The sequence below is a fragment of the Streptomyces sp. NPDC053048 genome, assembly GCF_044547045.1.
Classification (GTDB): Bacteria; Actinomycetota; Actinomycetes; order Streptomycetales; family Streptomycetaceae; genus Streptomyces.
The window spans coordinates 172,288-287,630 of record NZ_JBITZS010000002.1 but is presented as its reverse complement, the minus strand read 5'-3'; the positions used below and the strand labels follow the sequence as shown (position 1 = coordinate 287,630).

95 protein-coding genes and 2 pseudogenes (1 of these 97 running past the window's edge) are annotated in these 115,343 nt (G+C 71.8%); 57 read left to right on the top strand and 40 right to left on the bottom strand.

What is annotated here, in order from left to right:
• Positions 1–103 precede the first annotated feature (103 nt).
• Positions 104–1,720: a phospholipase D-like domain-containing protein gene (locus tag ACIG36_RS06420; protein WP_399922886.1), complete on the top strand. Its 1,617-nt coding sequence runs from the start codon at positions 104–106 to the stop codon at positions 1,718–1,720.
• Positions 1,721–1,959: 239 nt separating this feature from the next.
• On the top strand, positions 1,960–2,883 hold the full coding sequence (locus ACIG36_RS06415; protein WP_399922883.1) for a D-alanyl-D-alanine carboxypeptidase family protein: 924 nt from the start codon (positions 1,960–1,962) through the stop codon (positions 2,881–2,883).
• Positions 2,884–2,937: 54 nt separating this feature from the next.
• Here ACIG36_RS06415 and ACIG36_RS06410 read toward each other — a convergent pair whose 3' ends face one another.
• From ACIG36_RS06410 to ACIG36_RS06400, 3 genes are all read right to left on the bottom strand, one after another.
• Positions 2,938–3,879, bottom strand: coding sequence for an alpha/beta fold hydrolase (locus ACIG36_RS06410; RefSeq protein ID WP_399922880.1), 942 nt, complete (start codon positions 3,877–3,879; stop codon positions 2,938–2,940).
• 103 nt (positions 3,880–3,982) lie between these two features.
• The gene (locus tag ACIG36_RS06405; RefSeq protein ID WP_399922877.1) at positions 3,983–5,299 is read right to left on the bottom strand and encodes a wax ester/triacylglycerol synthase domain-containing protein; all 1,317 of its coding nucleotides are present in this window, start codon (positions 5,297–5,299) and stop codon (positions 3,983–3,985) included.
• 55 nt (positions 5,300–5,354) lie between these two features.
• Positions 5,355–6,596, bottom strand: coding sequence for a glycosyltransferase (locus ACIG36_RS06400; protein WP_399922874.1), 1,242 nt, complete (start codon positions 6,594–6,596; stop codon positions 5,355–5,357).
• 164 nt (positions 6,597–6,760) lie between these two features.
• Between ACIG36_RS06400 and ACIG36_RS06395 the strand changes: the two genes are divergently transcribed.
• The gene (locus ACIG36_RS06395) at positions 6,761–7,948 is read left to right on the top strand and encodes an aminotransferase class V-fold PLP-dependent enzyme (RefSeq protein ID WP_399922871.1); all 1,188 of its coding nucleotides are present in this window, start codon (positions 6,761–6,763) and stop codon (positions 7,946–7,948) included.
• Here the strand turns inward: ACIG36_RS06395 and ACIG36_RS06390 are convergent.
• The 6 genes from ACIG36_RS06390 to ACIG36_RS06365 all read right to left on the bottom strand — a co-directional run bounded on the left by ACIG36_RS06390 (position 7,936) and on the right by ACIG36_RS06365 (position 12,834).
• Positions 7,936–8,178 (bottom strand): hypothetical protein, encoded by a 243-nt coding sequence (locus ACIG36_RS06390; RefSeq protein ID WP_399922868.1) that lies wholly within the window; start codon positions 8,176–8,178, stop codon positions 7,936–7,938. The two genes, ACIG36_RS06395 and ACIG36_RS06390, sit on opposite strands and share 13 nt — an antisense overlap.
• An 18-nt stretch (positions 8,179–8,196) precedes the next feature.
• The gene (locus ACIG36_RS06385; RefSeq protein WP_399922865.1) at positions 8,197–8,484 is read right to left on the bottom strand and encodes a hypothetical protein; all 288 of its coding nucleotides are present in this window, start codon (positions 8,482–8,484) and stop codon (positions 8,197–8,199) included.
• A 100-nt stretch (positions 8,485–8,584) separates the two neighbouring features.
• Complete coding sequence (locus ACIG36_RS06380) at positions 8,585–8,902, bottom strand: hypothetical protein (protein ID WP_399922862.1); 318 nt, start codon at positions 8,900–8,902, stop codon at positions 8,585–8,587.
• A gap of 78 nt (positions 8,903–8,980) precedes the next feature.
• Complete coding sequence (locus ACIG36_RS06375) at positions 8,981–10,099, bottom strand: amidohydrolase family protein (RefSeq protein WP_399923970.1); 1,119 nt, start codon at positions 10,097–10,099, stop codon at positions 8,981–8,983.
• Positions 10,096–11,472 carry a glutamine synthetase gene (locus tag ACIG36_RS06370; protein ID WP_399922859.1) on the bottom strand — a complete coding sequence of 459 codons (1,377 nt, stop codon included), beginning with the start codon at positions 11,470–11,472 and terminating at the stop codon, positions 10,096–10,098. Before ACIG36_RS06370 ends, ACIG36_RS06375 begins: the two co-directional genes overlap by 4 nt.
• Positions 11,473–11,622: 150 nt before the next feature.
• The gene (locus ACIG36_RS06365) at positions 11,623–12,834 is read right to left on the bottom strand and encodes a serine hydrolase domain-containing protein (RefSeq protein ID WP_399922856.1); all 1,212 of its coding nucleotides are present in this window, start codon (positions 12,832–12,834) and stop codon (positions 11,623–11,625) included.
• A 205-nt stretch (positions 12,835–13,039) separates the two neighbouring features.
• Between ACIG36_RS06365 and ACIG36_RS06360 the strand changes: the two genes are divergently transcribed.
• The 3 genes from ACIG36_RS06360 to ACIG36_RS06350 all read left to right on the top strand — a co-directional run bounded on the left by ACIG36_RS06360 (position 13,040) and on the right by ACIG36_RS06350 (position 14,872).
• Positions 13,040–13,405 (top strand): hypothetical protein, encoded by a 366-nt coding sequence (locus ACIG36_RS06360; protein ID WP_399922853.1) that lies wholly within the window; start codon positions 13,040–13,042, stop codon positions 13,403–13,405.
• Positions 13,406–13,503: 98 nt separating this feature from the next.
• Complete coding sequence (locus ACIG36_RS06355) at positions 13,504–13,710, top strand: hypothetical protein (RefSeq protein ID WP_399922850.1); 207 nt, start codon at positions 13,504–13,506, stop codon at positions 13,708–13,710.
• Positions 13,711–13,873: 163 nt separating this feature from the next.
• Entirely contained in the window at positions 13,874–14,872 is a 999-nt protein-coding gene (locus ACIG36_RS06350; RefSeq protein ID WP_399922848.1) for an ABC transporter substrate-binding protein, read from the top strand.
• A gap of 257 nt (positions 14,873–15,129) precedes the next feature.
• Here ACIG36_RS06350 and ACIG36_RS06345 read toward each other — a convergent pair whose 3' ends face one another.
• Positions 15,130–16,266, bottom strand: a complete 1,137-nt coding sequence (locus ACIG36_RS06345; RefSeq protein ID WP_399922845.1) for a M20 family metallopeptidase — start codon at positions 16,264–16,266, stop codon at positions 15,130–15,132.
• Positions 16,267–16,421: 155 nt separating this feature from the next.
• Here ACIG36_RS06345 and ACIG36_RS06340 point away from each other — a divergent pair, with 155 nt between their 5' ends.
• The 3 genes from ACIG36_RS06340 to ACIG36_RS06330 are packed head-to-tail and all read left to right on the top strand — an operon-like array spanning position 16,422 to position 25,253.
• Positions 16,422–23,630 (top strand): amino acid adenylation domain-containing protein, encoded by a 7,209-nt coding sequence (locus ACIG36_RS06340; protein WP_399922843.1) that lies wholly within the window; start codon positions 16,422–16,424, stop codon positions 23,628–23,630.
• Positions 23,631–23,634: 4 nt separating this feature from the next.
• Complete coding sequence (locus tag ACIG36_RS06335) at positions 23,635–23,838, top strand: MbtH family protein (RefSeq protein WP_399922841.1); 204 nt, start codon at positions 23,635–23,637, stop codon at positions 23,836–23,838.
• Entirely contained in the window at positions 23,835–25,253 is a 1,419-nt protein-coding gene (locus ACIG36_RS06330; RefSeq protein WP_399922838.1) for a DHA2 family efflux MFS transporter permease subunit, read from the top strand. Before ACIG36_RS06335 ends, ACIG36_RS06330 begins: the two co-directional genes overlap by 4 nt.
• A gap of 59 nt (positions 25,254–25,312) precedes the next feature.
• On the opposite strand, the gene fes is transcribed toward ACIG36_RS06330, so the two are convergent.
• Together fes and fhuB are read right to left on the bottom strand one after the other, a co-directional pair.
• Positions 25,313–26,533 carry an enterochelin esterase gene (gene fes, locus ACIG36_RS06325; RefSeq protein ID WP_399922835.1) on the bottom strand — a complete coding sequence of 407 codons (1,221 nt, stop codon included), beginning with the start codon at positions 26,531–26,533 and terminating at the stop codon, positions 25,313–25,315.
• 246 nt (positions 26,534–26,779) lie between these two features.
• Entirely contained in the window at positions 26,780–28,963 is a 2,184-nt protein-coding gene (gene fhuB / locus ACIG36_RS06320; protein ID WP_399922832.1) for a Fe(3+)-hydroxamate ABC transporter permease FhuB, read from the bottom strand.
• Positions 28,964–29,119: 156 nt separating this feature from the next.
• Here fhuB and ACIG36_RS06315 point away from each other — a divergent pair, with 156 nt between their 5' ends.
• Positions 29,120–29,875, top strand: coding sequence for an SDR family oxidoreductase (locus ACIG36_RS06315; RefSeq protein ID WP_399922829.1), 756 nt, complete (start codon positions 29,120–29,122; stop codon positions 29,873–29,875).
• Here the strand turns inward: ACIG36_RS06315 and ACIG36_RS06310 are convergent.
• A complete protein-coding gene (locus ACIG36_RS06310) occupies positions 29,860–31,254 on the bottom strand; it encodes an NB-ARC domain-containing protein (protein WP_399922826.1) in 1,395 nt (464 codons plus the stop codon). The two genes, ACIG36_RS06315 and ACIG36_RS06310, sit on opposite strands and share 16 nt — an antisense overlap.
• 279 nt (positions 31,255–31,533) lie before the next feature.
• Between ACIG36_RS06310 and ACIG36_RS06305 the strand changes: the two genes are divergently transcribed.
• The 3 genes from ACIG36_RS06305 (at position 31,534) to ACIG36_RS06295 (ending at position 34,755) form a co-directional block, all read left to right on the top strand.
• Complete coding sequence (locus ACIG36_RS06305; RefSeq protein ID WP_399922823.1) at positions 31,534–32,400, top strand: diaminopimelate epimerase; 867 nt, start codon at positions 31,534–31,536, stop codon at positions 32,398–32,400.
• 173 nt (positions 32,401–32,573) lie between these two features.
• Complete coding sequence (locus ACIG36_RS06300; protein WP_399922821.1) at positions 32,574–33,638, top strand: YncE family protein; 1,065 nt, start codon at positions 32,574–32,576, stop codon at positions 33,636–33,638.
• 187 nt (positions 33,639–33,825) lie between these two features.
• Complete coding sequence (locus ACIG36_RS06295; protein ID WP_399922818.1) at positions 33,826–34,755, top strand: polysaccharide deacetylase family protein; 930 nt, start codon at positions 33,826–33,828, stop codon at positions 34,753–34,755.
• A 7-nt stretch (positions 34,756–34,762) separates the two neighbouring features.
• On the opposite strand, the gene ACIG36_RS06290 is transcribed toward ACIG36_RS06295, so the two are convergent.
• From ACIG36_RS06290 to ACIG36_RS06270, 5 genes are all read right to left on the bottom strand, one after another.
• A complete protein-coding gene (locus ACIG36_RS06290; RefSeq protein WP_399923968.1) occupies positions 34,763–36,028 on the bottom strand; it encodes an exo-beta-N-acetylmuramidase NamZ domain-containing protein in 1,266 nt (421 codons plus the stop codon).
• Positions 36,029–36,119: 91 nt separating this feature from the next.
• Positions 36,120–38,144 (bottom strand): ABC transporter ATP-binding protein, encoded by a 2,025-nt coding sequence (locus tag ACIG36_RS06285; protein WP_399922815.1) that lies wholly within the window; start codon positions 38,142–38,144, stop codon positions 36,120–36,122.
• A gap of 178 nt (positions 38,145–38,322) precedes the next feature.
• Positions 38,323–39,123, bottom strand: coding sequence for a phosphatase PAP2 family protein (locus tag ACIG36_RS06280; protein ID WP_399922812.1), 801 nt, complete (start codon positions 39,121–39,123; stop codon positions 38,323–38,325).
• Positions 39,120–39,830, bottom strand: a complete 711-nt coding sequence (locus ACIG36_RS06275) for a DedA family protein (RefSeq protein WP_399922809.1) — start codon at positions 39,828–39,830, stop codon at positions 39,120–39,122. The genes ACIG36_RS06280 and ACIG36_RS06275 overlap by 4 nt, the downstream gene beginning before the upstream one ends.
• Before the next feature lie 174 nt (positions 39,831–40,004).
• The gene (locus tag ACIG36_RS06270; protein WP_399922806.1) at positions 40,005–40,412 is read right to left on the bottom strand and encodes a rodlin; all 408 of its coding nucleotides are present in this window, start codon (positions 40,410–40,412) and stop codon (positions 40,005–40,007) included.
• 287 nt (positions 40,413–40,699) lie between these two features.
• Between ACIG36_RS06270 and ACIG36_RS06265 the strand changes: the two genes are divergently transcribed.
• The 5 genes and pseudogenes from ACIG36_RS06265 (at position 40,700) to ACIG36_RS06245 (ending at position 46,211) form a co-directional block, all read left to right on the top strand.
• Positions 40,700–41,014, top strand: coding sequence for a putative quinol monooxygenase (locus ACIG36_RS06265; protein WP_399922804.1), 315 nt, complete (start codon positions 40,700–40,702; stop codon positions 41,012–41,014).
• 327 nt (positions 41,015–41,341) lie between these two features.
• Positions 41,342–42,361 carry an isopenicillin N synthase family dioxygenase gene (locus ACIG36_RS06260; protein WP_399922801.1) on the top strand — a complete coding sequence of 340 codons (1,020 nt, stop codon included), beginning with the start codon at positions 41,342–41,344 and terminating at the stop codon, positions 42,359–42,361.
• A 207-nt stretch (positions 42,362–42,568) separates the two neighbouring features.
• Positions 42,569–43,827, top strand: a pseudogene (locus ACIG36_RS06255) (DUF692 domain-containing protein).
• A gap of 4 nt (positions 43,828–43,831) precedes the next feature.
• Entirely contained in the window at positions 43,832–44,788 is a 957-nt protein-coding gene (locus ACIG36_RS06250) for a TIGR04222 domain-containing membrane protein (protein WP_399922799.1), read from the top strand.
• 349 nt (positions 44,789–45,137) lie between these two features.
• On the top strand, positions 45,138–46,211 hold the full coding sequence (locus tag ACIG36_RS06245; protein ID WP_399922796.1) for a S1 family peptidase: 1,074 nt from the start codon (positions 45,138–45,140) through the stop codon (positions 46,209–46,211).
• A gap of 107 nt (positions 46,212–46,318) precedes the next feature.
• Here ACIG36_RS06245 and ACIG36_RS06240 read toward each other — a convergent pair whose 3' ends face one another.
• From ACIG36_RS06240 to ACIG36_RS06215, 6 genes are all read right to left on the bottom strand, one after another.
• Positions 46,319–47,191, bottom strand: a complete 873-nt coding sequence (locus tag ACIG36_RS06240; RefSeq protein WP_399922793.1) for a hypothetical protein — start codon at positions 47,189–47,191, stop codon at positions 46,319–46,321.
• Positions 47,191–47,838, bottom strand: a complete 648-nt coding sequence (locus tag ACIG36_RS06235) for a hypothetical protein (RefSeq protein WP_399922791.1) — start codon at positions 47,836–47,838, stop codon at positions 47,191–47,193. Before ACIG36_RS06235 ends, ACIG36_RS06240 begins: the two co-directional genes overlap by 1 nt.
• An 82-nt stretch (positions 47,839–47,920) precedes the next feature.
• On the bottom strand, positions 47,921–50,194 hold the full coding sequence (locus ACIG36_RS06230; protein ID WP_399922788.1) for an MMPL family transporter: 2,274 nt from the start codon (positions 50,192–50,194) through the stop codon (positions 47,921–47,923).
• Entirely contained in the window at positions 50,191–51,414 is a 1,224-nt protein-coding gene (locus ACIG36_RS06225) for a beta-ketoacyl-[acyl-carrier-protein] synthase family protein (protein WP_399922786.1), read from the bottom strand. Before ACIG36_RS06225 ends, ACIG36_RS06230 begins: the two co-directional genes overlap by 4 nt.
• The gene (locus ACIG36_RS06220) at positions 51,411–51,704 is read right to left on the bottom strand and encodes an acyl carrier protein (protein WP_399922783.1); all 294 of its coding nucleotides are present in this window, start codon (positions 51,702–51,704) and stop codon (positions 51,411–51,413) included. The genes ACIG36_RS06225 and ACIG36_RS06220 overlap by 4 nt, the downstream gene beginning before the upstream one ends.
• Before the next feature lie 183 nt (positions 51,705–51,887).
• Positions 51,888–52,811, bottom strand: a complete 924-nt coding sequence (locus ACIG36_RS06215; RefSeq protein WP_399922780.1) for an MBL fold metallo-hydrolase — start codon at positions 52,809–52,811, stop codon at positions 51,888–51,890.
• 142 nt (positions 52,812–52,953) lie between these two features.
• Between ACIG36_RS06215 and ACIG36_RS06210 the strand changes: the two genes are divergently transcribed.
• The 3 genes from ACIG36_RS06210 to ACIG36_RS06200 all read left to right on the top strand — a co-directional run bounded on the left by ACIG36_RS06210 (position 52,954) and on the right by ACIG36_RS06200 (position 54,973).
• Positions 52,954–53,904 carry an AraC family transcriptional regulator gene (locus ACIG36_RS06210; RefSeq protein ID WP_399922777.1) on the top strand — a complete coding sequence of 317 codons (951 nt, stop codon included), beginning with the start codon at positions 52,954–52,956 and terminating at the stop codon, positions 53,902–53,904.
• Entirely contained in the window at positions 53,891–54,625 is a 735-nt protein-coding gene (locus tag ACIG36_RS06205; RefSeq protein ID WP_399922774.1) for a Mut7-C RNAse domain-containing protein, read from the top strand. The genes ACIG36_RS06210 and ACIG36_RS06205 overlap by 14 nt, the downstream gene beginning before the upstream one ends.
• A gap of 78 nt (positions 54,626–54,703) precedes the next feature.
• Complete coding sequence (locus ACIG36_RS06200) at positions 54,704–54,973, top strand: DUF1876 domain-containing protein (RefSeq protein WP_399922772.1); 270 nt, start codon at positions 54,704–54,706, stop codon at positions 54,971–54,973.
• A gap of 113 nt (positions 54,974–55,086) precedes the next feature.
• Here the strand turns inward: ACIG36_RS06200 and ACIG36_RS06195 are convergent, their stop codons facing one another.
• On the bottom strand, positions 55,087–55,290 hold the full coding sequence (locus tag ACIG36_RS06195; RefSeq protein WP_399922769.1) for a hypothetical protein: 204 nt from the start codon (positions 55,288–55,290) through the stop codon (positions 55,087–55,089).
• Between the two features lie 124 nt (positions 55,291–55,414).
• Here ACIG36_RS06195 and ACIG36_RS06190 point away from each other — a divergent pair, with 124 nt between their 5' ends.
• The 11 genes from ACIG36_RS06190 (at position 55,415) to ACIG36_RS06140 (ending at position 69,913) form a co-directional block, all read left to right on the top strand.
• Positions 55,415–55,744: a hypothetical protein gene (locus ACIG36_RS06190; protein WP_399922766.1), complete on the top strand. Its 330-nt coding sequence runs from the start codon at positions 55,415–55,417 to the stop codon at positions 55,742–55,744.
• Positions 55,745–55,780: 36 nt separating this feature from the next.
• Positions 55,781–56,509, top strand: a complete 729-nt coding sequence (locus tag ACIG36_RS06185) for a tyrosine-protein phosphatase (protein WP_399922763.1) — start codon at positions 55,781–55,783, stop codon at positions 56,507–56,509.
• Positions 56,510–56,537: 28 nt separating this feature from the next.
• Entirely contained in the window at positions 56,538–56,936 is a 399-nt protein-coding gene (locus ACIG36_RS06180) for a hypothetical protein (RefSeq protein WP_399922761.1), read from the top strand.
• Positions 56,937–57,042: 106 nt separating this feature from the next.
• Positions 57,043–58,740, top strand: a complete 1,698-nt coding sequence (locus ACIG36_RS06175; RefSeq protein ID WP_399922758.1) for a sensor histidine kinase — start codon at positions 57,043–57,045, stop codon at positions 58,738–58,740.
• A gap of 39 nt (positions 58,741–58,779) precedes the next feature.
• A complete protein-coding gene (locus ACIG36_RS06170) occupies positions 58,780–59,433 on the top strand; it encodes a response regulator (protein ID WP_399922755.1) in 654 nt (217 codons plus the stop codon).
• Positions 59,434–59,717: 284 nt separating this feature from the next.
• Positions 59,718–60,989 carry a phenylacetate--CoA ligase family protein gene (locus ACIG36_RS06165; RefSeq protein WP_399922752.1) on the top strand — a complete coding sequence of 424 codons (1,272 nt, stop codon included), beginning with the start codon at positions 59,718–59,720 and terminating at the stop codon, positions 60,987–60,989.
• Positions 60,986–62,335 carry an MFS transporter gene (locus ACIG36_RS06160; protein WP_399922749.1) on the top strand — a complete coding sequence of 450 codons (1,350 nt, stop codon included), beginning with the start codon at positions 60,986–60,988 and terminating at the stop codon, positions 62,333–62,335. The genes ACIG36_RS06165 and ACIG36_RS06160 overlap by 4 nt, the downstream gene beginning before the upstream one ends.
• Positions 62,332–63,474 carry a GNAT family N-acetyltransferase gene (locus ACIG36_RS06155; RefSeq protein WP_399922746.1) on the top strand — a complete coding sequence of 381 codons (1,143 nt, stop codon included), beginning with the start codon at positions 62,332–62,334 and terminating at the stop codon, positions 63,472–63,474. The genes ACIG36_RS06160 and ACIG36_RS06155 overlap by 4 nt, the downstream gene beginning before the upstream one ends.
• Entirely contained in the window at positions 63,471–64,631 is a 1,161-nt protein-coding gene (locus tag ACIG36_RS06150; protein ID WP_399922743.1) for an acyl-protein synthase, read from the top strand. The genes ACIG36_RS06155 and ACIG36_RS06150 overlap by 4 nt, the downstream gene beginning before the upstream one ends.
• Complete coding sequence (locus ACIG36_RS06145; protein ID WP_399922740.1) at positions 64,628–67,144, top strand: aldehyde dehydrogenase family protein; 2,517 nt, start codon at positions 64,628–64,630, stop codon at positions 67,142–67,144. Before ACIG36_RS06150 ends, ACIG36_RS06145 begins: the two co-directional genes overlap by 4 nt.
• 219 nt (positions 67,145–67,363) lie before the next feature.
• Positions 67,364–69,913, top strand: a complete 2,550-nt coding sequence (locus ACIG36_RS06140; protein WP_399922737.1) for an ATP-binding protein — start codon at positions 67,364–67,366, stop codon at positions 69,911–69,913.
• A 26-nt stretch (positions 69,914–69,939) separates the two neighbouring features.
• On the opposite strand, the gene ACIG36_RS06135 is transcribed toward ACIG36_RS06140, so the two are convergent.
• A complete protein-coding gene (locus ACIG36_RS06135) occupies positions 69,940–70,629 on the bottom strand; it encodes an esterase/lipase family protein (RefSeq protein WP_399922732.1) in 690 nt (229 codons plus the stop codon).
• Between the two features lie 195 nt (positions 70,630–70,824).
• On the opposite strand from ACIG36_RS06135, the gene ACIG36_RS06130 reads away from it, so the two are divergent.
• Complete coding sequence (locus ACIG36_RS06130; RefSeq protein WP_399922729.1) at positions 70,825–71,334, top strand: hypothetical protein; 510 nt, start codon at positions 70,825–70,827, stop codon at positions 71,332–71,334.
• Between the two features lie 2 nt (positions 71,335–71,336).
• Here the strand turns inward: ACIG36_RS06130 and gndA are convergent, their stop codons facing one another.
• Positions 71,337–72,797, bottom strand: a complete 1,461-nt coding sequence (gene gndA, locus ACIG36_RS06125; protein ID WP_399922726.1) for an NADP-dependent phosphogluconate dehydrogenase — start codon at positions 72,795–72,797, stop codon at positions 71,337–71,339.
• Positions 72,798–73,093: 296 nt separating this feature from the next.
• Between gndA and ACIG36_RS06120 the strand changes: the two genes are divergently transcribed.
• Complete coding sequence (locus ACIG36_RS06120) at positions 73,094–73,315, top strand: hypothetical protein (protein WP_399922723.1); 222 nt, start codon at positions 73,094–73,096, stop codon at positions 73,313–73,315.
• A 369-nt stretch (positions 73,316–73,684) separates the two neighbouring features.
• Here the strand turns inward: ACIG36_RS06120 and ACIG36_RS06115 are convergent, their stop codons facing one another.
• Positions 73,685–75,664 (bottom strand): APC family permease, encoded by a 1,980-nt coding sequence (locus ACIG36_RS06115; RefSeq protein WP_399923965.1) that lies wholly within the window; start codon positions 75,662–75,664, stop codon positions 73,685–73,687.
• Between the two features lie 453 nt (positions 75,665–76,117).
• Between ACIG36_RS06115 and ACIG36_RS06110 the strand changes: the two genes are divergently transcribed.
• From ACIG36_RS06110 to ACIG36_RS06100, 3 genes are all read left to right on the top strand, one after another.
• Positions 76,118–76,930, top strand: a complete 813-nt coding sequence (locus ACIG36_RS06110) for an SDR family NAD(P)-dependent oxidoreductase (protein WP_399922720.1) — start codon at positions 76,118–76,120, stop codon at positions 76,928–76,930.
• Between the two features lie 48 nt (positions 76,931–76,978).
• Positions 76,979–77,053, top strand: a complete 75-nt coding sequence (locus ACIG36_RS06105) for a 50S ribosomal protein bL37 (protein WP_399923961.1) — start codon at positions 76,979–76,981, stop codon at positions 77,051–77,053.
• Between the two features lie 67 nt (positions 77,054–77,120).
• Positions 77,121–77,921, top strand: coding sequence for a GNAT family N-acetyltransferase (locus tag ACIG36_RS06100; protein WP_399922717.1), 801 nt, complete (start codon positions 77,121–77,123; stop codon positions 77,919–77,921).
• A 107-nt stretch (positions 77,922–78,028) separates the two neighbouring features.
• Here ACIG36_RS06100 and ACIG36_RS06095 read toward each other — a convergent pair whose 3' ends face one another.
• Entirely contained in the window at positions 78,029–80,212 is a 2,184-nt protein-coding gene (locus ACIG36_RS06095; protein WP_399922715.1) for a trypsin-like serine protease, read from the bottom strand.
• A gap of 17 nt (positions 80,213–80,229) precedes the next feature.
• Entirely contained in the window at positions 80,230–80,739 is a 510-nt protein-coding gene (locus ACIG36_RS06090) for a hypothetical protein (RefSeq protein ID WP_399922713.1), read from the bottom strand.
• Between the two features lie 390 nt (positions 80,740–81,129).
• On the opposite strand from ACIG36_RS06090, the gene ACIG36_RS06085 reads away from it, so the two are divergent.
• The 3 genes from ACIG36_RS06085 to ACIG36_RS06075 all read left to right on the top strand — a co-directional run bounded on the left by ACIG36_RS06085 (position 81,130) and on the right by ACIG36_RS06075 (position 85,513).
• Positions 81,130–84,477 carry a hypothetical protein gene (locus ACIG36_RS06085; RefSeq protein WP_399922710.1) on the top strand — a complete coding sequence of 1,116 codons (3,348 nt, stop codon included), beginning with the start codon at positions 81,130–81,132 and terminating at the stop codon, positions 84,475–84,477.
• A 103-nt stretch (positions 84,478–84,580) separates the two neighbouring features.
• A complete protein-coding gene (locus ACIG36_RS06080) occupies positions 84,581–84,970 on the top strand; it encodes a hypothetical protein (protein ID WP_399922707.1) in 390 nt (129 codons plus the stop codon).
• An 87-nt stretch (positions 84,971–85,057) separates the two neighbouring features.
• Entirely contained in the window at positions 85,058–85,513 is a 456-nt protein-coding gene (locus ACIG36_RS06075) for a phosphatase PAP2 family protein (RefSeq protein WP_399923958.1), read from the top strand.
• Between the two features lie 1,108 nt (positions 85,514–86,621).
• Here the strand turns inward: ACIG36_RS06075 and ACIG36_RS06070 are convergent.
• A complete protein-coding gene (locus ACIG36_RS06070) occupies positions 86,622–87,290 on the bottom strand; it encodes a hypothetical protein (RefSeq protein ID WP_399922704.1) in 669 nt (222 codons plus the stop codon).
• Positions 87,291–87,982: 692 nt separating this feature from the next.
• On the opposite strand from ACIG36_RS06070, the gene ACIG36_RS06065 reads away from it, so the two are divergent.
• From ACIG36_RS06065 to ACIG36_RS06050, 4 genes and pseudogenes are all read left to right on the top strand, one after another.
• On the top strand, positions 87,983–88,720 hold the full coding sequence (locus tag ACIG36_RS06065; RefSeq protein WP_399922701.1) for a dienelactone hydrolase family protein: 738 nt from the start codon (positions 87,983–87,985) through the stop codon (positions 88,718–88,720).
• A 464-nt stretch (positions 88,721–89,184) separates the two neighbouring features.
• A complete protein-coding gene (locus tag ACIG36_RS06060; RefSeq protein ID WP_399922698.1) occupies positions 89,185–91,110 on the top strand; it encodes a galactose oxidase-like domain-containing protein in 1,926 nt (641 codons plus the stop codon).
• Positions 91,016–91,636: pseudogene (locus tag ACIG36_RS06055) on the top strand (hypothetical protein); the annotation flags it as partial. The gene ACIG36_RS06060 and the pseudogene ACIG36_RS06055, both read left to right, overlap by 95 nt.
• 313 nt (positions 91,637–91,949) lie before the next feature.
• The gene (locus ACIG36_RS06050; RefSeq protein WP_399924039.1) at positions 91,950–92,435 is read left to right on the top strand and encodes a hypothetical protein; all 486 of its coding nucleotides are present in this window, start codon (positions 91,950–91,952) and stop codon (positions 92,433–92,435) included.
• Positions 92,436–92,477: 42 nt separating this feature from the next.
• On the opposite strand, the gene ACIG36_RS06045 is transcribed toward ACIG36_RS06050, so the two are convergent.
• Positions 92,478–93,011: a MarR family winged helix-turn-helix transcriptional regulator gene (locus ACIG36_RS06045; protein WP_399922695.1), complete on the bottom strand. Its 534-nt coding sequence runs from the start codon at positions 93,009–93,011 to the stop codon at positions 92,478–92,480.
• A gap of 88 nt (positions 93,012–93,099) precedes the next feature.
• Between ACIG36_RS06045 and ACIG36_RS06040 the strand changes: the two genes are divergently transcribed.
• The 3 genes from ACIG36_RS06040 to ACIG36_RS06030 all read left to right on the top strand — a co-directional run bounded on the left by ACIG36_RS06040 (position 93,100) and on the right by ACIG36_RS06030 (position 96,413).
• The gene (locus tag ACIG36_RS06040; protein WP_399922692.1) at positions 93,100–94,524 is read left to right on the top strand and encodes a chloride channel protein; all 1,425 of its coding nucleotides are present in this window, start codon (positions 93,100–93,102) and stop codon (positions 94,522–94,524) included.
• Positions 94,525–94,588: 64 nt separating this feature from the next.
• A complete protein-coding gene (locus ACIG36_RS06035; RefSeq protein WP_399922689.1) occupies positions 94,589–94,852 on the top strand; it encodes a hypothetical protein in 264 nt (87 codons plus the stop codon).
• Positions 94,853–95,132: 280 nt separating this feature from the next.
• Complete coding sequence (locus ACIG36_RS06030; protein ID WP_399922686.1) at positions 95,133–96,413, top strand: cation:proton antiporter; 1,281 nt, start codon at positions 95,133–95,135, stop codon at positions 96,411–96,413.
• A 120-nt stretch (positions 96,414–96,533) separates the two neighbouring features.
• On the opposite strand, the gene ACIG36_RS06025 is transcribed toward ACIG36_RS06030, so the two are convergent.
• The 3 genes from ACIG36_RS06025 to ACIG36_RS06015 all read right to left on the bottom strand — a co-directional run bounded on the left by ACIG36_RS06025 (position 96,534) and on the right by ACIG36_RS06015 (position 99,754).
• Positions 96,534–96,707, bottom strand: a complete 174-nt coding sequence (locus ACIG36_RS06025) for a hypothetical protein (protein WP_399922683.1) — start codon at positions 96,705–96,707, stop codon at positions 96,534–96,536.
• Between the two features lie 54 nt (positions 96,708–96,761).
• Positions 96,762–98,072 carry a Na+/H+ antiporter NhaA gene (gene nhaA / locus ACIG36_RS06020; RefSeq protein ID WP_399922680.1) on the bottom strand — a complete coding sequence of 437 codons (1,311 nt, stop codon included), beginning with the start codon at positions 98,070–98,072 and terminating at the stop codon, positions 96,762–96,764.
• A gap of 143 nt (positions 98,073–98,215) precedes the next feature.
• Positions 98,216–99,754 (bottom strand): alanine/glycine:cation symporter family protein, encoded by a 1,539-nt coding sequence (locus ACIG36_RS06015; protein ID WP_399922678.1) that lies wholly within the window; start codon positions 99,752–99,754, stop codon positions 98,216–98,218.
• Positions 99,755–100,386: 632 nt separating this feature from the next.
• Between ACIG36_RS06015 and ACIG36_RS06010 the strand changes: the two genes are divergently transcribed.
• The 3 genes from ACIG36_RS06010 to ACIG36_RS06000 are packed head-to-tail and all read left to right on the top strand — an operon-like array spanning position 100,387 to position 104,309.
• Positions 100,387–101,253 carry an ABC transporter ATP-binding protein gene (locus ACIG36_RS06010; protein WP_399922675.1) on the top strand — a complete coding sequence of 289 codons (867 nt, stop codon included), beginning with the start codon at positions 100,387–100,389 and terminating at the stop codon, positions 101,251–101,253.
• Positions 101,250–102,230: an ABC transporter substrate-binding protein gene (locus tag ACIG36_RS06005; RefSeq protein WP_399922672.1), complete on the top strand. Its 981-nt coding sequence runs from the start codon at positions 101,250–101,252 to the stop codon at positions 102,228–102,230. The genes ACIG36_RS06010 and ACIG36_RS06005 overlap by 4 nt, the downstream gene beginning before the upstream one ends.
• Before the next feature lie 12 nt (positions 102,231–102,242).
• The gene (locus tag ACIG36_RS06000; protein WP_399922669.1) at positions 102,243–104,309 is read left to right on the top strand and encodes an iron ABC transporter permease; all 2,067 of its coding nucleotides are present in this window, start codon (positions 102,243–102,245) and stop codon (positions 104,307–104,309) included.
• 26 nt (positions 104,310–104,335) lie between these two features.
• Here the strand turns inward: ACIG36_RS06000 and ACIG36_RS05995 are convergent, their stop codons facing one another.
• Positions 104,336–105,823 carry a SulP family inorganic anion transporter gene (locus ACIG36_RS05995; RefSeq protein ID WP_399922666.1) on the bottom strand — a complete coding sequence of 496 codons (1,488 nt, stop codon included), beginning with the start codon at positions 105,821–105,823 and terminating at the stop codon, positions 104,336–104,338.
• 205 nt (positions 105,824–106,028) lie between these two features.
• On the bottom strand, positions 106,029–106,466 hold the full coding sequence (locus ACIG36_RS05990) for an ArsI/CadI family heavy metal resistance metalloenzyme (protein ID WP_399922663.1): 438 nt from the start codon (positions 106,464–106,466) through the stop codon (positions 106,029–106,031).
• Positions 106,467–106,546: 80 nt separating this feature from the next.
• Here ACIG36_RS05990 and ACIG36_RS05985 point away from each other — a divergent pair, with 80 nt between their 5' ends.
• On the top strand, positions 106,547–106,921 hold the full coding sequence (locus ACIG36_RS05985) for an ArsR/SmtB family transcription factor (RefSeq protein WP_399922660.1): 375 nt from the start codon (positions 106,547–106,549) through the stop codon (positions 106,919–106,921).
• Positions 106,918–107,691, top strand: coding sequence for an aquaporin (locus tag ACIG36_RS05980; RefSeq protein ID WP_399922657.1), 774 nt, complete (start codon positions 106,918–106,920; stop codon positions 107,689–107,691). The genes ACIG36_RS05985 and ACIG36_RS05980 overlap by 4 nt, the downstream gene beginning before the upstream one ends.
• Here the strand turns inward: ACIG36_RS05980 and ACIG36_RS05975 are convergent.
• Positions 107,660–109,141 carry a pyridoxal phosphate-dependent aminotransferase gene (locus ACIG36_RS05975; RefSeq protein WP_399922655.1) on the bottom strand — a complete coding sequence of 494 codons (1,482 nt, stop codon included), beginning with the start codon at positions 109,139–109,141 and terminating at the stop codon, positions 107,660–107,662. The two genes, ACIG36_RS05980 and ACIG36_RS05975, sit on opposite strands and share 32 nt — an antisense overlap.
• Before the next feature lie 166 nt (positions 109,142–109,307).
• Between ACIG36_RS05975 and ACIG36_RS05970 the strand changes: the two genes are divergently transcribed.
• The 3 genes from ACIG36_RS05970 to ACIG36_RS05960 all read left to right on the top strand — a co-directional run bounded on the left by ACIG36_RS05970 (position 109,308) and on the right by ACIG36_RS05960 (position 112,054).
• A complete protein-coding gene (locus tag ACIG36_RS05970; protein WP_399922651.1) occupies positions 109,308–109,502 on the top strand; it encodes a DUF6314 family protein in 195 nt (64 codons plus the stop codon).
• A gap of 66 nt (positions 109,503–109,568) precedes the next feature.
• Positions 109,569–109,979 carry a hypothetical protein gene (locus tag ACIG36_RS05965; protein ID WP_399922648.1) on the top strand — a complete coding sequence of 137 codons (411 nt, stop codon included), beginning with the start codon at positions 109,569–109,571 and terminating at the stop codon, positions 109,977–109,979.
• The gene (locus ACIG36_RS05960) at positions 109,976–112,054 is read left to right on the top strand and encodes a TCP-1/cpn60 chaperonin family protein (protein WP_399922645.1); all 2,079 of its coding nucleotides are present in this window, start codon (positions 109,976–109,978) and stop codon (positions 112,052–112,054) included. The genes ACIG36_RS05965 and ACIG36_RS05960 overlap by 4 nt, the downstream gene beginning before the upstream one ends.
• Here the strand turns inward: ACIG36_RS05960 and ACIG36_RS05955 are convergent.
• A complete protein-coding gene (locus ACIG36_RS05955) occupies positions 112,036–112,581 on the bottom strand; it encodes a hypothetical protein (RefSeq protein WP_399922642.1) in 546 nt (181 codons plus the stop codon). The genes ACIG36_RS05960 and ACIG36_RS05955 overlap by 19 nt on opposite strands.
• On the bottom strand, positions 112,578–113,525 hold the full coding sequence (locus tag ACIG36_RS05950) for a M48 family metalloprotease (RefSeq protein WP_399922639.1): 948 nt from the start codon (positions 113,523–113,525) through the stop codon (positions 112,578–112,580). The genes ACIG36_RS05955 and ACIG36_RS05950 overlap by 4 nt, the downstream gene beginning before the upstream one ends.
• A gap of 440 nt (positions 113,526–113,965) precedes the next feature.
• Here ACIG36_RS05950 and ACIG36_RS05945 point away from each other — a divergent pair, with 440 nt between their 5' ends.
• A complete protein-coding gene (locus ACIG36_RS05945) occupies positions 113,966–115,036 on the top strand; it encodes a hypothetical protein (RefSeq protein WP_399922636.1) in 1,071 nt (356 codons plus the stop codon).
• Positions 115,037–115,044: 8 nt separating this feature from the next.
• Positions 115,045–115,343, top strand: partial view of a GMC oxidoreductase gene (locus tag ACIG36_RS05940; RefSeq protein ID WP_399922634.1) — the 5' portion only. It continues 1,516 nt past the right edge of the window; 299 of the gene's 1,815 nt are visible here — the first part of the coding sequence; its start codon is at positions 115,045–115,047; its stop codon lies off the right edge, out of view.

Sequence of the window (115,343 nt, the reverse complement as noted above, 5' to 3'; positions counted from 1 at the left end):
TCATACGTGAGATGTACGGGTGCGGGTACCTGATAGCTTCTGCCCGTTGATCTTCGTTCACGTTCCGTTTCCGCGGAATCGTTCCTTCGTTTAAGGATGTACATTGCCCGGCCCCCGGCCCCGCCGTTTACACCGTCTCGCCCGCGCCACGGCGCTCTCGGCTGTCGTCCTCGCCGCCCTCCCCGCGGCCCCCGCCTTCGCGGACACCTCCGCCACCCCGCACCTGGACGCGGTGGAGAAGACGCTGCGTCAGGTCTCGCCCGGCTTCGAGGGTGACGTCTGGCAGCGCACCAGCGGCAACAAGCTGGACGCCTCCGCCGCGGACCCCTCCGACTGGCTGCTGCAGACCCCCGGCTGCTGGGGCGACGACAAGTGCGCCGACCGTCCGGGCACCAAGCGGCTGCTCGCCAAGATGACGGAGAACATCTCCAAGGCCAAGCGCACGGTCGACATCTCCACCCTCGCGCCCTTCCCCAACGGCGCGTTCCAGGACGCGATAGCCGCCGGCCTGAAGACCGCGGCCGAGTCCGGGAACAAGCTCAAGGTCCGCGTCCTGGTCGGCGCCGCGCCCGTCTACCACATCAACGTGCTGCCCTCGAAGTACCGCGACGACCTGAAGTCCCGGCTCGGCAAGGCGGCCGACAGCATCACGCTGAACGTGGCATCGATGACGACGTCGAAGACCGCCTTCTCCTGGAACCACTCCAAGCTCCTCGTCGTCGACGGCGAGTCGGCCGTCACCGGCGGCATCAACAGCTGGAAGGACGACTACGTCGACACCGCGCACCCGGTGACGGACGTCGACCTGGCCCTGACCGGCCCCGCCGCGAGCTCCGCCGGCCGCTACCTGGACACGCTCTGGACGTGGACGTGCCGCAACAAGGGCAACGTCGCCAGCGTCTGGTTCGCGGCCGCCGGCGGCGACTGCATGCCGACGATGGAGAAGGACGCCAACCCCACCCCCGCCGGCCCCACGGGCAACGTCCCCGTGATCGCCGTGGGCGGCCTGGGTGTCGGCATCAAGGACTCCGACCCCACCTCGCCGTTCAAGCCGCAGCTGCCCGGCGCCCCGGACACCAAGTGCGTCGTCGGCCTGCCGGACCGGACCAACGCCGACCGCGACTACGACACGGTCAACCCCGAGGAGAGCGCCCTGCGCGCCCTGGTGGCGAGCGCCGACCGCAGCGTCGTCATCTCCCAGCAGGACCTGAACGCCACCTGCCCGCCGCTGCCCCGCTACGACGTGCGCCTGTACGACACGCTCGCCGCGAAGCTGGCGGCCGGCGTGAAGGTCCGCATCGTCGTCAGTGACCCGGCCAACCGCGGCGCGGTCGGCAGCGGCGGCTACTCGCAGATCAAGTCCCTGTCGGAGATCAGCGACACGCTCCGTAACCGCCTCGCCCTGGTCACCGGCGATCAGCAGAAGGCCAAGGCGGCCATGTGCTCCAACCTTCAGCTGGCGACCTTCCGCAGCTCCCCGAACGCCACATGGGCCGACGGCAAGCCGTACGCGCTGCACCACAAGCTGGTGTCGGTCGACAGCTCCGCCTTCTACATCGGTTCGAAGAACCTCTACCCCTCCTGGCTGCAGGACTTCGGCTACATCGTCGAGAGCCCGGAGGCCGCGAAGCAGCTCGAGGCGAAGCTGCTCGACCCGGAGTGGAAGTACTCCCAGCAGAGCGCGACCTTCGACTACGCGCGGGGTGTCTGCGCGGGCTGACGCGGCAGGAGTGACCACCGTTCGTCAGGTGGGGGAACCGGGGAGTATCCGTGCCACACAGGTACGGGTACTCCCCATTTCGTTCATACAACTGCGTTCGACCATCGGGAAATCATCCGATGGTCTTCACTCATTAGTGAACGGATTTCATCTCGCGTGGCGCCAGGTGCAAGCATTCGCTCGCCTCATCCCGACGAGCCTCGCCCCGTCACCGGCGAGCGAGGAATTCTGGAGACTCCATGGAGCCATGTGGGGGAAGTGTGGTCCGCCGCTGGGGAGCGGCGCTGACCGCGTCGGCCGCGGCCATCGCGGTCACCCTCCCGACAACCACCGCCCACGCCGCGGGCGGCCCGACCGGAATCGGCGCCAAGGGCGCGTACCTCGACCGGGGACCGGACGGCAAGCCGTGGGGCAAGGCCCCCGACACCAAGCGGCAGATGGCCAGCACCACCAAGATCATGACCGCCGTCGTGGTCGTCGACCACTACGCGGCACAGCTCGGCAGGCAGGTCGCCGTCAAGCAGTCCTACCGCGACTGGGTCCAGCGCAACCAGGCCAGCACCGCCGACCTGCGCACCGGTGACAAACTCACCGTCCGGCAACTGCTGTACGCGATGATGCTGCCCTCGGGCTGCGACGCGGCCTACGCCCTCGCCGACACCTTCGGCGAGGGCGCGACGGAGCGGGAGCGCACCGCCTCGTTCGTGGCGAAGATGAACAAGAAGGCCCGCGCGCTGGGCATGCGCAATACGCACTACGACTCCTTCGACGGCATCTCCGCCGGCGGCGCCAACTACTCCACCCCGCGCGACCTGGCCCGGCTCGCCCGGCACGCGATGGGCGACGGCACGCTGCTGACGGTGATGAAGTCGCTCAGCACCCAGCAGAAGGCGACCAACGTCAACCGGCTCTACACCTGGTACAACACCAACAAGCTGCTGGGGTCGTACAACGGGGTCGTGGGCATCAAGACCGGGTCGACCAGGGCGGCCGGCCCCTGCCTGGTCTTCGCCGCCCGGCGCGCCGGCCGCACGGTCGTGGGCGTCGTCCTCGACGACCGCACCGGGCGCTACCCCGACGCCGCGAAGATGCTCGACTACGCCTACGGCGCGCGCACTTCGCTGAAGCTGCGCGAACTGCCCTACGGGGCGCACGAGGACTGACCCGCGCGGTGCCCGACGGCCCGGCCGCCCGCCACGAGCGGGGGCCGGGCCCGCTCAGGGCTCGTTGGAGAGGCGCGGCGAGGGAAGTGTGCTCATCGGCGCCCGGTGCCGGACGCGCTCCACCGGGTGGCAGTACTCCAGGCCCGCCAGCGGCTCGCCGGAGAAGAAGCGGGTCATCAGGTCCACCAGCTCCGCCGGGCGCTCGAGGTGGACGAGGTGGTCGGCGTCCTTGAACGTGGTGAAGCGGGCGTCCATGAGCCGGGTGGCCGCCTCCCGGCTGAGCGCGGGAGTGCTGAGGGGGTCGTGCTCACCGGTGGTCACCAGGGCCGGGACGCGTACGGACGGGCCGCCCGGGAGCCGGGAACACGTCAGCAGCCGCTGCGTGTTCTCCTTGTACTTGGCCAGGTCGTCCGCCGTCATGTCGTGCAGGGCACGGCGCAGGCACCGGGTGATCGCCGACCGCCGGGAGACCGTGACCCGCGGCGAGGCGCACACCATGGTGTCGATGACGCACTCGACGAATTCCGCCCGCCGCCCCCTCTCCGCCATGTTCAGGGTGCGCTCGATACGGGCGCGGACGTGATCGGCCAGGTGGGACATGGTGCCGACGAGCGCGATCCGTTCGGCCCGCCCGGGGTGGTCGCGCACCCACTGGTAGGCCACGGCGCTGCCGTAGGACCCGCCGAGGACGTTCACCGGGGCGGGCGCGACCTTGGCGAGCAGCTGGTCGAGCGCCTCGGCGAGGAAGTCGAAGCCGTACCGGGCGGGCAGCCGGTCCGCGCCGCCCCAGCCCGGCAGGTCGACGGTGATGACGCTCGCCGCCTCCAGGAACCCCTGTTCCAGGCGGCCCCAGGCGTTCTGGTGCTGGAACGCACCCCCCACCAGGACGACCGGGGCCATTCTGGCGTGCGGCTGGTGGATGACCCGGCCGCTGTACGCGTAACCGTCGAGGGTGAGCGGAATGACCTCTTCCAGGAGTGCGGTACGCGTCGGCACGGGGGGTCTCCGTTTCGTGGGGGAACTTCACCAGAGGAAACGAGAGCCGACGGTGGGACGTTACTGCCCATATGCCCGGTACTCCACGGGCACGGACAGCAGTTCACAGGCGCATCGCGAGGATCTCCGCACGGATCGCGGAGGACATCTCCTCCGCCAGATCACGGTGACCGTGATCGGTAACCACCGTCACCACCGCGTTGGCGTCGTGCGTGAACATGGTCACCGCCAACGGGTGTCCGGGACTCAGCGGAGGCAGCCCCGCGAGGCCGGTCAGCGACGCGGAACCCAGCATGAGCCGGCCCGCGTGCGTCGCCCCGCTGCTGCACAGCAGGGACGAGTAGAAGGGGGAGTCCGCGTAGCGGCCCAGCATGTCGCCCAGCAGCCCGTGCCGCCGCGGCCGCGACGCCACCAGCCGCGCCTGCGCCCGCGCCCGCTCCTTCAGCGCCGCCCGCCGGGTGAAGGCGTCCACCGCCGCCAGCCTCCGCAGCGGCCCGCCGCCCAACGGCAGCGGTACCCGGACCGTGGCATACCGGTTGCCCAGCACCGCCGCCTCGTCCTCCCCGCGCACATCGACCGGCACCATCGCGCACACGCCGCCCGGCAGCAGCATCCGCCCCACGGCACCGGTGGCACGCAGCGCACCGGCGGCCGCGGCGAGGAAGACGGCATTGGCCGAGGCCCGCCCGGACGGCAGGGCGTCGCGCGCGCCGTTCACCTCCGCGACGGTCAGCCGGCGGAAGGAGACCACCCGCCGGGCGTCCACTGCGCCGTGGAACGGCAACGGCCGCGCCCGGGGCACCAGATCCGCCAGCATGCCCGCCAGGCGCGGCGGCCGGGCCGGACCGGCCGGCGGGGGAGCCGGTGAGCGGCGGGCACGCGGGCCCGGCAGCGCCGCCGGGGCGTCGAGCAGGGCACGCAGCAGCGCGATGAGCGAGCCCCCGTCGAGCAGCGCGTGATGCGCGCGCAGCAGCAGCGCGAAGCCGTCGTCGGCCGGCAGCAGCCGCAGCTGCCACGGCGGCCGGGCGGGCCCGAGCGGCTGGGCCAGCAACTGCCCGACCACCGCCTCCGCCGACGCGTTCGTACTTCCGGAGCCTTCGACGACGTGGTGCTCGACGGCGAAGCCCGGCCCCGTCGTCCAGCGGGGCCACGCACGGGGACCGGAGGCCGCCACGTCCGGCGTCAGGCGCAGGCGCTCGTACGCCCCCCACCGCTCCCGCACCCGCTCGCGCAGCCCGGCCGGTGTGGGAGGGGAGCCCTCGAACCAGGCCATGACCCCGTCGGTCATGCACATCGCCCCGCTGCTCTGGTGCCGGAACAGCCAGGCGTCCAGGGGCGGCATGGCCTGCCCGGCGGCCGTGCCCGCCGGGCCCGGGAGGGCGTGCGGTGCCAGGCCCGGGGCGGACGTGTGCGGTGTCATGGACGACGCTCCCTCATCCCGTACGACCCCCTGCCCGGCCCCCTTGACGTGCCGTTCAACGCACCGTCTCCGCGACCGCGCGGACGACCGCCCCCGCCCCGTCCTCCCGGCCCACCCGCCCGGCCAGCTCGACGGCCCGCCGGGCGAACCGCGGATCGCCCGTGGCGCGCCGCAGGGCCCCGGCCAGCCGGCCCACCGTCAGGTCGGCGAACGGCAGCACCCCCGGGCTCACCCCCAGCCGTGCCAGCCGGGCCGCCCACCACGGCTGGTCGGTCAGGACCGGCACCGGAACCGCCGGCACCCCGGCGCGCAGCCCCGCCGCCGTGGTCCCGGCCCCGGCGTGGTGGACCACGGCGGCCGTGCGCGGCATCAGCCAGCCGTGCGGCAGCGGGCCCACGGTGATGACGTCGTCCCCCGCCACGTCCAGCCCGGCCCAGCCGGACTGGACGATGCCGCGCAGCCCCGCCTGCCGCAGCGCGCGGGCCGTGAGCTCGCCCAGCCGCTCGGAGTCGCCGGGCATCATGCTGCCGAACCCCACGAACACCGGCGGCGGGCCGGCCGCGAGGAAGTCGGTGACCGGCCGGGGCGGCTCCCAGTCGGCGCACTCGTGCGGCCACCAGTACCCGGCGACGCGCAGGCCGGGGCGCCAGTCGGCCGGGCGGGGCACCACCGAGGGGCTGTAGCCGTGCCAGATGGGCCACCGGTCCCGTTCCCGCTCGGCGCGCAGCCGGTGGCCGCTGCGGTGGGCGAGCCCCAGCCGCGCGTGCAGGTTGCGGTGGGCGGCGGCGTACAGGGCGTCCAGCACACCGTTCGCGGCGCGCCCGCGCAGCCGGTTGGCGGGGCCCGGCGGCTTCCAGGGCATCGTGCACGGGGCGAACGCGGCCGTGGGGACGTCCGGCTGGAGGAAGACCCCCATGCTCGGAACGTTGTGGTAGCGCGCCACGACGCGGCCGATCGGCGCGGCGATCGACGACAGCAGGACCACGTCGGCCTTGGGGTCCAGCGCGGCCAGGATCCCGTCGACCAGCGTGAGTGCCGCCCGCTCGACGGCACGGGCGAACCCCAGGACGACCCGCGGCGAACGTGCTCCCTGGGCGCGGCTGTGCACCCCCAGCAGCTCCTCGAACGGATCCGCCTCCAGCGGCCGCATCCCCAGACCGCAGCAGGTCACCACGTCCGTGAACCTCGCGTGGGTGACGATCTCCACCTCGTGGCCCTCGGCCAGCAGCCGGTGCCCCAGGCCCGTGTAGGGGGCGACGGAGCCCATCGTGCCCGCTGTGATGATCTGGATGCGCATGTCCTCGGCCCTCCCGCTGCCCTGCCGGGACAACGACAGGGCCCCCGGCGCGGATACGGCACCACCCGCGTTCCGTGGTGACACGCCGGACGTGAACGCCCGTCCTCCTGGGCAGAGGTGTGTACGGCAGACCCATGCACCGACCACCAGGAGAAGGGCCGTCCATGGACATCGCCGCACTGCGCAACGACACCCCCGGATGCGCGCACCGTGTGCACCTGAACAACGCGGGTGCCGCCCTGCTCTCCCGCCGCACCCTGGACACCATGACGTCCTATCTGGAGCTGGAGGCCCGCATCGGCGGCTACGAGGCGGCGAACGAACAGCTGCCGGCCATCGAGGCGGTCTACGGCGCCATCGCCGAACTCATCGGCGGACGGCCCGAGGAGGTGGCGCTGTTCGACAACGCCACCCACGCCTGGGAGGCCGCCTTCTACTCCGTCCGCTTCCGGCCCGGCGACCGGATCCTGACCGGCCGCTCGGAGTACGGCAGCAATGTGCTGGCCTATCTGCACGTCGCCCAGCGCACCGGTGCCGAGATCGTGGTGGTCCCCAACGACGAGTCCGGGCAGCTGGACACCGCGGCGCTGGCGGACCTCGTCGACGAGCGCGTCAAGCTCGTCGGCGTCAGCCACGTCCCCACCAGCGGCGGCCTGGTCAACCCGGTCGCCGCCATCGGACGGATCACCCGCCGGGCCGGGGTGCCGTTCCTGCTGGACGCCACGCAGTCGGTCGGCCAGTTCCCCGTCGACGTCGAGGAGATCGGCTGCGACATGCTCTCGGCGACCGGCCGCAAGTTCCTGCGCGGGCCCCGCGGCACCGGCTTCCTGTGGGTACGCCCCGGCGTCCTCGACCGCCTCGAGCCGGCCGTCAACGAGACGGCGGCGTCGGTGTGGGACGGCAAACGGGGCTTCACCTGGCGCGAGGGCGCGCGGCGCTTCGGGACGTGGGAGATGAGCTACTCCAACGTCCTGGGCCTGGGCAGCGCCGTCCGCCAGGCGCTGGAGCTCGGCCCGGACGCGATCGGCGGGCGCGCGCGGGAACTGGGGGCCGCCCTGCGCGAGCGGATCGACGAGGTGCCGGGGGTGCGCACGTACGACCTGGGGCGGGAGCGGTGCGCCATCGTCACCGCCAGTGTGGAGGCGGTCGCCGCACCGGACGTCAAGGCGGCGCTGGCCCGGCACGGCGTGAACGTGAGCGTCACGACGCCGGAGACCTCGCACCTCGACGACGAGGAGCGCGGCGTCCACCCGCTGGTGCGGCTCTCGCCGCACTACTACAACACCGAGGACGAGCTCGACCGGGCCGTCGCCGTCCTCGCGGACCTCGCGCGGTCCGTTCAGCCCAGGTAGTCGATCTGGTAGATGTGCAGGGTCTTCGTCCGGTGCCCCAGATAGATGACGACGAAGACCTCGTCGAGCACCAGCATCCGCATGATCCCGTCGTCCTCGCCGTACGGGACGGTCGCCGCGAAGGGGTCCGTGCAGGCCGCGGCGAGGACGTCGCTGAGCTGTTCGCTCACCGGCGGCGGGAGCGAGTCCCAGACGGCGGCTATCGTCGCGTCGTACTTGAGCGCGTACACCTGATCAGGGTGTCAGCTCTACGCGGCCCCGCGGGCGCGAACGACGGCGGCGTCCTCCTGGACCTTCCGGGTGATGTCGATCCAGTCGCCCGGGACCTCGCCGCCCGCCGCCTGGGCGGCCGCGGCCTGTCTGCCGCGCTCGACGGCCGCGAGGGTGCGCTCGGCGATGCCCTGCCATTTCGCGAAGACGGTCAGCACCTCGTGAGCCGGGGCGCGGCCGATCTCGCGGGAAAAGCGGTGGGAGAGGTCGGGACTGCCGAGAGCGTCGCGAATGCGCTCGATGCTCCACGGCTGGCCGGTGTTCATTGCGGTCCTCCCCGCGTAGGCGGCTCGACCGCCCAGAGTAGCGAAATCGTTCCCGCCGTATCAGGGGAACCGGAGGGGTGATTGCGCACTGCTGTACGAGCTAGCGGATGAATGCCACGCTGTGGAATGTCTGCTGACCGTAGAAACCGGACGGGAAATAGGAGGCCGCGCCGCGGCAATCGGGTGTGTCGTAGAGATAGGCCGCCCGGTCGGTCTCGTTGCCGGTGACGCCATGGGCGTCGCCGACCGGGTAACAGCGGCCGTCGACGGGGTTCGTCAGGTCGTGCCGCGCCTTGTCCCGCTGGGCGTGGTACACGAACGTACCCGTGGCCGCCTGGGCGCCCTGCGGTGCGAGGAGGACGGTGAGAGCAGCCCCGGCCAGGGCCAGGGAGCCGAGGACATGCATCGGATGTCGCATGTTCCGACATGCTCCCGAGGGGGCGGCGGCCACGGGCGGTTTTGCGGAGAGCTTCACCCGAACGATGCGCTGGGGCCCCTACAACCGGTAGACCCGCCGCGCGTTGTCCGCCGCGACCATGGCCGCCACCCGCTCCGCGTCCCCGGCCGCCCAGGCACCCTCGCCGACCCAGCCGGCCAGCAGCCGCGCCAGGGCCCGGCGGAAGAGCTCGGCGCCCACGACGTACAGCTCCGGCAAGCCGTATGCGTCGGTGGAGAACAGCAGCTTCCCGAACGGCGTCAGCTCCAGCATCTCCGCCAGCACCGCCTCCGCCCGCGCCCCGGTGTGCGACAGCGACAGGCCCACATCGGCGTAGACGTGCGGAAAGACGGCCGCCAGGTACCCGGCGTTGCGGTGGTACGGGTAGCCGTGCAGCAGGACGACCGTGCAGCCGGTGGGCCGTACGGCCTTGACGAAGTCGGTCAGCAGCAGCGGGTCGCAGCGGTGCAGCCGCAGGTCCGGGTCGCCGAAGCCGGTGTGGAACTGCAGCGGCAGCCCGGTGTCCGCGGCCGACCACAGCAGATGACGCAGCAGCACCGGGTCGGCCAGCCGTTCGCCCGCCGTCCGCCCGGCGAGCCACCGGTCGGCGGCGGCCCGTACCTCGCCCGATCCCGGCCGCGCCGGATCGAGGTCCAGGCCGTGCCGGTAGCCCGCCACCGACTTGAAGCCCGCCGCCGTGCGGGCGCTCTCCCGCACCGAGGCGGCCAGGGAGTCGAGGAAGCCGTAGAGGCTCCCGGCCGCGTCGGCGGCCCCTTCCGCCAGATGCTCCAGGCGGACGATCTCGTGCCAGGCGGCGCCACCGCCGGCGGCGGCCAGTTCGCCGGGGCTCGTCAGATCACCGGTCAGCCCGGTGTCCACCAGGAAGTCGGCGATGCCGCAGGCGCCCAGCAGTCGGCCGGCGGATTCCGCCGGGCCGAGCTCCCGCCGCCGCTCGAGGTAGTCACCGGGCGCGCAGTGCGGTGCGAGGCCCAGCAGCGGCCCGCACCAGCGGCGCACGGCGAAGCCCAGCTGGGTGTCGAAGAAGCTCGTACCGGGCGCGGCGGGCGCGTCGGACTCGGTCAGGAACGCCTCGAACGCCTCGTCCGACAGCGCGGAACGGGCCACCCCGTGACAGTGGTGGTCCACCAGCGGCGGTATGCGCACAGCGGCCACCGTCAGTACCGTCGGCGGGTCGCGGAGGCGATGTCCTTCGGGGCCAGACCCTCGAACAGCTTCACCTCGCCCGCGCGGACCGCCGCGATCGCCTCGAACAGCGGATCGCCCAGCGCGGTGCGCAGCAGCTCCGAGCGCTCGAAGTGCTCCAGCGCCTCCGCGAGCGACGTGGGCAGGCGCACCTGCCCGCCGGTGACGGCCGGATCGCCCGCCGCCGGGGCCGGCAGGACCAGCCCCTCGTCCAGCCCCGCCAGCCCGGCGGCGATGACCGCGCCCGTCACCAGGTACGGGTTGGCCGCCGGATCGAAGCACTTGACCTCGGCGTTGGCGCCCAGGACGTCGTCCGGCGCGCCGGTGATGAAGCGCAGCGCGGCCTCCCGCGCCTCCAGGCCCCAGCACTGGTAGACCCCCGCCCAGCGCGAGGGCTCCAGCCGCAGATAGCTCGCCGGTGTGGGCGCGCCCAGGGCGAGCAGGGCGGGCAGCTCCCGGAGCACCCCGGCCAGGAAGGCCTCGCACTCGCGCGTCATGCCGCACGGGCCGTCGCCGCCCCGGCACAGGTTCCGCTCGTCCTGCCACAGGCTCAGGTGCAGGTGCGCGCCGTTGCCGACCCCGCCGGGCTCCACGACCGGGGCGAAGGAGGCGTCGAGACCGTGCCGCAGCGACACCGCCCGGATCGTCTCGCGGACGAGTACGGACAGGTCGGCCGCGTCGACCGGGTCCGTGGGCGCGACCGACACCTCGAACTGGCCCGGCGAGTACTCCGGATGGATCTGCAGCACCTCGACGCGCTGCGCGGTGAGCGCGTCCAGCACGTCGCGGAGGTAGTCCGACAGCTCGATCATCCGCGTCATGCCGTAGGCGGGCCCGGAGCAGGCGTAGCGTGGCGGCTCGTGGCCGTTGGCGTGGGTGACGACCCATTCGGTCTCGAAGCCCATGCTCAGCCGGAGCCCGCGGGCCTGTGCCGCGTCGGCCATCCGGCGCGCGAACCCCCGCTGGCAGGCCACGTACGGCACGCCCTGCTGCTCGTAGCGGTCCACCGGCGCCCACGCCCAGCCGGGCTGCGCGGCGAGGACGGTCAGCCGGTCCAGGTCGGGGAAGAGCCGCAGGTCGCCGTCGGGGCCGCCGATGTGGCGGCTGGTGACGGCGGAGTCGTCGACGAGGTACACGTCGAAGGAGGGCGAGGCGCCCACGCCCCAGCGGGCGGCGTGCGCGAGCCGGCTCGTGGGGACGGCCTTGACGCGGGAGATGCCCGCGTTGTCCACCCACGTCAGGGCGACGCCGCGGACATCCCGCGCGGTGAGCTGCGCGGCGGCCTGCCGGGCCGCCGACTCCGCCCGTTCCCGTTGCTCCACGGCCCGCTCCTCACCATCGCACACCATCGAAAAACCTTCCGGAACTTTCCGGCCCAAGGATCCTGGCCGGGATCGGACCGGATTACACCTCCTGCACCTCAGGGGCACCGGCGGTCGCCGGTGCCCCTGAGCGCGATGACGCGATGACGCGATGACGCGGTGGTGCGGTGGTGCGGGTCAGCGCAGGGAGGTGAGCTGCTTCAGCGCCGGGTTCGCCTTGGCGGCCGGGGCGGGCTTGGTGTTGCAGTACTCGGCCTCGATCAGGCCCTCGATGTCGGCCGTCCAGTCGCCGTTGAAGTTGAACGAGGCGGTGTGCCGGCCGTTCTCGGTGCCCGAGGCCAGTGAGGTCGAGCCGTGGATGCCGCCGGTGTGGAACCACAGCGTCACATCGCAGGAGAGCTTGGCCTTCATGAGGCCCAGCCCGTACCCGGTGCCGGCGGCGTCACCCGTCGGCACGGTGGTCAGCAGTTCCTTCTGCTGGCGCTCGGGCAGCAGCTTGCCGCCCAGCAGTGCGCGGTAGTAGCGGTTGAGGTCACCGGTGGTGGAGATGATCTCCCCGGCCGCCCAGGCCCAGGAGGGGTTGAGCTCGGTGACATCGTGGATCTTGGCGTCCGGCTTGTCGGACAGCAGTTTGCTGTAGGCCCTGCCGTGCGGGGAGGGCATGCGGACCGAGGTGCCGGGCACGGTGGTGGAGCGCATGCCGAGCTTGTCGACGATGCGCTTGTCGACCTCGGACCCGTAGGAGTGGCCGGTCACCTTCTCGACGATCATTCCGGCGAGGACGTAGTTGGTGTTGGAGTAGTTCCAGCCCTTGCCCGGCTCGAAGTCCGGCCGGTGCTTCATCGCGGCCGCCACCAGCTGCTTCGGCGTGGCCGTGTCGTAGCGGTGCTCGAGGAAGCCCGTGGTGATGCGCTCGAGGACGTCGGGGTCGTTGGTGTAGTTGAAGATTCCGCTGGTGTGGTTGAGCAGGTTGCGGACGGTGATGCGGCGGCCGTCGTTGCCGTTGCCGCGCACGAGTCCGGGCAGGTGGCGCTCGACGCTGTCGTCGAGGTCGAGCCTGCCCTCGGCCTCGAGTTGGAGCAGGACGGTGGCGACGAACGCCTTGGTGACGCTGCCGACGCGGAAACGGTCCTGGGGGAGCCGCTTGCGGTCGGTCCTGAGGTCGGCGACGCCGGCCGAGGCGTTCCAGGTCCCGTTGCCGTCCTGGACCTGCCCCAGTACTCCGGGGATCCCGGCCTTCACCTGAGCGTCCATCACGGCCCGGGTGGCGGCGTGCGGGTCGCGGTCGCGGCCGGTGTCGGCCGAGGCGGTCGTGGTGAGGGCCGTGGCGGCCATGGTGACCGTCAGGGCGGCCCCCACCAGTCCTCTGCGTACCGTGCGTGCGGTCATCTGTTCTGCCTCTCCGCGTGAAGGGACATGTACGTACCGCAGGACTCCGTCAACGCCCCTGCCGTTGAGCGGACCTTGGGGGAGGGGGCGGAAACCGGCCAGTGTTGTTATCGGACCGCCAAGTACTGAGATGTCGTACTCCACTCCGTAATCTCACTCGATCGACGGAATGCACGTAAGGTGACTGACCGACTACGCTTGGTTTGTGTCGATGTGGGGTCGTGCTGTACTGCTGCAGCCCGCGGTGCGGGCTGTGGTCGTGGTGCTGACTTCCCTGGTGATGGTGCTGTCCGGTGTGACGTCGGAGGTCGTGGAGTATGCCTCCGCCCGGGAGCGGCCCCCCGCCTCGAGTCCCGCCGCCGACGGCTCCTGTGACGAATACGCCGCGTGCGTGCCGGAACGGCGCGTTCCGCGTCCGGGCCGGTCGGGTCGGCCGCTGGGCGGCCGTCCACTGGCCCTGGCGGCTGCCGCCGGGGGTGCCGGGGGGCTCTCCGGCCGGCAGGCGCCGGCCCGGCCCGGCGACGCCGTCGTCGACCCCGGCCACGCCCGTCACTCGGTCCTGCGCTGCTGAGCGGAACGACGCCCCCGCCCTTCCTGGGGCCGGGGCGTTTCGTGTGTCCGTTTCCGCATGCTTCCGCATGCCGGCAGTACGACAGCAGGAGTGACGTCATGCGCATCGATCCCGCGCGTGCGCTCGGCGCCTATGTGCGCGCCGAGGCCTATCGCGCCCATCGCCCCAAGCCCGAACCCGAACCCGCGCCGGTCATCGTCGAGGAGCGCCCGGACGCTCCCCGGGAAGGCGGGGGAGCCTCCGGCCGCCCCCGCTCGCGCAGGCCGGGGGTGCTCGCCCGGCTGCTTTTCCTGCGTCAGAAATGAGGCGGCGGGGGTAGGTCGGACGGGGGTCCGCGGAGGCGAGGCCCCCTGCGGGGTGACTTTAAGGTAAGGCTAACCTAATATCACCTGCGTCCGATGTGGGTCATTCCTCGCACGGACGGCTTACCCCTGTTTTCTGACTTCTTTTCGACGCCCGGAGCCTTCGATGACCTCGCCCGACCGCCTTTTCCTCACCGCGCCGCGCCGTGCGGCTCAGGCTCTCGCCGCTGTGGGTGCGGCCGCCCTGCTCCTGACCGGCTGCGGTTCGGACTCGGACTCGAAGTCCGACAAGGCGAACGACACGAAGTCCGAGGCGGGCGGCGGCACCCGTACGGTCAAGGACGCGACGGGCACCGCGGTCAAGGTCCCGGCCAACCCCAAGCGCATCGTGACGCTCACCCAGGAGGACCTGGACGCGGTGCTCGCGCTCGGCATCAAGCCGGTCGGCATCACCAACGGCCAGGGCCTCAACAAGCCCCCGGCCTACCTCGAGGACAAGGTCAAGGGCGTCAACGTCGTCGGTAACCTGCTGCAGCCGGTGATGGACAAGGTCATCGCCGCCAAGCCCGACCTGATCCTCGCCGGTGACATGCAGGACCAGCAGGTCCTCAAGCAGCTCCGCGAGATCACCCCGGCCACCCTGGTCACCATGGCACCCACCGACGACTGGAAGCTGTCCTTCCGGGGCATCGCCAATGCCGTCAACAGCATGGACAAGGCCAACAAGGTCATCGCCGACTACGAGGCCAAGGCCAAGAAGACCGGCGAGGAGCTGGGCGACAACAAGGGCGCCGAGGTCTCCATCGTCCGCTGGAACCCGGACGGCCCCAGCTGGATGGAGAAGAAGCAGTTCGCCTCCGGCGTCGCCCTGGACATGGGCCTCAAGCGCCCCAAGGCCCAGGACAAGGACGGCAACGCCCACACCCCGGCGCTCAGCCTGGAGAAGATCAACGAGATCGACGGCGACTGGCTGTTCCTGTCCACCCTCACCGCCGACGGCGAGAAGGCGCTGAAGGACGTCCAGGAGAAGCCCGCGTACAAGGAGCTGAACGCGGTGAAGAAGAACCACACCGTCACCGTGAACGGCTCGGTGTGGTCCACGCGCGGCGGCCCGCTGGCGAGCCTGGTCGTCATCGACGACATCGCCAAGGCGCTGAAGAAGTAAGCCGCACGACAGAGAACGCACGACGGGAACGCCGGACGGGCTCGGGGAGCCGTCCGGCGTTCCGGTGTTCGCGCGGGGCGCTAGGGCGTGTCCGCAAAGTCGCGCCTGGCCCGCGACGCCTGGCACGCACGCTCGCTGCGTTGTCGGGATCGCCCAAGTACGCCCAGTACGAGGGCGACCCTCCGCCTTGCGATCGCACGCACCAGACGCCGCGGGCCACGCCCTTCGGGCGTACGCCGCGACTTTGCGGACACGCCCTAGCCCGCCGTGCGCGCGGCCGCGAAGTCGGCCGCCGTCCAGGCCATGCCGACCGCGCCGTCGAGGATCGCGCGCTCGGCCTCGGCCGAGACCGCCGCCTGGACGAACTCCGGCTCGTGCGGGCCGCAGGCGCCGCCGGTGATGTCGAGGACGGGGTGGATGGACGGCACGGCGTGCGAGACGTTGCCCATGTCCGTGCAGGCGAAGGCCTCGCGCTGCTCGGGCTCGGGGCGGCCCAGCGCACGGGCGTTGGCCTGCCACAGGGCGATCAGGGCGGGGTCCGTGCGGAAGTCGAGGTAGTCCGGCTCGGGACGCGTCAGCGTCACCTCGCAGCCGGTGGCCAGTGCGCCGGCCCGGAAGCAGGCCTCCACGCGCTCGCGCAGCTCGCGCAGGTCCTCCGCGGCCGAGGCGCGGATCTCGTACTCGGCGGTGGCCCGGTCGGGGATCAGATTGGGCCGGGTGCCCGCGCTCGTCGTCACGCCGTGCACCTTCCAGTGCGGCGGCAACTGCTGGCGCAGCAGCCCCAGGGCGACCTGAGCGACCGTCAGGGCGTCGGCGGCGTTGCGGCCCTCGTGCGCGTTGAGGCTGGGGTGCGCCGACCGGCCCCGGTACTCCACCGAGAGCGTGCCGAGCGCGAACGAGCGGAACTCCGCGACCTCGAACGGGCACGGGTGCACCATCATCGCCGCGTCGACGCCCTCGAAGGCCCCGGCCTCCAGCAGCAGCGCCTTGCCCGCGCCGCGCTCCTCGGCCGGAGTACCCAGGACCCGTACCGTCAGGCCCAGTTCGTCGGCGTGGGGGGCCAGCGCCAGCGCCGCGCCGACGCCGGCGGCGGCTATCAGGTTGTGGCCGCAGGCGTGGCCGAGGCCGGGCAGCGCGTCGTACTCGCAGGCGATGGCCACGGTCACGGGACCCGAGCCGATCGTCGCGGAGAAGGCCGTCTCCAGGCCGTGGGCGGGGGCGGTGACCGCGAAACCGTGGCCGCTCAGGGCCTCGGCGCACCAGGCGGCCGCCCGGTGTTCGGCGAAGGCCGTCTCGGGGTGCGCGTGGATGCGGCGGCTGAGCGACAGGAGCTCCTCGCGGTGGGCGGAAACGCGCTCGCGTATGGCTGATTTGAGGCCTTCGGCCACGGTCATGTCCGGCTCCTGTGTCATCGGTGTTCCATGCTGCTCACGGTATGCGGGGGCCGCTCTCACAAGCGATCAAAAAATAGCTTAGGCTTACCTAAGCTGACGCACCGGGGGGTCCGGTGTGACCAGGAACGTTTGCCATATATCGGGAGTCCCCACGCATGCGTGACCACCAGGCCGAGACCGGCCCCGCCGAACTGCCGCTGCTCGCCGCGCAGTCCGGCATCCTGTACGCCCAGGCTCTCGACCCCGGCAACCCGGTCTACAACACCGGTGACTGCGTGGAGATCAACGGCCGCCTCGACGAGGAGCTGTTCGAAAGAGCCCTGCGGCAGACCGTCCAGGAGGCCGAGACGCTGACCCTGGTCGCCACGGCCGACGGCGACAACCCCGCACAGCGCGTACGCACCGGCGACGTCGCACCGCTGCACCGCCTGGACCTGCGCACGGCCGGACAGCCCGCCGCCGAGGCCGAGGCCTGGATGCACGCCGACCTCGCCCGCCCCGTCGACCTCACCGAGGGGCCGCTGGTCACCCAGGCGCTCATCCGCCTCGCCGACGAGCGCTACTGGTGGTACCAGCGCGTCCACCACTTCGCCGTCGACGCCTACGCGCTCACCCTCATCGGCCGCCGCCTCGCCGAGATCTACACCGCCCTCACCGCCGGCACCGAACCCGCCCCCAACCCCTTCGGCACCCTGCGCGAACTGGTCGAGGACGAGGCCGAGTACACGGCCGGCGAACGCCACACGGCCGACCGCGATTTCTGGCGCGAGCGCTTCGCCGACCGGCCCGAGCCCGTCTCGCTCTCCGACCGCCCCGCCGCCCCCGCCGGCGCCGTCCTGCGCCACGCCGGCGAACTGCCCGCCGGCTCCCTGACCCGCCTCGAATCGGCCGCCCGCGCCGCCAAGGCCACCTGGGCCGAACTCCTCATCGCCGCCACCGCCGGCTACCTGCACCGCACGACCGGCGCCCAGGACATCGTCCTCGGCCTGCCACTGATGAACCGCCGCGGCCCGGCCGCCCTGCGCACCCCCGCCATGATGGTCAACGTCATGCCGCTGCGCATCGCCGTGGCGCCCCAGGACTCCGGCGCCGAACTCCTGCGCCGCGTCGTCCTCGAGGTGCGCGCGGTGCGCCGCCACCAGCGCTACCGGCAGGAGGACCTGCGCCGCGACCTCGGCCTGACCCTTGCCGAACAGCCGCTGTTCGGGCCGATGGTCAACATCAAGGCCTTCGAGGGCGACCTCGCCTTCGGCGAACTGCCCGGCGTGCTGCGCAACCTCGCCGCCGGCCCCGTCGACGACCTCGCCGTGGCCGTCGTCCCCGCGCCCGACGGCTCCGTGCGCCTCGGCCTGGACGCCAACCCCGCCCGCTACGACGCCGGCTCGCTGGCCGGGCACGAGGACGGCCTGCGCCGCTACCTCGACGGCCTGACCGAGCTCCTCCTCGACGACGCCCAGCGGCCCGTCGGCACCATCGACCTCCTCGACGCCGACGAGATCCGCCGCGCCACGGCCGGCCGCACCGAGCCCGCCGTCGAGCGGACCCTGCCCGAGCTCTTCGCCGAGCAGGCCGCCCGCACCCCCGACGCCGTCGCCGTCCGCAGCGGCGCCACCTCCCTCACCTTCGCCGCACTGGACTCGGCCGCCAACCGCCTCGCCCACGAACTGCGGGCGTCCGGGGTGACGCCGGGCACCGCCGTGGCCCTGGCGCTGCCCCGCAGCGCCGACACCGTCGTCGCCCTGCTCGCCGTCCTCAAGGCCGGCGGCGTCTGCCAGCCGCTCGACCTGGGCCACCCCGAGCAGCGCATCACCGCCGTCCTCGAGGACACCCGCCCCGGCTGCATCGTCGGCACCACCGCCGCCGTCCGCACCCTGCCCGAGCACGGCATCCCCACCCTGCTGCTGGACGACCCCGGCACCCGCGCCCGCCTCGACGCCCGGCCCGCCACGGCTCCCACGGCGCCCACGCTCCGTCAGCCCGCCTACGTCATCCACACCTCGGGCTCCACCGGCCGCCCCAAGGGCGTCCTCGTCACCCACGCCTCCCTCGCCAACCTCCACGCCGGGCACGGCAGCGACCACATCGCCCCGGCGCTGGAACGCACCGGACGCGACCGGCTGCGGATCGCGCACAGCGCCTCCTTCGCCTTCGACGCCTCCTGGGATCCGCTGATCTGGATGGTCCACGGCCACGAGCTGCACCTCCTGGACGACGCCGCCTACCGTGACCCGGCCGTGCTGACCGCCTACGTCGCCGACCAGCGCATCGACTACCTCGACGCCACCCCCTCCTACGTCGAGGCCCTCGTCGCCGAAGGCCTCCTCGACGACGACCGGCACCGCCCCGCCCTCGTGGTCGTCGGCGGCGAGCCCGTCCCCGAACCGCTGTGGCGCCGCCTGGCCGCCACCGACGGGCTCGACCCCATCAACCTCTACGGCCCCACCGAGACCACCGTCGACGCCTACTACTGGCTGGCCGGCCCCGACGAGGACGGCGCCGCCGTGGGCCGCCCGGTGCGCGGATCGCGCGCGTACGTCCTGGACAACTCCCTGCGCCCGGCCGCCACCGGCGTCACCGGCGAGCTCTACATCGCCGGAGCCTGCCTCGCCGCTGGCTACCTGGGCCGGCCCGACCTGACCGCCGAGCGCTTCACCGCCGACCCCTTCGGCGCCCTGCACGGCGAGCCCGGCGCCCGCATGTACCGCACCGGAGACCTGGTGCGCCGCCGCCCCGACGGCACCCTCGAGTTCCTCGGCCGCGCCGACGACCAGGTCAAGATCCGCGGCTTCCGCATCGAACTCGGCGAGATCCAGGCCGTGCTGGCCGGACACCCCGCCGTCGCGCAGGCCGCCGTCATCGCCCGCGACTCCGCCACCGGCAAGCGCCTCCTCGGCTACGTCGTGCCCGCCGACGGCACCACCGCCGACACCGAGGCCCTGCGCGCCCACCTCGTCGAGCGGCTGCCCGAGCACATGGTGCCCGGCGCGATCCTCTCCCTGGACGCCCTGCCCCGCACCGCCAACGACAAGCTCGACATCCGCGCCCTCCCCGACCCGGACCCCGCCGCCCTGTCCGGCGGCACGAGCGGCCACAGCGGTCCCCGCACCCCGCACGAGGAGATCATCCGCGGCCTCTTCGCCGCCGTCCTCGGCCTGGAGACCACCCCCGGCCCGCACGCCGACCTCTTCGACCTCGGCGGCCACTCGCTCATCGCCGGCCGCGTCGCCGCCCGCATCCGCGACACCTTCGGCACGCCCCTCGGCCTCGCCGACGTCTTCCGCAACCCCACCCCCGCCGCGCTCGCCGCCCTTCTGCGTGAGGCACCGGCGGCCGGGGGCGAGGACCGGCCCGCGCTCGTGCCCGTGCCCCGCACCGACCGCATGCCGCTCTCCCCGGCGCAGAAGCGGCTGTGGTTCATGCACCGCCTCGAAGGACCCAGCCCCACCTACAACATCCCCCTCGTCCTGACCCTCACCGGACCGCTCGACCACGACGCGCTGCGGCTCGCCCTGAGCGACCTGACGTGCGCCCACGAGACGCTCAGGACGGTGTACCCGGCCACGGACAACGAGCCCTACCAGCGCATCCTCACGGCCGACGAGGCATGCCCGCGCCTGCACACCGCGCCCCTGGACGCCGACCTCACCGAGGCCGTGCGCCACTGCTTCGACCTCGCCGCCGAACCCCCGCTGAAGGCCACGCTGTTCAGCGACGGGGGACAGGAGCACACCCTGCTCCTCCTCCTGCACCACATCGCCGGCGACGGCGCCTCCACCACCCCCCTCGCCCGCGACCTGGCCACGGCCTACACCGCCCGCGCCGCCGGCCGCGACCCCGAACTGCGCCACAGGACCGTCCAGTACGCCGACCACACCGCCTGGCAGCAGCAGCTCCTGGGCACGGCCGACGAGCCCACCGCGCTCGCCGACCGCCAGCTCGCGCACTGGAAGCAGGCCCTGGCAGGCCTGCCGGACCAGCTCGAACTGCCCACCGACCGGCCGCGCCCGGCCGTCGCGTCGTACGAGGGCGACACCGTCCCCTTCCACCTCGACGCGACCGCGCACGCCGCCCTCGAGCAGCTCACCCGCACCACCGGCACCAGCGTCTTCATGGCCGTCCAGGCCGCCCTCGCGGCCCTGCTCACCCGCTACGGCTGCGGCACCGACATCCCGCTGGGCACCCCCGTCGCCGGACGCGACGACGACACGACCGCCGACCTCGTCGGCTTCTTCGTCAACACCCTCGTCCTGCGCACCGACACCTCCGGCGCCCCCACCTTCCGCACCCTCCTCGACCGGGTCCGGGCCACCACCATCGCCGCGTACGAGCACGCCGACCTGCCCTTCGACCGGCTCGTCGAAGAGCTCAACCCGCCGCGCTCGCTGGCCCGGCACCCGCTCTTCCAGGTGATGCTCGCCTGGCAGTCGATGCCCGACGCCGAGTTCGCCATGGGCCCCGGCCTGAGCGCCCGCATGGGCGCCGTGCCCTCCGGCACCGCCAAGTTCGACCTCACCCTGAACGCGGGCGAGCAGCCCGGCGGCGGCATATCCGGCTTCCTCGAGTTCCGCACGGACCTCTTCGACGCCACCACGGCCGAACGCCTCTCCACCCACCTGACCCGTCTGCTCACCGCGGCCGCCGCCGCCCCCGACACCCCCCTCGGCCGGCTCGCCCTCCTCGACGAGCAGGAGCTGCACCGCTCCCTCGTCGAATGGAACGCCGGCACCACCCCCACGCCCTCCCGGCAGACCCTCGTCGAGCTCTACGAGGACGCCGCCCGGCGCCACCCCGACCGCACCGCCGTGACCTGCGAGGGCGCCTCCCTCACCTACGCCCAGCTGTCCGCCCGCGCCAACCGGCTGGCCCGGCTGCTCGCCGGGCGCGGCATCGGGCCGGGCGCCATCGTCGCCCTCGCGCTGCCCCGCTCGCTCGAACTGGTCACCGGCCTGCTGGCCGTCGCCAAGTGCGGCGCCGCCTACCTGCCGATGGACCCGGACTACCCGGCCGACCGCCTGGCCTACATGCTGCAGGACGCCGCCCCGGCCGCCGTCGTCACCAACACCGCGACCGCGGCGCGCATTCCGGCGCACGAGCTGCCGGTCGTCCTCGTCGACGGCACCGAGGCCGACGCCCACGACAGCGCCGACCTCACCGACGAGGACCGCACCCGGCCGCAGCGGCCCGGCGACGTCGCCTACGTCATCTACACCTCGGGCTCCACCGGCCGCCCCAAGGGCGTCCCCGTCACCCACCACAACGTCGCCCGCCTCTTCTCCGCCACCGACCACTGGTTCGGCTTCGACGAGAACGACGTGTGGACCCTCTTCCACTCCTACGCCTTCGACTTCTCGGTGTGGGAGATGTGGGGCGCGCTCCTGCACGGCGGCCGCCTCGTGGTCGTACCGCACCTGGTCAGCCGCGACCCGGCGGCCTTCCGCGGCCTGCTCGCCGACGAGGGCGTGACCGTCCTCAACCAGACGCCGTCCGCGTTCTACCAGCTCATGGCCGCGGACAAGGAGGACCCGGGACGCGAACTGGCCCTGCGCTACGTCGTCTTCGGCGGCGAGGCCCTGGAGCTCGGCCGTCTCGACGACTGGTACGAGCGGACCGCCGCAGGTGGAAGGGGGGCCGACGCGCCCACGCTCGTCAACATGTACGGCATCACCGAGACCACGGTCCACGTCTCCTACATCGCCCTGGACCGGGCGAGCGCCGCCGCCGGCACCTCCAGCACCATCGGCGTCAACATTCCCGACCTGCGCGTCTATGTCCTCGACGAGTACCTCCAGCCCGTGCCGCCCGGCGTCACCGGCGAGATGTACGTCGCGGGCGAAGGCCTGGCCCGCGGCTACCTGGGCCGTCACGCCCTCACGGCGGAACGATTCGTCGCCGACCCCTTCGCCCACCTCTTCGGCGAGCGCGGCAGCCGGATGTACCGCTCCGGCGACCTCGCCCGCCGCCGCCCCGACGGCGTCCTCGAGTACTTCGGCCGCGCCGACCACCAGGTCAAGATCCGCGGCTTCCGCATCGAGCTCGGCGAGATCGAGGCCGTCCTCGCCGACCACCCCGACGTCGCCGACGCGGCCGTCGTCGTCCGCGAGGACAACCCCGGCGACAAGCGCCTGGTCGCCTACGCCGTCCCGGCCCGTGAGACCACGGCCGCGCTGCTGCGCGAACACGCCGGCACCGAACTCCCCGTCCACATGGTCCCGTCGGCCGTCGTCCTCCTGGACCGGCTGCCGCTGACCGCCAACGGCAAGCTCGACCGCAAGGCCCTCCCGGCCCCCGACCTGGCCGCCGCCGTCACCGAGGGCCGGGCCCCGCGCGGCCCCCGCGAGGAACAGCTCTGCGCGATCTTCGCCGACGTCCTGGGCCTGCCCCGGGTCGGCGTGGACGACAACTTCTTCGACCTGGGCGGCCACTCGCTGCTCGCCGTGCGCCTGGCCGGCCGCGTCAAGGCCGCGCTCGGCGCCGACGTCGGCATCGGCACGATCTTCCAGGCCCCGACCGTGGCCGCGCTCGCCGCAGCCCTGGACGCCGAGGCCGAGGCCACCGACGCCCTGGACGTGTTGCTCCCGCTGCGCCCGGTGAAGGACGGCGACAAGGCGCCGCTGTACTGCGTCCACCCCGCCGGCGGACTCAGCTGGTGCTACGCCGGACTCATCCGCCACCTGCCCGCCGACGTGCCGATCTACGGCCTCCAGGCGCAGGGCGTCGGCCCGGCCACCGCCGCCGAGCCGCTGCCGAGGACACTGGAGGAGCTGGCCGCGCACTACGTCGACCGGCTCCGCGAGGTGCAGCCCGAGGGCCCGTACCGCCTGATGGGCTGGTCCACCGGCGGCATCATCGCCCAGGCCATGGCCACGCGCCTGCAGGACCTCGGCGCCGAGGTCGAGCTGCTCGCCATCCTCGACGCCTACCCGGCCGAGGGCTTCCGCGAGCTGCCCGTGCCCGACCAGGCCGAGGCCCTGGAGGCCCTGCTCGCCATGGGCGGCTACGGGCCGGAGAGCCTGGAGGGCAAGCCCTTCGAGCTCGACCGGGTCACCGAGGTGCTGCGCCGCGAGGGCTCCCCGCTGGCCAGCCTCGACGACGCCACCATCGAGGCCCTCAACCGCACCTACCTCAACACCAACTTCCTCGTGCGCGAGTTCGACCACCGCGTCTACCGCGGCGACGTGCTGTTCTTCCGCGCGACCGTCGACACCATCGACGACACCCTCACCCCCGAGACCTGGACCCCCTATGTGACCGGGCGCATCGACAACACGAACGTCGCCTGCTCGCACAAGGACATGACCCTGCCCGAACCGATCGCGCACATCGCGAGCGTCATCGCCGACCGACTGCAGAACCTGGAGAACTGACCCCATGAGCGACGCACCCGCCAACCCCTTCGACGGCGACGGAGACTTTCTCGTCCTCGTCAACGCCGAGGGTCAGCACAGCCTCTGGCCGGGCTTCGCCGCCGTGCCCGAGGGCTGGAGCGCCGTCCACGGGCCGTGCGCCCGGCAGTCGGCCCTCGACTGGATCACCGAGAACTGGACCGACCTGACCCCGGTCTCCGCACGGTGAGAGGCATACCCGCCCGCATCGCCGTCGTGATCGTGTACACGGCGGCGATGTGCATGAACGGGCTCGACTCCACCATCGTCAACCCGGCGCTGCTCACCATCGCCCGGGACTTCGGCGAGCCGGTGTCGGCCGCCAACACCGTCGAGGTGGCCTTCCTCGTCGCGCTCGCCGTCGCCCTGCCTGTCGCGGGCTGGCTCGGCGACCGCTTCGGCACCAAGAAGGTCTTCCTCGGCGCGCTGGCCGTCTTCACGGCGGCCTCGGCCGTCTGCGGCCTGGCCCAGAACCTGCCGACGCTGGTCCTCGCGCGCGTCGTCCAGGGCATCGCGGGCGGGCTGCTGACGCCCGTCGGCATGACGCTGCTCTTCCGGGCCTTCCCGCCGCACGAGCGGATGAAGCTGTCCAAGGTGCTCATCGTGCCGACCGCGCTGATGCCGGCGCTCGGCCCGCCGCTCGGCGGTTTCCTCACCGAGCACCTGTCGTGGCACTGGCTGTTCTTCGTGAACGTGCCGATCGGCGCGGCCGCCGTGCTGATCGGCGTGCTGGGGCTGAAGGAGCACCGGGAGAAGGCCGAGGGCTTCGACCTGACGGGCTTCCTGCTGGCGACCCCCGCGCTGGGCCTGCTCACCTACGCGCTGGGCTTCGGCCCCACGCACGGCTGGACCGCGCCCTCCGTCCTGGTCGCCGGCCCGCTCGGGCTCGCGCTGCTGGCCGCCGGGTGCGTCCATCTGCTCAGGGCCCGGACGCCCCTGCTGGAGCTGCGGCTGCTCGCCGACAAGGTGTTCGCCTCCGCCACGGTCCTCGCGCTGGTCACCTCGGCGGGCCTGATGGGTGTGCTCTTCGCGTTCCCGCTGCTCTACCAGGCGGCGCTCGGCGCCTCGGCCCTGGACGCCGGACTGAGCGTCTTCCCGGAGGCGCTCGGGCTGATGCTGGCCTCGCAGGTCGCCGACCGGCTGATGCCCCGGCTCGGGCCCCGGTGGCTCGCCGTGCCCGCGCTGGTGCTGGCGACGGCCGTCTTCGGCGCGCTCGCCGTGCCGGGCGTGGCCGAGAACGCCTGGGCCGTGCGGGCGCTGATGTTCTGCGTGGGCCTGGTGCTGGGCACGGCCGTGCTCACCGTGCAGATCGCCGGGTTCTCGGACGTCCCGCCCCCGGCCATGGGGCAGGCCATGGGCCTGTTCACCATCGTGCGCACCCTCGGCGGCGCGCTCGGCATCGCGGCCACCGCCGCGGTGATCTCCGCCTGGGGCGGCTCCGGCACGCACGACACGGACCCGGCCCCGTACCGGGCCGCCATCGCGGTCACCGCGGGCCTGGTCGCCCTCGGCACGCTGTGCGCGCTCCGGATGCCCAAGGAGGCCCCGGCGCCCCCGCCCTTCGACGACGAGCCGCAGGACGAGGAGATGCAGGCGGCCGCCTGACGCCAGGAACGCCGAAGCCCCGCGCGCGGAGATCCTCCGCGCGCGGGGCTTCGGCATTCCTACCGTCCCAGCAGCCCTGCGAGCCCGTCGGCGAGGCCGCCGCGCCAGCAGGCGTAGTCGTGACCACCGTTGAACTCGCGGTAGGTCAGGTCGTAGCCGCGTGCTTCGAGCACGTTGCGCAGGTGCCGGTTCTGCGGCAGCAGCATCCACTCCTGCAGGCCCACCTCCAGATGGAACCGGACCGGCAGCTTCTCGCGCAGCGCGTACTGGCGCGTCAGCCACTCGCTGCCGCCGTCGAACTCGGTCCCGTCCGGCCACCAGAAGGAGCCCGACTGCGACAGCGCGTTCCCGAACCGCTCGGGCCGGCGGAAGGCCGCGAAGGCCGCCGTCAGACCGCCCGCGCTCTGACCCGCGACCACCGTGCGCGTGGGGTCGGCCGTGGCGCCGTACGCGCGCGTGGCCCACGGCAGCAGCACGTCCGCCAGCCAATCGACGAACTCCTCACTGCAGCTGAGGTCGGCCATGCGCCGGTCCCGGCCCATGGTCTCGACGAACAGGGTCACGGTCGGCGGTACGCGTCCGTCGGCGTGGAGGTTGTCCAGGGTGGTGCCGAAGTCCAGCACAGGGCCCCACATCTCGCCGTCCAGCAGGACGGCGACGGCGTACGGGCCGCCACCTTCCGGCGCGTGCCCGGCGGGCAGGTGCACGCCCACGCGCCGCCCGTCCACCTCCGCCGCGATCCGCTCGCCGCGCGGGACGGACTCCCGGGGCGGGGCCCACCGCTGCGCGGGCGCGTCCGGCAGTTCCATCACCGAGGACGGGTTGCGCCCGTCGCGGGCCTCGAGGGCGGGGCCCGCGGCGAGCGGATCGGGCAGGGCCTCGTCCAGGACGCGCAGCCAGCTCCGGCGGTCCGTGCGCAGCGCGTCCTCGCGGGGGCCGCGGTGCACGAAGAACTGGTACGACGCCCGGTGGTCGGCCCGCAGCCGGTGACTGATGGCCCACACCCCGGTGCCGGGCACCTTGGCCATGAGGTGCGGCGCGAGGTCGTGGGCGTGCCGGTCCTTGTCGGTGACGGTGTGCACGAGCGCGAGCACGGCGTCCGCCGGGGCGGCCGGGTCGTCCCGCCACACGAAGGTGACGAGCCGCCAGGCCGGGTCGCCGTCGGGGTCTGGTTCGACGAGGGGCGTGCCGGTGGCGGCGGTGCGCCGCCAGAACTCGTCGACGGCGCCGGGCCCCTCGGCCTCGGCGAGCGTGCGAAGCGTCGGGCTGTGCAGCTCCATGGCTTCCTTTCGGTGGCAGGTATCCGAGCTGGGAGGAGGGAGCCCCGGCCCCGCCCTTTCACCGTTTCCCGGGGCTGCGCCCCGGACCCCGGAGCGCGCTTCGCGCGGTGGCCTCAAACGCCGGCCGGGCTGGATTTGCCGCCGGTTCCGGGCAGCACATCAGCCTGTCCGGCGTTTGAGGACCGGGGTCCGGGGCGGAGCCCCGGTTACGGGAAGGGGCGGGGTGGGGAAGAACCGCCGGAGGCGTTACACGCGCGCAGCCGCCGACCGCCCGAGCAGCACCCACAGCAGGAACGGCCCGCCAAGAACGGTCGTCACAATGCCGACGGGCACCTCCACCCCACTGAAGATGACCCGCCCCACGGTGTCCGCCAGGACAACGAGCACGGCACCCACCAGCATCGACCCCAGCACCGGCACCCGCAGCGGCCCCGCCAGCCGCCCCGCGATGACCGGCGACGCGAGGGCGACGAAGCCGACGGGTCCGCAGATGCCGACCGCCAGGCCGGCCAGGCCGACCGCCAGCAGCAGGCACACCATCCGCACCCGGCCCGGCGAGACGCCGAGCGAGGAGGCCGTGGAGTCGTCGAAGCGCAGCACGTTCAGCCGGCGGGCGACGACGAGCGCGATCGGCACCAGCACCGCCAGGCCGACGAGGACCGGGACGGCCACCTCGTAGTCACGTCCGTTGAGGCTGCCGGAGGTCCACACGTACAGGGAGCTGGCCGAGTTGATGGAGCGGCGGGCCAGCACGACCTGGGTGACGGCCGAGGCGAGCGCCGACATGGCCAGGCCCACGACGAGGACGCGGTAGCCGCGCTGTCCGAGGCCGCCGGCGACGGTGGTGACGACGAGCACGGCCGCGAGCGCGCCGAGCGGTCCGGCCCACCAGGCGCCGAATGTGCCGGTGAGGGTCGTGGAGATCAGCACGGCGGCGGTGGCGCCGTCGTTGACGCCGAGCAGCTCGGGGGTGGCGAGGCGGTTGCGGGCGAGGGTCTGGGTCAGGCAGCCGGCGAGCCCGAGGGCCGCGCCTGCAGTGAGCCCGGCGACGATCCGGCCGAGCCGGAACTTCTGCACCAGCAGCACGTCGAAGCGGTCGCCGGAGCCGAAGACGGCGTTGAAGGTGCGGGTCAGGCCCATGTCGCTCTGGCCCGCGTACGCGGAGAGGACCACGGCGCACACCAGCAGCGCGGCCAGGAACAGCGCGGCGAGCGCGGCCCGGCGCGGCACGAGCAGGGACAGGGCGCCGCGGCGCAGGACCAGGCTGTCGGTGCCCTCGGTGGACCCGAACGGAAGGCGGACGGCGAAGCGCCGCTTGGGCTGGGTGCTCTCCTCGGCGGCGGGGTCGGTCATGCCCATCGAGGCCATCCGCCGGGAGCGGACGATGCCGATGAGCACGGGGGCGCCGATGAGCGCGATGATGACGGAGACCGGTGCCTCGAACGGGCGGGAGACGACCCGGGCCAGCACGTCGGCGCCGGTCAGCACGCCCGCGCCGATGAGTCCGGCGAGGGCGATCTGGGCGGTGAGGCGGGGGCCGGTGACGGCCCGTGCGAGGAAGCCGGCGAGGAGGCCCAGGAAGGAGACGGGGCCGACGAGGGCGACGGCGGAGGCGGTGAGCAGGGTGACGGCCAGCGCGACGACCGTGCGGATGATGGACGGCCGGTGGCCCAGGCCGCGGGCGAGGTCGTCACCGAGGGCCAGTGCGGACAGCGGCCGGGCGATGAGCAGGGCGACGACGAAGCCGACGGCGAGGACGGGCAGCAGGCTCGTCAGCTTGTCGTAGCCCTCGACGCCGGCGAGCGAGCCCAGCACCCAGAAGCGGAAGCGGTCGTAGGTCTCGGTGGAGTTGACGATGATGACGCTGGTGATGCCGCCGAACGTGGCGCCCAGCGCGGAGCCGGCCAGGACCAGCCGCATCGGTGAACCGCCGCCCCGGCGGCCCGCGATGAACAGCACGAGCGCGCTGGCGGCGACGGCGCCGCCGAAGGCCCACAGCAGGTGGCCGTAGCCGCTCTGCACCCCGAGGAAGGCGATGCCGACGACGACGCCGAGCGAGGCTCCGGCGTTGACGCCCAGCAGGCCCGTCTCGGCGAGGGGGTTGCGGGTGACGGCCTGCAGGAGGCTGCCGGAGGTGCCCAGGGCCGCGCCGACGAGCAGCGCGGTGAGGGTGCGGGGGATGCGCAGGTCCCCTACGACCAGGGACAGGCGGGAGTTGTCGCGCGCGCCGTCGCGGCCGAGGAGGTAGTCCAGGACGTCGCCGGGCCCGACCTCGCCCGCTCCGATCGACAGGGAGAGGGCGGCGAGCACGAGGACCGCCAGCAGCAGGGAGGCGGAGGCGACCAGGAGCGTCCGCCGGCCGCTCGAGGCCTGGGGAAGTGCCTCGTCATCAACGGCTTCCGCCTCGGGATCCACGTGCGACAAAGTCATAAGGTAAGGCTAGCCTAATGATATTTAAGGCCTGGAAGGGTCTCCCCTCGCATCCACATGCGGATGTCAACACATCGCCATAAAGTGGACATGCTCTCGCTGCCGTCCCCATGCGAGCAGATTCGAGGAGATTCGAGGAGACCCGAGGAGAGACGCATGCCGCGCCATACGCTCAAGGACAAGGTCGTCGTCATCGGGGGCGCCTCGCGGAACCTCGGCGGGCTCATCGCGAAGGAAGTGGCCGCCGACGGCGCCAACGTCGTCGTCCACTACAACGCCCCCTCGTCCAAGGAGGGCGCGGAGCGGACCGCCGAAGCGGTCAGGGCGGCGGGCGGCGAGGCGGTCGTCCACGAGGCCGACCTGACCAAGGTGGCCGAGGTCGAGGGGCTCTTCGAGGTGGCCGTCGCCGCCTTCGGCAAGGTCGACTGCATGGTGAACACGGCCGGCATGGTCATCAAGAAGCCGATGACCGAGGTGACCGAGGACGAGTACGACAGGATGTTCGCCGTCAACTCCAAGGCCGCGTACTTCATGATGCAGGAGGCCGCCAAACGGCTGGAGGACGGCGGGAAGATCATCACCATCGTCACCTCGCTGCTGGCCGCCTACACCGGCCTCTACTCGGTGTACGCGGGCAGCAAGGCGCCCGTCGAGCACTTCACGCGCGCCCTGTCCAAGGAGCTCTTCGGCCGCAACATCTCGGTCAACAACATCGCCCCCGGGCCCATGGACACCTCCTTCTTCTACCCCGCCGAGTCCGACGACTCCGTCGCGTACCACAAGTCGTCCGCGATGAACGGCGAGCTGACGAAGATCGAGGACATCGTCCCGTACGTGAAGTTCCTGCTCACCGACGGCTGGTGGCTCAACGGGCAGACCCTGTTCGTCAACGGCGGCTACACCACCCGCTGAACCGGCGACGGGCTCTCCGCCCCCTCCGCGGCGAACAGGCGCACCACCGGCGGGATGAGATAGCGCGCGTCACCGGGCCGGCACCCGTCGAGGACCTCCACGAGATGGCCGTCCATCAGATCGCCGACGATCCGGTGCGCGCGGGCCACGCCGCACCCGAGAACCACCGCCGCGCTGTGCGGGCTGAAGACCGGGGTGCGGGCGCGCGCCAGCCGGTGCAGCGCCCACCGCGTCTGCTCGTCCAGCACGCCGAACGCCGCCGCGACGGCGGCCCGTACGGTCAGGTCGCCCGAACTCAGCTCCCGCAGCCGGGTCCGCGGATCGCCGAGCACCTCCTCGGCCAGGGTGCGCATCGTCCAGTGCGGGCGGGCGAGCAGGCGGCAGCCGATCACCCGGAGGGCGAGCGGGAGGTGGCCGCACAGCTCCGCCACGAGGGCGGCGTCCGGGCGTGCCGCGTGGACGCGGCCCTCGCCGAGCATCCTCGCCAGGAAGGCCAGCGATTCCTCCGGGGCGAAGGCGCCCACCGTGACGCGGCCCGCCCCGGGCAGCGCGGACAGCCGCCGGCGGCAGGTGACGAGCACGGCGGACCCCCCGACCGCCGGACGGGCCCAGCGCACCTGCCCCTCCGAGACGGCGTCGTCCAGCACGATGAGCACTCTGCTGCGGGCCAGCACGGCGCGCAGCCGGGCGCTCGCCTCCTCCACACAGCCCTGCTCGGCGTCGTCCGGGGCTCCCAGGGAGCGGAGGATCCTCCGGACGACCTCCACGGGCCGGAGCACTGGGCGTCCGGTGGGGGACAGGTCGACGTGGACCTGGCCGTCGGGGAAGCGGGCGCGGGCGCGGTGGGCGGCGTGCACGGCCAGGGCCGTCTTGCCCGCCCCGGGATGGCCCGCGATCAGCGTCAGCCGCTGCTCGCACGGTCCCGGCCCGCCGCCGGACCGGTCACCGGGCGACGCCAGCACCTCGCCGAGCCGCCGTAGTTCGCTCTCGCGCCCGGTGAAGTCGGCTATGTCGGGCGGAAGTTCGCAGACGGCGAGCGCGGTCGCGTCGGCCGGCTCCCGCGGCGCGGCGGGCCGCTGCCCGGCCCGTGTCTCCTCGCGGCGCTCCGGAACGGGGGCCGCTTCCGGCGCGAGCCGGGCGGACCTGGCCGCCTCCGTCAGCCTCCGGGTGGCGTCCTCGCTCCGGGCGACCGCCCCGGCCAGCAGTTCCACGGACTTGCGCTGCGGCCGGCCGGTCCGTCCGCGCTCGATGTCGCTGATGGCGCGAACGCTCAGCCCCGACGCGCGGGCCAGCTCCTCCTGGGTCATGCCCGCCGCCAGCCGGTACCGGCGCAGAAGCGGGCCGAACGAAAGCCGTTGAGCCCCGTCAGGCACCTTCATTCCCCCTCGGCCATGTCCCGCCGGCCCCGGAACCGGTTGTGAGCGACCTACGGGCTCCCCCGTACATGGCTCATCCAGGGTATGGGCACCGTTTTCGCCGTCAAGGCGGTCTCGGCCCGCACTATTTGTCGTACTTTTTGCTGCCCTTTCTTCTTCCGGCGGCTTCGAGGAAGTTCCGCGCCGGTGACCGGAAGGTTCCCGGAAGCCGACCGGCGGTCCGTCCGCGAGCGGGCGGGAACGTGTTGCGGCCCCCTCCGAGGCCGGACCAGGATGCCGGACATGTCCCGTTCCGGCGTCGGTCCCGGACCGCGGTACGCCAAGGGCTACTGCGGCGGCAACGGCTTCCTCATCGTGCTCGACCCCGACAACCGGCTCTTCCTCTCCGAGGCCGCCGTGCGCGCCCTGTGCGACCCGTACACCGGACTGGGCGGCGACGGGGTGCTGCGGCTGGTGCGGACCGCGCGCGCCGGAATGCCCGGCCGCAGCCGCAGCGAGTGGTTCATGGACTGCCGTCACCGCGACGGCTCCCAGGCCCTGATGTGCGATCCGGGCCTCGGCCTCGCCGCCCGCTACCTGACGCTCGCGGGCCTGGCCCTGCCGGGGCGGATGTGGATCGGCACGCGCGCCGGCGACCAGCGCGCCGTCGTCGACTCCGACGGCCGGGCGACGATGGAGCTGCCGCCCCCGCGCCTCCTCGGCCCGTCCTCGGCCAGTGTCGACGGACACGACCTGCAGGGCACGGCCGTCTCGCTCGGCAACCTGCATCTGGTCTGCGTGCTCGAGACCCCCGTGGCCCATGTGGACCTGACCCGGGACCTGCGGATGGACCTGGCTCCCATCCCCCGGGTCACCGGCGTCATCGTGCCGGACGTGAACCTGTCGCTGGTCAACGTCCTGCCCGACCGCAGCCTGCGCCTGCGCGTCCACCAGCCGGGCGTCGGCGAGGCGCGGTCCTGCGGTGCCGCCGTGTGCGCCGCGGCCGCGGCCGTCCAGCACACCGCGGGGGAGTGGGGGACCACGGTCGTGGAGAGCGAACCGGGACCGCTGTCGGTGACGCTCGAGCCGAACGCCCCGGCGCTGCTGACGGGTGCGGCCGGCATCGCGGCCGAGGGCGTCCTGGACGCGCGCTGGCTGGCCACGCTGTGAGACGAGGGAAGCGCTGACGGCCGGATCGTCACCAAGGTGTTCCCCGGCGAGTGACCCAGGTCACGGAACCGCGCCCTCGACTCGGCTCTGACCAGCGGAAATGCGTCCGGGGAAACCCTGCCTTGACGACGTTGCACTGGAGTGCGGCGGGTGCCGCGCCGAGCATGAGGATCATGAACTCCACCGACACGCAGACCACCGGTACGCACTCCGCGCAGCGCGACGTCCTGGCCGTCGTCAGTCAGAGCGGACCGACCGTCACCTTCTTCGACGCCGTCACCCACGAGCGCCTCGACGTCCTCGAAGTCCCCGCCCAGCCGCACGAGTTGTGCTTCGACCCCGACCGTCGCCTGCTCTACTGCGTCAGCACCTACGTCGCCGGCTACTACCACGCCCACCAGGGCCGGGCCCGGCAGATCGCCGTCATCGACCCCGACACCCGCACCATCGTCGACACCCTCGACACCGCGCCCGACCACGCGCCCCACGGCATCGTCCTGGACCGCGAGCGCGCCCGGCTGTACGTCAGCGTCGAGGCCACCGACACCGAACCGGGCGGCGTGATCGTCTACGACGCGCGGACCCGCGAGCGCGTCGCCAGGATCCCGGTCATGGCCCCCGGCCCGCACTGGTTCGCGATCAGCCCGGACGGGCGCCGGGGCTGGTCCACCAACAAGGAGGCGCACTTCGTGTCCGTCGTCGACCTGGAGCGCGACGCGTTCGCCGGCCGCGTCGAGGTGCCCGGCAGCGAGGGGCTGGACGTCTCGCCCGACGGCCGCTACGTCTACGTCGCCGCCCCCAAGGGCGACTTCGGCCCCCGCCCGGCGGCCGCACCGGGCCTGCGCGTCATCGAGGCCGCCACGGGCGAGGTCGTGCGCACCCTGCCCACCGAGGGCGTGGTCTTCCCCGTGCACACCACCGCCACCGGCCTCGTCCTCGCCGGTGAACTGCGGATGGCCGAGGGCCCGGCCGGCGCGCTCGGCGCGCAGACCGACGGCGTGCTGACCGTCTTCTCGCCCGGCGGCCTGGAGGTGATCGGCCAGGTGGAGGTGGGCCGGTTCCCCCTGACGATCACCTCTTCGCCTGACGGCGGTACGGGTTACGTGTCGAACGTCATGTCCAGCACGGTGACCGTGGTCGACCTGGAGCGGATGAGCGTGGCCGCCACCCTCGAGGTCGACCGGGCGGGCGAAGCGGGGGCCCACGGACTGGCCTACATCCCCGCGGCCCGGAACTGACGGGCCGCAGCCGGGCGCGCGCCGCGCCCGGCGCCACCCGGGCGGGCGAACGACGGCGCGGCGCGCGGTTGCGGGAGCGGACACATGCCCTGAGGGTGGGTGTCAAGATCATCGAACCGGCGTCGCCGCCGGGCTGAGGTGACGGGCCGCCCGCTGCCGGCGGTTCGTCACCCGTGAGGAGTCGTGCATGTCCGGTTACCGTGACGTCTTCCGGCGTGGTCGCGGTCGCCACCGGCGCCGCCGCCGGGCGCCCCTGAAATCGGTCCTGGCGCTGTCGGTGCTGGTGGCCTGCTCGGCGTACATGGCGCACGCGGTGGACGACGACCCGACCGCCTGCGGACCCCTGGACTTCGCCAGTCCGGTCTGCCAGGGCAAGGCCGTGGGCAAAGGGGTCGAGAGCCCGGCGGGCAAGGCCGGCGGCGGTGGCGGCGACGCCGTGCCGCACGACGGGGACGGCGCGGGCGCCGCCCCCCGGCCCCGCACCCCGGAGACGGAGGGCGTCTACGACCGCGAGCGGTGCGGCAACACCTCCGGACGGGTGCTGCTGACGCTGGACGACTGGCCCTACAAGGACCCGCAGCGCTCGGTCCGCATCGGCGCCCAGCTGCAGGCCCAGGGCGTGCGGGCGGCGTTCTTCCTCATCGGCAAGTTCGCCGCCCAGCACCCCCAGATCACCGCCACCCTGCGGCAGCAGGGCCACTGGGTGGCCAACCACTCCTACTCCCACGCCAAGCTGACCGGCCTGGACGACGACGAGCTGACGGACGAGATCCAGCACGGTGTCAGCGGCAACCTGCTGCGTCCGCCCTACGGCGCCGCCGACGAGCGGGAGAGGGAGGTCGCGGCCGACCTCGGCTACCGGGTCTGCAACTGGACCATCGACACCCACGACTGGGAGAAGGCCGACGGCAAGCCGCGCAGCGTCGAGGACATCCGGGCCGGCGTGCGGGAGGCGACGCAGGAGGAGAAGCACAACGGCGTCGTCCTCGGCCACCTGTTCAGCAACTTCCCCGAGGCGCTGCCGGGCATCATCAGTGACCTGCAGGCCCAGGGCTACGGCGTGTGCCGCAACAACGGACCCGTCACCGACCAGGTGCCCTACCCCCTCGACTGCTGACCGCCCCTCAGCGGTAGCGCAGATAGCGGCGCCGCACGTCCCGGAACGCCGCGAGCTCGTGCTGCCAGGCGCCCGTCACCGCGTCGGTGTCCGCCCCGGCGTCGATCATCGTGCGGACGCGCGAGGAGCCCGTCAGCTTGTCGATGAAGCGGTCCGGACGCCAGGCGAAGCCGCTCCAGGTCCGCTTCGCGGTGACCAGCAGGGCGATGCCCGTGCGCACCGGGTCGAAGGCGGCGCGGTCGTGGACGTGCAGCTGCAGACCGCCCATCGTCCTGCCCTGGAACGCGCCGAACGTCGGGACGTAGTAGGCCTCGCGGAAATGGACGCCCGGCAGCCCGGCGGCGTTCGCGGCCCTGGCCCAGCGGCCGTCCAGGCCCTCCGCGCCCAGCATCTCGAACGGCCGGACCGTGCCCCGCCCCTCCGACATGGTGGTGCCCTCGAACAGCCCGGTGCCCGCGTAGACCAGCGCGGTGTCGGGCGTGGCCATGTTGGGGCTCGGCGGCACCCAGGGCAGCCCGGTGGCGTCGAAGAAGTCGGCGCGTCGCCAGCCCGTCATCTCCACCACGGACAGCTGCACCGCCCGCCCGGCCGCGGACGGCACGAACTCGCCGTTGTAGAGCAGGGCGAGCTCGGCGACGGTCATGCCGTGGGCCTGGGCGATGGGCGCCCGTCCGACGAAGGTGGCGTACGCCCTGTCGAGGACGGGACCGTACGCCTGCCGTCCGCTCACCGGGTTGGGCCGGTCCAGCACCACGAAGCGCTTGCCGGCCAGGGCGGCGGCCACCATGCAGTCGTAGAGCGTCCAGATGCAGGTGTAGAAGCGGGCGCCTGCGTCCTGGCTGTCGAAGACGAGCGTGTCGACGCCCGCCTTGTCGAACACCTCGGCCAGGCGCTGCCCGCTCCTGCGGTAGGTGTCGTACACCGGCAGCCCGGTCGCCGGATCGGTGTAGTCGCCCTCGGACAGCCCCGCCTGCGGCGTGCCCCGGTAGCCGTGCTCCGCGCCGAACACGGCCGTCAGCCGCACGCGGTGGTCGGCGTGCATCACGTCGACGACGCCGCGCGCGTCGGAGGTGATGCCGCTCTGGTTGGTGATGACACCGACCCGCTGCCCCTCCAGCAGCCGGTAGCCGTTGGCGGCCAGCCGCTCGAAGCCGGTCCGTACCCGCGCGGCCGGGGCGCGGTGCCCGAGGGCCGCGGCCCGGGGCGGTGGTCCGGCCGCCGCCGTGGTGCCGGCCGCCCCGGCGGCCAGCAGGGTGCGCCGGGACAGCCTCATATCCGTCATACCTCGGCAAAGTAGACCATCGGCGCCCGGCCCGGACGGAGGTCGCACCGTACGGGCCGGGCGTGCCAAGGGCTTTCCCGGATCACGGGCGGGAGGACTCGGCCGTCTCCTGGGGGCGCCGGGCCGCGGGGACCTCCGGGCCGTCCGCCGTGAACTGGTCGCGCTGCAGCCGGTAGAGGTCACGAAAGATGCCCACGGAGGAGGGCCGCATCAGCTCCTCGAAGGTGCCGCTCTCGCGGAGCCGGCCGTGCTCCAGTACGTGGATGACGTCGGCCTGCCGGACGGAGGCGAGCCGGTGGGTGATGAGCAGCACCGTCTGGCCGCCGTCGGCGAGCCGCCGGATCTGCTCGAACACCTGCAGCTCGGCACGGGCGTCCAGGGCCGAGGTGGGTTCGTCGACGATGAGGATCCGCCCCTCCCGGTAGCGGGCCCGCGCGATCCCCAGCCGCTGCCACTGGCCGCCCGACAGCTGGTGCCCGCCCTGGTAGCCGCGGGCGAGCAGGGTGTCCCAGCCGCGCGGCAGGTCGCCGACCACCTCGTCCGCGCCCGCGTACCGGGCGGCCCGCTCCAGCCGCTCCTCGCACACCGGCCCCTCGGCGCGCCCGATGGCGACGTTCATCCGGCAGGTGAAGGGCCAGCGCTGGAAGTCCTGGCTGACCATGGCGAACCGGGAGAACACCGCCGCCCGGTCGAGGTCGCCGGCGTCGTGCCCGTCCCACCGGATGTGCCCGGAATCGGGGCGGTACAGGCCCGCCAGCAGCTTGACCAGCGTGCTCTTGCCCGAGCCGTTCTCGCCGACCAGGGCGACGATCCGGCCGGCGGGGATGCTGAGGGTGACGTCCTCCAGTGCGGGCCGCGCGCCGGCGCCGCTGCCCGGATAGGCGAAGGAGACGTTCTCGAACCGGATCTCCTTCGGCCGCTCCGGCACCGGCAGCCCGCCGTCGGGAATGGCCCGCTCGGCCGCCTCGTGGCACAGTCGTTCGAGGTCCTGCACATAGCAGGCCTCCTCGTAGAGGCTGTTGACCTGCAGGATGAGCGTGGCCAGGCTCGCCGAGCCGCTGCGGGTGGCCAGGACGGCCGTGCCCGCGACCGACAGCTGCATCACCCCGGTGAGCAGCAGGCCGCCCAGGGCCAGATAGGTCGCCAGTGCCGTGGCCCCGGTCAGCGCGGCGGCGATCAGACGGGTGCGGGCGGCGTCGTGGGCGAGGCGGGTCTGCTCGGCCTCGGCGTTCTCCGACATGCTCCTGAAGTGCCGGAGCAGGAACGGCCCCACGCCGTGCACCCGCACCTCGGGCGCGGGCTCGGGCCGGATGAGCAGATTGCTCAGCAGGCGGCCCGCCCGCGAGTGCTGCACCCAGCGCTGGAAGGAGGCGTAGCGGGCGCGGGCGTTGCGCAGCGCGGCCCATGAGCGGGGCACGGTCGTCAGGGCCAGCAGCGGCAGCAGTACCGGGTGCAGCACGGTCAGCACGCCGGCGGCCGCGGCGAAGGCGATGAGCGCGCCCACGACGGCCGTGCAGTACCGGATCATGCGGCGGGCGGACGAGGCCCCGTACTGCGCCGAGTCCAGCAGCCGGTGGAACTCCTCGTCCTCGATGGCCGCCAGCTCGACGCGGATCACCCGCTCCAGGTACATCTCGGTGGCCACGCGCTCGACCTTCGGCTCGAGCCGGCCGGTGCCGGAGGTGGACGCCGAGGTGGCCAGCGCCCCGATGACCCCGGTGACGGCGACCACCAGCAGGGACGGCAGGGCGGCGTGCAGCCGCTGGCCGATCGGCCCGGAGCCGAGGACGGCGGCCAGTACGTGGTTGACCGCCACCAGGCCGACCGCCTGGCTCACCCCGTTGCCGAGCTCGGCGACGGCCACCGTGCGCAGCGCGCGGCGGTCCGCCCGCCGGGCCAGCCGGACCGTGGAGGCGATCAGGCGCGGCAGGCGCAGCGCCATCGACCACAGGGACATCTCGAGGTAGGCGTTCTCGTGCTTGTTCCACCCCTGGTCGTGCCGGAGGGGGCCGCCGAAGAGCAGTTGTTCGGACTGCGACGGCGCCTCCTGTTCGAATGGCGGTCCGGTGCGTCCGGTTTTCGTGCGGCTGTTTCGGCGGTGATGCACGGAGCCTCCTCGTTGACGACCGATCGGACGAGTGATCGGAAAACGACGCCCGTTAGGGGGTCGTCACGGTCTCCGAGGAGCGCTTTCTCGTTCAGGAATTCGACAGGGTGCCGACGGGCCCATGGACACCGGACGGGACGCCCGGCGGGCGGTGTGCGATTCACTCCGCCGTGGCGACTCACCCGATCCGGGGGTTGCGTTGCTCCCGGGAACGGCCGGGCGAGGGGGCCCGTCCGGGGCTCCGGCGGGGATTCCCGCCGGGCCGGGACGGCGGCGTTTGCGGAGGAGGAGAGGAGGACGCCTCCGGTGCGTCCGATGGTGCCTCCGTCCACCGCCGTGCGACGAGACCCAGCAGCGGCAGGGTCAGCGCGAGCCAGCAGGCCGCCAGCAGCCAGCCGCCCACCAGGTCCGAGAACCAGTGCACCCCCAGGAAGACCCGCGTGCCCGCCACACCCGCGGCCCACAGCCCGCAGCACACCGCGGCCACCCGCCCCCGGGCGCCGGGCAGCGCCCGCAGTACGGCCCACGCCAGCAGCCCCGCCACCAGCGCGCTCGTGGTGGCGTGACCCGAAGGGAAGGACGCCTGGTGGGCATGGGTGGCCCAGTCGGCGGCCGGCGGCCGGGACCGGTCCACGGCGGTGCGCACGCCCATCCGTACCAGCTGGCCGCAGCCCAGCACCGCCAGCGCCGCCAGCACCACGGGCACCCGGCGTACCGCCGGCACCTTCGCCCGCCGGCACGCGAGCCACCCGGCCAGCGCCACCAGCACATAGACGATCACGCCGGTGCCCGTGGCGGTGAGCATCCGCGCGGCGCCGACGGTGGCCGGGGAGCGCCGGTCCAGCCCGGCCTCGTGCAACGCGGTGTCCACCGCGAACGGCACGCCGTCGGCGGACACCACCAGGGTCGTCAGCACGGCCACCCCGGCCGCCGCCGAAGCGGCGACCACCTTCGGCGCGGCGGCGGATATGCCCTTCACCGCTGCTCCCCGTCGGTGCGGGTGACGATCGTCCGCGCCTCCGAGGCAGCGGCCCGGCGCCGCCCGCGCAGCAGCTCGAGGCCCACCGGCACCAGCGACAGCACGACGACCACGGCCACGAGCGGCAGCAGATACCGGTCCACGTCCGGAACGACGGAGCCCAGCCCGTACCCGGCCAGCACCAGCCCCACGGTCCACAGCAGCCCCCCGGCCACCTGCCACACCGCGAACGTCCGGGCGGGCACCCCCAGGGCCCCGGCGAGGGGGTTGAGCACCGTGCGCACCACCGGCACGAAGCGGGCCAGGACGATCGCGCGGGCGTGACCGTACCGGTCGAGCAACTCCTCGGCGCGCGCGGCGCCTTCGTGCAGCCGCTTGTTGCGGGACCGGGCCAGCAGGGCCCGGCCCCCGCGCCGCCCGATGACGTACCCGCACTGCGCTCCCGCCAGCGCTCCCGCCACGGCGGCGGCCAGCACCTGTGCCAGATCCAGGTGCGGTCCGGAGTGCGCGCCCGCCCGGCACAGCAGGCCGGCGGTGAACAGCAGCGAGTCACCGGGCAGGAAGAACCCGACGAGCAGGCCGGTCTCGGCGAACAGCACCACGGCGATGCCGAGCGCGCCGAAGGCCGCCAGCAGCGACGAGGCGTCGAGCAGGTTGACTGCCAGCGTGTGGGCAGGTGGTTCGAGCACGGCCGCCGGGCCTCCCATGGTCAGGGTGGGCCGCTCGTCGGCCCCACCGCGATCCGCAATCCATTGGACGGTCAACGCGAGCCTAGAGGTCCGCGCGGCGCCCCGCGGCGAACGCGCCCGGACACGGCGATCCCCCCGCCCCGGGGCCCGTACACCCGGAAGCGGAGGGATTCGATGCGACCGACGCGATCGTCAGTGGCCGTGGCCGTGGCTGTTCGCCGAACCGTTGCCCGAGATGATCGGGATCTCGTCCAGCAGGTGCGACAGCGGGTCGTCGCCGTCGTTGATCGTGGAGTTGTCGGTGCACTGTTGCTGCTGCTGGGAGGTGAGGATCGGCACGTCCTGGACACCGATGTTGATCAGCAGGAGCAGCGACTGGAGACCGAGCTTGCCGATGCCGATGCACGGCTTGTTGAGCGTGCCCTGGATCAGGCTCATCTGCGGGCTTTCTTCGCCCCCGGTCTTGGTGTTGCCGTAGCCGGTCTTCGCACCGTTGGCGTTGGCGACATCCTGTTCGTCGCCGATGGCCTGCGCGGGGGAGGCCAGGGCGCCGACCGCGGATGCCGAAACGGCGGCCGTGGCGAGTACCTTCTTGAGCACGTCAATGCCTTTCGATCGATCGATGATTCCCACCGGGAAGCGATCTGAGTAACTGCGGTTTATTCAAGAAGTTCCGGACTTTCACTCATTCGCTCCAGCGATCCATTTCGGCGGCGGCGCGCTCAACTCCTTTTACCTGCCTACTGGTAGCGTGCGCCGCGCGGCGGGATTCCCGTCCGCCGGCCCGCTCGGACAGCGCCCCCACGACCTGCGTCCGGGCGGGCTTTTGGCCGCCGGTGCACGGATGCCCGGTGCGGAACATCCGGTGACCCGATGGAAGGCGTTCCATGACCGTTGAATACATCCGCTACCGCATCGCCGACCCCGAGCGCCGGACCGCTTTCGAGAAGGCGTACGCGGCGGCGGCCGAACATCTCTACGCGGCACCCCAGTGCCTGGCCTACGAGTTGTCGCGCGGAGTGGAGGAGCCCGAGTGCTATGTCCTGCGCATCGAGTGGTCCTCGGTCGAGGACCACGAGCGGGGCTTCCGGCGCGGACCGCACTTTCCGCCGTTCTTCGCCGCGGTCGAGCCGTACACCGGTGACATCGAGGAGATGAAGCACTACGAACGGGCACTGGTGGTGGACAAGAGGCGAATGTGAACGCCGTGTGACACGTGCCACCCCCTCCGGAGGGGGTGATCACCCCCGGAGGCGTATACCCTCGGTGCTGTGAATCTCGTCAAGCGCCGCCACGTGGACTTCGTCCGCGTCACGAGCATGTCCTGTCGCCGCTCCGGCTGACATTCACGCCTGCGCCCAGCCCGCTCTCTTCCGGGCCGTGGCAGCCGCTTTCTTCTGCTTTACAGCTTCTCCTTATTGCCAGCCCTACCCGGCCCCGCCCTGCCCGCATACCCTTGCGTTTGGCCCCGGCGGGCCGTCCGGCTACCGCCGGACGATGACCGGGCCCCTTAACGCTGTGGACATCTCATGATCAACGAGCTTCCCGTCCTCGACCTCTCCGCCGCCTCCGCCGGCCCCGAGGCCCGTGCCCGCTTCCGCGAGACCCTGCACACCGCCGCCCGCGACGTGGGCTTCTTCCACCTGACCGGTCACGGCATCACTCCCGCCGAGACCGAGGAACTGATGGCCGCCATGCGGGCGTTCTTCGCCCTGCCCGAAGCGGACCGGCTCGCGATCAGCAACCTCAACTCGCCCCACTTCCGCGGCTACACCCGCATCGGCGACGAGCGCACCGCCGGCAGCCGCGACTGGCGCGACCAGCTCGACATCGGCGCCGAGCGCGCCCCCCACGTCCCCGGCCCGGACGAGCCCGGATACTGGTGGCTCGACGGCCCCAACCAGTGGCCCGACGCCCTCCCCGAGCTGCGCACCGCCGCCCTGCACTGGATCGACCGCCTCAGCTCGGTGGCCGAGCGGCTGCTGCACGAGCTGCTGGGCGCGATCGGCGCCCCCGAGGACTTCTACGACGACGCCTTCGCCGACCGCCCCCACCTGCACCTCAAGCTGGTGCGCTACCCCGGCAGCGCCCCCGACGGCGCCGACCAGGGCGTGGGTCTGCACAAGGACTACGGCTTCCTGACGCTGCTCCTGCAGGACCAGGTCGGCGGCCTCCAGGTCGAGGGTCCCGACGGCAACTTCATCGACGTCCCGCCGCTGCCGGGCGCCTTCGTGATCAACCTCGGCGAGCTGCTCGAAGTGGCCACCAACGGCTACCTCAAGGCCACCAACCACCGGGTGGTCAGCCCGGCCGGCACCCGTGAGCGCTACTCGGTGCCGTTCTTCTACAACCCCCGGCTGGACGCCCGGATCGAGCCCCTGCCCTTCGCCCACACCGACAGCGCCCCCGGCATCACGCAGGACTCGGCCAACCCGCTGTTCGCCGAGTACGGGCGCAACGAGATCAAGGGCTGGCTGCGCGCCCACCCCGGGGTGGCCCGCAAGCACCACGCGGACCTGCTGGAAGCCGCTTCCGCGCCGGTCGCCTGACGCCCGTCCGACGCCCCACCGGGCCCCCGCCGGCGCAGGCCGGCCGGGGGCCCAGGCATGTCCGAGGGCTGCTGCGAAGATCACATCAAGGCTCCCTATCCTGCTGATCAAGGATTCGTAAGGTAGGGCGAGGGAAGGACCTTCGTTGCGGGGGGAGTGACCCTCGCGCAGGCGCTGTGCGCCTCGGGGGAACACGGGGGTGTGATCATGAACGTGCCGCTGGGCACAGGCGTCGGCTGGCGCCCGGAGATCGCCGGCGACATCGAGCGGCTGCCGGGCGTCGACTGGGTGGAGGTCGTGGCGGAGAACATCTGCCCCGGCCACCTCCCCGAACCGCTCGAGCGGCTGCTCGCCCGCGGCACGACCGTGATCCCGCACGGGGTCTCGCTCGGCCTCGGCGGCGCCGACCGGCCCGATCTCGGCCGCCTCGTCGCCCTCGCCGAACGGGCCGAGGCGCTCGGCGCGCCGCTGGTCAGCGAGCACATCGCCTTCGTACGGACCGGCGGCCCGCTGACCGGGTCGCCGCGGCTGGAGGCGGGCCACCTGCTGCCCGTGCCGCGCACCCGCGACAGCCTGGACGTGCTGTGCCAGAACGTGCGCATCGCCCAGCAGGTGCTGCCCGTGCCGCTCGCGCTGGAGAACGTCGCCGCCCTGCTGACCTGGCCGGACGAGGAACTCACCGAGGCCCAGTTCCTGGGGGAACTGGTCGAGCGCACCGGGGTGCGGCTCCTGGTCGACGTCGCCAACCTCCACACCAACCACGTCAACCGAGGCGAGGACCCCGCCGACGTGCTGGACGGCCTCCCGCTCGAGGCCGTCGCCTACGTCCATGTCGCCGGCGGCCTCGAGCGCGACGGGGTCTGGCACGACACCCACGCCCACCCCGTGAGCCGGCCTGTCCTCGACGTCCTGGCCCAGCTCCGCTCCCGCACCGCACCGCCCGGCGTGCTGCTCGAGCGCGACGACGACTTCCCCGACGCCGCCGGGCTGGCCGCCGAGCTCGAGGCGATACGCGCCGTGGTCGAGGGGGCCCGCACATGACCGGACGGGACACCGACGCCGCCCGCCAAAGGCTCGCGGCCGCGCAGCACGCCCTGCTGTCGGCCCTCGTCGCCGGCGGCACGCCCCCGGACGGCTTCGACCGGCAGCGGCTGGAGGTGCAGCGCCGTGCGCTGCTCGCCAAGCGCACCGGCGTCGTCGCCAGGATCGCCCCGGAGCTGCCGCGCATCCTGGGCGAGGACTACCGCGGGCTCTTCGAGGCCTACGCGCGCGTGCGCCCCATGACCGAGGGATACCGGCGGGACGCGCTGGACTTCGCCGGACACGTCCTGGACGGCTGCGGGCCGGACGAGGGCGGGCGGCGGGCCCGGCTGGCCGCCTGGCTGGACGAGCAGAGCCCGTCCGTACCGGCTCCCCGTGGACTTCTGGGCCGCATCATCCCGGCCCTTCGCAGAAAAGGCAGGTGACATCATGCTCGCCCTACTCGCGCTGCTCGGGTTCGTCCTCCTCGTCGTCCCGGCGGCCTGGCTGTTCGCCGTCCGGGCGCGCGCCCGCGGGCCCGCCGTCCCCGTCGGTCGGATCACCACCCCCGATCAGCTGGAGGTGGCTTACCTGCAGGGCGGTGGCTATCGGGTCGCCGACACGGTGATCACCAGAATGTTCACCGACGGGCGGATCACCATAGGCTCCGACAGCCGCGTCACCGTGCTCGAGGCGGTGTCCCGCAATTCCGTGGAACGCGCGCTCCTCGGAAAATGCGGCGCGGACTGGAGAAAGAAACTCAGCAAGCTCCGGACGGAGCTGTGCTGGGATTCCTCGGTGGACTCGCTCGAGAGCTCGCTGGTGGAACAGGGGCTGCTGTTGTCGGCCGACCTGCGCCGGAGCTGGGTCCAGGCCGCCCATACGCAGGTGGCCGGACTGGTCCTCGCGGCGGTCATCGGCGTGGGCCTGCTGTTCGCACCCGGTCACATCGACGTGGCGATAATCCTCCTCGCCCTCGTCGTCGCCGGATTCGTGCTGCGGGTGAAATGCGCCCCCCGCGGCTCCCGGGGGAGCGCCACCGACCTCGGCGAGGAATACCGCCGCCACCTCGTCGCGAACAACCCCTGGGGCGAACAGGAGGAGGCGGAGCGCCTGGCGGGGCGGGTCGCCCGGCGGGGACAGCGGGAGCTTCCCGACGGCGAGCTGCGCAGACGGTTCGCGCAGGCGGGGGACGTCTCCCCGCGCCGCTCCGCCCCCCGCCGCCCGAGGAGCACGGGCTCGTCGTCCGGCTCGTCCTCCTACGGCACCGCGTCGAGCTGTTCGAGCTCCTCCAGCAGTTCGAGCTGCTCGGCCAACAGCTGCTCCTCCAGCAGCTGTTCATCGTCCAGCAGCTGTTCGTCCTCCAGTTCCAGCTCCAGCTGCAGCAGTAGCAGCTGCTCGTCCTGACGGGCGCCGCTCGCGCCGTTGGTGGCGAACGACGAGTACCGGACAGTCGGGGCCCCCGTTGTCCGGTATCCGTTCGCGATCCGCGGCGGGGGAGCGTCACGCGTGTTCACGCCGTTGACCTCTGACGCTTCGTCAAAATGCGGAATCGGCTCGTCCTTCGAGGTGCACCCTCCTGGGCGATCCTGTGCGACCGGATGTTTTCTTGTGCGCCGCCTTGTCCGGACGGGACACTCGTTCGGCAACTCTCTTGACATGAACGCGACGTGCGGTCGCGGTCGTGTCGCGTGAACCCTCCCGTGCCCGGACGCCGACGACGTCGGGCGCACCCCCCTCACAGGAGGTCGACGAGTTGAACCACTCCCGCATACCCAAGAGCCGGACGGCGCTGGCCGTCGCCGGCACCCTCGCCCTGGCCACCGCCTCGCTCACCCTCCAGAACGCCCAGGCGGCACCCGCCCCCGCCCCGGCCGGCCTGACCGCCGCACAGGCGGGGGACCTCGCCCGGCACATCGGCGCGCAACTCCCGGCGGACGTGGCGGGCTCCTACTACGACGCGGCCACGAAGAGGCTCGTCGTGGGCGTCACCGACCGCGCCGCGGCGGACCGGGTCCGGGCCGCCGGGGCCGAGGCCAGGTTCGTCCCCAACTCGGCCGCCGACCTGGACGCCGCCCGCCGGACGCTCGACGACCGGGCGGCCGTGCCCGGCACCGCCTGGTCCGTGGACCCCAGGGCCAACAAGGTCGTCGTCACCGTCGACAGTACGGTCAAGGGCGCGGCCCTGGCGAAGGTCGAGAAGGCCGTCGCGGACCTCGGCAACAAGGCCACGCTCAAGCGGACGGGCGGCGAGCTGAGGCCGCTCATCGCCGGCGGCGACGCCATCTGGGGCAGCGGCGTGCGCTGTTCGCTGGGCTTCAACGTCTCCAAGGGCGGCAAGCCCTACTTCCTCACCGCCGGACACTGCGGCAACGCCTCCTCGACCTGGTCCGGCTCCCAGGGCGGCTCCCGCATCGGCACCGTGGAGAAGTCCTCGTTCCCCGGCAACGACTACGCCCTCGTGCGGTACACCGCCACCACGGACCACCCCAGCTCCGTGGACCTCTACGACGGCGGATCGCAGAGCATCAGCAAGGCCGGCGAGGCGACGGTCGGCGAGAAGGTGCGGCGCAGCGGCAGCACCACCCAGGTCCACGACGGTGAGGTCACCGGCCTCAACGTCACCGTCAACTACCAGGAAGGCCAGGTCAGAGGCCTGATCGGCACCACGGTCTGTGCCGAGCCGGGCGACAGCGGCGGTGCCCTCTTCGACGGCGACACCGCGCTCGGCCTGACCTCCGGCGGCAGCGGCAACTGCTCCTCCGGCGGGGAGACCTTCTTCCAGCCGGTGCCCGCCGCGCTCAAGGCGGTCCAGGCCCAGCTGCCCTGACCGACACCGGACCCCCACGGCACGACCCCTGGGCGCATCGCCTCCGCCCGGGGGTCGTTGCCGTCCCGGGACGGGCTGCTCGGGCCGGATCCTTGACCGGCGATACGTCAGCCGGGGCGGAAGGCGACGCGTACGTTCGCGTCCGCCGGGACGATCAGGACGCTGCCCCGGTCCCTGGTCCAGTCCTGCGGGATGACGAACATCCGGTTGTCGACCTGGGCCAGTAGCCGCAGTCCGGAGTAGCGGTAGCGGAAGCGTTGCGGTCCGCTCTTGGCCACCGGCAGCTCCTCCTCGCGCACCTGTGTGCGCATGAAGTGCAGGCGCTCGGCGGTGTCCAGGACCACCGCCGGCCGCAGCTGGAGGTTGGCGGCCAGGTACCGGGCGTCGGCCCGGCCGTGCATCTGGGCGTAGACCTGGACGGTCCAGAACAGGCACAGCGAGATCAGGGCGGCGAGGAACGCGAACGCGGTCAGCTCCCGCCTGCCGTACCCCGCACGGCCGCTCGCCTTCAGGTGCAGCAGCCTCCCGTACACCACGAGCAGCAGCCCGCAGCACAGGATCAGCGGGGTGTCCAGGGGCCCGGCCCGCCACACCCCGTACCCGGCCAGCACCCCGACGACGAAGAGCGCCGCCCCGCAGCCGATCAGACCCAGCGCGCACCGGGCCAGCACGGGTCCGAGCCGGGGGCGGGAGGTGCTCAGGGCGGACACCGCCGTGTACCCCAGGGCGCCGAGCAGCCCGACGGTCAGCGCGATGCCGACGGGCATGAACAGGGGGCCGGCGCTGCGCAGCAGGTAGTCCTGGGTGGACAGGTCCAGGGTCGCTGCGTCGACGCCGAAGTACTGGTAGCGGGCGTCGACGTAGGCGAAGCCGAAGTAGAGGAGCAGGCCGGTCGCCAGGGTGGTGGGCGCGATGAACCCGGCGATCGTCTTGGCCCACGCCCCCCAGGGTGGCCGGGCAGGGGGCTGCTCCTCCTCCACTACGGCACGTCGGACTGGTCCGGAGGATTCACTTCGGGCTGTGGCACCTCGGGCTGCGGCGGCGCGGGCGTTCCTCCCGGTGGGCCGGGAGGCGGCGCGGGGGGTGCCGGGGCGGGGCCGCCGCCCGGACTCGCGGGAGCACCGCCGCCGGGAGAGGGGACGTCCCCGCAGATCTCCTCGGGGTAGCCCGTCAGCGTGGCGCACACGTGGTGGGCCGCGATGGCCGGCTTGCCCGGGTCCTGGGGGAACGCGAAGTGGATATCGGTCGGCCCCTCGGCCGCCACGGTGACGGTCTGCGGCTTGGGCTCGGTCTCCCAGCGGCCCGGCCCGGGTGACCGGTCCTTGAACCGCACCTCGGTCCGGTACGTGTCCGGCGCCGGGGGCTCGTCGGGGCGCGTCTCCCGGGGCTTGTCGACCTTCACCCGCATCGTTCCCTTGGGCCAGCTGCCGGAGAAGTTCGCCGAGACCCGGCCCGCGGATCCGAAGTCGCCGCCCTCGCGCTGCTTGCCGGTGCGCTCCGAGCCGGGCAGGTCCTCCTTCTCGTCGGAGCCGCAGCCCGTGAGCGTCAGAGAGGCGGCGGCGACCGTGCCCAGGGCGAGCAGCAGCCCGCGCCCGACCGGGTGTTCCCGGCACCGTTGCTGATCCACTCTTCAGACGCTAACCACGGCCGGGCGGTCGCGCGAGCGGCACGCGACCGGCCGGACGAACCCCCGGCTCGGGCCCGGCCGCTCAGTGGCCGCCCGTCAGCCCGAGCCGCCGGGCGACGCGGGCGTGCGCCCGCCCCAGCCACGCCGGAACCCACCAGTTCAGCCGCCCCGCGACGGTCAGATACGCCGGCACCAGGATGCCCCGCACCAGCACCGCGTCCACGAGCACGGCCGTCGCAAGGCCCGTTCCCAGCAGCTTGAGCGCGGTCACCCCCGAGGTGGCCAGCGCGCCCGTGACCACGGCCACGGCGAGCGCTCCGGTGGTCACCAGCCGTCCCGTGCGGGCCACACCCTCCACCACCGCCCGCCGGTTGTCGCCCGTCAGCAGGTGGTGCTCCCGCACCCGCGACAGCAGGAAGATCTCGTAGTCGATCGCCAGCCCGAACGCGATCGCGAACATCAGCAGCGGCATCGACATGTCCAGCGTCCCGGTGACCGTGAACCCGCCCAGGGCGTCGCGCAGGTGGCCGTCCTGGAAGACGAACACCATCGTCCCGAAGCTGGTGCCGAGGCTGAGCGCCCCGATGACCAGTGCCTTGACCGGCAGCAGCACACTGCCGGTGAGCAGGAACAGCATGGCCCACGTCGTCAGCGCGGCGATGGCCGCGGCGAGCGGCAGCCGGGCCCGGACGGCCGCCCGGGTGTCGGTCAGGGCCGCCGAGCGCCCGGCGACCAGTCGCTCGCCGCCGGGCGCGGGCAGCGCCCGCAACCGCTCCACCAGGTTCTGACCCGCCTTCGACTGCGCCTGCCGCGGGCCACTGAGCAGCAGTACGGCCCCCCGCTTCGCCCCCTTCGCGGCCGGCGCCCAGCGGACGACGCCCGCCGAGGGCAGGCCCGCCGCCGCGCGCTCGTACGCCCGGAGGGCCGCCGCGTCCCGGACGGGGTCGGCCTCCGGCAGGACGACCGTCACCGTCCGGTCGGCGGAGGAGGCGAAGCGCGCCCGGACCTCCTCCGACGTCCGGTGCGCCTCCGTGCGCGCGGGCAGGACGCGCTCGTCCGGCAGCCCGAAGCGGACATGGGCGAACGGCGAGGCCAGCAGCAGCAGCGCGAGCGCGCACCCGGTGCCGTAGTACAGCGGCCGCCGGGTCACGGCGCGGGCCACGGCCCGCCAGGTGGGGCTGTCCGGGCGCGGCGGCCCGGCCGCCCGGACCGGGCGCAGTGCGGCGAGCGGATCCCACCGGTCGACGCGGTGCCCGAGCAGCGTCAGGACGGGCGGCACGAGAAGGGTGGCCGTGGCCGCGGAGAACACCGCGACGGCCATGCCGGCGCAGGCCATCGACTGCAGGAACGGCAGCGGCAGCACCAGCAGCGCCGACATCGACAGCGCCACCGCGCACGCGGAGACCGCGACGGTGCGCCCCGCCTGCTGCGCGGTCCGGCGCACGGCGAGATCGACGCCGCGGCCGGCGCGCAGCTCCTCCCGGTAGCGGGTGACGAGGAAGAGCCCGTAGTCCACCGCGAGCCCGAAGCCCAGGGCGGTGGTGAGGTTCATGGCGAAGACGGACACCGGCATGGCGTAGGTGAGCAGCCGCAGCAGCGCCATCGTGCCGACGACGGACACCGCCCCGATCACCAGCGGCACCAGCGCCGCCACCAGCGAGCGCAGAGCGACGACGAGCAGGAGCAGGGTGACGGGCGCGGCGACCAGCTCGGCCCGCAGCAGGTCCCGTTGGCCTTCCCGCCGGGCCTCCACACTCACCCACGCGCCGCCGGTCGCGGAGACCTCCAGTACGCCGTGGTGCCCCGTCAGGCCGGGCACCAGTGATTCGGCGGTCCGGGCCGCGTCGCGGTCGGCGCCGGCGAGGTCGGCGGTGATCAGGGCGGCGGAGCCGTCCGCCGACCGCAGCGCCGGGTCGCCGTCGCGCCAGTACGCGCGCGTGCTCGCCACGCCCGGCGAGCGGGCGAGCCGGTCGGCCAGGGCGCGCCCCGCCGCCCGCGCACGGCCGGTGTCCACGCCGCCGGGGGCACGGGCGAGCAGGACCAGGTCGGGGTTCCCGGCGCCGAAGCGTTCGGCCAGCAGGGTGTTGGCGCGCGCCGACTCGGTTCCGGTGGCGGTGTAGCCGCCGTTGGCGAGCCGCTGGGCCGTGCCGGTGCCCGCCATCGCGAGCAGGGCGGTCAGGACGGTCGCGACCACGGGCACCAGCCACGGGCCGGCCCTCCGGAGGGCGCCGCGGAGGCGCGTCCCGGCGGTGCGCGCGGCCCCTTCCCCGGCTCCGTCCCCGGCCCCGGCGCCGGTTCCCGCGTCGGGGGAGGCCGGGGCCGGGGCCGCCGGGTCGAGGTCCTGGGGAGCGGTCACGCGGCCCGGAAGAAGAGGACGGCGTTCTGGCCGCCGAAGCCGAACGCGTTGCTGAGCGCTCCCTGCATGCGGTGGGCCCTGGGCGTCTTCGTCACCACGTCGATCTCCATCCCCTCGCCGAGGCGGTCGAGGTTGGCCGTGGGCGGGATGAGCTGCCGCTCGAGCGACATCACCGTGCACGCGGCGTCGACCGCGCCCGCCGCCCCCAGCGAGTGACCGATGACGCCCTTGACGGAGGTGACCGGCGGCGGCGTGCCGAACACCGTCGTCAGCATGTCGGCCTCCACGCTGTCGTTGAGCGGGGTGGAGGTGCCGTGCGCGTTGACGTGGTGCACTTCGCAGACGTCGGCGCGGGCGTCCGCCAGCGCGGCGAGCACGGCGCGCTGCGCGCCGGAGCCGTCGGGGTCCGGACGGGTGGCGTGGTAGCCGTCGCTGGAGGCGCCGTAGCCGGAGAGGAAGCCCCGGACGCGGGCGCCGCGGGCCCGCGCGTAACGGGGCCGCTCGAGGACGAGCATGGCCGAGCCCTCGCTCAGCACGAACCCGTCCCGGTCGGCGTCGAACGGCCGGGACGCGCCCGCGGGGTCGTGGCGGCGCAGCGAGAGCGCCTGCATCCGGTAGAAGGCGGCCGAACCCATCGGGACGCGCGCGGAGTCGGTGCCTCCGGCGATGGCGATGTCGCACGCTCCCGCTCGCAGCAGGTCACGGGCGGTGCCGATCGCGGTGGCCCCCGAGGCGCAGGCGCTGGAGGTGGTCAGGCACGGGCCCAGCGCCTGCAGGTCCGTGGACACCTCTCCGGCGACCATGTTGGGCAGGGAGCGCAGCAGGGCCGTGGGCGAGATGGCCTCCACCCGGCCCTCGTCCAGGTTCCGGTACTCCTGCGGCCAGCGGTCGCCGCCGTTGCTGGCGCTGCCGATGACGATCGCGACGCGGGGGCCGTCCCAGGCGCCGGTGTCCAGCCCGGCGTCGGCGACCGCCTCGCGGGCGGCGACCATCGCCAGATGGATGAACCGGTCGTTGCGCCAGGTGATCCGGCGGCCCAGCAGCTCGTTGCCGTCGAAGCCGGGCACCCGGCAGGAGAAGTCCACCGGGAGCCCGGCCAGGTCCTCGTCGAAGGCGCCGAGGCCGACCCCGGCGCACAGACCGTCCCAGGTCGCCTCCCGGCCGATGCCCGCCGGCGTCACCATGCCGATCCCGGTGACGGCGATCTCCCGTTCGTTCACCGCGCGGGCCCCGTCGGTGCCGCCGTGCCGGTCTCCCCGCGCGGCTGGGCGCCGATGGCCCCCATCGCCATCAGCTGTTCGATGTGGGCGGCGACCTCACCGAGGGTGGCGCCCTGGGGGTCCTCGTCGAGGGTCACCTTGAGGCGGTCCTCCAGCACGGTGACCATCTCGACCTTGGCGAGGGAGTCGATGGCCAGCTCTTCGAATGTCGCGTCCGGGGTCAGCTGCTCCTCGGGAACACCGAAGTATTCGGTGAGGAGACGGGCCATCAGGTCGTACACGGGTTCCATCGATCGTTCTCCTCGATCGGGGCGGACACCGGACGCTCGGCGGCGAGCCAGGCATCTCGCTCATCTAATGTCATATTTTCGGTTTTTTCCTTCGCTGCAGCCTCCTCTGCCGTCCGGTCGGGCACGGGGAGACACGCTCGCCACCGGCGGGCGCGTCACCCGTACTGCCGAGGCCGCGACGTTTCAGTGGGTCCTGCTGAAGGGCGCCCAGCCCGCTATGGCGAATGTGCCGCCCTCCCGGCGCACTTCGGCGGCGCCGTGCCCCGGCAGATGCGCCGGGAAGACCAGGGCCCCGGTGTCCGCGGCCTGCTCCAGGACCCGGCGGCGGGAGCGGGTGGCCGCCTCCTGGTCCTCGCTCAGGCAGGTGTCGCAGTCGGGTTCGGCGATCTGCAGCGGGCTGTGCACCAGGTCACCGATGAACAGGGCACGATCCGACCCCGACTCCAGCCGCAGGACCGACGACCCGGGCGTGTGCCCGGGAGCGGGCTCCAGGCTCAGCTGCCCGTCGATGCGGTACCCGTCCTCCCACAGCACCGCCTGACCGGCCCGGTGCACGGGGGCGACACTGTCCTCGAACATGATCCCGCTCGCCTGGTCGACGCCGATGCCGCCGAGCGCGCCGCGCCCGGCACGGCCGGCGGCTGGGTTCCAGTAGTCGAAGTCGGCCCGGGGGATCAGATAGGTGGCACGCGGGAACGTCGGCACCCACTCGCCGTCCACCAGGCGGGTGTTCCAGCCGACGTGGTCCGCGTGCACATGGGTGTTCACCACGACGTCCACGTCCTCGGGCCGGACCCCGGCGGCGCGCAGCCGGTCGAGGAAATCCGTCCGCAGTCCGGACCAGGCGGGCATGTGGGGCCTGTCCTTGTCGTTGCCCAGCCCGGTGTCGACGAGGATCGTCCGGCCCTCGCTGCGCAGCACCCAGGTCTGGGCGTTGGCGATGAAGTCGTCCGTCCGCGGATTCCAGAAGTCCGGGGCCAGCCAGGACTCGTGTTCCCGCCACATCCGGGGCGTGGCGGTGGGGAAGATGTCGGCGACAGGGGCGACGGGCGCGTGCATTTCCACGACGCGGGTGATGTCGACCCCGCCCAAAGTGATCGTCTGCATGTCGTCGACGCTAGGCGGGGGCGGCGAGACGACCAATGCGTGTGCGTGCCCGGACTATGCGTCGTCGTCTCAACGGGAGTCGGGGAAGGGAGCGCGGGTGGCCGGTGACGGGCAAGGCTTCGGGAGTCCGCATACTCGGCGCATGGACGTGCTCAGTGACACCATGGCCGCCCTGCGCACCGGCAGGCCGTACTCGGCGCTGGCCGAACGGCAGGGGCAGTGGCGGACGGACATCGCGCCCTTCGCCGGGGCCGGCTTCCACATCGTGCTGCGGGGAACCTGCCGGCTGATCCCGTCCCCGGGCGGCGGCGAACCCGTCGTGCTCACGGCGGGGGACGCGGTGTTCCTGCCGCACGGCACGGCACACGCCCTCACCGACGACTGCGGCGCGCCCGCCGTGCTGCTCTGCGGTGCCTACCGTCTGGAGAAGGCCCGTGCCCACCCGCTGCTGGGGGACTTCCCCGAGGTGATCCTGCTGCCCGCGCGGCCCGGCCGGCACGCGGCGCTGACGTCCGTCATCACCCTGCTCGGCGACGAGCTCGGCACGCACGGCCGGCCCGGTACGGACGCGACGCTTCCCGCGCTGCTGGAACTGCTGATCGTCCACCTGCTGCGCGCGTGGTACGAGGAGCGGACGGCCGGGCGGGCCGGCGCGGCCGTCACCGGCTGGTGCGCGGCGCTGGCCGACCCGGCCGTGGGTGCCGCGCTGCGCGCCCTGCACCACGACCCCGCGAAGCCGTGGACGGTGGCCGGGCTCGCCACGCTGGCGGGGCTGTCGCGGGCCACGTTCGCGCGGCGGTTCGCCGGCCTGGTGGGCAGGCCCCCCTTGGCCTATCTGACCTGGTGGCGGCTGACCCTGGCCGCACGGCTGCTCAGGGAGTCCGACGCGCCGCTGGCGGCGGTCGCCCAGCGCATCGGCTACACCTCGCAGTTCGCGTTCGCGCATGCGTTCAAGCGTGAGTACGGCCTCTCCGCGGGCCGGTACCGCCGGGAACGCCGCGACGATCACGAACACATGAACGATCCGGGCTGGGAAATCCCCGGGCGTCCGGACCCCGCACAGTGGCATGCTGTGGGGCGTGAACGGACCTGAGATCGCCCTGACCCTCGCCCCTGAGCTGCGGCTTTTCGTCGCGGCCGAGCGCCGCCGGCCCGGCACGCCGGTGACCACCGACGGTGTCTCCACCCTCGGACATGTGGTCGAGTCCCTCGGCGTCCCGCTCACCGAGGCCGGCCGGCTGCTCGTCGACGGGCGCGAGGTACTGACGTCCCACATCCCGGCGGCCGGCGAGTCCGTCGAGGTCGAGGCGGTCGCCCGCCCCCAGGAGGTGCCGGGGGCGCCCCTGCGCTTCCTGCTCGATGTGCACCTGGGAACACTCGCGCGGCGGCTGCGGCTGCTGGGGGTCGACGCCCAGTACGAGAGCGAGGACATCGGCGACCCGGCACTGGCCGCCCTCTCGGCGGCCCAGCAGCGGGTGCTGCTCTCCCGCGACCGCGGGCTGCTGCGCCGCAGGGAGATCTGGGCGGGGGCCTACATCTACAGCGACCGCCCCGACGAGCAGCTGCGCGACGTCCTCGGCCGCTTCGCGCCGCCGCTGGCACCGTGGACCCGCTGCACCGCCTGCAACGGCCCCCTCCAGGACGCCGACAAGGAAGCCGTCCGCGAGCACCTGGAGCACGGCACGCAGCGCACCTACGACGTCTTCGCCCAGTGCCTGACCTGCGGCCGCGTCTACTGGCGCGGGGCGCACCACGCGAAGCTCCAGACGATCGTCGAGAACGCGGTACGCGAATTCGGGGCCACGGCGGCGTAGCCCCCGGCCCGGCGGGGCTCAGGTGTCGCATTCCGGCGACCGGGTGCACGCTGGATACGTACCGCAGGAGGTGGAGCCATGCAGACGATCGTTGGATGGCACGTCGAGGTCGAATTCGAGGAAGTCGAGAAGCGCACACGCGCGGCCGTCCTGCTCAGACTCCCGGACGGCACCGAACTCAGGGCCAAGGGCCACGCCACCCGCCACCCCGACGACCCCGAACAGCAACGGGTCGGCGAGGAGGTCGCCGCGGCACGCGCCCTGAACGAACTCTCCCGGGACCTCCTGGCGAAGGCCGGTCACGACATCGAAGAGGTCACCCACGTGGAGGCCCACCCGTCCATGTGAACGCGCCTCCGCCGCCGACGTGACCGCATGAGCGCCGGCGCAACCCGCACCGCACCGCGGGGGAGCGCGGTGCGGGGGTTAGGCGTGCCTCGGTGCGTTTGCGGGGCGCCGCCTCAGCTGACCCGGCTGCTTTTCCTGGGTCGCGCCAGGCGCGCGGCAATCCCGACGCCGGGCACCGCGCCCGCGAGCCCGCCGGTGACCGCGGCGGGGAAACCGTTCGGAAAGGCCCCGGCGGCCCCGAACTCGAAAGGCGCCCCGAGCGCGTCGCCCACGACGGATCCGATGACCGCGCCGATGGCACGTTCTTCGCTGCTCACTTGGGCAGCTTAGCCTCGCTCACGAGTGCCATTAATTCGGATGAAGCCGAGAGCGGAGGTCATGTACAAGTTGGGGGCAACACCCCGCGGGATCCCACCGACTGCCGAGCTGTGAGGAATCAACATGGCATTGCCCAAGAAGGGCTCACGGCGCATTGTTGTCGATGGCGTCCCCTACCGCTGGCGAGTCCGGGGAAGGCCGACCTACGATCAGGGAATGGGCTGGTCTCCCCTGACGTACGCTGTCGAAAAGGCGGAGTCGCCGGGCACGATGCTCGTCGTCAGAACAAGCCAGACGCATCCCAGCAACTGGCTGGATCGTCAGACCACTTCCGTGCTGCCCTCCCACGTCGCAACCGCCATTCAAAACGCCCGTACTCAGGGCTGGATCCCTGAAGCGCCGGGATCGCCCTACATCCTGGACCAGTCGCAGGGCTTCGTCCCGACCCCCTGAGGGCAGGGCTGGCGCGAGCGGACGTAAGGTGGCCGCGTGAGGAGACACATCGCGTTCGATCGTCTGCACAACTTCCGTGACCTGGGCGGCTATCAGGCCGCCGATGGCCGTACGGTGCGCTGGGGCCGGCTCTTCCGCTCCGACTCGCTGGGCAAGCTGGAGGGCCAGGACTGGGACCGCTTCCTCGCCCTGGGCATCCGCACCGTGATCGACCTCCGGTACCCCTGGGAGATCGAACGCAGCGGACGCGTCCCGCATCACCAGGAACTGGCGTACCACAACCTGAGCATCGAGCACCGGCCGTACGACCAGGCGGGCCTGGGCCCGGAGGTCGAGCCCGCGCGCTTCCTCGCCGACAGGTACGGCGAGGTCGCCCACGACGGCGTGAAGGAGATCCGCGGCGCGCTGGAGATCATCGCCACCGACACCGCCCCACTCGTGTTCCACTGCCACTCGGGCAAGGACCGCACTGGCCTGCTGGCCATGCTGGTCCTCGCCCTGATCGGCGTGCACGAGGACGACATCGTCGCCGATTTCGCCCTCACCGAGCTGGCCACGGAACGCCTGGTCGCCGACTGGCACTCCAACTACCCGGCCTTGACCCTCACCTGGCCCGCCTACGGACGAGCCCCTGCCGAGATCATGCGGCTCTTCCTGTCCGACCTGACAACCCGGTACGGATCGGTGCACGGCTACGCCGCCGAACAGCTCGGCGTCGACGACGACCTGGTGGCGGCACTGCGTGCCCAGCTGCTGCATCCGTGATGCGACGCAGCGTGAGAGGAGAAGGCCAGTGGCGTACTGGGCCCCGCTCGCCGAGGGTGCTTCCTCGGCTTCCTGGTCGGTGAGAGCGGCCACCGGACGGCGGCTGGCCGGTGCTGCGGATGTTCCCGAGGCGGCCGTGGTCCTGCATCGGCTGTTGCTGGACGAGGACACCGCGGTCACCCAGGAAACAGCGGAAGCCCTGCTGGAGCGACGCGACGTGTGCGGTGTGAGATTGGCCCTGACCGCCCTCACCGTCGCGGACGACGACACCGCGGATCAGCTCTACGACGCGATCGACACCGTCTGCTATCGATCCGAGGACGACCGCGCACAGCTCATGGCACTGTGCTCGGAGCTCGCGTCGGATGCGGACAGCGCGGTCGGCGAGCAGGCGGCCGGTGTCCTGAGGAGATGGCGGTCCACGTAGCCACGCGTACGCAAGGTGATCGGTGAGCGGGCGAACAACTTTCGTAGGGCCGCGCCGCGACCTTCGGTGAATGTGCCGGGCGGGCGGGGCTGTCTATGGTTCCGGTGTGATTGCGACATCGTGGGGCCGTGAGCTGTGGCGACGGCTGGCCGCGCCGGAGGAGTGGTCCCGGCGGCGGCTGGTCGGGGAGAGCGCGTTCGCCGTCGTGCTCGGGCTGCTCGCGGCGTGGGCGGAGAGCGGGTTCGGCTGGCCGCGGATGGTGGCGGTCGGGCTGGGTGTCGGGGTGCTCTCGATGGCGCGGCGGGCGCTTCCGGCGACCGTGCTGATCGCGGCCGGGGTCCTGGCCGGGGTCAGCGAGGGCGGCGCGGCGCTGCTGCTGGCGGCGGCCGGGTGGTCCGCCGGCCGCAGGATCGACGGAGTGCTGCGAGCGCTGCTGGCCTTCAGCCTCTCCTTCGTGTCCTTCGTGGCGCTCTCCTTCTTCCTCGCCCGCCAGTCGGCCCTGCTGGTCCTGGTCTTCAACGTCCTGTTCTTCCTGGTGGCCGCCGTCGTCCCGGGCCTGGCCAACCGCTACTGGACCCAGCGCCGCACCCTGTTGCGCACCCTGCAGCTGCGCAACATCCAGCTGCTGCGCGAGCGCGAGATGGTCGCCGGGCAGGCGCGGATGCGCGAGCGGCAGCGCATCGCGCAGGACATGCACGACAGTCTGGGGCACCAGCTGGCCCTGATCGCCGTGCAGACCGGCGCCCTGGAGGTGGACCGGGAGCTGACCGGGCGCCAGCGGGAGGCGGTCGGCGTGCTGCGCGAGGCCTCGGTGGCGGCCATGCAGGAGCTGCGCGAGGTCGTCGGCATCCTCAAGGACGGCACGCCCGAGGAGGAGCAGCCGGTCTCCAGGGTGATGGCCGGCATCGAGGAGCTGGTCGACGCGGCGGTGGCGGCCGGCCTGCGGGTGAGCCTCGAGCGGTCCGGCGACGTCCGCCCCCTCGCCCCCGCCGCCGACCACACCGGATACCGCATCGTGCAGGAGGGGCTCACCAACGCGGCCAAACACGCCCCGGGCGCGCCCATCGCCGTCAACCTGCGCTACGAGCCGGACTCGCTGCTGGTCGAGGTCGCGAACGGGCCGGTACCCGAGACCTCGCGCCCGGCGCCGCCCAGGGACGCGGTCAGCGGCGGCCAGGGCCTGACAGGGCTGCGCGAGCGGGCCCGGCTCGTCGGCGGCATGATCTTCACCGGGCCCGCCCAGGGCGGCGGCTTCCGGCTCGCCGGGATGCTGCCGTACGACTCGGCCGAGGCGCGGGAGGCCCGTAGGACGTCGACCTTCGTCGATGCGGCCGACGACTTTCGCGAGCAGACGCAGCAGGGCACTCCGGGCGACGGTGGACCGGTCATCGACCGGCTGGATCCTCGCGAGGAGTTCAAGGACATCATGGGCACGAAGAAGCGAAACGGCTGTCTCATCGGCTGCGGGGTCGGCCTGCTGATCCTGGTGGTGCTGGCCGTGGCGGCCGTCTTCGGCATAGGGATGATCGTCGACGAGACGGACAAAGCCGTGATCGACCCCAGCGTCTACGAGTCGGTGCACACCGGCGACCCCGAACGGCAGGTGCGCGAGAAGCTGCCCTCGGGCGAGTCCTTCCTCACCGCCGACATCAAGGACAAGCTGCCCGCCGACCCGGCCGGTACCAGCTGCCTCTCCCTGCTGTCCAGCGACACCTCGCGAGGGCTGACGACCGACATCGTTTACCGCTTCTGCTTCAAGGACGGGAAACTGTCCGAGAAGCGCGAGTTCCACGTCAAGAACTAGCGCACGCCGCATCGCGACCACACAGCAGGAGTGCACCAGGTGATCCGCGTCCTCATCGCCGACGACGAGCCGCTCATCCGGGCGGGCATCAGGATGATCCTCACCTCGGCCGAGGACATCGAGGTGGTGGCCGAGGCGGCGAACGGACGCGAGGCGGTCGAGCTGGCGCGGCGGCACCGGGTGGACGTGGCGCTGCTCGACATCAGGATGCCGGTCATGGACGGCCTCACGGCACTGGGCGAGCTCGCCCGCTCGGTGCCCGGCGTCCGTGCGCTGATCCTGACCACCTTCGGCGAGCGCGACAACGTCCTGCGGGCCCTGCGCCAGGGCGGGGCCGGGTTCCTGCTGAAGGACTCGGCGCCCGGGGAGCTGATCGGGGCGGTACGGGCGGCCGCGGCGGGCGACGCGTATCTCTCGCCCGCGGCCACCCGCCATGTGGTCGACTCCCTGGCCGGCGGCGCCGCCGCGAGCCGCGCCGAGGAGGCCCGGCAGCGGGTGGACGTCCTCGGCGAGCGCGAGCGCGAGGTGCTGGGCCTGCTCGGCGAGGGGCTGTCCAACGCCGACGCCGGCCGACGGCTCCATATGAGCGAGGCCACAGTGAAGACGTACGTCAGTCGGATCCTCGCCAAGCTGGAGTGCGAGAACCGCGTCCAGGCGGCACTCCTGGCGCGTGACGCGGGCCTGGGAGCCTGAACCCCGCCCCCACCCCGCACCGAAGAAACAAAGGTTTTTGGCCACGTTCACCTGACAGATGTTCAGGGAAGCGGGGATTTTGCGATATCTTTTTCGGCGTTCCCTCGTGAACGAGCGTCGGACGCGACGCCGGAGCGACGTCGGGAGTGCGGAGTGCGCCGCACACATCCCGCGGAACGACCAGAACCAGCACGGGCACGTGGCGAGTGAACCCCCTCCCTCGCCACGCATTGCCGTGCCGCAAAGTCCTCAGCCCTGTCCCGTATCACCTAGGCAAAGGCCGCATGTCCGTTCATCCGCTATCGGACCTCATACGTTATGCCCGCCACAACTCCCCCTTCTACTCGGAGCTCTACGCCGATCTACCGCCCGGCGCCGACCGCCTCGACGACCTCCCCGTCGTCGACCAGAGCGCTTTCTGGCAGGCGAACACGCTCCACGACAACCGGGTCCTGACCGCCCCGCTCGGCGAGGCCGTCGTCTACAAGACCGGCGGCACCACCGGCGCGCCGAAGTTCTCCTGCTACACCCGCGAGGAATGGCGGGAGTTCGTTACTGCCTTCGGCCAGGGCCTGGTCGAGGCCGGGCTGCGCCCCGGCCACCGGGTGGCCGACCTCTTCTACGCCGGGGAGCTCTACGCCAGCTTCCTGTTCATTCTCGACTCCCTCGCCCACGCCCCCGTCGACAACGTCCGGCTGCCGATCGGCGGCGCGGCCCCGCTGGAGACCACGGTCCCCACGCTCGAGGACTTCGCCGCCCAGGTGGTCGCCGGCACCCCGACGACCCTGTGCCGCCTCGCCGAGCACCTGATCGCGACCGGGCGTCAGCTGCCGCACGTGGAACTGCTGTTCTTCGGCGGCGAAGCACTCTTCGACGACCAGCGACGGCTCCTGGCCGCCGCCTTCCCCAACGCCGAGCCGCGCTCCCTGGGCTACGCCAGCGTCGACGCCGGCCTCCTCGGCTGCCCCGTACCCGGCCCCGACCCCCGCCTGCACCGCGCGTTCTCCCCGCACACCGTCGTAGAGATCGTCGACGAGACGACCGGCGAGACCATCCGCGAGGCCGACCGCCCCGGACGCGTCGTGGTCACCCAGCTCTTCCGCAAGCTGATGCCCGTCATCCGCTACCCCGCAGGCGACCGCGCCGAGTGGAGCGACTACGCCGCCGGCCACTTCCGCATCCTCGGCCGCGCCGAGGAAGGCGTGCGCGTGGGCCCCGTCTCGCTGTACTCGCAGGACGCGCTGGCCGCCGTCGCCGCCGCCGACACCGACGGCCGCGTCATGGGCACCCAGCTCGTCGTACGCCGCTGGGACGGCCGCGACGGCCTCGTGCTGCGCCTGGCCACGGCGCCCGGCGACGACGAGCCCGCCGGCCTCGAGGTGCTCGCCAAGGCCGTCGTCACCGAGCTCAACGCCGCCCGGCCGCTGTACCCCGACAGCGTCGACGCCGGTTACGTCCACCCCCTGACCGTCGAGTGGGCGCGCCACAGCGACCTCGTCGTCAACTCCCGCTCCGGCAAGCTCGTCCGCGTCATCGACGAGAGGCCCACGTCATGACCGCCTCCCTCCCGGCGGCCGGCGAAGGCCGCCGGCTGCCGCTCGTGCTGCGCAACCGGGCGTTCGGGACCGTATGGCTGGGCCAGGTACTGACCCAGGCCGCGGTACGGATGTTCCAGGTCGGGGTCTCCTGGTGGCTGGTGGCCTACGCCGTCGCGAGCGGACGCGGCCTCGCCTCGGGCCTGTTCATGGCCGTCAGCACCCTGCCCGCCGTGGCGCTGGCGCCCGTCGTGGCACGCGCCGTCACCCGCTTCGCGCACCGTTCCGTGCTGCGTGCCGCCGCCGGCGGCGCGGGCGCCGCGGCCACGGCCCTGGCCGGCTGGGCGTACGCCTCCGACCTGCCGCTCGCGGCTGCGTACGCCGCGACGCTGGCGCTCGCCACCTGCCAGGCGTTCTTCGACCCCTGCCTGACCACCTCCGTGCCCGAACTCGTCGACGACGAGGACATCGAGGCCGCCACAGGCTTCGAGCTGTCCACCCAGTCGCTGGCGAGCCTCGGCGGAGCGCTGCTCGGCGCACTGATCGTCGACCGGGCGGGCGTCGCGGGGCTCGCCGTGGGCTGCGCCGCCGCCTATGTGACGGCCGCCGTGCTCATCGCCACCGTCCGCTTCCGGACGCCCGGCGTCGACGCGACCACCGCGGCGGACACCGGCGCCACAGCGGACACCGGCGCGGCCGAGATCCAATCCGCGGCCCCCGCCGAGCGGCGGACGCTGCGCCGGATCCTGGCCGACCTGCCCTACGTGCGGCGGATCCTGCTCTGCTTCACCGCCGCCAACCTCTTCACCACCGCCGTCTTCGTCGTCATCCCGCTCTACACCAAGTCGGTGCTCGGCCAGGGCGGTTCGACCGTCGCCCTGCTGGAGGCGTCGCTGGGCGTCGGCACGCTGATCGGCTCGTTCACCGGTGCCCGCGTGCCCGGCCGTCCCACCGTGCTCGGTGCCTGCCTCCTGGGCGTCATGGCGGCCGCGTTCGCCGTGCCCGGGTTCGTGGCCGCGCGCCCGGCGATCTCGGGCTGCCTGGTGGCGGCCGGCTGGTGCGTGGGCGTGATCGGGGTCCGCTTCGTGGCGCTGTTCCAGCGGCTGGTGCCCGCCGCCGACAAGCCCGGCTTCTTCGCCGTGATGCAGGCCGTGCTGGGCGCCACGTTCCCGCTGGCCTCGCTGCTCTTCGGCGTGCTGGGCGACCACCTGTCCGCGCAGACCCTCTGCCTGATCCAGGCCGCCGGCCTGGTGCCCGCCGCCTGCGCGCTGGCCCTGCTGCGCGACCGCACGCCCCAGGACGACACCACCGAGGCCCCCGCCTCCGCCCCCGCCCCCGAGCCCGTGACCGCCGGAGGAGCGCGATGACCCCCGTGATCGAGGCGGCCACCCCCGCCGACATCGCCGACCTGCGCCAGCTGTACTACGCCGTCTACGGCCCGCACTACCCCGTGGCCCTCGGCACCGACCCCGCCGAGATGTCCCGCCTCATCGCGGACCCGCACTCGCTGTGGCTCGTCGCCCGGTGCCCGCGCACCGGCGGCCTGGGCGGATCGGCGGCCATCCACAGCGAGGCGGGCAGCCGCACCGGCCGCCTCGAAGGGCTGGCCGTCCACCCCGACCACCGGGCCGCCGGCCTGGCCGGGGCGCTGACCGAGGAACTGTGCGCGCGGATGCTCGGCGACGGCCGCCTGGACTCGGTGTACGCCACCGTCCGCACCGTCAGCGCCGGCCCGCAGCGCGTCGTGGCCCGCAACGGCTTCCGGCCGCTGGGCATCCTGCCCAACGCCGTGGATCTCAACAGCCGCGAAAGCCTCGCACTCTACGCGCGTCACTCGGCGGGTGTCCTGGACCGCCGCATCCCCGTCCCCGAAGTGCCCACCCCGCTCGCCCCGCTGCTGCGCACCGTCGAACGGAACCTCGGCATCAGCTACGCGCGGACGGCCGTCACCGCCCCGGCTCCCGTGCCGCCGAGCACGCCGGCGGCACGGCTGGAGATGATCGAGGCGCCCGGCTTCGTCCGCCGCCGCTTCCACGACCGCTTCCCCGACGCCGAGCACTGGTTCTACCCGCTGCACACCCCCAACACCCTGCTGGTGCCGGACGACGACCGCTTCGAGGTGTACGCCTACCTCAACCGCACCGGACGCTACTGCGCCCTGGTCGCCGCCCACCCCGCCCCCGCCGTCGCCGCCGACTGCCTGGAGGCGATCACCCGGACCCTCACCCGGGCCGGCGCCGGCTACGTCGAGGCGCTGCTGCCGCTGACCGAGCACACCATGCTCTCCGCCTTCCTCGCCCAGGGCTTCATCCCCAGCGCCCTCTACCCGGCGATGCGCCCGCAGACCGACGGCGACGGCTTCCACGACTACGTCGTGATGTCCCGCACCGCCGAACAGATCGACTTCCGCGGCGTGGTCGTCGACGAAACGCTCCAGCCCTACCTGGACGCCTACGCGTCCGCCTGGGCGTCGACCTACCTGCCCACACTCGAGGTTGCCTCATGACCCCCGTCAACCCCCATCTCGCCCCGGTCGGCGTGCCCGACGCGGCCCTGCTGCCCCACGTGCAGCGGCTGTGCGACCTGAGCGACCCCTACGCCTGCGGCCCCGCCGAGGAGGAGCTGTTCGCCGCCGCCATGGCGGAGATCAACTCCTGGCACGCGGACCGCTCGCCGTTCTTCCGCGGCCTGCACAGTGACGAGCGCGCCCGGACGACGCCCTACGACGCGCCGCTGGTGCACGCCAACTTCTTCAAGCGCCACGAAGTGCTGTCCATCCCCCGCGACGACGTCCACCTGCACCTGACCTCCTCCGGCACCACCGGCCAGAAGTCGCAGATGTTCTTCGACGAGTGGACGATCCGCTCCGCCCAGCGCATGGTCGCCCGCATCTTCGAGCGCAACGGCTGGATCACCCCCGACCAGGAGGTCAACTACCTCCTCTACAGCTACGAACCCGCCCGCGACCTCAAGCTGGGCACCGCCTTCACCGACAACTACCTGTGCGACTTCGCTCCCGCCCGCCAGGTGGAGTACGCGCTGCGCAACACCGGCAGCGGCCACGAGTTCGACCCCTTCGGCTGCGTCGCCGCGCTGCGCCGCTTCGCCGAGGAGGACGCCCCGGTACGCATCCTGGGCTTCCCCGCGTTCCTGTGGTTCACCCTGGAGCGGATGAGCGCGATGGGCCTGCCGCCCCTGCGGCTGCCCGAGGGCTCGCTCGTCGTCCTCGGCGGCGGCTGGAAGGGCCACGCCGACCGGCAGATCGGCAAGCACGAGCTCTACGACCGCGTCACCGAACAGCTCGGCATCCCCTCCGAGCGGATCCGTGACACCTTCGGCTCCGTCGAGCACTGCATCCCCTACATCGAGTGCTCGCACCACAACCTCCACGCCCCCGTCTGGTCCCGCGTGTTCATCCGCTCCACCCGCACCCTGGAGCCACTGCCCTACGGCGAGCGCGGCTACCTGCACCTGGTCTCGCCGTACATCACCTCCGTACCGGCGCAGAGCGTCGTCATGGGCGACCTCGCCTCCCTGCACCCCGGCGAGGAGTGCGGCTGCGAACTGGATACCGACTGGTTCACCGTCCACGGCCGTGCCGGAGTGAGCCGCAACAAGAGCTGCGCGGTGGCCGCCGCCGAACTGATGAAGGGCATGTCGTGACGAACGGGACCACGCACCGGCACCACTACTGGCAGGGCGCCTTCATCGACGACGAGGAGGCCGGCCGACGACTGACCGGCCTGCCCGCTGCCGTCGAGGCGGCACTGGCGAGCCCCCTGGAGACCGAGACCCTCCTGGTCGCCTGCGACAAGCTGGCGGCCGCACTGCGCGACCCCGCGCACCCCACCCACCAGCGCCTCGCCGCGCACCTGCCGGAGGGCGAGGACGCCACCGTCCTCGCCGAACTCGGCACGTTCCTCAGCCGCCCCGAACTGACCCGCAAGCTCCGCCGCGAGCTCGGCGGCACCACCCCGCAGCGGCTGAACCGCCCCGACGCCAAGGAGACCGTCTACGAGGCCTGGGCACCGGTCGGCCTCGTCGCCCACATCGCCCCCGGAAACGCCGCCACCGTCGCCCCCCTCAGCCTCGTCGAGGGCCTGCTCGCCGGCAACGTCAACGTCCTCAAGACCAGCAGCGCCGACACCCTCCTCGCCCAGCACCTGCTCGCCGAACTGGCCGCGCTGGACGAGAGCGGAGCCATCGCCGAGCGCGTGATCGTGCTGCGCTTCTCCTCCTCCCGGCAGGAGTGGCTGCGCCTGATGTGCGCACCTGCCGACGCCGTCGCCGTCTGGGGCGGCGAGGCCGCCGTCGAGGGCGTCGCCGCCCACGTACCGGCCGGCTGCCGCCTGGTCGAATGGGGCCACAAGATCTCCTTCGCCTACCTCGCGCCCGACGCCTGGCGGGACGAGCGGGTCCTCGCCGCCCTGGCGGCCGACGTCTGCCTGCACGAGCAGCAGGCCTGTTCCAGCCCGCAGGTGGTCTACCTCGACACCGAGGACGAGCAGGAGGTCTTCGCCTTCGCCGAACGGCTCGCGACCGCGCTGGCCGCCATGCCCCCGGCCGAGCCGTCCGGTGACGCGCCCGACCCGGCCGAGGAGGCCGAGCTCACCACCACCGAGCTCATCGCCCGCCTCGAGGAACACCTGGGCCTGACCCGCGTCATCACCGCGCCCGACGGCTCCTGGCGCGTCATGGCCGACACCCGGCCCGCGCTCACCGCCTCCCCGCTGCACCGCAGCGTGTGGGTCAAGCCGCTGCCCCGCAAGCGCATGATCGCCACCCTGCGCCCCATGCGCCGCTACCTGCAGACCGCGGGCGTGGCCGGCGGCCGCACCGACATCGCCGAACTCTCCCGCCTGGCCCTGGCGGCGGGCGCCACCCGCGTCACGCCCGTCGGCTCCATGCTGGCCAGCTACCCGGGCGAGCCGCACGACGGCGTCTACGCCCTGCAGCGCTACAGCCGCCGCGTCGCCGTCCAGGCCGACGAGCGCTTCACCACCACCGCCTGCCTCGACGACCTCGCGCACCCCGTCGCCTTCCCGCCGCCGAGCGGCCCGCTGCGGGACAAGGCCGCCGTCCAGGAACTCAACCGCGACGTCGACCGGCGCGACGCCGAGCTGTACTTCCGCAGCGGCGGCAGCACCGGCGCGCCCGCCCTGTCCCTGTTCACCTACGACGACTACGACACCCAGATGCACGCCGCCGCCCGCGGCCTGATCGCCGCCGGCTACGACCCGGCGCGCGACCGCACCGCCAACCTCTTCTACTGCGGCGGCATGTACGGCGGCTTCATCAGCTTCTTCTCCATCCTGGAGCGGCTGGGCGGCGTCCAGATGCCGATCTCGGCGAGCACCGACCACCGGGCCACCGCCGAGGCGATCGTCGCGTACGAGGTGGACACCCTCTTCGGCATGCCCTCCTACCTGTGGCAGCTCCTGCACGAGCAGGCGGACCTGCTGCGCTCCTACGGCGGCATCCGCAAGATCTTCTACGGCGGCGAGCACTTCACCGCCGAACAGCGCCGCACCCTCGCCGAGACCTTCGGCATCGAGACCGTCCGCTCCATCACCTACGGCAGCACCGACCTGGGCCCGCTCGGCTACCAGTGCACCGAGAGCACCGGCGGCGTCCACCACCTGCACGCCGACCTGCACAGCCTGGAGATCCTCGACCCCGAGGACGACCGCCCGGTGCCGCCCGGCGAGACCGGCCGCCTGGTCTTCACCACCCACGCCCGGCGCGGCCAGGACCTCGGCCGCTACGTCATCGGCGACCTCGGCCGCGCCCTGCCCGGCCGCTGCCCCTGCGGCAGCCACGCCCCGCGCTTCGAACTGCTCGGCAGGCTCGGCGACGTGATGCGGGTGGCGACGTACTTCCTCAACTACCGCCGCTTCACCGCCATCGCGCAGGAGAGCCTGGGCCACAGCGGCGAGCTCCAGGTCGTCCTGGGCAACGCCGGCCCGCGGGAGGCACTGACCGTCCGCATGGAGGGCACGGCCGGGGCGGCACCGGCGAACGCCCGCGAGGCCTTCCTGGCCGGCTACCCCGAACTGCGCTCGGCCGTCGACGAGCGCCTGCTCGACCTCACCGTCGAAACGGTGCCCGGCGCGGACCTCGCCCGCACCCCGGCCACCGGCAAGCTGCGGACCGTCGTGGACACGCGGCACGGCTGAGCCGGAGCGGCACACCTGAGACGGATGTGCACAGCGGGGGCGGGGCACCGCCCCACCCCCGCTGACCTGCCGGGCCCCACCGGCCCGCCGAGTCAGAAACGCGTCAACGTCAGGCCCCGACCTGCCGACTTCCGCCCGGACGATATGACGATGGGTCATGAAATCCCACACGCCGCCGGGCGGCGTGCAGCCGCCCCCTGACACACAAGGAGCAGCCCCATGGCCCAGGCCAGCGCTCCGCCCGACGCGCCGGGCAGGCGCACCGGCAGGCTGAAGGTCCTCCTCGGCGCCGCCCCCGGAGTCGGCAAGACCTACCGGATGCTGGACGAGGGGTGGCGCCGGGCCCTGCGCGGCACCGACGTCGTGGTGGCCTACGCCGAGTGCCACCACCGCCCGCACACCGAGGAGATGCTCGAGGGACTGGAGGTCCTGCCGCGGGTGCGCCGCACCTACCGGGACATGGAGTTCACCGAACTCGACCTCGCCGCCGTCCTCGAACGCCGCCCGGACGTGGCCCTCATCGACGAACTGGCCCACACCAACGTGCCCGGCCTGCGCCACCCCAAGCGCTGGCAGGACATCGAGGAACTGCTCGCCGCCGGCATCGACGTCGTCACCACCGTCAACATCCAGCATCTGGAATCCCTCAACGACGTCGTCGAGAAGATCACCGGCGTTCCGCAGCGCGAGACCGTGCCGGACGACGTCGTCCGGCGGGCCCACCAGATCGAGCTCGTCGACATGGCCCCCGAGGCGCTGCGCCGCCGCATGGCACACGGCAACATCTACGCCCCCGAGAAGATCGACGCCGCCCTCTCGCACTACTTCCGGGTCGGCAACCTCACCGCCCTGCGCGAACTGGCCCTGCTGTGGGTCGCCGAACGCGTCGACGAGACCCTGCAGCGCTACCGCGCCGAGCACGGCATAGGGGGCGTGTGGGAGACCCGCGAACGCGTCGTCGCCGGCATCACCGGCGGCCCCGAGGGCGAGACCCTCATCCGCCGCGCCGCCCGCATCGCCGCCCGCTCCTCCGGAGGCGACCTGCTGGCCGTCCACGTCGCCCGCAGCGACGGGCTCGCCGGCGCCTCACCGGCCGCGCTGGCCAGGCAGCGGCAGCTCGTCGAGAGCCTGGGCGGCAGCTACCACACCGTCGTCGGCGACCACGTCCCCATGGCACTGCTGGAGTTCGCCCGCGCCGAGAACGCCACCCAGCTCGTCGTCGGCGTCAGCCGGCGCGGCCGCCTGCTGCGCCTGCTGAACTCGCGCGGCGTGGGGGAGTCGGTGGTCGAGTCGTCCGGTGACATCGATGTCCACCTGGTCACCCACGAACGGGCCGGCCGGGGCCGGCACCGGCCCGTGCCGGGCCGCGACCTGTCGCTCACCCGCAGGCTCGGCGGCCCCGTGGCCGGGCTGGCGCTGCCCGTCCTGCTGACCATGCTGCTGCGGCGGCAGCGGGTCGCCGAGGCGCTCAACCTCAACCTCACCAGCGAGGCGCTGATCTTCCTGATGGCCGTCGTCGGGGTGGCCTCGATCGGCGGGGTGGTCTCCGCGCTGCTGGCCTCCGTGACGGCCTCGCTCCTGCTCAACTACTACTTCATCCCGCCCTCCGGGCGGTTCACCATCGCCGAGACCAACAACGTCCTCGCCCTGGTCGTCTTCGCCCTCGTCGCCGTGATCGTCGCGGCGGTCGTGGACCGTTCGCTGCGGCTCAGCCGCCGGGCGGCCCGCGCCACGGCCGAAGCCGAGACGCTGTCCTCCCTGGCCGGCGGCATCCTGCGGGGCGAACAGGACGTGCCCGTCCTGCTGGAACGCACCCGCGAGACCTTCGGCATGGAATCCGCCGAACTGCGCCCGCGCGGGCCGGACGGCACGGCCGTACGGGCCGGGCGGGCGGCGGAGGGCGACGCGAGCACGGAGATCAAGGTGCCGGTGGGAGCGGACCAGGAGCTCGTCCTGCGCGGCCGTGACCTGCCGGCCACCGAACGCCGCGTGCTCGTCGCCTTCGCAGCCCACCTGACCGCCGCCGTGGAACGCGCCCGCCTGGCCGAGGCCGCCGCCGAGGTCGAGCCCGTCAGGGCCGCCGACCGCATGCGCACCGCGCTGCTCGCCGCCGTCAGCCACGACCTGCGCACCCCGCTCGCCAGCGGCTGGGCGGCCATCAGCTCGCTGCGCAGCCGGGACGTGCGCTTCTCCGACGAGGACAAGGAGGAACTGCTGGTCACCGCCGAGGAGTCGATGGCCAAGCTCAACCGGCTGGTCGACAACCTCCTCGACATGAGCCGGATCCAGGCCGGCGCCCTGACCCTGCACCTGCAGCCCACCGCGCTCGCCGAGGTGCTGCCGCCCGCCCTGGACAGCCTGCCGGAGCCGCCGCCCTGCCGCATCGCGGCCCAGGACCTGGAGCACGTGCCGGACGTGCTGGCGGACCCGCCGCTGCTCGAGCGGGTCATCGCCAACCTGGTGGCCAACGCCACCCGGCACTCGCCGCCCGGCCGTCCCGTCACGGTGGCCGCCAGCGTCCTGGCCTCGCGCGTCGAGCTCCGGGTCGTCGACCGGGGCCCCGGGATCCGCGCCGCCGACCGGGAACGGGCCTTCGCGCCCTTCCAGCGGCTCGGCGACACCGACAACACCACGGGCCTCGGCCTGGGCCTGGCCCTCTCCCGGGGCCTGACCGAGGCCATGGGCGGCACGCTGACCCCCGAGGACACGCCGGGCGGCGGGCTGACCATGGTCGTCTCGCTGCCGGCGGCCGGGGTCGCGCCGGACTGAGCGTCAGAGCTGCGGCCGCCTGAGCATCAGGTCCGCGCCAGGAACGCGCGGACCTGCCGGGAGACCGTGTCGTCGGTCAGCAGCCCGTTGTGCGTGGGACAGGTGTCGGCACGAGAGTTGACGGCGCCTTCGAGCGCGGTGCTCGAGACCGGGGCCACCGCCTCGTCGCACGGCGACCACCACGTCCCGTAGCGGGTCGCGCCGGGGGTCTCGTCCCCGGCGTTGAGCCGCTTGAGGACGTACGAGCCGGGCGTCATGTCCCGGCAGCCCTGGTTCACCAGCGCGCACGCCCAGGCCGTGTGCGTACCGTGGTTGGGGCCCGCCAGCGACACCCAGTGCGCGACCTTGTCGGCCCCGCCGCCGAACGTGACGTACCAGCGGGAGGGCAGCCCGCCCAGGCTGTGCGTGACGAAGTCCACGCGCGAGGCCCCGGTGCGGGCGAGCACCTGGTCGACGTAGGCGGACAGCCGGCCGGCCAGCACCTCGTTCGTCGACTGCCGCGTGTCGTACGACCAGGCCGCGAGCCGGTCGGCGGGGTACCCGGCGCGCAGGAAGTCGGCGCGCATCTCGCCCCAGACGCCCGGACCCGCGTTGGCGCCGTGCACGAACACCACCGGATCGGGTGGGCCGCCGGCCGCCGCCAGGGCGGGCGGAGCGGCACCGAGGGCGACAGCGGCCAGGACGAGGGAGAGGGAGGCGACGAGCAGACGGCGCATGCGGCGGGTACCTTTCGTTCTTCTCCATCGGAACGATCCGTTCCTGTGCGCCGGAACCATGCCCAGTCCCACCGGCAGCCGAACAGAGGAAGACCAAGGCATAGAGGGAACCCTTCCGGGTAACTCGTCCGCTCTACAAGATGAACCAGCGGAGTCCGGTGCCGTGAGCGGCACCCTGCGATTGGGGGGAAGCCCATGACGTTCCGTACCACCACCTGGCGCGCGGGGGCGGCGCTCGCCGTCCTGGCCGCGCTGACCGTGTCCACCGGCGCGTTCGCGGCCGGCCCGCGCGCCCCCGCCGAGGGGGCCGGCTCATCGGCGTCCGCCCGCGACCACGAGGGCAGCCCGACGTCCGCCGTCGACCGGGTGGCCGCCTTCTACGCCGCGTACGTCGACGCCCGTACGGGCACCCCCGACCCGGCCCTGTCCACCGCCCTGCACGCCCGCTTCCTGACCAAGGAGTTCCGGGCGCGCCTGGCGGACTGGGAGCGGCAGAACGGGGCGGACGGGGTGTTCCGCGCACAGAACACCCCGCACGCCTGGCGGGTGACCTACGACAACAGCGGCGCCGGGCACACCTGGACGCGCGTCCGGCTGGCCTGGGGCGACGAGGCCAAGCCCACGTACACGTACCTGAGCGTGCAGTCCGACCTGAGCACGAAGCTGATATCCGACATCAAGGAGGCGGACGAGACGCAGCCGTAGGCTCAGGCGGTCTTCTCCTCGCTGCGGTCCCCGCTCCAGAGGGTGTGGAAGGAGCCCTCGCGGTCGGTGCGCCGGTAGGTGTGGGCGCCGAAGTAGTCGCGCTGGCCCTGGGTCAGCGCGGCGGGCAGGCGCTCGGCGCGCAGGGCGTCGTAGTAGGCGAGGGCGGCGGAGAAGCCCGGCGTGGGCACGCCGTGGCGGACGGCCGTCGCGACGACCGCGCGCCAGGCGTCCTGGGCCCGCCCGACCTCGTCGGCGAAGTCCTTGTCGGCCAGCAGGGTGGGCAGGCCGGGGTCGGCGGCGAACGCGGCGCGGATGCGGTCCAGGAAGGCCGCCCGGATGATGCAGCCGCCCCGCCAGATGGCGGCCATCGCCCCCAGGTCGATGTGCCAGCCGTACTCGGCGCTCGCCTTGGAGATCATGTTCCAGCCCTGGGCGTAGGAGACGACCTTCGACGCGTACAGCGCCTCCTCGACCTGGGCCGCGAACTCCTCGGCCGCCTCGGGGGTGAGCGGCTCGGCGCCGGGGCCGGGCAGCGCCCGCGCCGCCGTGCGCAGGTCCCGGTGGCCCGAGACGGACCGCGCGAACACGGCCTCGGCGATGCCGGAGACCGGAACCCCGAGGTCCAGGGCGGTCTGCACGGTCCACCGCCCGGTGCCCTTCTGCTCGGCCTCGTCGGCCACCACGTCCACGAACGGCCGCCCGGTGGCGGCGTCGGTGTGCGCGAGGACCTCGGCGGTGATCTCGATGAGGTACGAGTCCAGCCGCCCGGTGTTCCATGTCCGGAACGTCTCGGCGATCCGCCCCGGCTCGAAGCCGCCGACCGTGCGCAGCAGGTCGTACGCCTCGGCGATCAGCTGCATGTCGGCGTACTCGATGCCGTTGTGCACCATCTTGACGAAGTGTCCGGCGCCGTCGGGGCCGACGTGGGTGCAGCAGGGGGAGCCGTCGGCGGCCTTGGCGGAGATGGACTCGAGGAGGGGCCCGAGCGACTTGTACGACTCGGCCGATCCGCCGGGCATGATGGAGGGCCCGTTGAGGGCACCTTCCTCGCCGCCGGAGATGCCGGCGCCGACGAAGTGGATGCCCTTCTCGCGCAGGGCCTTCTCGCGGCGCCGGGTGTCCTCGAAGTGCGCGTTGCCGCCGTCGATGATGACGTCGCCCTCGTCGAGGAGCGGCGCGAACTCGTCGATGACGGCGTCCGTGGCCTGGCCGGCCTTGACCATGACGATGATGCGCCGGGGCTTCTGGAGCGAGGCGACGAACTCCTCGGCGGTCTCGGCGGGAACGAAGTCCCCCTCGTGCCCGTGCTGGTCGATGAGCGCCTTGGTCTTGGCGGCGGTGCGGTTGTGGACGGCGACGGTGTGGCCGTGGCGCGCGAAGTTGCGGGCGAGATTGCTGCCCATGACGGCGAGCCCGGTGACGCCGATCTGCGCGGTGGGCTGGGTGGCGGGTGTGCTGGGCATTGCGGTGGTCCACTCCTGTCGCTGTGCGTCGAAGACTGGTGCGAGCATCAACACCACGGGGTCCGGAGAACTTCCCCGTGGGCAGCCGGGCATCGCCCGGCCATCGTGACACGCGGCACTCGAAGGTGGCTGGGCGCGCGCTGGAGGCAGGGGTGAGAGCATCCGGCGCGAACGGCTGGTCTTCGCGCTCGGCCAGGACATGCTCGTCACCCTCCAGCCGCAGACGCCCTTCGCTCCGTTCGACAGGCCCTCGCACGGTTGCGGCGGCTTCCGCACCTGGCCGAGGCGCGCACGGCGTGATGTACGCGCTGCTGTACGCCCTCAACGAGGCCCAGGAGCGCGTCATCGACCATGCCAGCGACGTGCTGGAGGACATGAGCGACGAGATCGCGTCGGCGACCGACGCCGCCGCGGCTGGCGATCGAGACCCACAGCGCCGTGGCGCTGCCCTCCAGGGTCTCGGTCAACCGGGAGCGGACGGGCGGCCATTGGGGGAGGGCCTGCCGGCTGAGGGCTGACAGGGGACGGTCTCGCAGTCCGGTTCGGAATGCGTGCCGTGCTGGGCCGCCGATGCGGCCCCCGAGAGCCGTGATAGACGGATGGACACCCAGGCATCGTGAGGGGCGGAAGCGTGCCTGCAAAGGCAAATATCAGACCCCGTGCAGTGGAGTGCAAAGGCGGCAGCGCCTGCCGCAACCTGCCCCACCGGGTGGCCGCAGCGCAGCTGCCCGGAGCAGGCCGCTGAATGGCCGGCATGTCCTCGTGGGCGATGAGGGTATGGATCTGCCCGGAATGCCGCACGGCGGCGTGCAGGCTGATGACGGCCTCGAGACTGCAGCCGAGCACGAGGGCGTGGGCGTGTCCCAGCAGGAACAGCTCGACTCCGTTCACTGGGCGGTGGGATGCCGGTGCTGTGGTGGGGGTTCGCCGCGGCGGACGGAGCCGGGGGCGCGGCGGGCGGGGTGGTCGGCGCGGGCCGAGGAGGTGAGTTGCCAGGGGACGCTGGTGACCATGACGCCGGGGGTGAAGAGCAGGCGGCTCTTGAGCCAGAGGGCGGACTGGTTGTGCAACAGGTGTTCCCACCAGCGGCCGACGACGTATTCGGGGATGAAGACGCCGACCACGTCCCGGGGGCTGGAGCGCTGGATGGAGCGGATGTACTCCACGACCGGGCGGGTGATCTCGCGGTAGGGGGAGTCGATGACTTTCAGGGGGACGTCGACGTCGAGGTCCTCCCACTGCCGTTCCAGGTCGAGAGTCTCCCCTTTCTCGACGGCCACAGTGAGCGCCTCCAGATGGTCGGGTTTGAAGGCACGGGCGTAGGCGAGGGCCCGTAGCGTCGGTTTGTGGATCTTGGAGATCAGGACGATGGCCGTCACCTTGGAGGGACGGACGAGTTCGGCCTTGGGGTCGGTGACCGCGAGTTCGGCGGCAGTGACGTCGTAGTGGCGGCGGATCGCGCGCATCACCAGCCACAGAACCACCGCCGCGAGGACGGCCAGCCAGGCTCCCTGGGTGAACTTGGTGGCCAGCACGATCACCAGCACCAAGCCGGTGACTACCGCACCGACGGCGTTGATGACCCGCGCCACCTGCGCCTGACGGCGCACCGCAGGATCGGGCTGGGTGCGTAGTTCGCGGTTCCAGTGCCGGACCATGCCCGTCTGGGAGAGGGTGAAGGAGGTGAACACGCCGAGGATGTAGAGGTGGATGAGGCTGGTGACGTCCGCTTTGTAGAACCACAGGAGCAGTCCGGCGGCGAGGGCCAGGGCGATGATGCCGTTGGAGAAAGCGAGCCGGTCGCCGCGGTTGTGCAGCTGACGCGGCAGATAGCGGTGCTGGGCGAGGATGTCGGCGAGCAGCGGGAAGCCGTTGAAGGCGGTGTTCGCGGCCAGGATCAGCACCAGGGCGGTGGCGGCCTGGACGTAGTAGAAGCCGAAGCTGTTCTCGCCGCCGAAGACGGAGGAGGCCAGCTGGGCGATGACGGTGCGCTGGGTGTACTCGGAGCAGTCGCCCGTGAGGCCGATGAGCCGACAGGGGTCCTCGACAATGTGCACCTTCGCGATGAGTGCGAGTGCGGTGACCCCCGAGAACATAGCCACTGCGATCGCGCCCATGACGGCCATCGTGGTCGCGGCGTTCTTCGACTTCGGTTTACGGAAGGCCGGTACGCCATTGGAGATCGCCTCCACGCCCGTCAGCGCGGTACAGCCGCTGGAGAAGGCCCTCAGACACAGCATGATCAGGGCGAAGCCCGCCAGATTCGCGTCCGCCGGCTCCGCCTCGACGCCGTACCGGGCGCTCTCGGAGACTGGGGCGTCGCCGACCAGATACCGGAAGAGGCCGGTGATCACCATGATCAGTACGCCGGTGATGAAGAGGTAGGTCGGTGCCGCGAAGGCGCGCCCCGACTCGCGAGTGCCCCGCAGGTTCATGCCGGTCAGCAGGACGACGAAGCCGATCGCCATGAGCACTCGGTGCCCGGAGAGCTCGGGTACGGCCGAGATGATGTTGTCCACGCCCGAGGCGACCGACACCGCCACCGTCATCACGTAGTCGACCAGCAGTGACGCCGCGACCACCAGCCCGGCAGAGGCGCCGAGGTTGGTCGAGGCGACCTCGTACGAGCCGCCACCACTCGGGTAGGCGTGTACCACCTGGCGGTACGAGAGCACCACCACCGTCATCAGCGCCACGACCGCAACCGCGATCCACGGAGTGAAGTGCAGATACGCCATGCCGCCCAGAGTGAGCACGAGGAGGATCTCCTGCGTGGCGTAGGCGACCGACGAGAGCGGGTCGGAGGCGAAGATTGGCAGGGCCAGCCGCTTCGGCAGCAGCGTCTCGTGCAGTTCCTCACTGCGCATCGCCCGGCCGAGGGCCAGCCGCTTCAGAAGCTCCGTCACGTTGATCACCGATCGACCATAAATCGCATATACCGGGTATCACGCCATTCAGGGCCGGTTGTGCGCCCAGGTGGCGGCGCGCGTCAGGGCGGCGTCAGGGATACGGTGCGTCGCTTGCGAGAGGTCGCCGGGGCTCCTTGGATGGAGCCCGTGAACAGCCATCTGCGCCACGACGACCGGCCGCCTCATACGGCGCTGTCCGGCACTGCGCGCTGTTCACTCCCCGTGCGCTGAGCGCACGTCTCCTCCACGACACCGCGACGGTGCTGAGCACCATCGTGCTGGCGTCGCACCTCACCCGGCCCGTCCGCGTGCACCTTCGCGTGCGCAGTCGCTGACGTCGCCTTTGCTCGCACGGCAGCCCACCTGACGACGGGTCACTGCCGCATTACCTGATTCCCGGAGTGGATTCCCATGTCTTCTGCTGTCTCGCCCGCTTCCAGGACCGTTCTGGTCACCGGTGCCACCTCCGGCATCGGCTGGGAGACCGCCCGGCTGCTCGCCGGCCGGGGGGACACGGTCATCGTCCACGCCCCCGACCAGGCCTCGGGCGACGACGCCGTCGCCCGGCTGGTCGCGGCGGGCGCGGACGTTCTGCGACTGCGCCTGGTCGTCGCCGACTTCTCCCGGCTGGACGAGGTGCGTGCCATGGCCGCTCGCGTCGCCGAGGAACACCCTGTCCTCGACGTGCTGGTCAACAACGCGGCCGTCGCCGCGCCCGAGCGGCGTACCGTGACCGCCGACGGCAACGAGCTCTCCTTCCAGGTCAACTTCCTGGCCGCCTACCTCCTCACCCACGAACTCGCCGGCCCGCTCGGCGCCCGCCCGGGCAGCCGTGTGGTCAACGTGTCGTCCTCGATGCACCGCACGGCGTCCATCTCCTGGAACGACCCCCAGCGGGCCAAGCGCTACTCCCGCCTCGCCGCCTACGCCCAGTCGCAGCTCGCGCTGACCGTCTTCGCCCGGGAGAAGGCGCCCTGGACGTCGGTCAGCGTGCACCCCGGCGTCTGCGACACCGCCCTGCTGCCGCTGTACGCCCATGAAGGCGACTCCGCCGTGCAGGGCGCCGAGCGCGTGGTCAGGCTGTGCGACCCAGCCGTCGAGGTCGTCCCGGGTGCCTACTACGACGGCACTGCTCTGTCCCCGGCGGCTCCCGTCGCCATGGAGGACCGGACGGTCCGCCGGCTGAGCAAGCTCGCCGACCAGCTGGTCGCCCGCACGGCCTGACCTCAATAACACCCAGCATTCCGCTACCGAAAGAAGGAACGACACCCGATGTCCAAGCGCGCCCGCAAGAAGCGATCACGCCGCAAGAAGAAGGCCAACCACGGCAGCAAGGCCTGCAACTGACCGCAGGCTGTCACCACAGGGGCGGGCGGTGTGGCACCGCCCGCCCCTCGGGTTCTCGGGAGCCGTCATGCCGAACGAGCATGTCCTCCGCACAGCGCCGGGCGTCCGGGCCCGGCAGCCGTGGTTCCCGGCCGGTCGCCCAGGCGTGGGAGCCCTTCCCGAGCACGTCGCCCGCACGGGACTGGGCACATGGTGGGCCGACCACCCGCTGCGCCCCCGGGCAGCAGCCGTCTCCTGTGCCGGTTACGCGATCCTGGCCGGCGACCCGTGCGCGACAGACCCCGGGGACCTCGCGCCGCTCGCCCACTGCTACGTCGCCACCCCGGACCGCTTCCTGCCCCTACTCGGCAGTGCATTCGAACGGATCGTCCCCTGGGAGCGCATGATCTGGGCTTACGGCGATCCGGTGCCTGCCGCCCGGCCGGCCCCTGCGGCGACCATTCGCCCCCTGGTGCCCGCTGACGCACCGGCCGTACGGGCCCTCGGACCGGACCTCGCCTGGATCGCCGCCGGCTGGGGCGGCCCGGCCGGGCTCGCCGCGTCCGGCCACGGCTGGGGCGCCTTCCGCGACCGGCGTCTGGTCTCCCTCGCCTGTACCCTCTTCGCCGGCAGCCGCTATGAGGACATCGCCGTGGCCACCCTGCCCGACGAGCGCGGCCGGGGCCTGGCATCCGCCTGCGTCCGCGCACTCTGCGCCGACATCGCCTCCCGCGGCTGCATTCCGTCGTGGAGCTGCTCCCGCGACAACCACCCCAGCCGCCACTTGGCCGCGAAGTGCGGATTCCAGTTGATCCACACCTACGTGCACTACGCACTCGGAGCCCCGGTCGCCGGCCTCCGGCGTCCCGCCGAGGCCCCACGTCCGTAGGCGCGACTGACGGCACATTCGGCCACGAGTCGGCACATGTATACGGGCCCGCCCTCCTTGCGGAGGGCGGGCCCGCGTTCTGCTCGGCTCAGCCGAGGTGGGGTGCCTTACCGGATCGTAGCTCCGAACGCCTTGCCGCCGGACGGGATGCCGTCCTTGCCCGGCTGATACACCGTCACCGGCTGATCGGCGCCAGAGGCGTCGTGGGAGGTGACGTTCTGCCACGGCACCGCGTACGCCGCACCCTGCGCGTTCGGGCCGGTCGGCATCCCGACGTAGATGTGGGTCGGGGAGACGCCGATGGCCTGGCCGATGCGCTGGCCGGCGCCCGGCGTGCCCGGGAGGCCGTTGTGTCCGGCGTACAGGACGTCGTTGTGCGGGCCGGGAGTGCCGAGGAGGGTCATGGTGTGCACCGCGCCCGCGGCGGCCACGGAGCCCTGGGTCTCACCGGGAGCCCCCACGACGAGCTGGAGCGTCTGCCAGGTGGGAGCGGTCCTGGGGGACAGGTTGACCGCCTGGAGCGTCTCGCCGAAGCGGTCGCCCGTCTCGATGCCTCCGATGACGTCCGGCTGGTCCTGGTTGATCACCTGGTACTGCGACCAGCCGCCGGACGCGGGGATCTTGAACGTGAACACGGTGCCGGCGTTCTTCACGTCCACCTTGTTCGCGTTGGTGACCGACTCGCCCGGGGCGCCGGCGGCGAGGATGGAGTCGCCGTTGGGGCCGTTCTCCACGAGGGCGACGGAGGTGCCGAAGGCGTCGCCGTTCTCGGAGCCGCCGGAGACATTGTCGGCGTTCTGGTTGATGTTCGCGCGCTGCGCCGGCTTGCCGTCCGCTCCGCGCTTGTGCGACAGCACCCACACGGCACCGGCGTCGACGGCCTTGTCGATGTCCTCGCCCGGCGCGCCGATGGCGATGTTGTTCGCATCGGCGGCCACGGACCAGCCGACCTTGTCGCCGGCCTCCAGGCCGCCGGACATGCCGGCCTCCTGGGTCAGGGACACGTTGGTGCCGCCACGCACGTAGAAGACGTTGCCCGCGTCCTCCTTGGCACCGATGGCCTCACCCGGATCACCAATTACGATGAACGGTTCCCCATCCCGGGTCTGCCCGGCCGCCACGGAGTGGCCGAGCATGTCGCCCTTCTCGTTGGCCGACGCCTTCAGCGCGCCATTGCCCTGGCCCTGCACGAAGTCCTCGGCGGCACGGCCCTTGCCCAGCCCTCCGGCGGAGCCGTAGATGACGGACACCATGCCGGCGTCCGCGACCGACCCGGCATCCTCGTACGGGACACCGACGACGAGGTCGGTGTAACCGTCCTCGTTGTAGTCCACCGTGGCCAGCGACTGGCCGAAGCGGTCCCCGGCCTCCGCCGCACCCGGCACCGAGGACAGGCTCTGGTCGAACTGGGCATTGCCCTTCCCGCCGCCGTAGACCACGCGTACCGCGCCGGCCTCGGCGTTGCCGCCGACCGTCGCCTTGGGATCACCGATGGCGATGTCCTCGACGCCGTCCCCGTTGAAGTCGACGACCGGGGCGGCCTTGACGGTGGAGTCCACCCAGGCGGCGAGGTCGTCGGTGCGGGTGGCGACGCCCTTGGTGGACGTCTGCGCCGCATCGATGCCGAAGCAGCCGCCCTGATCGGAGCGGGAGGCCACCGAGACGATCTGGGCGATGTCTCCGGCGGTACGGAAGAGGGGAGCACCGCCGTCCCCGGCGCAGATCGCGGCGTTGTCGCCGGCGACCTCCACGTCGCTGCCGTTCGGGGCGGTCGCAGTGAAGGTCCCGTTGTGCGCCTTGAGGGGTGCCCACTCGTCCTTGGTGCGGCCGTAGCCGGTCAGCGTCAGCTTCTCACTGGCCTGGGCGGGCGCGGTGGCGATCTGGGCGGGGCGGACGTTCGCGACCGGCGCGGACAGCTTGGCCAGCACCACGTCCCGGTCGTCGCGGGGGACGAGCTTGACCACGGTGCGCTCCGCACCGGCGGTCGTGGTCAGGTCGGTGCGGCCGATGACGGCCTTGGTGGCCAGCTTGGGAGCGCCGGCGGGGACCTTGACCGACTCGCCGGGGTTGTCGGCGAAGCAGGAGGCGGCGGTGATCAGCCACTCCGCGTCGATCAGGGCGGCGCTGCACGCCTTGGCGCCGTCGCCGATGTCGAGGCGGGCAGTGAAGCCGCGCGTGTTGTCCGTCTCGGCGGGGCCGGTCACGGCGTGTGCGGAGAGAGCGGGAGCGCCGATGGCGGCAGCGGCGACCAGTGCCGCGAGTGCGGTGCGCCGCTTGGGGGTTGTGCGCATGATGTGTGGTTCTCCGGTCACTTGCTCGTACGGATCTCGACGAGGGCGAAGTCGCGGGCCTGCGGATCGGTGGACTCGCCTACCGGCGTCCAGTCACCCTTGGCGACCTTGACCTCCTGCGGCGTGCTCGCCGGTGTGGTGAGGGTGACGTCTGCTGCGTGATCGGCTGCGCCCCTGACCGCGAACACCGAGGGGATTTCCAGGGCCAGGTAGCCGGAGGTACCGGTGGTACGGAAGCAGATCCTCTCGTTCTTCCGCGACCACACCTCCATCAGCCCGGTCGCGGAGGAGCAGTCGGCGAGGACGATGTGCCCGTCGCCGCGCTTGAGGGTGATCCCCTTCTCCGTCTTGATCCTGTCGGCGCCCGGGTAGTTGAAGTCCTCGACCACGTAACCGGGCCGGCCGTCGGCCACCGTCACCGGGTTGTGGGGTGCACTGTCGTGCGAGGACGGGGTGGCGGCGAGGAGCGCGGCAGCGCACGCTGCGGCAGCCGCACCGGTGGCGATAATCCGCCGTGCGAACTTCATGCAAGTTCCCTTATGGAAAGGTGAATTGAACCGTGCCGAGCGCCCATCGCCGGAACGACAGCGCTGTGTCGCCGGGGGTCCGCTCAGTCACGGAGGCGTCGAATTCAAACACGTGCACCCACCCCATGCCATCGCCTTAACGCAATATTGATCAACAAAACGGCACATACGGGTCTTGTGGTCTTTCTCATTGCTTCCCGGCGCCCCCGCAGGTGGTCAACAGGCGCTCGGCCCACATATCTTCACGACGCGCATCTGCCGTGTCCCCGCTCAGCTGTCCTGCTCGATTCCGCTGCAGACAGGGGACATGTGCGCGGCTGACTCACACTCTGTCCAGCGGTATGCCGCCGCACACGCGCCGACGCCGGACACCGATCCCGAAGGATCACTTTGGACACCACGTTTTGGAGCAGGCGCCGGGTTCTCGGCACCATCGCGGCCACCACGGTCGTCGCCGCCACGTCGAGCCTCGTCCTCAACCCCCTGGCCGCCCGGGCCGACACCCCGCCGGCAGACGGCGACGACGGCGATCCGTTCGCCCTGCCCGACACCGACCGGGCGAAGGCTGTCAAGGCGTGGCTGCTGGGCGGCAAGGCCGTCCGCGCCGCCGCGCAGGCGGCGCTGTCCGGCACCGACGCCGACATCCAGGCGTTTCTGACGACCGAACTCCCCAGGGCCACGGCGGAGGACAACCGCGTCGCGATCGTGACCTCCCTCGCCGGAGGTGGCAAGGGCACCCGGCGCGAGGCGTCCGCGGCGATCGAGGGCGGTGACACCGCGATCGCCGACTACCTCAAGGGCGGCTTCAAGCCCGGCATCCTGGAAGACCTGCGCGTGGCCACCACGACCGTGATGGCGGCCGGGGACAAGGCCGTACGCCGCGACGGCGGCGCCGCCCTGGACGCGGGCACCCAGGCCGCCCTGGAGGCGTTCCTCACCGAGGGCCAGTACACCGCCCGCGAGGAGGACATGCGCGTCGAGGCCTCCAAGCTCATGGTGGAGGCGGGCCCCGAGGTGCGGAAGTACGCCTCGCGTGCCCTGTCCGGGTCGGCCGCCGACGTCGAGTGGTTCCTCGAGACCGGCCAGCACATCGCCCGCGCTCGCGACCAGGAAGCGGCGACGATCGAGGAACTCGTCGCCGTCGTCGAGCGTGAGGGCAAGAAGGCCGACGCGAAGACGAAGCAGGCCGAGGAGGCCGCCGCCCGCGCCGTCGAAGCCGCGGCGAAGGCCAAGGAGGCGGCGGAGAAGGCCGCGGCCGAGGCCAAGGCGGCCCAGGACGACGTGGTCAAGTCCGGCCGGGCGGCCCGCAAGGCGGCCGAGTCCGCCAAGGGCGCGGCCGACTCGGCCCGCGTCGCCATCCGCGCCTCCCACGCCGCCGTCCAGGCATCCCGCCGCGCCGCCTGGGCCGCCACCGCCGCGAGCCAGGCCGCGGCCACGGCCGGCTCAGCCGCCGCACGGGCGTACAACGCCGCCATCGCCGCCTCGAAGGACGCCTCCAGGACGGCCGTCGCCAAGGACGCCGCCGTCGCCGCCCGCAATGCCGCGGCCAAGGCTCGTAGCGCGGCCAAGGCCGCCGACTTCGCCGCCGCCGCCTCGGCCCAGTCCGCGGCCGCCGGGTCCGCCGCCGCCTCGGCGGCCCGGAACGCCGCCGCGGCCGCGAACGCTTCCACGGCGGCCGCGTCGGCCGCGGGCAAGGCGCAGGCGGAGGCCGCGGAGGCCAAGCGGCAGGCACAGATCGCGAACGCCAACGCCGCGATCGCCACCAACGCCGCCGGCACGGCCCAGGCCCTGGCCAACGCGGCGGCGACGGCCGCCCGCACCGCACGCGACGCCGCCAACAGCGCGGCAGCCCACGCGGAGAAGTCGGCGGAGGCGGCCGAGTGGGCCGTCAAGTACGCGGGGAAGGCCGTCGAGTACGCCAAGAAGTCCACCGAGTTCGCCAACGAGGCCACCAAGGCCGCGAACACCGCCACAGACGCCGTCACCCAGGCGGTCGAGGTCGAGAAGAAGGCCCGCGAAGCCGAGTGGCAGCGCCTGGACGAGGACATGAAGCAGGCGCTCGAGGAGGCCCGCCTGCTCGCGCAGATCGAGGCGCAGGAGAGGTCGGAATTCGCCGCGAGGCGTACGCAGGCCGAACAGGCCGACCAGGCCACGAAGGACCTCGTCTCCCGCGCCGAGTCGGCGCTCAGGGCGGGTGACACGAACCTCGCCGCCACCCTCGGTCGCCAGGCGGCCATCGCCCTGATGGACTCCCGCGGCACCTGGTCGCGGGAGGCCGCACGGTTCGCCCTGTCCGGCACGGACGCCGACGTCCACGCCTGGATCGACACCGACCGGCGGATCGCGCAGAACCAGGACGACCGGGAGACCGCCCTCTACCTGGCGCAGACCGCCGCCCCGGACGTCGCCGAGGCAGCGGCGAAGGCGCTGGAGAGCGACGAGCCGGATGCCGCTACGAAGTTCCTGGGCTCCGCCGTCGTGGAGTCCGCCGCGATGGACAACCGCGTCGCCGTATCCCGCGTCCTGGCGGGCAACCCCGGCAGCGCGGTGAAGAAGGCGGCGAACGACGCGCTGAACGCCGGGACCGCCCAGGCCCTGTACGAATTCCTCAGCACGACGTACGAGGCGGCGCAGCGGGAGGACGACGCGGTCGCCACCGCTGCCGTCATCGCCAAGGCCGGCCCGTACACCAAGGCCCACGCCCAGGCGGCCCTGGAGGGCCCGGCCTGGATGCGCCGCAACTTCCTCGCCTCGGTCCAGTACAAGACGGCACAGCTCGACCACGACTCCGCCACCCACATCGCCGCAATCCAGGGTGCGATCGCCGGTGCCGCGAAGATCGCGCACAAGGCGCAGGAGGATGCCGCCCGTGCGCAGGAGGCGGCGGCCAAGGCCCGCGACGCCGCCACGGAGGCGGTGAAGTGGGCGGACAAGGCCAAGAAGTCGGCCGAGAAGGCCGCCGAGTACGCCAAGCAGGCGGACGCGAACGCCGATGCCGCCGAGAAGTCGGCCAAGGAGGCACAGGCTTCGGCGAACCGGGCGAAGCAGGCCGCGGCCACCGCTCGCACGGCCGCCCGGTCCGCGAACTACTCCGCCAACCGTGCCGTGGACTCCGCCCGCCGCGCGGTGGCGTCGTCCAACGCGGCCCAGGCGTCGGCCGCCGCGGCCCACGCGGCCGAGATGCAGGCGAAGAAGGACAAGAAGCTCGCGGCAGCGGCCGCGAGCCAGGCACACCAGATCGCCGGGGCCAAGCGGAAGGCGGAGATCGCGGCGGCGGCCAGGAAGGCCGCAGAGGAAGCACGCAAGGCCAAGGAAGCGGGGAGGAACCCGGCCGACTCGCCCGACAACGACAGCGTCAAGGGCGGCCTTCCCTGGTGGAAGGAAGGCGCCCGGTGGGCGGCGAACGCCACCAACTGGCTCAGCATCGGCACCGGATTCGCCTCCGCCCTGTGCGGCATCGGCGGCCTGTTCTTCCCGCCCCTGGAAGCGGTCGCCGCCGGCTTCGCCTACACCTCCCTCGCGTTCGGCGGACTCAATGCCCTGTTCACCGGTATCGGCTACGGCTTCACGAGCAGCGAGTTCAAGTCGTCCCTCGGAAGCCTGGCCCTTGGCGTGATCACCTTCGGCCAGTCCAAGTGGATCGGCGCTCTCGGCGGTGGCAAGGTCGTCACGAAGGTCTCGCAGTTCGGACACGACCTCATATCCCCGGTCACCGGCGTGCTGAGCTCCGTCCTCTGAGGAGACGTGAGGGGATAAGAGCAGACGTGAGGTAGAAATCCCGTAGCAAGGGCCGGCGGCCCACCTGCCGCCGGCCCGCTGAGCACTGCCGAAAGGACCCGTCGTGCTCGCACTGCTTCCGCTGCCCCACCTGCTGCTGATGGCAGCCGTTTCCACCGTCGTCTTCTGCCTCGCCATTGACAGGTGGACGAAGACGCGCAAGCTGACCGTGGTGTTGTTCGTCCTGTGCGTCGGAGGCTGTCTCGGCATGATCGCAGTGGGCCGTCTCCAGTACCAGCACTGGAATGCTCGCCAGATGCTGGTTCTCTACTCCTTCGCCCTGATCGGGCTCACGATCGGCCTGTTCCCGTCCAGGAAGCTGTTCCTCAAATACGGCGACGAACTGCGCCGGGGCGTGAAGAGGGACACGTATGAGTACCCTGCCCGCTATCAGGTGGTCCTGTACGTCTCGGTCGTCGTCATGTGCCTCATGGCCTTCATTCTGTCGACGTGACCGACGCCATCCGTCACCCGGCGGATGCCGCGGAGAGGCAAGAGCGGCGCTGCATGGCGAGAGGGGCCGTAGCCGTGCCCGAAGCGTCTGTGTGAGTGCCCCGGACAACCCGCACAGCTTCCCCAGCGGCCACGCCGCCATCGTCACCGGCTTCACCCCGTCTCCCTGGCCACCCGCCGCTGGCGGCCGCTGGCCCTGCTCCTGGGCACGCTGTTCGCCGCAGGCACCGGCCTTGCTCGCATCTACTTGGGCGTCCACTATCTGGCCGACGTCATCGCCGGCGCCCTCGCCGCCACCGGCGCCGGTCTGATGACAACCGGACTCCTCCAACTACCGCCTGCCCGCGCCCGCCTCGACGCCCTCGAACGCGCCTGGCTGGTACACCCACCGGCACCACGGCCTCGGAGCCTGATTCGCCCCCGGTTTTCGGCCGGGGCGGTTTCAAGATGCGCGTTCTTCGCCCGCGAGCACCTCGCGCGCCAGCGCGACCAGACCCTGCGGTCCTTTGCCAATGCCTGCATCCCTGCCTCGGTCGCCAGGTAGACCGCCGCACCCGGCCCTCCACCCTCCGCTGTTCGGAAACCAGCAGCGCCCTGTGGTCGTGGGCACAGCCCTGTGGGGGCTCGATGTGGTGTGTGACGTAGCAGCCTTATCCGTCTTCACCGGTCGAGTCGCCGCCGTTCGGGTGTGCCAAGCAGCGCCCCCGGTTGAGTGTGGTCCTGGCCCAACTGAAGGGCCGCGCCACAAGAAAGACGCCGACTAGCGAAGGGTGCCGTATGGATGCCGCTTCTCTCATGTATGTGGAGGATCCCCGGATTCCGGGGGCTGGCGTTGATGTGCTGCAGCGGCTGAGTGCCACAGGGGCGGCGCAACTATGCCATTGAGGGATTACCGTTGCTGGCCGCCACTGCCGAATGGGGACGGGAGGACCTGCAACATCCGCAAGGCGCGCCGCCGGTAGACCAATGCGACGGCAAACACTGCCACTGCGGCAACGGCTGGCCCCATGGCCGCGTCCGGCAAGCCCAATGGTGAGATGGTGATGGCGCCTGCCGCGGTCAGACCAGCTACGGCGACCAGTCGCAGCGTCTCACGGTCACGGGCGGGGTGATGCCATCAAGTTCGGTCTCGTCGAGCAAGGCGCCGACTCGTCCCTGGCTATGGCGTTCGGCGATGGTGAGCAGAAGCCCCCCGAGTTCGCTCAGCGCTTCGGCAGGGACTGTGTCGAGGCGCTCCTCCGCTGCCCGAAGACGGGCGACAACTTGCCCCGCGTGCTGGTGCAGGGCCTTGCGACGGTGAGACCGCCGAGCGGTGGTGACGCCTCGGGTCCGGCGCGCTGCCCATACAGCTGCCTCGACGTCCCGTAGCGCCGAACCAACCTTGCGCATGCATTCGGCACCGCGGCTCCCGTTGCCTGCCCGGTGTGCGTCGCCGCAGGCGATGACTGCTTCGGCGGCCACAGCCGTGAGGTTGTAACGGTAGGCGAGGCCACCAGCAGCGTCGTCGGCGCAGCCAGTGGTCACCACGTGGACTGCGGGCCCGGTGCTGGTTGCACAGCCCTCTTACGACGGGCGGTAATCGTCAGGCACGTGCTCTGACCTTGATCCTTGGCGGCGGCAGTCGAAATGCGGCCTCGGCGTTGAGGGCCAAGCTAACCCAGTTCGGGGTAGTAGCCCCGCTGGTACGGCGACAACTGGGAGATGGCGAGCTGGGCCGCGCCCCGGCAGATCAGACAAACGCGGTCGCGGTGGCATGCCGAGCAGTTCTTTCGCCCGCGGGCCTCGTCGTGCGCCCAGCCGCGTCCCCCGCATCCGGGGCACCAGCCCAGACCGTCGCACTCGTAGCACAGCACGTATCCGGACGTGATGGTCTCGGCTGTGCGCACCGGCTCGGGCCACTGGAACTCTTCCGGCTCGTACAAGGCCATCGCCGGCGTCTGCCCGCTGAACCATACGGTCGACATGTGGTCGACCGCACGGACCTCGATGCCGCAGCCGTCGCGACGGCCGGTGACCACGGTCCGGGGCCGCCCGCCGGCCTCCTCCTGCGACGTCGCGACCTCCCAGCCCGCCGAGCCGAGCAGGGCTGCCGCGCGGGACACGATGTCGGCGGCACCGATATGCGCGGGGCGCTTCCCGCTGAAGGAGCTGGAGTATTCGTAGCGGAGCGGTTCATGCCAATCGACGATCTTCGGCTCGTCGAGAAACAGCAGGCGCAGATCGCCGCCGGGGGTCAGGTCGTCGATCAGCTCGACCAGTTGCGTACGCAGAGCTCGTCCCAGCCGGTCCAGCTCCTCGCGTGCGCCCGGTATGCCGCCCATTTGCCGCCCCCTTCTCGCCGGGCCCGTTCACCGCCCGGTCATCGGCATCCTACGAGGGGGTGCGCCTCCGGACCTCCTCTCCACCATGGACGTGGCAATGGGCTACCGCCTCCGGACAACTCGGCCTTGCCCAATGGGAGTAAACCGGCTGCGGTTGCTGGTGGAGGGCGGTCGCGGCGGCGTTGGGGTGATGCGGCCGGGCCGTTTTGGGCGCTGAGCCGGCGCATAAAGGTGCCCGCCGGCTCGTCCGCCCGCCGGACGGTCGCATGGGCCGTCGGCATCCTCGTTCCTGGTCACACCAATCGGCGGGGCCTTCGAGATCACCTGTGGCGTGCTGATCCTGGCCCCTGGTGCTCGCGGCAGCGCTGGCGCTGCAGACTGTAGGACCGTACGTGCCGCTCCTACGCGAACTGCTGGACACCCGGCCCCGGCCCTGCCCCGATGTGGGCTTCGTGGGCGTCGCGTTCGCGCTCGGTTACGCGGCGATGCGGGTGCCGACGTGGCTTGTGCTGGAAGATGGCAGGGCTCGGTGGACACGGATGGGGGTTTGGCCGAGGTATGCGCCAAAGGGGCAACGAGATGATCTTGAAGCCCTGAGCACTTGGCCCTCGTATTTCAGAGGGACACGGCGCTGTTCTGCCAGCGGCAGAACACCGGCCGGACGGGCTCGGTGATCACTACAGTCCAGTCTCATGACGACGATTACGACGCGCACGGTCGAGTACCCGGCGGACGGCTTGATGATGATCGGGCACCTCGCTCTCCCGGCCGGTGTCGACCGCCGGCCCGCGGTGCTGCTCGGACCAGAGGGCATGGGGCTCAGCGACGTCGAGCGCCGCCGGGCCGATGCTCTCGCCGAGCTGGGATATATAGCGCTGGCCTTCGACCTTCACGGCGGACGCTATTTGGGCGACCCCGAGGAGATGTTGGCCCGTTGCATACCACTGCTCGCTGATCCCGACCGGATGCGGGGCATCGGCCATGCGGCGCTCGACGTGCTGCGCACCGAACCGCGGACCGACCCGGACCGGATCGCCGCCGTCGGCTACGGCACCGGGGGCGCCGTCGCACTGGAACTCGGGCGTGATGGCGTCAACCTGCGCGCGATCGGGACAGTCAACGCACTGACCACGGGCCGACCGGGCGAGGCAGCGCGCATCCGCTGCCCGGTGTGGGCCGGGGTCGGGTCGGAAGACCCGATCATGCCGCCCGCGCAATGGAACGCGTTCACCGCAGAGATGCAGGCCGCGGGCGTCGACTGGCGCCTCGCGGTCTACGGCGGCGCCTTGCACGCCTTCCACCACCCGTCGGTCGACCATCCCACGGTCCCCGGCATCGGCTACCACCCACAGCACGCACAGCGAGCCTGGCGCGACGTCGTCGACCTGCTCGCCGAGTGCCTGCCCGTGACGGAGGATCTGGAGGCATGACCCAGGCAGACAGCCTGGCGCCAGGCCTGGTCCGCGTCGGGCACCGGCAGTGCCCTCCCCTCAAGTCCGCACAGTAGAACCACATTTCGGGCGGAAGCTCGATCGCGGAGACGCGTTCGCAACTACCGCAGCAAATACCGGATCTACTGCGACGGATCCCCGGACGTGACCGTCGTGACCTGCGGCGGACTGTTCCGGCCTCCGGGCGAGGCGTACGCATTTACTGCGGCATCACTGTGCTGGACCACGCGTTGAGTCACATCAAGATCGAAAGATCATTCGAAACGCGTGCGTGTCTATGACGTCGACGTGGGGGATGCGTGCTCTTTCGGGCGAGGTGCGGCAACTTCGCCCCCGGATGTTTGTCCTGTGCAAACCTTGCACAGTCTCATGGTGCTCGCCGCCGCCGGCGCTAAGGATCCGCGCGGGGCGGTAGGGGCCGCTTCCGGATGAGGTGGTGAGGGATGAGGTACCCGAGCCGCAGGACACGCAGCGTCCTGCTGGGCTGTACGGCCGCAGTCGTTCTCGCGGGGCTCAACGCGCCCGCCGCGATCACCTACACGAAGGCCAGATACCACGAATACGAGATCAACCAGCCCGAGTACAAGAAGCAGTACGGGTACTGGCGGATTGCCGGGATGCCGAAGAAGTTCCAGGTCAATTCCATCCACGCGACGCTTCTCCCCACAGGAAAGGTCCTGCTGATCGCCGGGTCGGGAAACAGTATCAAGTTGTTCCAGGGCGGCACGTTCAAGAGCACGCTGTGGGATCCGGTGAATAACACCTTCCGGAAGATCCCCACGCCAAAGGACATGTTTTGCGGCGGTCACACCCAACTGCCGGACGGACGGCTGCTGATCGCCGGCGGGACGGCTCGGTACGAGGTGCTCAAGGGTGATGTCAAGCATGCGGGCGGCGCGATGCTCGTCAAGAACGAGGACCCCGACCAGGCCCGGACGTTCCCCAAGGGAACGATCTTCCGCTCCCCGGAGGGCAGGACGTACACCTCCCAGGTCGACGTACGGGTTCCCGTGGCCAGGAAGCGCAAGGACCAGGAGTCCGGTGAGATCACAGTGACCGCGAGCGAGGCGCGGGTCTACGTCGAGTCGGCTGTGGAAGGCGCCGACGGGATCACCAACACCTCCGAGCAGTACACCATCGAGGGCCTGCAGGGTAGAGACCGGGACAACTTCTACGGTCTGGCCAACAAGTTGGGGATGGACAAGAAGGATTTCCAGGGAATCCGGGAGGCGTACGAGTTCGACCCGGTGGCCGAGAAGTACGTGCAGGTGGACTCGATGAGCGAGGCCCGCTGGTATCCCACGCTGGTCACCCTCGCCGACGGCCGTGTGCTGGCGGTGTCCGGGCTGGACGACATCGGGCAGGTCGTACCGGGCAGGAACGAGGTCTACGACCCGCGGGCGCGAACCTGGTCCAAGGCGCCCAGTCGCTACTTCCCCACCTATCCCTCGCTGTTCCTCACCCAGGGCGGCAGCATCTTCTATTCGGGGTCCAATGCCGGCTACGGCCCGGCTGACCGCGGACGCGTCCCGGGGGTGTGGGACGTCAAGGGCAACACCTTCCGGGAAGTGCCGGGGCTCGCGGACGCCGACATTCTCGAGACCTCCTCGTCCGTACTGCTGCCACCGGCCCAGGAACAGAAAGTGATGGTGCTGGGTGGCGGTGGGGTCGGGGAGTCCAAGAAGTCGACCGCGCGCACGGCCATCGTCGACCTCAAGGACGAGCGGCCGCGCTTCCGCCGCGGACCGGATCTCACCGAGAGGACGCGCTACCTCAACAGCGTGATTCTCCCCGATGACACCGTCTTCACCACTGGTGGTTCGAAGGACTACCGGGGCCGCGGCAAGAGCGACATCCTCAAGGCCCAGATCTACCATCCTGCCTCGGAGAAGTTCACGCCGGCCGCTGATCCGTCCGTGGGCCGTGACTACCACACGGAGGCCTTGCTGCTTCCCGACGGGCGTGTGGCGGTCTTCGGCTCCGACCCGCTGTTCGGGGACAAGGACAACACCCGGCCCGGCGCATTCGAACAGCGCGTCGAGGTCTATTCCCCGCCCTACCTCTATCGTGGCGCGCGGCCCGTGCTGCACGGCGGTGACCGCGCCGAGGCCGCCCGGGGCGGCGGCGTGTCCTTCACCTCCCCCGACGCCTTCCGCATCAAGGCGGCCCGTCTGATCCATCCGGGATCGGCCACCCACGTCACCGACGTCGACCAGCGTTCGGTGGCCCTGCGCGTACGCATCAGCGGGGACCGGGTGACCGTCACCGTTCCCGATGACGCGACGCTGGTCCCGTCCGGGTGGTACATGCTCTTCGTCACCGACCAGGAGGGCACTCCCTCCAAGGCTGTGTGGGTTCGGGTCCGGTGACCGCTGCTGTGACGTGCGCGAGGCACCGGGAAAAGACCGCACACGTTCCGGTCCGGCAGGCCGTGATCCATCACCGTACGAAGGGTGTTGCCCACCGATGAAGGCTGTGATCTGCGGCGCGGGAATCTCGGGTCTCGCACTGACCCGGCCTCTGGGAAGCGCGGGTTGGGAGGTCGTCGTCCTGGAGAAGGCACCGGCTCCCCGTCCCGAGGGATACGTGATCGACTTCTTCGGCCCCGGCTACGACGCCGCGAAGGACATGGGGCTGGCGCCCAGATTGCAGGAGCTGGGCTACCGGGTGCAGGAGGCATGTTATCTGGACGAAGCGGGGCGAGTGCGGGGGGGGGCGTTGAGCTACAGCCGATTCGCCAGGGCGGTCGGCGGTCGGCTGATCAACATCATGCGCCCCGATCTGGAGCTTGCACTGCGCGAGAACCTGCCGTCGGGCGTCGAGCTGCGGTACGGCACCAGCCCGACACACATCGACAACGGGACCGACCGCATTCGGGTGTTCCTCAACAGCGGTGAGGTGCTTGCCGCGGACCTGCTGGTCGGTGCGGACGGCATCCACTCCACGGTCCGGGCCATGCCCTTGGGCGACGAGCGGAACTTCCTGCGGTACTTGGGGTTCCACACAGCCGCCTTCCTCTTCGGCGACTCTCTCCTGCATGTCGATGTCCGGGGCCGGTTCTGCCTGACGGACACTCCGCGCCGGCAGGTGGGCTTCTATGCGCTCAGGGACGGACGCGTGGCCGCGTTCGCCGTGCACCATGCCCGCTCCGCGGACCTGCCGGAGCGCAAGGATCGCGTTGCGGAAGGAGTACGCCGGGTGCGGATGGATGGCCGACCGCGCCTTGGCTCAGTGCCCGCCGCCAGGGATCTACTACGACCAGGTGGCTCAGGTCGTGATGCCGCGGTGGGGGAACGGCCGCGTCACGCTGGTGGGAGACGCGTGCGGAGCGGTGTCCCTGCTGGCCGGACAGGGCGCGTCCCTGGGGATCGCCGGTGCGTGTCTGCCGGCCGATCAGCTCGTCGCGGGCGTCCCGGTGCCCACGGCGCTCGCCCGCTACGAACGGACGTGGAAGCCGGTGGTGGAGAACAAGCAGCGGGTGGCCCGTAAGAGCGCCCGCTGGGACCTTCCGGAGTCCGGCGGTCAGGTGCTGGCTCGGCGGCTCGTGTTGAAACTCGCCCGGCTGCCCCGGCTGCCCCGGCTGGACCGGTTCTTCACCACCGCTTTCGTCGGGACGACCCCGCACCTGCCCGGACAGTCCGTTCCCGCGGTTCATGGATCCCGGCGTCGCCACCGGCGGCGCACTCTCCGCTGACCCGCGCTCCTCGTGACCGGTCCCGGCAGGGTGGGTGGAGGGTCATGCCCGGGGCCGGACGAGAGGGGTGTCCCAGCCCAGCGGGCACACGTCCTGCGCGGTTTCGGTCACCCTGGGCTCCTCACCGGCTTCGGCGAACACCGTCAGCGCCTCGACCAACGCGTCCCGTTGAGCAGGAGCCATGCGGGCGACGATCGCGGCGACTTCCTCGCGTCGCCGGCCGGTCACCTCGTCGACGATGCGCAGCCCCTCCGGCGTCAGGCGCGTCACTGTCTCCCGCCGGTTGCCGGGATCTCTCTCCCGGGAGATCAGCCCGGCCGTGTGGAGCCGGTCGACCATCCTCATCGCCGTGGACGGGTTGACGCCGAGCAGGTCGGCGAGCTTCACCAGCTTCACGGGACCGTGCGTCGAGAGCACGACCAGGAGCCGGAACTGAGGCAGGGTCACCCGGTCCTCCACTGCTGCCAGCGACCGCGCCGAGACGGCGACAAGGACACGTGAGGCGGTCAGTACCGCACGGGTCACCGCGGCGACGTCATCGGGGCCCTGTGGCAGCGGGCGGGCACGCTTGGGCATGACACCCTTTCTACCGTGCCGGACTCCACGCTGTCGCCCCTCCCCTTGACAAGCTTTGCATAATGCAAAACGAGTGAGGAGGGGGAAGATGAGTGGTATACCCACCGCGGACTCCGCCGGCATACCCGCCGGTACCCAGCCACCCCGACACCACTTCCACCCCCGAATATCCGGCCCGATACACCGGATACGCCAGGCCCCTTGGGCCCTTGCCGTTCTCGCCCCCGCGACCGGGGCCGCAGCCGCCCTCGGCGCCGTCGCCTTCCACTGGCTGGCCGACGCCCTAACCCGCGTCTTCTGCGGCCACACGGACTGTGCAAGCGCCGCCCGGGCGGCGCACCCGCTCATACCCGGGCTCGGACCGTACGTCCTCTTCGTCGCCCCCGTCATCGGAGGCATGCTCTACGGCCCGCTGATCCACCGCTTCGCCCCGGGCCCCGGCGGTCACGGACTGCCCGAGCTGATGCTCGCCGCCTCCCGCGCGGATGGCCGCGTCGTCCTTCGCCCCACCCTTGTCAGAGCCCTCGCCTCCGCCGTGTGCATCGGCTCCGGAGGTTCCCTCGGCCGCACCGGGCCGATCGTCCAGCTCGGCTCCGCTCTGGGATCCCTGCTGACACGCCTCGCCAAGGCCCCGCAGGAACACAACCGGCTACTGCTGGCCTGCGGCGCGGCAGGCGGCGTCACTGCCGCTTTCGACGCCCCCTTGGCCGGCGCGTTCTTCGCCATGGAACTGATCCTGCGCAGCTACACCGTCGAGTCCTTCGGCGCGGTCGCCTTCGCCGCACTGGGCGCGGACGCCGTCACCCGCACGCTCTCAGGTACCACGGTCTTCCTCGACCTGCCCGACCTGGCACCCGTCGATGCGGCCGACCTGCCGCCGCTGATCCTTCTCGGGACCGCCGCGGCCGTGGTCAGCGTGGCCTTCACCCGCATTCTGTACCGGGTCGAGGATGCGTGCACGTGGGCCTGGCGAGGGCCGCAATGGCTGCGACCGGCCGCGGGCGGCCTGCTCCTGGGGGCCCTGCTCCTCGCCCTTCCTCAGCTGCACGGCTCCGGCTACCAGGTCCTCAAGACGGTCACCGACGGGCACTACCTGCCAGGCTTCCTGCTCCTGCTGCTTGCCGGCAAGATCTTCGCCACGAGCCTGACGCTGGGCATCGGCGGGGCAGGCGGTGTCCTCGCCCCCAGCCTCTTCATCGGCGCCGCACTCGGGGCCGCCTACGCCGACGGACTCCGCACCCTCCTGCCCGGCGTCACAGGACCAACCGCCCTGTATGCCTTGGCGGGCATGGCGGCCGTCTTCGCCGGCTCCTCGCACACGCCGGCCACGGCCATCGTCTTCGCCTTCGAACTCACAGGGCAGTACATGGTCGTACTGCCGGTCATGCTCACCGTGATCACCGCGACCTTCACTGCGCGTCTGCTGTTCCGCCACACCATCCACACCCTCAAGCTCGCCCGCAGAGGCATCATCCTGTCCAGCCCCGACACCAGGCCACCGTCTGCGGTCTGACCAATGGAGCAGCGTGCGCGCGGTGCGGATGCGGGCATGCGCACCGCAGCTCATCCTCCTTCAGATGGCGCGCTGCCTGGTCTCATGGCGTGCCGGGAAGCCTGGTCGGCGTGGCCTCGCGCCCACGGGCCCGGACTTCGCATCGGTGATCGCAGGCCGCAAGGAGATCCCGGCGCGGCTGTGGCAGTTGCTGAACTTGGACAGCGGCGTCAATGGATACGGCCTGGCCGTCACCGCCGTGACCATCGCCCTGTCCGCCGTCTACATCGGCTGCGCTACTTCGTGCTCGCCTGAACATGGCACTGAGCACAGCAGTATCAGCCCATGAGCGATGCGGTGACCGCGCGAGGTCGGCAACTCGTGCGACGGACATAGGAACGGTGCAACGGCCCGGTGCCCACTCAATCGGGTGGGGTACCGGCAACAGCCCTCGCGGCGAGACACATCGGGTGTTTAGGATCACTAGCAGACAAAGCGGAGAAATGCCGTCCCCGCCGGGTGAATTCGCGAGTCCACTGACGCAGGCCGGCAGCGAGGCCCGTACGGGGATTCCCGCTGGCCTGACCAGGAGAGGTATCAGGACGTTGAAGGACTCCTCACTGGACGTTGTGATCTTCGCCGACATCGCAGTCATCCTGCTCATCGGCGTTGTGATCAGCCCACTGCGCACACGCCTGCGCCAGCCGGTCGTCGTCGGTGAGATCGCGGCCGGCCTCCTGCTGGGGCCGAGCGTGCTGGGACTGCTACCCGGTGACGTTCCTGGGCTCCTCTTTCCCGAAGCCGCCCGGCCGCATCTGTCGACCATCGCCCAAGTGGGCATCGCCCTCTTCATGTTCATCGCAGGATGGGAACTCGACTTCCATCCCCTGCGAGGCCGGTTCCGCTCCGTCCTCACCATCACGGCGGTCTCGCTGGCCCTTCCCTTCCTCCTCGCGGTCGTCACGGCCGTTGCCCTCGTCACCCTCCACCCCACCGTTACCACCTCGCGAGCACCGGCCGGAGTCTTCGCAGTCTTCATGGGCATCGTCCTGTCCATCAGCGCTCTGTCCGTCCTTGTCCGGATCATCAAGGAGAACGGTTTCCACAACACCCAGGTGGGGACGATCGCCACCGCGTGCGGGGCCATCACCGAGACCATTGCCTGGTGCTCAGCCGTCGTCCTCTTCACGGCCGCCCGAGGCGAAGGGGTCACCCCCTGCCTGCGCACCCTGGTCCAAGTCGCCCTCTACGCCCTCGTGATGGTCTGCCTGATCCGACCCCTACTGCACAGATTCCTGCGCCGCGACAGCGCGGCAGAACACCAGCTCCTGCCGATCCTCGTGATCAGTAGCGGCGTGCTCCTCTCCTCCTGCGTCACAGCGCACCTCGGCATCCACGCGGTTCTGGGCGCCTTCGCCTTCGGCCTTGTCATGCCGCGCGATATCTCCCCGGATCTCCACCGGTCCCTCGAAGCCCCGTTCCAGCACACCGGAACCCTGCTCATCCCCGTCTTCTTCGCTCTCACCGGACTCTCTGTCGACATCACCGAACTCGGCCCCGTCGGGGCACTGGCCCTCATCGCCTTCCTCTGCATCGCGTGGGCAGGGAAATTCGCCGGGACATTCACCGGCGCCCGCCTCGCGGGCTTCCCTCAGCAGGAATCCACCGTGCTGGCCACATTCCTCAACACGCGAGGGCTCAGCGAGGTCATCATGCTGACCCTCGGGCACAACGCCGGCATCATCAACGACGAGATCTTCACGGCGATGCTGCTCACGGCTCTCCTGGCCACAGCCTCCGTCAACCCCTTGGTGAGGCTTCTTGCCACCAGGTCGCTCGCTGCGTCGGCAACCATGCCCGTTCAAGCCGTCCATGAAGCGGTGGAAACCAAGCAAGAACGCACAACGTGAGGCGGGACTGACGAGACCGCTGCTCCGCCCGCGAGCCCTCGACGTCCCGGACAGCCCGGCAGGCTCGGTCGGTACGCGGTGCCGACCTTCCTCTGGTGCCCGACTCAAGGCTTTGACAGGTCATGCGTCGGCGAGAGTGGTGTAGTGCCCGGTGTCAGCAAGCTCGCCCAGATCGATGCCAAGGTCGGGCAAGTCATGGACGGGGAAGGAGCCGGGGGGGGCGAACTGCATGGCCAGGCGTTTGGGTGCCAGCTCGCCGGCCACGGGGGTGACGAAGGTCAGCAGCAATGTCACCAGGGCGACGGCGAGTGGCTCGGCCAGGCCCGGGGTCGCCGGGCACGCAGCCGGTCATGCCTTGGACGGTGCGCCCCCGGGCGCGGGCTGGTAGACGTCGGGGATGCCGTCACCGTCGGCGTCGACGGTCTCCTCCTGGTACAGGCGCCGGTAGACCGCGTTCCGACGGCGGAGCAGCAACGCCGCGAGTGCGGCCGCGGTGAGTGAGGCGATCAGTACGGCTGCCTTGGCCTGTTCGCGGAGCGCGTCGCTGGGGAAGGCGAGTTCGCTGATGAGGAGGGCGACCGTGAAGCCGGTCCCGGCGAGGACGGAGAGGCTCAGGAGATCGGACCAGGCGAGGTCGGGGTTGAGGCGGGCGCGGGTGAAGCGGGCGGCGAGGTAGGTGCCCAGGAAGACCCCGAGGATCTTGCCCACGACCAGTCCCAGGGCGACGCCGAGCGGTTCCGGTCTGGTGAAGGCCGCGGTCAGGGCCGGTCCGGAGACGGTCACGCCTGCGGCGAAGAGCGCGAAGAGCGGTACGACGAGACCGGCGGAGAACGGGTGCAGCAGGTGGGAGACACGGTTGCCGGGGGAACGTGTCCCGTCCTTGTCCGGGGTGGTGCGCAGGATGAGGCCCATGGCGACGCCGGCGACGGTGGCGTGGATGCCACCGTGATGCGTAAGCGTCCAGATGGCGATGCCCAGCGGCACGTACCACCACCAACCGCGGACGCGGAAGCGCTGGAGGAGGTGGAAGAGGACGAGTCCGGCGCAGGCTCCGCCGAGGGCGAGCGGGTCGATGTCGGAGGTGAAGAAGAGCGCGATGACGAGGATGCCGCCGAGGTCGTCCACAACGGCGAGGGTCAGCAGGAAGGCCCGGAGGGCGGCCGGGAGGTGTGTGGAGACGACCGCGAGGACGGCGAGTGCGAAGGCGATGTCGGTGGCCATGGGGACGGCCCAGCCGTCCGGGCTGCCTCCTCCCGCCCATGAGGTGATCGTGTAGAGGGCGGCGGGTACGGCCATGCCGCAGACGGCGGCGATCACAGGAAGTGCGGCGGTGGCCGGTGTTCGCAGTTCGCCGACGACGAGTTCGCGCTTGAGCTCGATGCCCGCGACGAGGAAGAAGACGGTGAGCAGTCCGTCGGCGGTCCAGTGCCCGAGCGAGAGGTCCAGGCCCAGCGGGGGTATGCCGAGGTGGAGGTCGCGCATTGCCTCGTACGCGCCGCTCCAGGGGCTGTTGGCCCAGATCAGTGCCACGACGGAGGCGACCAGCAGGACCAGGCCGCCGATGGTCTCGGTCCGCAGGGCTGCGGCGACGGCTCGGCGCTCGGGCCAGGGCAGGAGCCCGAGGAAGACGGATCGCCGGGATGGCGGGGCAGTGGTCATCAAGGCTGTACTTCCGGAGCATCGGCAAGAGGTGAGCAGGACCCCGAGCGGGGTGGGTCGCAAGGAAAGGGGCGGGTCCGTGCGCACCAAAGGCGCGAGGTGCGTACGGACCCGCCCGAGGAGCCGGGCCGCGGGGAGTGCGGTCAGACGGTGGTCTTCACCGGCTCCTGGTCTGCATCTCCCTCGGCCGTGTCCTGTCCGGCGTCACGGGCCCGGACGAAGGCGAGGAAGGACTTCAGCTCCCGCTTGACGACGGGGGCGAGGAGGTAGAGGCCGGTGATGTTGATGACGGCGAGGATGAAGAGCACCGCGTCGGCCATGTCGATCAGGGTCTGCAGGGTGAGCAGGGAACCGGCGACGGCGAAGAGGGTGTAGAGGACCTTGTACGTCAGCTCGCTGGTCCTGCTGCGGCCGAAGAGGTAGGACCAGGCTTTCAGGCCGTAGTAGCCCCAGGTCAGGACGGTGGAGATGGCGAACAGCAGCACCGCGACGGTGAGGATGTAGGGGAACCAGGGCAGGACCGTGCCGAAGGCGTCGGAGGTGATCGTCACGCCGCCGACGGTCTTGCCGGCGCGGGCCTCGCCCCAGCTGGCCGGGTTGGCGATCACGATCGTCAGGGCGGTCATGGTGCAGATGACGACGGTGTCGATGAACGGCTCCAGCAAGGCGACCAGGCCCTCGCTGGCGGGGTGCTTGGTCTTGACCGCGGAGTGCGCGATCGGGGCGGAGCCGAGGCCGGCCTCGTTGGAGAACGCGGCCCGCTTGAAACCGATGATCAGCGCGCCCAGGACACCGCCGGCGACGCCCTGGGGGTGGAAGGCGCCCTCGAAGATCGTGGAGATCGCGGAGGGGATGGCCGTGACATGGGTGAGGATCACGATCAGGCAGGCCACGATGTAGATGCCGGCCATCGCGGGGACGAGCTTCTCGGTGACCGAGGCGATGGAGCGGATGCCGCCGAGGAGCACGATGCCGACCAGCGCCGCGATGAGGAGACCGAAGAAGAGGGCGCCGGCCGAGGAGCCCAGGGGGCCGCTCTCGCCGCCGGTGACGGAGACGAGCTGGACGTAGGACTGGTTGACCTGGAAAAGGTTGCCGCCGAAGAGCCCGAAGAAGAGGATCATGGCTGAGGCGAGGACGGCGAGGATCTTCCCGAGCTTCTTGCCGCGGGCGCCGAAGCGGTCGGCCAGGCCCTTGGGGAGGTAGTGCATCGGGCCGCCGGAGACGCTGCCGTCGGCGTGCACCTCGCGGTACTTCACGCCGAGGGTGACCTCGACGAACTTCGTCGCCATGCCCAGCAGACCGCACAGGATCATCCAGAACGTGGCACCGGGACCGCCGATGGAGACGGCGACGGCGACGCCGGCGATGTTGCCCAGGCCCACGGTGCCGGAGACCGCGGCCGTAAGGGCCTGGAAGTGGTTGACCTCGCCGGCCGACCCCTTCTCGTCGTACTTGCCGCGCACCACGTTCACGGCGAGGCGGAACTTGCGTATCTGCACCAGACCGAACCAGGTGCTGAAGATCAGTCCGGCGGCAACGAGCCAGGCGACGATCAGGGGGAGATCGGCGCCACCCACGGGGACGGAATAGAAGACGACATCGCCGAGCGCTTTGGCGATGGGCTCGAAGAATCCGCTGACGGCCTCGTCGACGGAACGGGTGACGGAATCGAGTGACATAGGGCTTACCTCGGTGGCGCAGAACCGGCGCAGAGCGGTGCGCGGGCATGAGTGCGGGCTTTGAGTGAACGCCGTCGTCCGATCGGCGACCGGGGGTCGTGGTTCGCGGACTCGAACCGTGATCTCCCGGACCGTGCAGGCCGGTGGGTGCCGGCTCTCCTGTCCCGGCGGGGGGTGGTGCCGGAAGCGGAGTTGCGCATTCTTAGCACGTCTTTTACGAACTCTTTAGTGACGCGCGTCACGTCGACAGGTCTTTGAGTGCATAAATCCAGCCACAGTGACGTGATTGTTATCCCGGCCGGACCGTCGCCGGCCGCCGGAGTCCGGACGGGGTTCGGCGCGTGCCCGGGGCTGCGATGACTGTGCGTGTGGGTTCCGTGCGACGGCGACGGGAGGGGAGCCGTGTCAACGGGTCGGTGAACCTCGCGGGAGCGGCCTTGGTCCTGCTCGCGCCGCGGGATGTGTTCCACGTTTGGGCACGGATGATGTGGAGCCTGTCACCCGCAGCAGTGCCCCGGCGCTGGGGAATCTGCGCTCGGCGGTCAAGAGACAGAACAGGGCAGTAAGGGCATCAATATCGAGCAGCGACAGGCGTTTTCGGGCCATCCTTAGGTTAGGCTAACCTTCATCGCGTGAGAGCTGGTGAAGATACCTCCGAGCCCACCGGGCCCCGGCGCCACGGTCATGAACTGTCGGCCACGGGAGTCACCGTGGCCTATGACGGCGTCGACGTCGTGCACGCCGCGTCGGTGACGCTGCGGCCCGGCGAAGTGACCGTCCTGGTCGGCCCGAACGGCAGCGGAAAGTCAACGCTCCTGCGCACACTCGCGCGTCTGCAGCGCGCCAGGAGCGCCACGCTTGTCCTCGACACCGACACCGACGGTCTCGCGCTGCCGTCCCGCGAGTTCTCCCGCCGCGTCGCCCTGTTGACGCAGGGGCGCCCCACTCCCGGCGGGCTGACCGTGCGGGACGTCGTCGAGTTCGGCCGCTACCCGTACCGGGGCCGCTGGGGAAAGACCGACCCGCACGGACGGGCCGCGGTGGACCGCGCGCTCGCCATGACGGGCGTCGCCGAGCTCGCCGAACGCGGCGCCGAGCACCTGTCCGGCGGACAGCTCCAGCGCGTCTGGCTCGCCTGCTGTCTCGCCCAGGAGACCGGCGTGCTGCTCCTCGACGAGCCGACGACCTACCTCGACCTGCGCTATCAGGTCGAGCTCCTCGACCTGATGCGCGATCTGGCGGACGACCACGGGATCGCCGTGGGCGCCGTCCTGCACGACCTCGACCAGGCCGCGGCCGTCGCCGACCGGATCGTGCTGCTCCACCAGGGACGCGTCATCGCCGACGGCCTCCCCGAGGACGTCCTGACGCCCCAGCGCCTCACCGACACCTACGGCATCCGCATCGACGTCGACACCGACCCCCTCACCGGCCGCCTGCGCACCCGCGCGATAGGCCGCCACCACTCGCGCAGCGAAAGGCTCAGCACCCCCTCATGAGACGCCTCCTCCTCGCCACGGCCGCCACCGCCGCGGCCATCGCCCTGACCGCCTGCGGGACCACCGAGCCCGCCGCCGACAAGGCCGGGAAGCCCGCCGAGCGCATCACCCTCACGGACGCCTCGGGCGAGAAGGTGGAGCTCGACGGACCTGCCAAGAAGGTCGTCGGGACCGAGTGGCACGTCGTCGAGAACCTCGTCTCGCTGGGTGTCGCCCCGGTCGGCGTCGCCGACGTCAAGGGCTACAAGACCTGGGACACCGCCGTCCCGCTCAAGAACGAGCCCAAGAACATCGGCACGCGCGGCGAGCCGAGCATGGACACCATCGCCGCCCTGAAGCCGGACCTCGTCGTCGCCACCACCGACCTGCCCGCGGCCGCCGTGAAGCAGCTGCGCAAGGTCGCCCCGGTCCTGAACGTGCGCGCCGCCGACGCCACCGACCCGATCGGGCAGATGAACAGGAACCTGGACCTCATCGCCCAGGCCACCGGCACCACGCAGCAGGCCGGGAAGCTCAAGGAGCAGTTCCGCAAGAAGCTCGACGAGGGCAAGCGGGCCCTCGCCGACGCCGGTCGCGCCGGGGCGGAGTACGCCTTCGCCGACGGCTACGACGTCTCCAACCAGATCACCATCCGCCCCTTCACCAGCGGCTCGCTCATCGGCGCGGTCAACGAGAAGCTCGGCCTGAAGAACGCCTGGTCGGTCAAGGGCGACGCGAGCTACGGGCTCGGCTCCACCGACGTCGAGGGCCTCACCAAGCTCGGCGACGACGTGCAGTTCGCCTACATCGGCAGTGACGGCGACAAGAGCAGCATCCCCTTCACCGGCAAGCTCGCCGACAACAAGGTGTGGACGTCACTGCCGTTCGTCGAGAAGGGCAACGTCCACCGGCTGCCCGACGGCATCTGGATGTTCGGCGGACCCGAGTCGATGGGCAAGTACGTCGACGCCGTCGTCGAGGCGCTGAAGAAGAAGTGAAGAAGTAGGGCCATGACCGTCACCGCACCCACATCCGCCACCCGTCCGTCGGCGGCCACGTCCCGGACGGGCGCGGCCGCGGTGACGGTCGCACTGCTCCTCCTCGTCGCGGGCCTCGCGGTTGTCGACATCACGCAAGGCACCGCCGCCGTCGGCGCACCGGAGGTCTGGAAGGCGCTCACCGGACACGCCGATTCGGCCGACGCGTCCGTCGTCGTCGCCTCCCGGCTGCCGAGGGCGGCCGCGGCCCTGCTCGTCGGGGCAGTCCTCGGCATCGCGGGGGCCGCCCTGCAGGCCGTCAGCCGCAACGTCCTCGCCTCCCCCGACACCCTCGCCGTCAACGCCGGCTCCTACCTCGCCCTCGGGCTGACGGCCGCCACCGGCGTCACGCTCCCCTTCTTCGCCTCCGCCGGTGTCGCGTTCGCCGGCGGTCTCGCGGCCGCGGCCGTCGTCCTCGGGCTGTCCGGCCTGGGCACCGGCACCGTCCGGCTCGTTCTCGCCGGCAGTGCCCTCACCCTCGGACTCACCGCCGTCACCGAGAGCCTGCTCCTGTTGTTCCCCCGGCAGACCGAGGGCATCTACCAGTGGAACCAGGGCAGCATCGGCCAGAGCGGATTCGACGGCGTGCTGCAGGTGGCACCGATCGGCCTCGCCGGCCTCGCCGGGCTGCTGCTCCTCGCCCGCCGGGTCGACGCCCTGGCGCTCGGCGAGGACGCCGCCCGCGGCCTCGGCGTCCCCGTCCGGGCCACGCGCCTCATCGCCGTCCTCCTCGCGTCCCTGCTCTCCACGGCCGCCGTCACCCTCGCCGGGCCCATCGGCTTCGTCGGCCTGTGTGCCCCCGCCCTCGTCCGGCCCCTGGGCTCCCGCTTCCGCGCGTTCACCCGGACGCGGGCGAGCCTGCCGGTCGCGGCGCTGACCGGCGCGGCCCTGGTACTCGGCTCCGACGTGCTGCTACGCGCCCTCGTACCGGCGGACGCGGCAGTCGCCGTGCCGACCGGCGTCGTCACCAGCCTCGTCGGCGCCGTCTTCCTGATCGCCATGGCCACGCGGGCGAAGGACACCGCCGGGGCCGCCGCGGCCGACCGGCTGCGCATCAGGAGCCGGGCCGTCCTCCTCACCACCACGGCCGTCCTGGTGGCCGCGCTCATCGGCGTGACCGTCGCCGCCGTACTGCTGGGCGACAGCAAGCTGCTGCTCGGCGACGTGCTCAACTGGGCGCAGGGGAGGGCCGGCCGGACCGTCACCTTCGTCCTCGACACCCGGGTGCCCCGGGTCCTCGCCGCCCTCCTCGCGGGCGCGGCGCTCGCCCTGGCCGGGACGCTCGTCCAGGCCGTCACCCGCAACCCCCTCGCCGAACCGGGTTCCCTGGGCGTCTCCGGCGGCGCCGGCCTGGGCGCCGTCCTCCTCGTGACGACGGTGCCGACAGCCGGATCGTGGAGCGTCGCCGCCGCGGCGTTCGCGGGCGCCGCCGTCGTCTCCGTCCTGGTCTTCGGACTCGCCGCGCGGGGCGGCTTCCAGCAGAACCGGCTCGTCCTCGTCGGCTTCGGCGCCGCCACCGCGACAGCCGCCCTGATCAGCCTTCTCGTCATCCTCACCGACCCGTTCAACGCGACGAAGGCGCTCACCTGGCTGTCGGGTTCCACCTACGGGCGCACCCTGCCCGACGTGGCGCCGCTCGCTGCCGTGCTCGCCGCGGGCCTGCTCGTCGCCGGCCGGCGGCGCACCGAGCTCGACCTCGTGTCGCTGGACGAGGACACCCCGAGGCTCCTGGGGCTCGGCCTGGCCCGGGGCCGCCTCGGCTTCCTCGCGCTGAGCGTCCTGCTCAGCGCCACCGCCGTGGCCGCCGCGGGCACGATCGGCTTCGTGGGCCTCGTGGCTCCGCACGCGGCGCGAGCTCTCGTGGGCCGGCAGCACGCCCGGGTGGTGCCGGTCTCGGTACTCCTCGGCGCCATCCTGGTCTGCACCGCCGACCTGGTGGGCCGTACCGTGATCGCCCCGGCCCAGCTCGGCGCCGGCCTCATGACGGCGGTGATCGGCACGCCGTACTTCCTCCACCTGCTGGTACGGACGCGCCGATAGGGCTGCGCGCCGGGCTTGATCCTTGGTCAGTGACTGGCGAGTTCGCCGGTGAGCCTGGCGTGGAGGTGGGCGCTGGGCTGGTTGAGGCCGGTGATCTCGACCGTCTTGCCGCGCTGGGCGTATTTGGTCTCGACGGCGTCCAGGGCGGCGACGGAGGAGGCGTCCCAGATGTGGGCGGCGGACAGGTCGATGACGATCCTGGCCGGGTCGCCCGCATAGTCGAACCGTCCGACGAGGTCGTTGGACGAGGCGAAGAACAGGGCACCGGTCACCCGGTAGACCACGGACGTGCCGTCGGGGTCCGTGACGGCGGTGACGTCGGCGAGGCGGGCGACGCGCCTGGCGAAGACGACCACGGCCGTGAGCGAGCCGACGACGACACCGACCGCGAGATTGTGCGTCGCCACGACGCAGACCACGGTGATCACCATGACGGCGATCTCCCCGGCCGGCATCCGCTTCAGCGTCCCGGGGGCGACGGAGTGCCAGTCGAACGCCGCGAACGACACCATGATCATGACCGCCACCAGGGCCGCCATCGGGATCTCGGAGACCACCGGGCCGAAGGCGAGGCACAGCACCAGCAGGAAGGCACCGGCCAGGAAGGTCGACAGGCGGGTGCGGGCGCCCGAGACCTTCACGTTGATCATCGTCTGGCCCACCACGGCACAGCCGCCCATGCCGCCGAAGAAGCCCGTGACGATGTTCGCGATGCCCTGGCCGATCGACTCGCGGGTCTTGGACGAGCGCGTGTCGGTGATGTCGTCGACGAGCTTGGCCGTCATCAAGGACTCCATCAGGCCGACCAGCGCCGTGGCGAAGGCGTACGGGGCGACGGTGGTGAGCGTCTCGAGGGTGAACGGCACGTCCGGCAGGCCCGGCACGGGCAGTGCGGACGGCAGATCGCCCTTGTCGCCGACGGTCGGCACCGCGATCCCCGCGGCCACGGTGATCAGGGTGAGGGCGACGACGGACACCAGCGGGGCCGGCACCACGGTGGTGATCCTCGGGAGGAGCACCAGCAGCGCCAGGCCACCGGCGATCAGCGGGTAGACGGCCCAGGGCACGTTCCGCATCTCGGGCACCTGGGCCATGAAGACAAGGATGGCGAGCGCGTTGACGAAGCCGACCATGACCGAGCGGGGGACGAACCGCATCAGCTTCGCCACCCCGAGCGCGCCGAGGGCGACCTGGAAGACGCCGGCGAGGATGACGCCGGCCAGCAGATAACCCAGGCCGTGCTCACGGTTGAGCGGGGCGATGACCAGGGCCACGGCACCCGTCGCTGCGGAGACCATGGCCCGGCGGCCGCCGACGACCGCGATGGTCACCGCCATGGTGAACGAGGTGAACAGCCCGATCGCCGGATCGACCCCGGTGATCACCGAGAACGAGATCGCCTCGGGTATCAGCGCGAGCGCGACCACCAGACCGGCCAGTACTTCGGTGCGCCAGACCTTGGGATCGGACAACCAGTCGGGCTTCAGAGCACGCAGCCGTGCGGCAGGGGACACAGGGGCAGCAGCAGAAGGGGACAAGGAGGAACCTGTCGTGCTCGGGCACCCCCTCGCGGTCACGGCGGGTCGGGGTGTGCGGGACGTGCGGGGCAGCCGGCCCCGGCACGGCGACGGCGGGGCCGCGCTCAGCCGCTCTCACCTCGGCAACTGTACCCGGAGAACGGCCTGGTCATCCCCTCCTTCCGCTCCCGACAGCCCGCCTCTACGTCGTGACGGGGCCGCTCGTACAGCAGGCGGCACCGTCCTGCCCGACCGGGCTCTTGCCGAGTGTGCCGGCGTCGGCCTTGACGACGTAGACCTCCCACGGCTCCTTGCCGGGGCCGTGGACCCACACCTTGTCCTGGAGCGCGTAGCAGCAGGAGGTGTCGTTCTCCTCGAACGTCGCCAGGCCTGCGTCCCGCAGGCGGGCGGTGGCGGCGGCGACCTGGTCGGTGGTCCCGACCTCGACGCCGAGGTGATCGAGGCGGGTGTCCTGGCCGGGCTCGCCCTCGATGAGGACGAGCTTGAGCGGTGGCTCGGTGATGGCGAAGTTCGCGTAGCCGGGCCGGCGCTTGGCGGGCCGGACGCCGAAGAGCCTGGAGTAGAAGGTCACCGACGCGTCGAGGTCGGCGACGTTGAGGGCGAGCTGGACACGTGACATGGCGATCTCCTGAGTCCCTCTGTATCGATGGATTTCGATTCAAGATTGCGCCTTGGATCGAAGAACGTCAAGATAGAAGCATGTCGAAACAGGATGTGGTGCTCGGCCAGGACGGCCCCGGCGGCTGCTGCCCCGCGCTGCTGACCGCGCCCCTGGGCGAGGACCGGGCCCATGAGCTGGCCGCGGTGTTCAAGGCCCTGGGCGATCCGGTGCGGCTGCGGCTGCTGTCGATGATCGCCTCGCGCGAGGGCGGGGAGGTGTGCGTGTGCGAGCTGACCCCGGCGTTCGAGCTGTCCCAGCCGACCATCTCCCACCACCTGAAACTGCTCCGCCAGGCCGGGCTGATCGACGGGGAACGGCGCGGGACGTGGGTGTACTACCGGGTCGTGCCCGGCACCCTGGACCGGCTGGCCTCCGTCCTGCGCACCCCGGCCGGCACCGGAGCGACGCCATGACCGCCCCACTGATCCGCCGCGTCGCCGCCGAGGCCCTGGGGACCTGTCTGCTGGTCGCGGTGGTGGTCGGCTCCGGCATCCAGGCCACCGAACTGACCCGCGACGTCGGTGTGCAGCTGCTGGCCAACTCGCTCGCGACCGTCCTCGGCCTCGGGGTGCTGATCACCCTGCTCGGCCCGGTCTCCGGCGCCCACTTCAACCCCGTGGTCACCCTCGCCGCCTGGCTCACCGACCGCCGCGGCGGCCGCGGGCCGGGTCCGCGCGACGTCGCGGCGTACGTTCCCGCCCAGATCGGCGGGGCCGTGGCCGGAGCGGTGCTGGCGGACGCGATGTTCGCCCGTCCGCTCGTCCACTTCTCCACCCACGACCGTTCCACCGGCCATCTGCTGCTCGGCGAGCTCGTGGCCACCGCCGGGCTGACCCTCCTGGTCTTCGGCCTGGCCCGCACCGGCCGCGCGCACTTGGCACCGGCCGCGGTGGCCGCGTTCATCGGCTCCGCGTACTGGTTCACCTCCTCCACCAGCTTCGCCAACCCGGCGGTGACCATCGGACGGGCCTTCACCGACACCTTCGCCGGTATCGCGCCCGCCTCCGTCGCCCCGTTCATCGCCGCCCAGTCGGCCGGTGCCGCTCTGGGCCTGGCCCTGACCACGGTCGTCTTCGGCCGCTCGACCCCGACCTTGGTGCCCGCCCCCGCCGACGAGCCGCCCTTGGCCGCGGAGGACGTGGGGAGGAGGCTCAGCGATCGTCTCCGGCGTGGCGGGATTTGAGGGCCAGACCGATGCGGTTGATCGCATCGTGGATCTTGTCCTTGTCGAAGGCGGTGTAGCAGAGGCGGAAGTATCCGGGCGTGGGCGCGGACAGTGTCTGGCCCGGGAGCAGTTGGACGTGGGCGTGTTCCTGGATGTACCGGGACAGGTTCTCCTCCGGGCTGCTGATCTCGGAGAAGAGGACCGGCAGGCGGAGATCACCGGGCTTGGGCGCGCTGCCGTTCCCGTTCGCGTGGTGCCCGTTCCCGTGCCGGGGAAAGTGCGGCCCTTGCTCGTAGGGGATCTCCGGGGCCTGGGGGTCCAAGTACTGGCGCAGATCGAGCCAGAAGAACTGGGCCGGGTTCTGTCCGTCGTGGAAGACGTACGGGATGTGGTTGTCGTCGAGCGCCTGTCTGGCCGAATGGAACGCGTCGGTGAGGACGCCCCGGTAGTCGTCCATCAGCTCGAGGGCGAAGCTCCGGTCGGTGTCCAGGGTCTCCAGCAGGCTGCCGATGACGAGGTTGCTGAGAGAGTTGAACGGGCTGAACCACGAGAACGGTTCGCCGTACTTGCCCGCCAGCACATCCTTGACCTCGGGCGACCGGGTGAGGATGACCCCGGCCTTGAAGCCGGAGAGCCCGAAGTCCTTGGCGAATCCCCAGACGACATGGACGCGTTCGCGCGCGGCGGGGATGTCCCGGTAGGCATCGAGTGCGAAAGCGCTGACGAAGGGCAGCCGTGATGTCTCGATCTGGGAGTGCGCGTACATCTCGTCGGAGATGATGTGCATGTCGGTGGCGGTCAGGGCCCAGGTGTAGATCTTCTCGAGCAGTCCCTTGTCGTAGTTGACGCCCAGCGGGTTGTGGGGGTTGGTGAGCACGAGGAGCTTGGGCCGTTGTGCCTGCGGCGCGGAGTAGTAGGCGCGTTGGATGTCCTCGAGGGTGAGCTCGAAGTTCTCCAGGCCCTTCGTCTCGAGCCGGACGGGTACGCACGTCAGCTCGGGCCGTTGCTCGAAGCACCACTTGAACCCCTGCCAGAAGGGGGCGGGGATCAGCACCGGGTCGTGCGTCGCGACGGCCCCCGTCTTCTTGAGCGCGAACGCCAGACATTCCAGGGCCCCCGACACGCCGGCCGCACAGAAGACGTCCTCGGAGTCGAGATCCGCGCCGAACCGGGGACGGAGCAGCTCCGCGATGTCCTCGCGCATCGGCTGGGTGCCGTAGATGGGCACGGGGTACCTGATGTCCTGCACCTCGATGCGGCGGAGCCGGGAGAAGACCTTCTCGTTCATCCTCGAGTACAGCAGGACGTTCTCCGCCGTGGCCAGGTTGACCAGGTCGGGGTAGAGCTGCTGCTGGACGGCGAGGCGCTGCTCGGGGTCGGCGGTCCGGGCGAGGAGAGCGATCACCTCGGCCGGGGTGCGCCCCGCGACGCGCTGACGGGCGGTGTCGTCCTGGGAGTGGGAAACCACAGTGTCCTCCTGGCCGAGTCGCAAACGGTGACAACAGGGGCGGGACGGGAACTCACGCGCAAGCTCCATCATTCGCGTACACCGGCCCTCTTGCCAGAGCGCGGTTCGGCCACGTGCCCGCTACGACGACCGGCTCTCCTGAGCCCGGTCGAGAGGAGGCCGAGCCGTGCCGGACCTTCGCTCCGGCCACTGGGCCGTACACCACCCCTGCGCACCCGACCGCTACGACGGCACGTTCACCGTCCTCTCACCCGACGAGTGGCAACTGCACTGGCGCACCACCGGCCCCGCCAAGGACTATGCGCAGCGCTCCGTCTACCGACGGATGCGGGAGACAGCGTGTGCCCCGTCCGCGCAGTGAGGTTTCTGCCCACTCGATCTCCGTCAACTGGGCTTGGCGCGGTGACGCCCAGGGGACAGTCCAGGAATGGACATCCGCATCACAGTTGAATCCGGCCAGGGCGAAGCGGACCTCCGCTCCTTGGAGGAGTGGCTGCTGCGAAGCCGTGGTCTGCGTCGGACCCCCATCACCCGCCCTGCGCCCGTCATACGACCGGACGACATGGGAGCCGTCAGCGACATTCTGATGGTCTCCTTGGGCGCGGGAGGTGCCGGGGCGGTCCTGGCGAACGCCGTCTCGGTATGGCTGCAGAACCGTGTGACGCACGTCAAGGTACGGATCGAGAGTCCGCGGGGCAGCGTGGACGTGGAGGCCGGCAACATCCGGAACCCCGCTGCCTTGATCATGCGCATCCTGGAGGAAGGCCCCGACATCGACAGCGGGCCGCCTCCGGACGGCGATGACGACGGTACTGCGCCCATGGGCCGAACGCCATGACCGATCTCGCTGATCCACTTCAGTCCAAGGCGGTACTGATCGGCGTCAGCGCCTACGAGAAGCTGACGCCGCTTCCGACTGTCGTCAACAACCTCACGGACCTCGCCGCCGCGCTCCATGACCCGGAGAAATGGGGGCTGACCCGGGAACGATGCATCGTGCTGCCCGAGCGGAGAGCACCCGCCGATGTCAGTACCGTGCTGCATCAGGTCGCGCAGGAACCGCTGGACACCCTGCTCGTCTACTTCGCCGGGCACGGACTGGTCGAGAAGAGGACCGGTGAGCTGGTCCTGGCCATGGGCAGAACAAGCTCCGAGGTACCGCATCTGACCGGGTTGAGATACCCGGACGTCCGGGACATCCTCAGGGACTGCCGTGCCGACCGGCTCCTGCTCATCCTGGACTGCTGTTTCAGCGGGCGGGCCACCGGTGTCATGGCGGATCCGTCCTCGGTTGTGGTGGGACAGCTGGATATCGAGGGGACGTATGTCCTGGCCTCGACGGACGCCACAGCGCCGGGCAGAGCCTCCGATGGCGGGCGGCACACCGCGTTCACCAGTGGGCTGCTGGAGGTCATCGGCAAGGGTGTCCCCAGCGGACGGCCATATCTCACTCCCGGCGACCTCTTCGAGTACACCCGGAGAATCATGGCCGGTCATGGCTGGCCACAACCGACGCAGAGCCATGAGAACAGGATCCGGGAGCTGCAGCTCATGCGAAATCCATGGTCGGGCGCGCTGCGGTGGTTCTCGAAGCGTCGGCACTCCGGTGCGCGCCCGGACACGGGCGCCTCGGATCTCGTCGTGGGCATCCATGTCGCCGTGAGCGCGGTGCGGCCCGCGCTCGGCCCCGCGGGTCCGGATTCCCTCACCGAGCTGGAAACGGCGATGCGCAGGGCCGACCGCCGGTGGCTGCCGGGCATGGAACTGGTCCGTGACGTGATGACGGTCATGCGCCGGGACTACGGTGACGGGGCCGCGACCGCCGCGATCGTGGTCAGCGAACTGCTCTCCGGCATTCATGAGGCGGTACGGGCGGGCACAGGGTGGCAGGAGGTCGCCGATTGCGCCGATGAGGAGGCCGCCGCCGTCCTGCGCCGGCTGGCGGCCCCGGTTCCGCAAGCGGACGGGCCGACTGCGGAGGAGATGGGCGGAGCGGTGGCGACGGCCTTGGGAGACGTCGCGGAAGCAGCACGGGTGATGGCGGCAGTCGCACGCGTGGGAGCGCATCGGGTCGAGATCACCACCGGACCCCACGCGCCCGCCGACCCCGAGTCCGGGCTGTCCTTCGTCAGCCGGCTCACCCTGGATACGTCGGTTCTGGTGCCGAATTCCTCCGTTCGGGCTGTGACCCTTCACGAGCCGTACGTTCTGGTGGCACCGGGCGGGGACATCCCCGTCGCGGAGTTGCAGCACATCGGCTGGCGGCAGCCGGGACCGCTCCTGATCATCGCGCCGCGCGCCGACTCGTTCGCGATGAGCTCCCTGCACCGTCTGTTCGCGGAGACGGTGGTCGTGGTGTGCCCCGCGGGACCGGCCACCGACTGGGATGCGCTGTGCGCCCGGACCGGCCATGGCCTGCTGGCCGGCCGGCCGCTGGGCCGGGCCGGCCGGGCGCTGGTCACGCCGTCCTCCATCACAGTCACCGGACTTCCCGGGACCGCACCGGTCGACAGCGGCCGGGTGCAGGTACACGCGGGCCCCGCTGGGGGAGCGGCGCACGCCGCGGCGGTACGGGCGCTCGCCGTGGCCCGCTCGGCGGGCCGCTCCGGTGTGCTGCCCGGAGGCGGGAGCGCACTGTACCGGGCCGGGCGGGCACTGGGAGCGGATGCCGGTCTGTTCCACGCTGCCCTGGCTGCCCCGCTGCGGCAGCTCGCCCGCAACGCGGGGCAGGATGCCGACGAGGTGATGGCCCTGCTCGACGCGGCGCCGGCCGAGGCGTCTGCCGGGTTCGAGTACGGCAGCGGCTCGGTCACCGACCTGCGGGCCGCGGGAGTCCTGGATTCGGTGGCCACCGTACGGGGAGTGGTGGAGAACGCGCTGGCCGCGGTCTCCCGTTATGTGACGTCCTTGTGATCCGCGCTCCGGGCGCCGCACTTCGTGCAGAAGGCAGCGTCGGCGAACCGCGCGTGACCGCACTGATGGCAGTGACTCCGAGCCCCGGGCGCCGGCTGCCCACCAGGAGAATCCAGCGGCCCCGCCAGGCGGGAGAGGCGGTTCAGGCTCAGCTCCGCCACCTTGATCGCTTCGTCGTCCAGCCCGGCCTGGTTGATGATCCCCCAGAGCTGGGTCAGCAGGACGGGCCAGGCGACCAGCATGGCCACCGCGAACGGCAGTGCTTGCTTGCCGAAGATCCCGGCCCCCGCCCGGACCAGCGTTCCTGTCGGCTGCGGCAGGAGCTCGATCTTGAGCGCGGTTCGCAGGCCGACCACTTTCTTGAACATGCCGCCCTTGGTGATGCTGATGTCGTGTCCGCCATCCGGACCCGCGAGGGCGGCGGTCTCGTAGCCACGTTCCTGGAAGTGGGTGACGAGATCGGTGGCCACGGGCGTGAGGTCGGGAATCGCGACGGCGATGAGCTTTTCGCTGCTGAACGCTTTCATGAGCGTGCCCCCGTGGCCGGGCCGAGGTCCTTTCCGCAGCGTTGGCAGTACAGCCAGTCGGTCCTGACCGGACGACCGCACCCGGAACATGCCGCCGGATCGGTCCCGCCGGTGCCGTTGGCCTGTGCGATCGCCATCACCTGCCGGAACGTCTCCGACTCCGCCCAGCGCTGAATCTCCCGCAACCGCAGTGCGGGGTTCGGATGTGTTGCCTTGCTGTCCAGCTGGCGCAGCAGGAATCGGTCCAGTTTCGTCTCACGCATCGCTGCGTCGAACTCGTCGGCCTGCGCTGCGAACGCCGGATAGCTGATCTGTTCCTTGGGTAGCCACTTGGGTATCCCGTGGAGGTGGAAGAGAGCTCGCTGGAGCTCTTCGGGGCCGCCCATGAAGGCCACGGCCGCCCGGTCGGCGGTGAGCTCGCTCTTGCGATACCAGTCCAGCAGCGCCACTTTCAGCGGTTCCGAGAGCACCGTAGCCACGATTCCGGCCTTGCCGCTCAGGGCTCCCATGCCGTTGAACAGCGCCAGCGCCATCTGCCGGTACAGCACGTGCTCGGCGAGGATGTGGCCGCATTCGTGAGCCAGCACCGCCTGGACCTCGTCCTCGGGAAGGGCGAGGAACAGCTCGTTGTGGATGACGATGCTGGTGCTGGAGTGTCCTATGGTCAGCGCGTTGGCCTGTCCGGGCATCAGATAGAGCTCCGGCTCCTCGATGCCGAAGGCCGCGCATATCGGCGGCAGCAGTTTGTGCACGTCCGGTACCTGATGAGGGCCCAGCCGGATCGCGTTGGAGAGCAGCCAGGCCCGGTCGCGGCGGTCCGCGATCGTCTTGCGGTACTTCGTTGTCGCGGCCTGGAGTCCGGGGATCTTCTCCAGTTGCTGACGGGCGGCGAGATCGAGGGGGTGGAGGATGTCGTTGATGCTGAAGGACGTGAACGTCGTCATGGTTCCCCCAGTGGCGCAGGCAGCCTTGTCCGCGGCCGATGCCCCGGGAGTCCCGGTATGCACCCGGCCTGCACGCATCGTGGCGCAGCGGCGCACATGGCTGAATCCGGTTCGTCATGAATACGCCTTTCCCGCCACGGGATCAGCATCTATCGGGTCGAGAGATACAGCAAAAAGTTGACAGGAACTCATATCGTGGTTTGCCCTGGTGGTGCGCCGGGCGCCGCCGCAGGAATTCGGCATGGCGGATTCCGAATGTTGCCGTCCCGTGGATGTTTCCGGCGGCGATTATGGGGGCGGGGCGAACTGCCCTGCCGGAGGCGGGGGAATGAATCCAGCCGTGGACAAACCCCCACCCCCGCAATACCTTCATGAGGCGTCTCCGCGTGAATGGCTCCATCGTCGGTTCGGTCGGTCCGGGGTGCGTTCGGGGGAACAGCGTGAAGGTCGAGATCATCGAACGGGACGATCAGTACGTCCTCAATCACTGCACGAAATACCTCGCACGGGACGGTTCGGAGCCCCGCCACGACTTCGGTCAGTACCCGCCCGGGGATCCCGGGGCCGCCGTCTGTGAGGCATGGCGGTTTCCGGTCGTCGACACGCACTGGGACGGGGTGTCCGCCGAGACGTCCTATCCGTTCAACGACGTGACGTTCGTCCACGACGGGCGGGCCACGGCCGTCGGGTCGGTGGCGGTCGTGGGCACCTTCGGGCCACTGCACTCGCCCGTGCCGTTGCGGCCCGTGCTGTTCGCGGGGGAGCCCACCGGGTTCCGGTCCGTCACCGTGCGGGTGCCCAAGGGGCAGGTCCACGCCTACAAGTTCGCCGTGGACGGTACCCACGCCGTGGATCCCGTCAATCCGCAGCGCACCGTCCTCGACAACGGCCGGACGTGGTCGCGCTTCTTCACCGACGCCTGTGCCGTGCCGCTGGAGCTGAGCCGGGCCGAGCGGGCGGTCCTCGGCCGGCTGGTCGGGCACCTGCTGCCGTTCCGGCTCGAGGAGAACCGCCGGTTCATCCGGGGCGTGTACGAGTCGCTGGACCGGGAGCGGCGGCGGGCCGAGTTCCCACTGGCGTACCAGCTCGACGAAGAGGTCGGCACGGTCAACTACATCGACAAGGTCATCTCCCGGCAGGAGCGGCACCTCGCCGACGACTACCACACCTGCCTGCGCATCATCGGGGACCTGGTGCGCGCCCGCTCCGGTGGGCGGGATCCGGCGGTGGTGGAACCCGAGCTGTACACGGACCTGTACGTGCAGATGGCGGACGAGCGGGTGGACGGCTGGGACTACGGCCGCTATGCCAGCCCGCGGCACTTCCTGCTGGTGCTGCGCCGGCACGCCATGACGGGCGCCTTCGTCCACCCGCGGCACGGCGGCAACTCCGGTGCGGCGGGCTGGATGTACCTGGAGAGCCGGTTCCGCGACGCGGGGGGCGCGACCCTCTTCGACTGGCGGCGCGCACTGGAATCACCGCTGGGACACAACACCGATTACCGCGGCTAGGGGGAGCCATGGCGGAAGGCACGGGCCCGGTCGAGACCGCTGAGATCGTCGTCATCGGCAGCGGCGCCGGCGGTGCGCCGGTGGCCCATACGCTCGTACGGGCGGGCCACCGGGTGGTGATGCTGGAGAAGGGCCCGCTGCTGCGCACACAGGTGCAGAGCCCGCAAGGACTCAGCGACTTCAAGCGGGACGAGTCCTTCGCGACCGGATCGGAGAAGCGCATCACCGTACCCGGCGTGGCCAACACGGGCGAGGCGTACTTCTCCAGCCACGTCGAGCCGGACCTGAACGACGAGCCGCACATCTA

Bases quoted from the DNA above. Each gene is read 5' to 3' on its own strand.
- ACIG36_RS06415 (WP_399922883.1), top strand. From the start codon at position 1,960: ATGGAGCCATGTGGGGGAAGTGTGGTCCGCCGCTGGGGAGCGGCGCTG.
- ACIG36_RS06405 (WP_399922877.1), bottom strand. From the start codon at position 5,299: ATGACACCGCACACGTCCGCCCCGGGCCTGGCACCGCACGCCCTCCCG.
- ACIG36_RS06400 (WP_399922874.1), bottom strand. From the start codon at position 6,596: ATGCGCATCCAGATCATCACAGCGGGCACGATGGGCTCCGTCGCCCCC.
- ACIG36_RS06395 (WP_399922871.1), top strand. From the start codon at position 6,761: ATGGACATCGCCGCACTGCGCAACGACACCCCCGGATGCGCGCACCGT.
- ACIG36_RS06385 (WP_399922865.1), bottom strand. From the start codon at position 8,484: ATGAACACCGGCCAGCCGTGGAGCATCGAGCGCATTCGCGACGCTCTC.
- ACIG36_RS06380 (WP_399922862.1), bottom strand. From the start codon at position 8,902: ATGCGACATCCGATGCATGTCCTCGGCTCCCTGGCCCTGGCCGGGGCT.
- ACIG36_RS06370 (WP_399922859.1), bottom strand. From the start codon at position 11,472: ATGGTGTGCGATGGTGAGGAGCGGGCCGTGGAGCAACGGGAACGGGCG.
- ACIG36_RS06365 (WP_399922856.1), bottom strand. From the start codon at position 12,834: ATGACCGCACGCACGGTACGCAGAGGACTGGTGGGGGCCGCCCTGACG.
- ACIG36_RS06355 (WP_399922850.1), top strand. From the start codon at position 13,504: ATGCGCATCGATCCCGCGCGTGCGCTCGGCGCCTATGTGCGCGCCGAG.
- ACIG36_RS06350 (WP_399922848.1), top strand. From the start codon at position 13,874: ATGACCTCGCCCGACCGCCTTTTCCTCACCGCGCCGCGCCGTGCGGCT.
- ACIG36_RS06345 (WP_399922845.1), bottom strand. From the start codon at position 16,266: ATGACCGTGGCCGAAGGCCTCAAATCAGCCATACGCGAGCGCGTTTCC.
- ACIG36_RS06340 (WP_399922843.1), top strand. From the start codon at position 16,422: ATGCGTGACCACCAGGCCGAGACCGGCCCCGCCGAACTGCCGCTGCTC.
- ACIG36_RS06335 (WP_399922841.1), top strand. From the start codon at position 23,635: ATGAGCGACGCACCCGCCAACCCCTTCGACGGCGACGGAGACTTTCTC.
- fes (WP_399922835.1), bottom strand. From the start codon at position 26,533: ATGGAGCTGCACAGCCCGACGCTTCGCACGCTCGCCGAGGCCGAGGGG.
- fhuB (WP_399922832.1), bottom strand. From the start codon at position 28,963: ATGACTTTGTCGCACGTGGATCCCGAGGCGGAAGCCGTTGATGACGAG.
- ACIG36_RS06315 (WP_399922829.1), top strand. From the start codon at position 29,120: ATGCCGCGCCATACGCTCAAGGACAAGGTCGTCGTCATCGGGGGCGCC.
- ACIG36_RS06310 (WP_399922826.1), bottom strand. From the start codon at position 31,254: ATGAAGGTGCCTGACGGGGCTCAACGGCTTTCGTTCGGCCCGCTTCTG.
- ACIG36_RS06305 (WP_399922823.1), top strand. From the start codon at position 31,534: ATGTCCCGTTCCGGCGTCGGTCCCGGACCGCGGTACGCCAAGGGCTAC.
- ACIG36_RS06300 (WP_399922821.1), top strand. From the start codon at position 32,574: ATGAACTCCACCGACACGCAGACCACCGGTACGCACTCCGCGCAGCGC.
- ACIG36_RS06295 (WP_399922818.1), top strand. From the start codon at position 33,826: ATGTCCGGTTACCGTGACGTCTTCCGGCGTGGTCGCGGTCGCCACCGG.
- ACIG36_RS06290 (WP_399923968.1), bottom strand. From the start codon at position 36,028: ATGAGGCTGTCCCGGCGCACCCTGCTGGCCGCCGGGGCGGCCGGCACC.
- ACIG36_RS06275 (WP_399922809.1), bottom strand. From the start codon at position 39,830: ATGGGAGGCCCGGCGGCCGTGCTCGAACCACCTGCCCACACGCTGGCA.
- ACIG36_RS06265 (WP_399922804.1), top strand. From the start codon at position 40,700: ATGACCGTTGAATACATCCGCTACCGCATCGCCGACCCCGAGCGCCGG.
- ACIG36_RS06260 (WP_399922801.1), top strand. From the start codon at position 41,342: ATGATCAACGAGCTTCCCGTCCTCGACCTCTCCGCCGCCTCCGCCGGC.
- ACIG36_RS06250 (WP_399922799.1), top strand. From the start codon at position 43,832: ATGCTCGCCCTACTCGCGCTGCTCGGGTTCGTCCTCCTCGTCGTCCCG.
- ACIG36_RS06220 (WP_399922783.1), bottom strand. From the start codon at position 51,704: ATGGAACCCGTGTACGACCTGATGGCCCGTCTCCTCACCGAATACTTC.
- ACIG36_RS06215 (WP_399922780.1), bottom strand. From the start codon at position 52,811: ATGCAGACGATCACTTTGGGCGGGGTCGACATCACCCGCGTCGTGGAA.
- ACIG36_RS06210 (WP_399922777.1), top strand. From the start codon at position 52,954: ATGGACGTGCTCAGTGACACCATGGCCGCCCTGCGCACCGGCAGGCCG.
- ACIG36_RS06200 (WP_399922772.1), top strand. From the start codon at position 54,704: ATGCAGACGATCGTTGGATGGCACGTCGAGGTCGAATTCGAGGAAGTC.
- ACIG36_RS06190 (WP_399922766.1), top strand. From the start codon at position 55,415: ATGGCATTGCCCAAGAAGGGCTCACGGCGCATTGTTGTCGATGGCGTC.
- ACIG36_RS06165 (WP_399922752.1), top strand. From the start codon at position 59,718: ATGTCCGTTCATCCGCTATCGGACCTCATACGTTATGCCCGCCACAAC.
- ACIG36_RS06160 (WP_399922749.1), top strand. From the start codon at position 60,986: ATGACCGCCTCCCTCCCGGCGGCCGGCGAAGGCCGCCGGCTGCCGCTC.
- ACIG36_RS06155 (WP_399922746.1), top strand. From the start codon at position 62,332: ATGACCCCCGTGATCGAGGCGGCCACCCCCGCCGACATCGCCGACCTG.
- ACIG36_RS06150 (WP_399922743.1), top strand. From the start codon at position 63,471: ATGACCCCCGTCAACCCCCATCTCGCCCCGGTCGGCGTGCCCGACGCG.
- ACIG36_RS06140 (WP_399922737.1), top strand. From the start codon at position 67,364: ATGGCCCAGGCCAGCGCTCCGCCCGACGCGCCGGGCAGGCGCACCGGC.
- ACIG36_RS06135 (WP_399922732.1), bottom strand. From the start codon at position 70,629: ATGCGCCGTCTGCTCGTCGCCTCCCTCTCCCTCGTCCTGGCCGCTGTC.
- ACIG36_RS06130 (WP_399922729.1), top strand. From the start codon at position 70,825: ATGACGTTCCGTACCACCACCTGGCGCGCGGGGGCGGCGCTCGCCGTC.
- gndA (WP_399922726.1), bottom strand. From the start codon at position 72,797: ATGCCCAGCACACCCGCCACCCAGCCCACCGCGCAGATCGGCGTCACC.
- ACIG36_RS06115 (WP_399923965.1), bottom strand. From the start codon at position 75,664: ATGCGCAGTGAGGAACTGCACGAGACGCTGCTGCCGAAGCGGCTGGCC.
- ACIG36_RS06110 (WP_399922720.1), top strand. From the start codon at position 76,118: ATGTCTTCTGCTGTCTCGCCCGCTTCCAGGACCGTTCTGGTCACCGGT.
- ACIG36_RS06100 (WP_399922717.1), top strand. From the start codon at position 77,121: ATGCCGAACGAGCATGTCCTCCGCACAGCGCCGGGCGTCCGGGCCCGG.
- ACIG36_RS06095 (WP_399922715.1), bottom strand. From the start codon at position 80,212: ATGCGCACAACCCCCAAGCGGCGCACCGCACTCGCGGCACTGGTCGCC.
- ACIG36_RS06090 (WP_399922713.1), bottom strand. From the start codon at position 80,739: ATGAAGTTCGCACGGCGGATTATCGCCACCGGTGCGGCTGCCGCAGCG.
- ACIG36_RS06070 (WP_399922704.1), bottom strand. From the start codon at position 87,290: ATGGGCGGCATACCGGGCGCACGCGAGGAGCTGGACCGGCTGGGACGA.
- ACIG36_RS06065 (WP_399922701.1), top strand. From the start codon at position 87,983: ATGACGACGATTACGACGCGCACGGTCGAGTACCCGGCGGACGGCTTG.
- ACIG36_RS06060 (WP_399922698.1), top strand. From the start codon at position 89,185: ATGAGGTACCCGAGCCGCAGGACACGCAGCGTCCTGCTGGGCTGTACG.
- ACIG36_RS06050 (WP_399924039.1), top strand. From the start codon at position 91,950: ATGGCCGACCGCGCCTTGGCTCAGTGCCCGCCGCCAGGGATCTACTAC.
- ACIG36_RS06045 (WP_399922695.1), bottom strand. From the start codon at position 93,011: ATGCCCAAGCGTGCCCGCCCGCTGCCACAGGGCCCCGATGACGTCGCC.
- ACIG36_RS06040 (WP_399922692.1), top strand. From the start codon at position 93,100: ATGAGTGGTATACCCACCGCGGACTCCGCCGGCATACCCGCCGGTACC.
- ACIG36_RS06035 (WP_399922689.1), top strand. From the start codon at position 94,589: ATGGCGCGCTGCCTGGTCTCATGGCGTGCCGGGAAGCCTGGTCGGCGT.
- nhaA (WP_399922680.1), bottom strand. From the start codon at position 98,072: ATGACCACTGCCCCGCCATCCCGGCGATCCGTCTTCCTCGGGCTCCTG.
- ACIG36_RS06015 (WP_399922678.1), bottom strand. From the start codon at position 99,754: ATGTCACTCGATTCCGTCACCCGTTCCGTCGACGAGGCCGTCAGCGGA.
- ACIG36_RS06005 (WP_399922672.1), top strand. From the start codon at position 101,250: ATGAGACGCCTCCTCCTCGCCACGGCCGCCACCGCCGCGGCCATCGCC.
- ACIG36_RS06000 (WP_399922669.1), top strand. From the start codon at position 102,243: ATGACCGTCACCGCACCCACATCCGCCACCCGTCCGTCGGCGGCCACG.
- ACIG36_RS05990 (WP_399922663.1), bottom strand. From the start codon at position 106,466: ATGTCACGTGTCCAGCTCGCCCTCAACGTCGCCGACCTCGACGCGTCG.
- ACIG36_RS05985 (WP_399922660.1), top strand. From the start codon at position 106,547: ATGTCGAAACAGGATGTGGTGCTCGGCCAGGACGGCCCCGGCGGCTGC.
- ACIG36_RS05980 (WP_399922657.1), top strand. From the start codon at position 106,918: ATGACCGCCCCACTGATCCGCCGCGTCGCCGCCGAGGCCCTGGGGACC.
- ACIG36_RS05965 (WP_399922648.1), top strand. From the start codon at position 109,569: ATGGACATCCGCATCACAGTTGAATCCGGCCAGGGCGAAGCGGACCTC.
- ACIG36_RS05960 (WP_399922645.1), top strand. From the start codon at position 109,976: ATGACCGATCTCGCTGATCCACTTCAGTCCAAGGCGGTACTGATCGGC.
- ACIG36_RS05955 (WP_399922642.1), bottom strand. From the start codon at position 112,581: ATGAAAGCGTTCAGCAGCGAAAAGCTCATCGCCGTCGCGATTCCCGAC.
- ACIG36_RS05950 (WP_399922639.1), bottom strand. From the start codon at position 113,525: ATGACGACGTTCACGTCCTTCAGCATCAACGACATCCTCCACCCCCTC.